Source organism: Nonomuraea sp. NPDC052116 (assembly GCF_040680035.1).
GTDB lineage: Bacteria > Actinomycetota > Actinomycetes > Streptosporangiales > Streptosporangiaceae > Nonomuraea > Nonomuraea angiospora_A.
In genome coordinates this window covers 1-109,924 of record NZ_JBFAWA010000037.1, presented here as the reverse complement: position 1 = coordinate 109,924, position 109,924 = coordinate 1, and the positions used below count along the sequence as shown (strand labels likewise).

The 109,924-nt window shown below is 69.1% G+C and carries 108 protein-coding genes, 4 tRNA genes, 2 pseudogenes and 1 riboswitch (1 of these 115 cut by a window edge); of the genes and pseudogenes, 53 read left to right on the top strand and 61 right to left on the bottom strand.

Annotated features, from left to right (window positions below):
- Positions 1-392, top strand: partial view of a medium chain dehydrogenase/reductase family protein gene (locus AB0L65_RS48955; RefSeq protein WP_364261284.1) — the 3' portion only. 643 nt of this gene lie to the left of the window's left edge; the window shows 392 of its 1,035 coding nt (coding positions 644-1,035); its start codon lies beyond the left edge, outside the window; it ends in the stop codon at positions 390-392.
- Between the two features lie 23 nt (positions 393-415).
- Here the strand turns inward: AB0L65_RS48955 and AB0L65_RS48950 are convergent, their stop codons facing one another.
- Together AB0L65_RS48950 and AB0L65_RS48945 are read right to left on the bottom strand one after the other, a co-directional pair.
- Positions 416-3,127 (bottom strand): AAA family ATPase, encoded by a 2,712-nt coding sequence (locus tag AB0L65_RS48950; RefSeq protein WP_364261281.1) that lies wholly within the window; start codon positions 3,125-3,127, stop codon positions 416-418.
- A 137-nt stretch (positions 3,128-3,264) separates the two neighbouring features.
- The gene (locus AB0L65_RS48945) at positions 3,265-3,885 is read right to left on the bottom strand and encodes a helix-turn-helix domain-containing protein (protein WP_364261278.1); all 621 of its coding nucleotides are present in this window, start codon (positions 3,883-3,885) and stop codon (positions 3,265-3,267) included.
- A 149-nt stretch (positions 3,886-4,034) separates the two neighbouring features.
- On the opposite strand from AB0L65_RS48945, the gene AB0L65_RS48940 reads away from it, so the two are divergent.
- From AB0L65_RS48940 to AB0L65_RS48920, 5 genes are all read left to right on the top strand, one after another.
- Positions 4,035-4,232 carry a ferredoxin gene (locus AB0L65_RS48940; RefSeq protein WP_355207470.1) on the top strand — a complete coding sequence of 66 codons (198 nt, stop codon included), beginning with the start codon at positions 4,035-4,037 and terminating at the stop codon, positions 4,230-4,232.
- Positions 4,229-5,431: an FAD-dependent oxidoreductase gene (locus AB0L65_RS48935; protein ID WP_364261275.1), complete on the top strand. Its 1,203-nt coding sequence runs from the start codon at positions 4,229-4,231 to the stop codon at positions 5,429-5,431. The genes AB0L65_RS48940 and AB0L65_RS48935 overlap by 4 nt, the downstream gene beginning before the upstream one ends.
- Positions 5,432-5,569: 138 nt before the next feature.
- Positions 5,570-6,781: a cytochrome P450 gene (locus AB0L65_RS48930; RefSeq protein WP_364261272.1), complete on the top strand. Its 1,212-nt coding sequence runs from the start codon at positions 5,570-5,572 to the stop codon at positions 6,779-6,781.
- Positions 6,782-6,812: 31 nt separating this feature from the next.
- Positions 6,813-7,574 carry an SDR family NAD(P)-dependent oxidoreductase gene (locus AB0L65_RS48925; protein ID WP_364261269.1) on the top strand — a complete coding sequence of 254 codons (762 nt, stop codon included), beginning with the start codon at positions 6,813-6,815 and terminating at the stop codon, positions 7,572-7,574.
- A gap of 33 nt (positions 7,575-7,607) precedes the next feature.
- Positions 7,608-8,618, top strand: coding sequence for an SDR family NAD(P)-dependent oxidoreductase (locus AB0L65_RS48920; RefSeq protein WP_364261266.1), 1,011 nt, complete (start codon positions 7,608-7,610; stop codon positions 8,616-8,618).
- 220 nt (positions 8,619-8,838) lie between these two features.
- On the opposite strand, the gene AB0L65_RS48915 is transcribed toward AB0L65_RS48920, so the two are convergent.
- On the bottom strand, positions 8,839-9,684 hold the full coding sequence (locus tag AB0L65_RS48915) for a glutamate ABC transporter substrate-binding protein (RefSeq protein WP_364261263.1): 846 nt from the start codon (positions 9,682-9,684) through the stop codon (positions 8,839-8,841).
- A 487-nt stretch (positions 9,685-10,171) separates the two neighbouring features.
- On the bottom strand, positions 10,172-10,666 hold the full coding sequence (locus AB0L65_RS48910; RefSeq protein WP_364261260.1) for a transposase: 495 nt from the start codon (positions 10,664-10,666) through the stop codon (positions 10,172-10,174).
- A 594-nt stretch (positions 10,667-11,260) separates the two neighbouring features.
- Between AB0L65_RS48910 and AB0L65_RS48905 the strand changes: the two genes are divergently transcribed.
- Complete coding sequence (locus AB0L65_RS48905; RefSeq protein ID WP_364261257.1) at positions 11,261-12,484, top strand: cytochrome P450; 1,224 nt, start codon at positions 11,261-11,263, stop codon at positions 12,482-12,484.
- Positions 12,481-12,558: pseudogene (locus tag AB0L65_RS48900) on the top strand (ferredoxin); the annotation flags it as partial. The gene AB0L65_RS48905 and the pseudogene AB0L65_RS48900, both read left to right, overlap by 4 nt.
- A gap of 551 nt (positions 12,559-13,109) precedes the next feature.
- Here the strand turns inward: AB0L65_RS48900 and AB0L65_RS48895 are convergent.
- The 11 genes from AB0L65_RS48895 to AB0L65_RS48845 all read right to left on the bottom strand — a co-directional run bounded on the left by AB0L65_RS48895 (position 13,110) and on the right by AB0L65_RS48845 (position 22,192).
- The gene (locus AB0L65_RS48895; protein WP_364261254.1) at positions 13,110-14,276 is read right to left on the bottom strand and encodes a hypothetical protein; all 1,167 of its coding nucleotides are present in this window, start codon (positions 14,274-14,276) and stop codon (positions 13,110-13,112) included.
- A gap of 4 nt (positions 14,277-14,280) precedes the next feature.
- Positions 14,281-14,595 (bottom strand): calcium-binding protein, encoded by a 315-nt coding sequence (locus tag AB0L65_RS48890; RefSeq protein ID WP_364261251.1) that lies wholly within the window; start codon positions 14,593-14,595, stop codon positions 14,281-14,283.
- Between the two features lie 66 nt (positions 14,596-14,661).
- Positions 14,662-14,901 carry a type II toxin-antitoxin system VapC family toxin gene (locus AB0L65_RS48885; RefSeq protein ID WP_364261248.1) on the bottom strand — a complete coding sequence of 80 codons (240 nt, stop codon included), beginning with the start codon at positions 14,899-14,901 and terminating at the stop codon, positions 14,662-14,664.
- Positions 14,902-15,045: 144 nt separating this feature from the next.
- Positions 15,046-15,291 (bottom strand): hypothetical protein, encoded by a 246-nt coding sequence (locus tag AB0L65_RS48880; protein WP_364261245.1) that lies wholly within the window; start codon positions 15,289-15,291, stop codon positions 15,046-15,048.
- A gap of 115 nt (positions 15,292-15,406) precedes the next feature.
- Positions 15,407-16,717, bottom strand: coding sequence for a DEAD/DEAH box helicase family protein (locus AB0L65_RS48875; RefSeq protein WP_364261242.1), 1,311 nt, complete (start codon positions 16,715-16,717; stop codon positions 15,407-15,409).
- Positions 16,718-16,778: 61 nt separating this feature from the next.
- On the bottom strand, positions 16,779-17,117 hold the full coding sequence (locus tag AB0L65_RS48870) for a hypothetical protein (RefSeq protein ID WP_364261239.1): 339 nt from the start codon (positions 17,115-17,117) through the stop codon (positions 16,779-16,781).
- Positions 17,118-17,528: 411 nt separating this feature from the next.
- A complete protein-coding gene (locus AB0L65_RS48865) occupies positions 17,529-18,194 on the bottom strand; it encodes a hypothetical protein (protein ID WP_364261236.1) in 666 nt (221 codons plus the stop codon).
- A 218-nt stretch (positions 18,195-18,412) separates the two neighbouring features.
- On the bottom strand, positions 18,413-19,108 hold the full coding sequence (locus AB0L65_RS48860) for an integrase core domain-containing protein (protein ID WP_364261376.1): 696 nt from the start codon (positions 19,106-19,108) through the stop codon (positions 18,413-18,415).
- Positions 19,109-19,552: 444 nt separating this feature from the next.
- A complete protein-coding gene (locus tag AB0L65_RS48855) occupies positions 19,553-20,590 on the bottom strand; it encodes a hypothetical protein (RefSeq protein ID WP_364261233.1) in 1,038 nt (345 codons plus the stop codon).
- A gap of 322 nt (positions 20,591-20,912) precedes the next feature.
- A tRNA-Lys gene (locus AB0L65_RS48850) sits at positions 20,913-20,988 on the bottom strand.
- A gap of 49 nt (positions 20,989-21,037) precedes the next feature.
- The gene (locus AB0L65_RS48845; RefSeq protein ID WP_364261230.1) at positions 21,038-22,192 is read right to left on the bottom strand and encodes an acyl-CoA dehydrogenase family protein; all 1,155 of its coding nucleotides are present in this window, start codon (positions 22,190-22,192) and stop codon (positions 21,038-21,040) included.
- A 91-nt stretch (positions 22,193-22,283) separates the two neighbouring features.
- Between AB0L65_RS48845 and AB0L65_RS48840 the strand changes: the two genes are divergently transcribed.
- On the top strand, positions 22,284-22,568 hold the full coding sequence (locus AB0L65_RS48840) for a PspC domain-containing protein (RefSeq protein ID WP_364261227.1): 285 nt from the start codon (positions 22,284-22,286) through the stop codon (positions 22,566-22,568).
- Here AB0L65_RS48840 and AB0L65_RS48835 read toward each other — a convergent pair whose 3' ends face one another.
- Positions 22,569-23,849 carry an MFS transporter gene (locus AB0L65_RS48835; RefSeq protein ID WP_364261224.1) on the bottom strand — a complete coding sequence of 427 codons (1,281 nt, stop codon included), beginning with the start codon at positions 23,847-23,849 and terminating at the stop codon, positions 22,569-22,571. It abuts the gene before it with no gap.
- A gap of 110 nt (positions 23,850-23,959) precedes the next feature.
- A complete protein-coding gene (locus AB0L65_RS48830; RefSeq protein WP_364261373.1) occupies positions 23,960-24,301 on the bottom strand; it encodes a metallopeptidase family protein in 342 nt (113 codons plus the stop codon).
- An 84-nt stretch (positions 24,302-24,385) separates the two neighbouring features.
- On the opposite strand from AB0L65_RS48830, the gene AB0L65_RS48825 reads away from it, so the two are divergent.
- From AB0L65_RS48825 to AB0L65_RS48810, 4 genes are all read left to right on the top strand, one after another.
- Positions 24,386-25,903, top strand: coding sequence for a metallophosphoesterase (locus AB0L65_RS48825; protein WP_364261221.1), 1,518 nt, complete (start codon positions 24,386-24,388; stop codon positions 25,901-25,903).
- A tRNA-Glu gene (locus AB0L65_RS48820) sits at positions 25,904-25,976 on the top strand. It abuts the gene before it with no gap.
- Between the two features lie 98 nt (positions 25,977-26,074).
- Positions 26,075-26,149, top strand: a tRNA-Asp gene (locus tag AB0L65_RS48815).
- A gap of 5 nt (positions 26,150-26,154) precedes the next feature.
- Positions 26,155-26,231: transfer RNA gene (locus AB0L65_RS48810), tRNA-Phe, on the top strand.
- A gap of 76 nt (positions 26,232-26,307) precedes the next feature.
- Here the strand turns inward: AB0L65_RS48810 and AB0L65_RS48805 are convergent.
- Positions 26,308-26,577, bottom strand: a complete 270-nt coding sequence (locus AB0L65_RS48805) for a tyrosine-type recombinase/integrase (RefSeq protein ID WP_364261218.1) — start codon at positions 26,575-26,577, stop codon at positions 26,308-26,310.
- A gap of 239 nt (positions 26,578-26,816) precedes the next feature.
- On the opposite strand from AB0L65_RS48805, the gene AB0L65_RS48800 reads away from it, so the two are divergent.
- A complete protein-coding gene (locus AB0L65_RS48800; protein WP_364261215.1) occupies positions 26,817-27,779 on the top strand; it encodes a hypothetical protein in 963 nt (320 codons plus the stop codon).
- A 36-nt stretch (positions 27,780-27,815) separates the two neighbouring features.
- Here AB0L65_RS48800 and AB0L65_RS48795 read toward each other — a convergent pair whose 3' ends face one another.
- Entirely contained in the window at positions 27,816-28,259 is a 444-nt protein-coding gene (locus tag AB0L65_RS48795) for a hypothetical protein (RefSeq protein WP_364261212.1), read from the bottom strand.
- An 804-nt stretch (positions 28,260-29,063) separates the two neighbouring features.
- On the opposite strand from AB0L65_RS48795, the gene AB0L65_RS48790 reads away from it, so the two are divergent.
- On the top strand, positions 29,064-29,978 hold the full coding sequence (locus tag AB0L65_RS48790; RefSeq protein WP_364261209.1) for a hypothetical protein: 915 nt from the start codon (positions 29,064-29,066) through the stop codon (positions 29,976-29,978).
- 911 nt (positions 29,979-30,889) lie between these two features.
- Positions 30,890-31,288, top strand: coding sequence for a hypothetical protein (locus AB0L65_RS48785; protein WP_364261206.1), 399 nt, complete (start codon positions 30,890-30,892; stop codon positions 31,286-31,288).
- A 241-nt stretch (positions 31,289-31,529) separates the two neighbouring features.
- Here the strand turns inward: AB0L65_RS48785 and AB0L65_RS48780 are convergent, their stop codons facing one another.
- A complete protein-coding gene (locus AB0L65_RS48780; protein ID WP_364261203.1) occupies positions 31,530-32,594 on the bottom strand; it encodes a serine hydrolase domain-containing protein in 1,065 nt (354 codons plus the stop codon).
- Between the two features lie 475 nt (positions 32,595-33,069).
- Here AB0L65_RS48780 and AB0L65_RS48775 point away from each other — a divergent pair, with 475 nt between their 5' ends.
- From AB0L65_RS48775 to AB0L65_RS48750, 6 genes and pseudogenes are all read left to right on the top strand, one after another.
- Positions 33,070-33,978: an ABC transporter ATP-binding protein gene (locus tag AB0L65_RS48775; protein ID WP_364261200.1), complete on the top strand. Its 909-nt coding sequence runs from the start codon at positions 33,070-33,072 to the stop codon at positions 33,976-33,978.
- Between the two features lie 137 nt (positions 33,979-34,115).
- On the top strand, positions 34,116-34,811 hold the full coding sequence (locus tag AB0L65_RS48770; protein ID WP_364261197.1) for an ABC transporter permease: 696 nt from the start codon (positions 34,116-34,118) through the stop codon (positions 34,809-34,811).
- 6 nt (positions 34,812-34,817) lie between these two features.
- A complete protein-coding gene (locus AB0L65_RS48765) occupies positions 34,818-35,990 on the top strand; it encodes a sensor histidine kinase (RefSeq protein WP_364261195.1) in 1,173 nt (390 codons plus the stop codon).
- A 59-nt stretch (positions 35,991-36,049) separates the two neighbouring features.
- Positions 36,050-36,691: a response regulator transcription factor gene (locus AB0L65_RS48760; RefSeq protein ID WP_364261192.1), complete on the top strand. Its 642-nt coding sequence runs from the start codon at positions 36,050-36,052 to the stop codon at positions 36,689-36,691.
- 125 nt (positions 36,692-36,816) lie between these two features.
- A complete protein-coding gene (locus tag AB0L65_RS48755) occupies positions 36,817-38,025 on the top strand; it encodes an RICIN domain-containing protein (protein WP_364261189.1) in 1,209 nt (402 codons plus the stop codon).
- Between the two features lie 140 nt (positions 38,026-38,165).
- Positions 38,166-38,291 (top strand): annotated as a pseudogene (locus AB0L65_RS48750) (LysR family transcriptional regulator); the annotation flags it as partial.
- Between the two features lie 214 nt (positions 38,292-38,505).
- Here AB0L65_RS48750 and AB0L65_RS48745 read toward each other — a convergent pair.
- On the bottom strand, positions 38,506-39,885 hold the full coding sequence (locus tag AB0L65_RS48745; RefSeq protein ID WP_364261186.1) for an amidohydrolase family protein: 1,380 nt from the start codon (positions 39,883-39,885) through the stop codon (positions 38,506-38,508).
- Between the two features lie 132 nt (positions 39,886-40,017).
- Here AB0L65_RS48745 and AB0L65_RS48740 point away from each other — a divergent pair, with 132 nt between their 5' ends.
- Positions 40,018-40,416 carry a DUF1761 domain-containing protein gene (locus AB0L65_RS48740; protein ID WP_364261183.1) on the top strand — a complete coding sequence of 133 codons (399 nt, stop codon included), beginning with the start codon at positions 40,018-40,020 and terminating at the stop codon, positions 40,414-40,416.
- A gap of 36 nt (positions 40,417-40,452) precedes the next feature.
- Here the strand turns inward: AB0L65_RS48740 and AB0L65_RS48735 are convergent, their stop codons facing one another.
- The 4 genes from AB0L65_RS48735 to AB0L65_RS48720 all read right to left on the bottom strand — a co-directional run bounded on the left by AB0L65_RS48735 (position 40,453) and on the right by AB0L65_RS48720 (position 44,649).
- Positions 40,453-42,492 carry a cellulose binding domain-containing protein gene (locus AB0L65_RS48735; protein WP_364261180.1) on the bottom strand — a complete coding sequence of 680 codons (2,040 nt, stop codon included), beginning with the start codon at positions 42,490-42,492 and terminating at the stop codon, positions 40,453-40,455.
- 305 nt (positions 42,493-42,797) lie between these two features.
- Positions 42,798-43,574 carry a hypothetical protein gene (locus AB0L65_RS48730; RefSeq protein ID WP_364261177.1) on the bottom strand — a complete coding sequence of 259 codons (777 nt, stop codon included), beginning with the start codon at positions 43,572-43,574 and terminating at the stop codon, positions 42,798-42,800.
- A 96-nt stretch (positions 43,575-43,670) separates the two neighbouring features.
- Entirely contained in the window at positions 43,671-44,147 is a 477-nt protein-coding gene (locus tag AB0L65_RS48725; protein ID WP_364261175.1) for a hypothetical protein, read from the bottom strand.
- Positions 44,148-44,193: 46 nt separating this feature from the next.
- Complete coding sequence (locus tag AB0L65_RS48720) at positions 44,194-44,649, bottom strand: exonuclease (protein ID WP_364261172.1); 456 nt, start codon at positions 44,647-44,649, stop codon at positions 44,194-44,196.
- A 114-nt stretch (positions 44,650-44,763) separates the two neighbouring features.
- On the opposite strand from AB0L65_RS48720, the gene AB0L65_RS48715 reads away from it, so the two are divergent.
- Positions 44,764-45,582, top strand: a complete 819-nt coding sequence (locus tag AB0L65_RS48715) for a hypothetical protein (protein ID WP_364261169.1) — start codon at positions 44,764-44,766, stop codon at positions 45,580-45,582.
- Here AB0L65_RS48715 and AB0L65_RS48710 read toward each other — a convergent pair.
- Positions 45,553-46,992 (bottom strand): hypothetical protein, encoded by a 1,440-nt coding sequence (locus AB0L65_RS48710; RefSeq protein WP_364261166.1) that lies wholly within the window; start codon positions 46,990-46,992, stop codon positions 45,553-45,555. The two genes, AB0L65_RS48715 and AB0L65_RS48710, sit on opposite strands and share 30 nt — an antisense overlap.
- Positions 46,993-47,062: 70 nt before the next feature.
- Here AB0L65_RS48710 and AB0L65_RS48705 point away from each other — a divergent pair, with 70 nt between their 5' ends.
- Positions 47,063-47,530, top strand: coding sequence for an anthrone oxygenase family protein (locus AB0L65_RS48705; RefSeq protein ID WP_364261163.1), 468 nt, complete (start codon positions 47,063-47,065; stop codon positions 47,528-47,530).
- Here AB0L65_RS48705 and AB0L65_RS48700 read toward each other — a convergent pair.
- Complete coding sequence (locus AB0L65_RS48700; protein WP_364261160.1) at positions 47,515-48,072, bottom strand: ABATE domain-containing protein; 558 nt, start codon at positions 48,070-48,072, stop codon at positions 47,515-47,517. The two genes, AB0L65_RS48705 and AB0L65_RS48700, sit on opposite strands and share 16 nt — an antisense overlap.
- 85 nt (positions 48,073-48,157) lie before the next feature.
- On the opposite strand from AB0L65_RS48700, the gene AB0L65_RS48695 reads away from it, so the two are divergent.
- Positions 48,158-48,991, top strand: coding sequence for an alpha/beta hydrolase (locus AB0L65_RS48695; RefSeq protein WP_364261157.1), 834 nt, complete (start codon positions 48,158-48,160; stop codon positions 48,989-48,991).
- 89 nt (positions 48,992-49,080) lie between these two features.
- Here the strand turns inward: AB0L65_RS48695 and AB0L65_RS48690 are convergent, their stop codons facing one another.
- Together AB0L65_RS48690 and AB0L65_RS48685 are read right to left on the bottom strand one after the other, a co-directional pair.
- A complete protein-coding gene (locus AB0L65_RS48690) occupies positions 49,081-49,311 on the bottom strand; it encodes a DUF3073 domain-containing protein (RefSeq protein ID WP_350737475.1) in 231 nt (76 codons plus the stop codon).
- Positions 49,312-49,463: 152 nt separating this feature from the next.
- Positions 49,464-50,543, bottom strand: coding sequence for a Glu/Leu/Phe/Val dehydrogenase (locus AB0L65_RS48685; protein ID WP_364261154.1), 1,080 nt, complete (start codon positions 50,541-50,543; stop codon positions 49,464-49,466).
- A gap of 107 nt (positions 50,544-50,650) precedes the next feature.
- On the opposite strand from AB0L65_RS48685, the gene AB0L65_RS48680 reads away from it, so the two are divergent.
- Positions 50,651-51,514, top strand: coding sequence for a hypothetical protein (locus AB0L65_RS48680; protein WP_350737470.1), 864 nt, complete (start codon positions 50,651-50,653; stop codon positions 51,512-51,514).
- 322 nt (positions 51,515-51,836) lie between these two features.
- Positions 51,837-52,040, top strand: coding sequence for a developmental transcriptional regulator BldC (gene bldC / locus AB0L65_RS48675; protein WP_013133571.1), 204 nt, complete (start codon positions 51,837-51,839; stop codon positions 52,038-52,040).
- Between the two features lie 171 nt (positions 52,041-52,211).
- On the opposite strand, the gene AB0L65_RS48670 is transcribed toward bldC, so the two are convergent.
- The gene (locus AB0L65_RS48670; RefSeq protein WP_364261151.1) at positions 52,212-52,862 is read right to left on the bottom strand and encodes a TetR/AcrR family transcriptional regulator; all 651 of its coding nucleotides are present in this window, start codon (positions 52,860-52,862) and stop codon (positions 52,212-52,214) included.
- A 147-nt stretch (positions 52,863-53,009) separates the two neighbouring features.
- Here AB0L65_RS48670 and AB0L65_RS48665 point away from each other — a divergent pair, with 147 nt between their 5' ends.
- From AB0L65_RS48665 to AB0L65_RS48650, 4 genes are all read left to right on the top strand, one after another.
- Complete coding sequence (locus AB0L65_RS48665) at positions 53,010-54,059, top strand: LacI family DNA-binding transcriptional regulator (RefSeq protein ID WP_350737465.1); 1,050 nt, start codon at positions 53,010-53,012, stop codon at positions 54,057-54,059.
- A gap of 215 nt (positions 54,060-54,274) precedes the next feature.
- On the top strand, positions 54,275-54,523 hold the full coding sequence (locus AB0L65_RS48660; protein WP_185069048.1) for a hypothetical protein: 249 nt from the start codon (positions 54,275-54,277) through the stop codon (positions 54,521-54,523).
- 97 nt (positions 54,524-54,620) lie between these two features.
- On the top strand, positions 54,621-55,478 hold the full coding sequence (locus AB0L65_RS48655) for an N-acetylmuramoyl-L-alanine amidase (protein WP_364261148.1): 858 nt from the start codon (positions 54,621-54,623) through the stop codon (positions 55,476-55,478).
- Positions 55,475-57,064, top strand: coding sequence for a beta-N-acetylhexosaminidase (locus tag AB0L65_RS48650; RefSeq protein ID WP_364261145.1), 1,590 nt, complete (start codon positions 55,475-55,477; stop codon positions 57,062-57,064). Before AB0L65_RS48655 ends, AB0L65_RS48650 begins: the two co-directional genes overlap by 4 nt.
- A 1-nt stretch (position 57,065) precedes the next feature.
- Here the strand turns inward: AB0L65_RS48650 and AB0L65_RS48645 are convergent, their stop codons facing one another.
- From AB0L65_RS48645 to AB0L65_RS48635, 3 genes are read right to left on the bottom strand one after another with little or no spacing between them, the layout of a single operon-like run.
- Entirely contained in the window at positions 57,066-57,620 is a 555-nt protein-coding gene (locus AB0L65_RS48645; RefSeq protein ID WP_364261142.1) for a GNAT family N-acetyltransferase, read from the bottom strand.
- 19 nt (positions 57,621-57,639) lie between these two features.
- Positions 57,640-58,692, bottom strand: a complete 1,053-nt coding sequence (locus tag AB0L65_RS48640) for a quinone-dependent dihydroorotate dehydrogenase (protein ID WP_364261139.1) — start codon at positions 58,690-58,692, stop codon at positions 57,640-57,642.
- Between the two features lie 6 nt (positions 58,693-58,698).
- A complete protein-coding gene (locus tag AB0L65_RS48635) occupies positions 58,699-59,349 on the bottom strand; it encodes a response regulator transcription factor (protein ID WP_364261136.1) in 651 nt (216 codons plus the stop codon).
- 18 nt (positions 59,350-59,367) lie between these two features.
- On the opposite strand from AB0L65_RS48635, the gene AB0L65_RS48630 reads away from it, so the two are divergent.
- Positions 59,368-59,742 carry a tautomerase family protein gene (locus AB0L65_RS48630; protein WP_364261133.1) on the top strand — a complete coding sequence of 125 codons (375 nt, stop codon included), beginning with the start codon at positions 59,368-59,370 and terminating at the stop codon, positions 59,740-59,742.
- Positions 59,743-59,762: 20 nt separating this feature from the next.
- Positions 59,763-61,142: a dihydrolipoyl dehydrogenase gene (gene lpdA / locus AB0L65_RS48625; RefSeq protein WP_364261130.1), complete on the top strand. Its 1,380-nt coding sequence runs from the start codon at positions 59,763-59,765 to the stop codon at positions 61,140-61,142.
- Between the two features lie 626 nt (positions 61,143-61,768).
- Here the strand turns inward: lpdA and AB0L65_RS48620 are convergent.
- Both AB0L65_RS48620 and AB0L65_RS48615 read right to left on the bottom strand, forming a co-directional pair.
- Positions 61,769-62,317: a hypothetical protein gene (locus tag AB0L65_RS48620; protein WP_364261127.1), complete on the bottom strand. Its 549-nt coding sequence runs from the start codon at positions 62,315-62,317 to the stop codon at positions 61,769-61,771.
- A 382-nt stretch (positions 62,318-62,699) separates the two neighbouring features.
- On the bottom strand, positions 62,700-63,077 hold the full coding sequence (locus tag AB0L65_RS48615; protein ID WP_364261124.1) for a hypothetical protein: 378 nt from the start codon (positions 63,075-63,077) through the stop codon (positions 62,700-62,702).
- Positions 63,078-63,149: 72 nt separating this feature from the next.
- On the opposite strand from AB0L65_RS48615, the gene AB0L65_RS48610 reads away from it, so the two are divergent.
- Positions 63,150-63,563 (top strand): ATP-binding protein, encoded by a 414-nt coding sequence (locus tag AB0L65_RS48610; RefSeq protein WP_364261121.1) that lies wholly within the window; start codon positions 63,150-63,152, stop codon positions 63,561-63,563.
- Positions 63,564-63,715: 152 nt separating this feature from the next.
- Positions 63,716-64,750 (top strand): hypothetical protein, encoded by a 1,035-nt coding sequence (locus AB0L65_RS48605; protein ID WP_364261118.1) that lies wholly within the window; start codon positions 63,716-63,718, stop codon positions 64,748-64,750.
- Between the two features lie 154 nt (positions 64,751-64,904).
- On the opposite strand, the gene AB0L65_RS48600 is transcribed toward AB0L65_RS48605, so the two are convergent.
- The 5 genes from AB0L65_RS48600 to AB0L65_RS48580 all read right to left on the bottom strand — a co-directional run bounded on the left by AB0L65_RS48600 (position 64,905) and on the right by AB0L65_RS48580 (position 68,248).
- Positions 64,905-65,303, bottom strand: coding sequence for a hypothetical protein (locus tag AB0L65_RS48600; RefSeq protein WP_364261385.1), 399 nt, complete (start codon positions 65,301-65,303; stop codon positions 64,905-64,907).
- Between the two features lie 73 nt (positions 65,304-65,376).
- Positions 65,377-65,550: a hypothetical protein gene (locus AB0L65_RS48595; RefSeq protein ID WP_364261115.1), complete on the bottom strand. Its 174-nt coding sequence runs from the start codon at positions 65,548-65,550 to the stop codon at positions 65,377-65,379.
- Positions 65,551-65,594: 44 nt separating this feature from the next.
- A complete protein-coding gene (locus AB0L65_RS48590; protein ID WP_364261112.1) occupies positions 65,595-65,894 on the bottom strand; it encodes a hypothetical protein in 300 nt (99 codons plus the stop codon).
- Between the two features lie 83 nt (positions 65,895-65,977).
- Positions 65,978-67,648, bottom strand: coding sequence for a DHA2 family efflux MFS transporter permease subunit (locus AB0L65_RS48585; protein ID WP_364261109.1), 1,671 nt, complete (start codon positions 67,646-67,648; stop codon positions 65,978-65,980).
- A 6-nt stretch (positions 67,649-67,654) separates the two neighbouring features.
- On the bottom strand, positions 67,655-68,248 hold the full coding sequence (locus tag AB0L65_RS48580; RefSeq protein ID WP_364261106.1) for an NAD(P)H-dependent oxidoreductase: 594 nt from the start codon (positions 68,246-68,248) through the stop codon (positions 67,655-67,657).
- A 106-nt stretch (positions 68,249-68,354) separates the two neighbouring features.
- On the opposite strand from AB0L65_RS48580, the gene AB0L65_RS48575 reads away from it, so the two are divergent.
- On the top strand, positions 68,355-69,080 hold the full coding sequence (locus AB0L65_RS48575; RefSeq protein WP_364261103.1) for a TetR/AcrR family transcriptional regulator C-terminal domain-containing protein: 726 nt from the start codon (positions 68,355-68,357) through the stop codon (positions 69,078-69,080).
- Positions 69,081-69,087: 7 nt separating this feature from the next.
- On the opposite strand, the gene purM is transcribed toward AB0L65_RS48575, so the two are convergent.
- The 4 genes from purM to AB0L65_RS48555 all read right to left on the bottom strand — a co-directional run bounded on the left by purM (position 69,088) and on the right by AB0L65_RS48555 (position 72,843).
- Complete coding sequence (purM, locus tag AB0L65_RS48570; protein ID WP_364261100.1) at positions 69,088-70,113, bottom strand: phosphoribosylformylglycinamidine cyclo-ligase; 1,026 nt, start codon at positions 70,111-70,113, stop codon at positions 69,088-69,090.
- Complete coding sequence (purF, locus tag AB0L65_RS48565; RefSeq protein ID WP_364261097.1) at positions 70,110-71,546, bottom strand: amidophosphoribosyltransferase; 1,437 nt, start codon at positions 71,544-71,546, stop codon at positions 70,110-70,112. The genes purM and purF overlap by 4 nt, the downstream gene beginning before the upstream one ends.
- Positions 71,547-71,597: 51 nt before the next feature.
- The gene (locus tag AB0L65_RS48560; protein WP_364261094.1) at positions 71,598-72,344 is read right to left on the bottom strand and encodes an SDR family NAD(P)-dependent oxidoreductase; all 747 of its coding nucleotides are present in this window, start codon (positions 72,342-72,344) and stop codon (positions 71,598-71,600) included.
- A gap of 91 nt (positions 72,345-72,435) precedes the next feature.
- Positions 72,436-72,843 (bottom strand): MarR family transcriptional regulator, encoded by a 408-nt coding sequence (locus AB0L65_RS48555; RefSeq protein WP_364261091.1) that lies wholly within the window; start codon positions 72,841-72,843, stop codon positions 72,436-72,438.
- A 138-nt stretch (positions 72,844-72,981) separates the two neighbouring features.
- On the opposite strand from AB0L65_RS48555, the gene AB0L65_RS48550 reads away from it, so the two are divergent.
- Entirely contained in the window at positions 72,982-73,917 is a 936-nt protein-coding gene (locus tag AB0L65_RS48550; protein ID WP_364261088.1) for a DUF4190 domain-containing protein, read from the top strand.
- Here the strand turns inward: AB0L65_RS48550 and AB0L65_RS48545 are convergent.
- Positions 73,914-74,360 (bottom strand): sterol carrier family protein, encoded by a 447-nt coding sequence (locus tag AB0L65_RS48545; protein ID WP_364261086.1) that lies wholly within the window; start codon positions 74,358-74,360, stop codon positions 73,914-73,916. The two genes, AB0L65_RS48550 and AB0L65_RS48545, sit on opposite strands and share 4 nt — an antisense overlap.
- 114 nt (positions 74,361-74,474) lie before the next feature.
- Here AB0L65_RS48545 and AB0L65_RS48540 point away from each other — a divergent pair, with 114 nt between their 5' ends.
- Both AB0L65_RS48540 and AB0L65_RS48535 read left to right on the top strand, forming a co-directional pair.
- Positions 74,475-76,538, top strand: a complete 2,064-nt coding sequence (locus tag AB0L65_RS48540) for a PhoX family phosphatase (RefSeq protein WP_364261083.1) — start codon at positions 74,475-74,477, stop codon at positions 76,536-76,538.
- A gap of 35 nt (positions 76,539-76,573) precedes the next feature.
- Complete coding sequence (locus AB0L65_RS48535) at positions 76,574-78,448, top strand: ABC transporter ATP-binding protein (RefSeq protein WP_364261080.1); 1,875 nt, start codon at positions 76,574-76,576, stop codon at positions 78,446-78,448.
- A 16-nt stretch (positions 78,449-78,464) separates the two neighbouring features.
- Here the strand turns inward: AB0L65_RS48535 and AB0L65_RS48530 are convergent, their stop codons facing one another.
- Entirely contained in the window at positions 78,465-79,928 is a 1,464-nt protein-coding gene (locus tag AB0L65_RS48530) for a DHA2 family efflux MFS transporter permease subunit (protein ID WP_364261077.1), read from the bottom strand.
- A 67-nt stretch (positions 79,929-79,995) separates the two neighbouring features.
- Here AB0L65_RS48530 and AB0L65_RS48525 point away from each other — a divergent pair, with 67 nt between their 5' ends.
- On the top strand, positions 79,996-80,634 hold the full coding sequence (locus AB0L65_RS48525) for a TetR family transcriptional regulator (protein WP_364261370.1): 639 nt from the start codon (positions 79,996-79,998) through the stop codon (positions 80,632-80,634).
- 10 nt (positions 80,635-80,644) lie between these two features.
- Positions 80,645-81,391, top strand: coding sequence for a methylenetetrahydrofolate reductase (locus AB0L65_RS48520; RefSeq protein ID WP_355207745.1), 747 nt, complete (start codon positions 80,645-80,647; stop codon positions 81,389-81,391).
- On the opposite strand, the gene AB0L65_RS48515 is transcribed toward AB0L65_RS48520, so the two are convergent.
- The 3 genes from AB0L65_RS48515 to AB0L65_RS48505 are packed head-to-tail and all read right to left on the bottom strand — an operon-like array spanning position 81,352 to position 85,579.
- Positions 81,352-82,821, bottom strand: coding sequence for an MFS transporter (locus AB0L65_RS48515; protein WP_364261074.1), 1,470 nt, complete (start codon positions 82,819-82,821; stop codon positions 81,352-81,354). The two genes, AB0L65_RS48520 and AB0L65_RS48515, sit on opposite strands and share 40 nt — an antisense overlap.
- A gap of 49 nt (positions 82,822-82,870) precedes the next feature.
- Positions 82,871-83,533 (bottom strand): Crp/Fnr family transcriptional regulator, encoded by a 663-nt coding sequence (locus AB0L65_RS48510; protein ID WP_364261071.1) that lies wholly within the window; start codon positions 83,531-83,533, stop codon positions 82,871-82,873.
- Between the two features lie 33 nt (positions 83,534-83,566).
- On the bottom strand, positions 83,567-85,579 hold the full coding sequence (locus AB0L65_RS48505; protein ID WP_364261068.1) for an adenylate/guanylate cyclase domain-containing protein: 2,013 nt from the start codon (positions 85,577-85,579) through the stop codon (positions 83,567-83,569).
- A 193-nt stretch (positions 85,580-85,772) separates the two neighbouring features.
- Here AB0L65_RS48505 and AB0L65_RS48500 point away from each other — a divergent pair, with 193 nt between their 5' ends.
- Positions 85,773-86,705: a hypothetical protein gene (locus AB0L65_RS48500; protein WP_364261065.1), complete on the top strand. Its 933-nt coding sequence runs from the start codon at positions 85,773-85,775 to the stop codon at positions 86,703-86,705.
- A 52-nt stretch (positions 86,706-86,757) separates the two neighbouring features.
- Here AB0L65_RS48500 and purL read toward each other — a convergent pair whose 3' ends face one another.
- The 4 genes from purL to purS all read right to left on the bottom strand — a co-directional run bounded on the left by purL (position 86,758) and on the right by purS (position 90,678).
- Positions 86,758-89,007: a phosphoribosylformylglycinamidine synthase subunit PurL gene (purL, locus tag AB0L65_RS48495; RefSeq protein WP_364261063.1), complete on the bottom strand. Its 2,250-nt coding sequence runs from the start codon at positions 89,005-89,007 to the stop codon at positions 86,758-86,760.
- On the bottom strand, positions 89,004-89,687 hold the full coding sequence (gene purQ, locus AB0L65_RS48490) for a phosphoribosylformylglycinamidine synthase subunit PurQ (protein WP_364261060.1): 684 nt from the start codon (positions 89,685-89,687) through the stop codon (positions 89,004-89,006). Before purQ ends, purL begins: the two co-directional genes overlap by 4 nt.
- Positions 89,688-89,826: 139 nt before the next feature.
- The gene (locus AB0L65_RS48485) at positions 89,827-90,213 is read right to left on the bottom strand and encodes an ATP-binding protein (protein WP_350737367.1); all 387 of its coding nucleotides are present in this window, start codon (positions 90,211-90,213) and stop codon (positions 89,827-89,829) included.
- A gap of 219 nt (positions 90,214-90,432) precedes the next feature.
- Positions 90,433-90,678: a phosphoribosylformylglycinamidine synthase subunit PurS gene (gene purS / locus AB0L65_RS48480; protein WP_350737364.1), complete on the bottom strand. Its 246-nt coding sequence runs from the start codon at positions 90,676-90,678 to the stop codon at positions 90,433-90,435.
- Between the two features lie 233 nt (positions 90,679-90,911).
- Here purS and pdhA point away from each other — a divergent pair, with 233 nt between their 5' ends.
- From pdhA to AB0L65_RS48460, 4 genes are all read left to right on the top strand, one after another.
- Positions 90,912-92,006, top strand: a complete 1,095-nt coding sequence (gene pdhA, locus AB0L65_RS48475) for a pyruvate dehydrogenase (acetyl-transferring) E1 component subunit alpha (RefSeq protein ID WP_364261057.1) — start codon at positions 90,912-90,914, stop codon at positions 92,004-92,006.
- The gene (locus AB0L65_RS48470; RefSeq protein WP_355207764.1) at positions 92,003-92,983 is read left to right on the top strand and encodes an alpha-ketoacid dehydrogenase subunit beta; all 981 of its coding nucleotides are present in this window, start codon (positions 92,003-92,005) and stop codon (positions 92,981-92,983) included. The genes pdhA and AB0L65_RS48470 overlap by 4 nt, the downstream gene beginning before the upstream one ends.
- A 16-nt stretch (positions 92,984-92,999) precedes the next feature.
- On the top strand, positions 93,000-94,388 hold the full coding sequence (locus AB0L65_RS48465; protein ID WP_364261054.1) for a dihydrolipoamide acetyltransferase family protein: 1,389 nt from the start codon (positions 93,000-93,002) through the stop codon (positions 94,386-94,388).
- Positions 94,389-94,507: 119 nt separating this feature from the next.
- Positions 94,508-94,801: a Dabb family protein gene (locus AB0L65_RS48460; RefSeq protein ID WP_363983999.1), complete on the top strand. Its 294-nt coding sequence runs from the start codon at positions 94,508-94,510 to the stop codon at positions 94,799-94,801.
- Here AB0L65_RS48460 and AB0L65_RS48455 read toward each other — a convergent pair.
- The 3 genes from AB0L65_RS48455 to AB0L65_RS48445 form a co-directional block, all read right to left on the bottom strand.
- On the bottom strand, positions 94,798-95,022 hold the full coding sequence (locus AB0L65_RS48455; protein ID WP_192788390.1) for a hypothetical protein: 225 nt from the start codon (positions 95,020-95,022) through the stop codon (positions 94,798-94,800). The genes AB0L65_RS48460 and AB0L65_RS48455 overlap by 4 nt on opposite strands.
- Positions 95,023-95,093: 71 nt before the next feature.
- The gene (locus AB0L65_RS48450) at positions 95,094-96,032 is read right to left on the bottom strand and encodes an MBL fold metallo-hydrolase (RefSeq protein WP_364261051.1); all 939 of its coding nucleotides are present in this window, start codon (positions 96,030-96,032) and stop codon (positions 95,094-95,096) included.
- A 41-nt stretch (positions 96,033-96,073) separates the two neighbouring features.
- Positions 96,074-97,879: an acyl-CoA dehydrogenase gene (locus tag AB0L65_RS48445; protein ID WP_350737347.1), complete on the bottom strand. Its 1,806-nt coding sequence runs from the start codon at positions 97,877-97,879 to the stop codon at positions 96,074-96,076.
- A gap of 103 nt (positions 97,880-97,982) precedes the next feature.
- Between AB0L65_RS48445 and AB0L65_RS48440 the strand changes: the two genes are divergently transcribed.
- The 3 genes from AB0L65_RS48440 (at position 97,983) to AB0L65_RS48430 (ending at position 99,632) form a co-directional block, all read left to right on the top strand.
- On the top strand, positions 97,983-98,780 hold the full coding sequence (locus AB0L65_RS48440) for a class I SAM-dependent methyltransferase (RefSeq protein ID WP_364261048.1): 798 nt from the start codon (positions 97,983-97,985) through the stop codon (positions 98,778-98,780).
- A gap of 25 nt (positions 98,781-98,805) precedes the next feature.
- A riboswitch (guanidine-III (ykkC-III) riboswitch) is annotated at positions 98,806-98,864 on the top strand.
- Between the two features lie 32 nt (positions 98,865-98,896).
- On the top strand, positions 98,897-99,211 hold the full coding sequence (locus AB0L65_RS48435) for a multidrug efflux SMR transporter (protein WP_350737341.1): 315 nt from the start codon (positions 98,897-98,899) through the stop codon (positions 99,209-99,211).
- A gap of 37 nt (positions 99,212-99,248) precedes the next feature.
- Positions 99,249-99,632: a VOC family protein gene (locus tag AB0L65_RS48430; RefSeq protein ID WP_350737339.1), complete on the top strand. Its 384-nt coding sequence runs from the start codon at positions 99,249-99,251 to the stop codon at positions 99,630-99,632.
- A gap of 2 nt (positions 99,633-99,634) precedes the next feature.
- On the opposite strand, the gene AB0L65_RS48425 is transcribed toward AB0L65_RS48430, so the two are convergent.
- Complete coding sequence (locus AB0L65_RS48425; RefSeq protein ID WP_350737336.1) at positions 99,635-100,084, bottom strand: hypothetical protein; 450 nt, start codon at positions 100,082-100,084, stop codon at positions 99,635-99,637.
- A 76-nt stretch (positions 100,085-100,160) separates the two neighbouring features.
- On the opposite strand from AB0L65_RS48425, the gene AB0L65_RS48420 reads away from it, so the two are divergent.
- Positions 100,161-100,625 carry a GNAT family N-acetyltransferase gene (locus tag AB0L65_RS48420; RefSeq protein ID WP_364261045.1) on the top strand — a complete coding sequence of 155 codons (465 nt, stop codon included), beginning with the start codon at positions 100,161-100,163 and terminating at the stop codon, positions 100,623-100,625.
- On the opposite strand, the gene AB0L65_RS48415 is transcribed toward AB0L65_RS48420, so the two are convergent.
- Positions 100,604-101,146: a helix-turn-helix transcriptional regulator gene (locus AB0L65_RS48415; protein ID WP_364261042.1), complete on the bottom strand. Its 543-nt coding sequence runs from the start codon at positions 101,144-101,146 to the stop codon at positions 100,604-100,606. The genes AB0L65_RS48420 and AB0L65_RS48415 overlap by 22 nt on opposite strands.
- 70 nt (positions 101,147-101,216) lie before the next feature.
- On the opposite strand from AB0L65_RS48415, the gene AB0L65_RS48410 reads away from it, so the two are divergent.
- On the top strand, positions 101,217-101,990 hold the full coding sequence (locus tag AB0L65_RS48410; protein ID WP_364261039.1) for a hypothetical protein: 774 nt from the start codon (positions 101,217-101,219) through the stop codon (positions 101,988-101,990).
- Here AB0L65_RS48410 and AB0L65_RS48405 read toward each other — a convergent pair.
- Entirely contained in the window at positions 101,968-103,983 is a 2,016-nt protein-coding gene (locus AB0L65_RS48405) for a molybdopterin oxidoreductase family protein (protein WP_364261036.1), read from the bottom strand. The genes AB0L65_RS48410 and AB0L65_RS48405 overlap by 23 nt on opposite strands.
- A gap of 201 nt (positions 103,984-104,184) precedes the next feature.
- Here AB0L65_RS48405 and AB0L65_RS48400 point away from each other — a divergent pair, with 201 nt between their 5' ends.
- Entirely contained in the window at positions 104,185-106,560 is a 2,376-nt protein-coding gene (locus AB0L65_RS48400) for a lysylphosphatidylglycerol synthase transmembrane domain-containing protein (RefSeq protein WP_364261033.1), read from the top strand.
- Here the strand turns inward: AB0L65_RS48400 and mgrA are convergent, their stop codons facing one another.
- Both mgrA and AB0L65_RS48390 read right to left on the bottom strand, forming a co-directional pair.
- Positions 106,561-107,553 (bottom strand): L-glyceraldehyde 3-phosphate reductase, encoded by a 993-nt coding sequence (gene mgrA / locus AB0L65_RS48395; protein ID WP_364261031.1) that lies wholly within the window; start codon positions 107,551-107,553, stop codon positions 106,561-106,563.
- Complete coding sequence (locus tag AB0L65_RS48390) at positions 107,550-109,640, bottom strand: S9 family peptidase (RefSeq protein ID WP_364261028.1); 2,091 nt, start codon at positions 109,638-109,640, stop codon at positions 107,550-107,552. Before AB0L65_RS48390 ends, mgrA begins: the two co-directional genes overlap by 4 nt.
- Positions 109,641-109,924: the final 284 nt, after the last annotated feature.

Below are 109,924 nucleotides of genomic sequence, written 5' to 3'. Positions count from 1 at the left end.
ACCACGTCGGCGGCACCGGGCTGCGGCAGTCGTGGCAGTTGCTGCGCCGTGGCGGAACCCTGGTGTCGTACGGGACCGCGGCCACCAAGGACGGCGAGGGCAATGCCCGGATTCCGGTCCTCAAGTCGTATTTCCGGCTGATGCTCTGGAACTACCTCCCCAACGGCCGCAACGCCCACTTCTACGACTTCTGGGCCGGCCGCCGGCACGCGGCCGCCTTCCGTACCCGCCTGCGCGACGACCTCACCGAGGTGCTGCGACTGCTGGCCGACGGCACTCTCGCCCCGCAGATCGCCGCGAGGCTCCCGCTCTCCGACGCCGCGGCGGCGATGACCCTCGCCGAGTCACGAACCGTGACCGGCAAGGTCGTCCTCGTGCCCGACGCCGGATAGCGGTTCCCTTCCGGGGAGCAGTCTCACCGGCCGTCGGGTCTGTCCTGGACGGCGAGGTCGGGGTGATCCTTGAGCTGCCTGCGTGAGTTGATGCCGAGCTTGCGGAAGATGTTGCGCAGGTGGGCGTCCACGGTGCGTTTGCTGATGTAGAGCTGGACGGCGACCTCGTTCGAGGTGGCGCCCGAGGCCACGAGGCGGGCGACGGCGACCTCCTGCATGGACAGCTTCCCGTACGTTCGCCCGGACCGGGCCGGGACCTTCTCGCCGGTGGCGCGCAGTTCGTCGGCGGCCCGCCGGGCGAATGCCTCCGCTCCGGCTCCGGACAGCAGCTCGTGGGCGGTGCGCAGGTGCTCGCGGCAGTCACGCCGTCGCCCTTCGCGCCGCAGCCATTCCCCGTACAGCAGGTGCGCCCGGGCCAGGTAGGGGATCAGCGGGCCCTCGGCGAGCAGGTCGACGGCTTCCCGGTAGTGATCCTCGATGCCGGTCACCAGCCCTCGTGAGTAGGCCGCGACTCCCCGGCCGGTGATGGTTCCGCCGGCCTGTGTGCGCTCGGTGAGGGAGTCCAGTGCCTGCGCTGCGGTGAGGTGGTCGTCGCAACGGACCGCGGCTTCGATCAGCTCCGGCAGGGCCGCTCCGGTGAGGAACAGGTCACCGTGCTCGGTGGCCTTACGGGCCGCGGCCAGCGCGGCCGGGTAGTCGGCCAGCCCGTTGTGAAGCATGGCTGTGGTCCAGTGCAGGTTCGTGACCTGCCCGGGCCATCCGGCGGTCGGTGCCGCGGTGGCCGCCTCGCACAGCTCGAGAGCCTCGTCGCGGCGGCCACGCAGCGCGGCGAGATGCAGCCGGTGATGGAGCAGCGGGGGAGCGCCGGTCGCGTCGGCGATCGCCGCCTCCTCCGCGGTGGTGGCGATCGCCTGCCCGATGTCGCCGATCAGGATGGCCTCGACCGCCTTCTGCGCGAGGCCGAGCCTGAGCAGCAGCGGCGAGCCCGACGTCCGGCCCGCCTTCACCAGCCATGCGGCGATGGCGGCCAGGGTGTCCGGGTCCCACAGCTCGACGGCGATCATCGTGGCGAGCGCGGGACGGCGCGTCCAGAACCGCTCGCCTCTGTCGTAGAGGGCGTGGCGAAGCAGCGGAACTGCGGCCTCGTACCCGTCGGTGGCCAGCACGATCAAGGCGTCAAGGGCGTCCGGCGAGCTCGGCGCCGGCGCCGTGGACCGGGCCGCGGTGAGGACCCGATCGATGACGACACCGCCGCGGCCGACGGACAGGCTCATCTCGACGGCATCGAGGAAACAGTCACGTGCCCGGTCCGGATCCAGACTCGCCAGCCGTTGGGCGGCACGCACCATCAGCATCGGTCCGGAGCCGTCGCCGTGCCGGGTGAAGGCGATCCGGCCCTGCAGCAGGTCGACGTCAGCGTGCTGGAACTCGTCCAGCGGGGTGGTCTCAAGGATCGCGAGCAGGCTCGCCGCCTTGCCGGACGCCCCCGCGTCGAAGCTGGCCTGGGCGGCGCGCAGAGTTCGTACGATCCGGCGTTCTGGATCCAGCGACAGCGCCACAGAGCGCTCGAGGAAGGCCGCCGCGGCTGCCACGCCCCCGCGTCCCTGAGCACGCGTCGCGCACCGTTCCAGCTCGTCGGCGACGTCGTCATCGGGGCCGGGGCTTGCCTGGGCGCGGTGCCAGGCCCGGCGGTCCGGCGCCGCGATCGGGTCGGTGACCGCCGCCAGCGCCTCGTGCGCCGCGCGGCGTTCGCCGGCGTCGGCGGCGCGGTAGACCGCCGAACGTGCCAACGGGTGACAGAAGCGGATGCGGGCACCGAACTCGACCAGTCCCGTCGCGTCCGCCTCCGCGCTGGCCGGTGTCACATCGAGGTTCAGTTCACCGGCGGCCGGCCAGAGCAGGCCAGGGTCGCCGGTCGGGTCGGCGCTCGCCACGATCAGCAGCAGCCTGGCCTCGGCGGACAGACCGGCCAGTCGGGCTTGGAAGCCGTACTCGATCCGGGTCGGCACCGAGGACCCGTCAGGCGGGACGAAGCCACCGGCGCGGGGCAGCTCCAGCAGTGCCAACGGGTTCCCGTGGGCCTCGGCGACGAGCCGGTCCCGGACCTGATCGTCGAGGGGGAACGGGCTTCGCGTCGTCAGCAGAACCTTGGCGTCCTCGTCGCTCAGACCGCGGACGGCCAGCTGAGGCAGCTCGCCGAATCCATGCGCCGCGTACGTCGGCCGCACCGCGAAGATCATCGCTGCGGGGTCGGCGGCGACCCGGCGGGCGAGGAAGGCCATCGCCCTCGCCGACGCGGTATCGACCCACTGCGCGTCATCGATCAAGCACAACAGGGGCCGCTCCCGGGCCGCCGCTGTCACCAGCCCCAGCGCCGCCAGACCGATCCGGAACGGGTCGGGCGTGCCCTCGGCCAGCCCGAAGGCCACCCGCAGGGCGTCGCGATGCCGGTCCGGCAGCTCGACGAGGTGCTTCAGCATCGGCACACACAGCTGGTGCAGCGCGGAGTACGGCAGTTCCTGCTCGAACTCCGACCCGGACGTCCGGACCACCCGGAACCCGGGCGCCGCATTTCGGGCGTATTCCAGCAGGGCACTCTTGCCGATGCCCGCCTCGCCTTCCAGCACCAGCGCGCCACCCTGTCCCGTACGAGCAGCGCCGGTCAGTTCGTCGACGCGCTGCTGTAACTCGTGCCTGCCGACGAGCACATCGGTTGTGAGCGCAGGCGTCCGCATAACGGGAACCGTAGGTGATCGCCGCTTACCGGGCACGGGCTTCCGTCAGGAGCGCGGTCAACTTCTCGCCGCATGCCGTTCCGTTCGTGCGGCATCCCGCCCAGCCGGCCACTCGACACTTCCTCAAGCGTGGCGTGTCAAAGGAGCCAGTTGTCCGGCTGCTGTAGCGGCACCGCGGCCGGCAAAGGGGTGGCTGCGTCGGGAGCCAGGGCGTCGAGGATGAGTGAGAGGTAGCGCCGCCAGCCGTCGCTGTGGGGGTCCATGGTCCACATCAGTCCCACGAGCATGACCATGATGCGGGGCATGTCATCGGGTACGAGATCGGCGCGGATGAGGCCGGCCTCCTGGGCCCGGCGGGCCAGCAGGGTGAGTGACTCGAAGGAGCGGGTTCCGGCTTCGCGGGTGATGGCGCCGGAGTCCCTCGCGGCGGCCACGGTGTTGTGTTCGCGGGCCGCGACGGACAGCGTCGCCTCGAGCACGGTGATCAGGCCATGCTTGGGGTCGTCGTCGCTCATGGCCTGCTCGATGGCGGGAGCGATGTCCTCGGTGAAGCTCTGGTCGAGAGCGTTCCGGGCGAGCACCGCCTTGTCCGGGAATCGGCGGTAGAGGGTGGCGATGCCTACCCCCGCGCGGCGGGCGATCTCCTCGAGGGGTGCGTCAGGCCCTTGTTCGGCCCAGACCTGCCGGGCGGCTCGAAGCAGCTTCTCGCTGTTGCGTATGGCGTCGGCACGCAGCGGCCGTGAGCTGTCGGTGGTCACCGGACAAGGATAGCAACCGATAGTTGGCTATCGATTGTTGTTGACTTCCTTTGGCGCGATAAGTAATAGTTGGCTATCAATTACCGGCCGCTGTCTGCCGTTTCCTGCTGCGAGGAGCGCGCCGCCGGAGCTCAACCAAGGAGAGTCAGATGAAGGTGGCAGTCGAGGCCGACAAGTGTGTGGCCGCCGGGCAGTGCGTGCTGATCGCGCCCGAGGTGTTCGACCAGCGCGACGAGGACGGCATCGTGGTGCTGCTGGACGAGACGCCCGCACCTGAGGTGCACGGCGCGGTCCGCGAGTCGGCCGCGGTCTGCCCCGCGGCCGCCATCCATCTGGCCGAGTCGTGAACCGGATAGTGATCGTCGGTGGGTCCGCGGGCGGGCTGGCCACCGCGGAGGCGCTACGCAGGGCCGGGTACGGGGGAGCGATCACGTTCATCGGCCAGGAGCCGCATCTGCCCTACGACCGCCCGCCCCTGTCGAAACAGGTCTTGACCGGCGAGTGGGAGCCGGACCGGCTCGCCCTGCGCGGCAAGGCGGAGATCGACGCGCTGGGCCTGGACCTGCGTCTGGGCGTGCCCGCGATCGCGCTGGACCTGAGCGGCGGGAGCGTGGCGCTGGCCGACGGTGCCGAGGTGCCCTACGACGCTCTGGTCATCGCGACCGGAGTGCGTCCCCGGCAGCTTCCGGGCAGCGAGGTGGTGGCGGGTGTGCACACGCTGCGCACCCTGGACGACGCCGTGGCGCTGAAGGCGCGGCTGCTTCCGGGGCGGCGACTGGTGATCGTCGGTGCCGGGTTCGTGGGCGCCGAAGTCGCCGCCGTCGCCGGCGGGCTGGGTGTGCAGGTGACGCTGCTGGAGGCGGGCCCGCTTCCGCTGGCGCAGGCCATCGGCGAGCAGGCCGGCCACGTGCTGGCCCAGACCCACCGCGACCACGGCGTCGAGCTGCGCACGCACGCCGCCGTCGCCGAGATCGTCAGCGCCGGTGGGACGGTCACGGGGGTACGGCTGGCCGATGAGACGGTCCTGCGGGCGGACGACGTGCTGGTGGCCATCGGCTCGGTGCCGAACACCGCATGGCTGCACGGCAGCGGGCTGCCCCTGGGCGACGGGCTGGTGTGTGACGAGTTCAGCGCCGCCGCCCCCGGCGTGTACGGGGTCGGGGACGTGGCCCGCTGGCACAACCCGCTGTTCGGCACGGCGATGCGCATCGAGCACCGCACAAATGCGGCCGAGCAGGGCCTGGCCGTCGCCCATAACCTGCTCCATCCTCAGGAGCGGCGGCCGTTCGCGCCGGTGCCGTACTTCTGGTCCGACCAGTACGGCATGAAGATCCAGGCCTACGGTCACCTGCGCGACCACGACGAAGCACTCGTCCTGGACGGCGGCGTCTCCCAACGGCGTCTCCTGATCGCCTACCGCACCGGCGACCGGCTGGCCGGAGTGCTCGCCGCCGGCCTGTCACCCAGGATCCTGCGCGCCTGGCGCGCCCTCATCGCGGCCCGGACCCCATGGGCCACCGCCATCGCCGGCGCGACAGCCGCGTAACTCGCACCGTGGCATCGCCCACGCCGGCACGACAGCCGCGTGACTCCCGCCGTGGCGTCGCCCACGCCGACACGACAGCCGCGTGACTCGCACCGTGGCATCGCCGACCCCGCACACGACACCCTTCTGGAGTTTTGCATGAGCATCACGACCGACACCCACGACAACGCCGGCCTTCCGGTCTTCCCCGGCATACGCTCTCAGCGCTGCCCCCTGGACCCGCCCGCCGAATACGCCGGCTGGCGCCAGGCCGACGGCCTGCAGCACGTCCGGATGTGGAACGGCCACACCGCCTGGGTGGTGACCCGGTACGAGGACGTCCGCGCGGTCTTGAGCGACCCGCGCCTCAGCGCCGACGCCCAGCGCTACCCGTCCGTGCTCCCGCACACGCAGGTCCCGGCGTTCCCTCGGATGGACGACCCCGACCACGCCCGGCTGCGCCGCATGCTCACCGCCGACTTCACGGTCAAGCGCGTGGAGGCGATGCGTCCGCAGATCCACGAGATGGCCGAGCGGTTCCTCGACGAGATGATCGGCAAGGGGCAGCCGGCGGACCTGGTTCGCGAATACGCGCTGCCTCTCCCGTCTTTGGTGATCTCGCTCCTGCTCGGAGTGCCGTACGACGACCACGAGTTCTTCCAGCAGCACAGCGCCACCATGAACCACGCCGACGCCTCGCCCCAGGACAAGGCGCAGGCCAGCGGGGCGCTGTTCGGCTACCTGCTCGGCCTGGTGGAGCAGAAAGAACGCGAGCCGGGAGACGACCTCATCAGCCGCCTGCTCACCGAGCGGGTCGCCACGGGCGAGCTCAGCCGCGAAGAAGCCGCCATGAACGGCATGATCCTGCTGTTCGCCGGGCACGAGACCACGGCCAACATGATCGGCCTGGGCACGCTGGCGCTGCTGCAGCATCCGGATCAGGCCGCCCGGATCCGCGACACCGACGACCCCGCCGTGGTGGCGAACGCCGTCGAGGAACTGCTGCGTTATCTGTCCATCGCCCAGGACATGATCGTACGGGTGGCCACCGAGGACCTCACCATCGGCGGGCAACTCGTCCGGGCCGGCGAAGCGGTGACCGTCAACCTGCCCGCCGCCAACCGGGACACGGCGTTCCTCGACCAGCCCGACACCGTGGACCTCGGCCGCAACACCCGCGGGCATCTGGCCTTCGGCTACGGCATCCACCAGTGCCTCGGGCAGAACCTGGCGCGCGTGGAACTGCAGGTCGCGCTGCCCGCACTGCTGCGCAGGCTGCCGGGGCTGCGCCTGGCCGTGCCGTTGGAGGACGTGAAGTTCCGGCATGACATGTCCGCCTACGGCGTCCACGAACTGCCGGTCGCCTGGTGACAACCCCGCTACCTGAAAGAAGTCAGAACCGATGGATGCACTGAACGGCAAGGCCGTGGTCGTGACGGACGCGGGCACAGCCCTGGGACGAGCCATCGCCATCCGGGCTGCGGAAGCAGGAGGCGGAGTCGTGGCGAACAGGCTCGCGCCCGGCGCCGCCGCGCACATCGAAGAGGATGGCGGGACGCTGGTCTCCGCTGACGAGGATGTCACGACGACGCCGGGGGCGGAACGGCTCATTCAGGCGGCCGTGGATCGCCTGGGCGGCGTGGATCTGCTGGTGAACACGTCCCGCCCCATTCACGATGTGCCCTTGGCCGGCATGCTGGAGGAGGACTGGGACGCCGTCGTCAACGGCCACCTTCGCGCGCTCTTCACCTGTAGCAGAGCGGCGACCGCGCTCATGTGCGAGAAGAGGGCCGGTCGCATCGTGAACGTGGCCTCCGAGGAGGGCCTCCAGGGGGTCGGCGGGCAGGCGAATTTCGTGGCGGCGCAGGCCGGAATCGCCGGATTCACCCGCGTGGTCTGCCGAGACGTCGGCAGGTACGGGGTGACGGTCAACATGATCGTGACGCCTCGGCACCCGCAACCCGCAGACGAGGAGACGGCCGCGACACTGGCGATATACCTCGGCGGCGACAAGGCGGCCGACATCAACGGCCGGCATTTCCAGGTCAAGGGCCGGACCATCTCCGTCCTGACCCACCCCGTTCCGGGGGATGCGCTCTTCCATCCGGGGATGTGGTCGTCGCAGGAGATGTCACAACTGATGCCGACGCTGGCAAGAGCGTGACCGCGGAGCGGCGATCCAGAAGGAGCGAATAGAATGGGCGACCTGCTCAAAGGAAAAGTAGCCGCGGTGACCGGTGCCGGACGTGGCATCGGCCGGTCGGTCGCGATAGGGCTGGCCGGCGAAGGCGCAAGTGTCGTCGTGAACGACCTCGGAGTCGACCCCGAGGGTGCGGGAATGGATGACGGTCCCGCCAGTCAGGTTGTCCAGGAAATCCTGGGGCGGGGCGGGACCGCGGTACCGGACACCGGCGACATCGCCACGATGGACGGGGGACAGGCCCTCGTGAAGACGGCCGTGGACAACTTCGGCCGCCTCGACATCCTCGTCAACGTCGCGGGCATCTTCCGCCACAACATGATTTTCGACATGCCGGAGAAGGATTGGGATGCCGTCCTCGACGTGCACCTGAAAGGGCATTTCGCCTGTATCCAAGCGGCGCTTCCCTACATGCGAGAGCAGGGATTCGGCCGGATCATCAATTTCTCATCCGGGGTGGCGACGCATGGGCGTGCCGCAGCGGCCAACTACGGCGCGGCCAAAGGCGCCATCATCGGTCTCACCCGAGCCCTCGCCCGGGAGGCGGCGGAGTACGGCATCACGTCCAACGCCATAGCGCCTGCCGCCGAGACGCGGGTGACCCTCGGCTACGGTCGCCGCGTCAACGAAATGCGCGACAAGTCCGGGGCCGAGCAGACCGGCGGCAAAGCCCACTCCTTGCCCGACCCGGAATTCATCGTGCCGGCCATCACCTACCTTTGCACGGACGAAGCGGCCCGGATCAACGGAGAGGTGTTCCACCTGATGGGCGGCCTCGTACAACGCGCCTTCCCGGAACGGCCCTACCGTTCCATCACAAAGGGCGATGCCTGGACATCGGCTGACCTGGAGAAGGCGCTTCAGCCCGGCCTGCTCTCCGACATACAGAACCCGGCCCCCGCCATGCCCGCCACCGTTCAGGAAGCGGTGTCGGTTCGTATGCTGTCCCGCTCGGAAACACGGTTTCGTGCTGTGAACTGGGATACCCAATATTCGAGCGGTACATGATCCCAACCGGCCCGGGCTGGCCGCTCGCCGCCCTCACCCCTTCGCGCAACCGGACGAAGGGCTCTGCGCTGGTAATGATTCGAGTTATTGAGCCCCACAGCATCCGGCTCGACATGACTGAGATCTTGGAAGGACGGCTGATCGCGGAAAGTGGGCCAGACCCAAAGGCAACCCGCGTCCTGCCGGAAGATCGGCAACGGCGTGGTGCGGTCCCCACAGTTCAGGAGCACCCTTCGGGAGCCGGCAGGGACGACGGCAGCTTGAACCCCGACTTGCCGAACCACTTGCGCAGCAGCCGCGTGGCCGTGCCGTCGTGCCACATCGCGGAGATCGCCTGGTTGACGGCCTCGCAGGTGGCGGTGTCGCCCTTCTTGATGCCGACTCCCCACTTCTCGCTGCTGACGGGGTCGTTCAGCAGCCTGAAGCGGCCCGGCTCCTGCTCGGCGAACCCCGCCAGAATCAGGTCCAGGGTGCTGATCGCATCGAGCCGGCCGTCGGCGAGCTTGCGTACGCAGTCGGAGTAGTTGGCCGCAGGCACCAGCTGCATGGGGAGGTTCAGCTTGCCGTTGGGCGGGGGATCGACGATCCGGCGGTAGGAGTTCGAGCCCTCCGCCAGGCAGAGCCGCTTGCCCCGCAGGTCGGTCACCTTCTTGATGCTGGTGTCGCTCGCGCGGACCATCGTGTCCTGCGGGGTGACGATATAGGGCCCGCCGAACGTCACCATGGACCGGCGCGAAGGGGCGATGCTGTAGGTGGCGACGATGAGGTCCACGCTGCCGTTCTGGAGCAGGGCCTCGCGGGCCGACGAGGCCGACTCCCGCCACGTGATCTGCACCCGCCGGCCCTGGGCGATGTGGTCGACGATGTACTTGGCCACGTCCGCGTCGAAGCCCTCGGGAGGGCCCTCCCCGGTCTTCAGACCCAGGCTCGGCTGGTCCCACTTGGTGCCGACGACGACCCGGCCGGCGTTCCTGATCTTGCCCACGACGGTTGTGTACGAGCCCGCGCCGCCGCACGCGGCGAGCAACGCCGCCACCGCCAACCCCGCGAGCGCCACCCCACGCATGGACACAGTCTGGGGGCTGGGCAAAAGATACGGACCGGCCTTGGGGCGGTTTCAACAGAGAAATGGGGCCTTCTTGGAGATTTGCGGACGTACGGGCGCCACAGCGCCCGTACGTCCGGTCACTCCACGGAACGGTCCGGGCCCAGCCCGGCGTCCCCGGTGTCCTCAGTGGGCAGCCGAGGTCGGCGAAGACATCCAGAATCTGCCGGTAGGCGGGGTGGTCGAGGACCACGGGAGGCGGTGGGGCCGGTGTGATCATGGTGCTGTTTCGGCGTAGGTGTGCCATCGCCAATGACAGAGACGGGTGCGGTACTGGTGCCGTCGCCGCCGGATGGACCAGGCCAGGCGGTGTTCGCGGGCCGTCGTGGGTCAGGAATGACAATGCCGCGAAGTTGGCGGAGCAGTTCGGGGATGGCGCTGGCGACCAGGCCGAGGTGTTCAACGAGGGGGCCGTCGAGCTGGCGTTGGCAGGCGGTGGCCACCTGGATCAGGCGGGCCAGCGGCGCCGGGCCTGGGCTCCAGCAGCGGTAGAAGGAGGTCTGGCCGGTTGGCGGCGGATAAGCAGGGCGGCGTGCCCGGGGTCATGTCTGTCGGGGGTGTCATCGGGCTGGACGGCCGGCATCGCCCAGTCGGTGCCGCTGCCGGTGCGCAGCCGCATCCACGCGTTGGCGGGGATGAGCCCGGCAGCATCCTTGACGGTCACGGTCCGCCCGGCGTGGGTGGCCACCGTGGTGCTGGAGTGGACCGCCGGCACATAGCCCAGGCCCAGGGCGCGGATGCGGGTGCGCAGCTCCCGCCCGCCGTAGACCTCGTCCCCGGTGACGAAGGCGGCGCGCACTCCGGCCGCGTGCGCGCCTTCCAGCAAGGCGGCGGCGAGTTGGGGCTCGGTGGCGAAGGTGACCTCGTCCGCGATGTGGGCCAGGTGTTGCGCGACGTTCGTCGTGTCCATGACGGCGTCATCGATGCTGGGGTTGGTGGACATGCGAAAGTCTCGCCCCAGTGGGTGTGAGGCGAGGCCGTCAGGGACACGCTGTCGCGGAGGCGCTCACTCGGTAGAGATCACCTCGGTGATGGCGGAGCGCGCGGCGCTTTCGTCGACGATGGCCTTGCCGGCGGCGAAGGTGGCCAACAGGGCCTGAATGGCGAGGTTCGTTGACGGTGCGGTGTTTCCCTCTGGCGGATTCGTGGATGAGGTTTATCGCGTCGTCGGAGAAGAGGGGATCTTGGCGGCCTGCGAGTTGCAGGTGGTGGCGGATCGCCTTGGGGTCACGCCCGCCGGCATCCGCGGTCGCCGACGTACTCGATGGCGGGCGCGCCATGCGGCCGCCTGTTGCGCCCGTGCCGCACGGTAGTCGTGCGGGCCGCAGTTGCGTGCGATCTCGCGGCCGGTATGCCTTCGGCGCGTAGCTCGTTGCGACACGATGCTGAGAGATTGTTGCATTTGCGCTCACTGTGACTGCGCCAATAATTCTCGCTTGACCTGCGACAAGGAAGTTTCCAACTTGCCGAATCAGTAAACGCATCCGTAATTTCCCTGATGCGTGAACGATCGCCGTTCACGCGGAGGGATTCTGACATGACCCAGCCACATCCCGCGCCCACGTTGCCTGTAGAACGCACCACGGATCGCCCCTTCGATCCTCCTTCCGGACTGGCACAACTCCGCGAAGAGCGTCCACTGAGCCGGATGACCTATCCCGACGGCCACGACGGCTGGCTGGTGACCAACCACGCCCTGGTCCGCGAGGTGCTGGCCGACAACCGCTTCAGCCACCGACACGAGCTCCTCCACTACCCGATGCCCGGGACGGAGAACAGCGGGGAGCCCCAGCCGGCACGGCCCGGCGGCTTCACCGCGATGGACCCGCCCGAGCACACCCGCTACCGCCGCCTGCTCACCGGCCAATTCACCGTCCGCCGGATGCGCCAGTGGACCAGCCGGATCAAGGAGATCGCGGCCGAGCACCTGGACGCGATGGAGCGGCTAGGCCCGCCGGTAGACCTGGTGGAAGCGTACTCGGGGCCCATCCCCGGCCTGGTGATCTGCGAACTGCTCGGCGTGCCGACAGGAGATCGAACCGACTTCGTACGGACCATGTCCGTCGTGATGCGCCTGGACACCACTCCGGACGGGCGAGCGGTCGCCATGGCCGAGATGCAGGGCTACATGCGCGATCTGGTGCAGACCAAGCGGGCCGCGCCCACCGACGACGTACTCGGCGGTCTGGTCTCCGACAGCGACCTGAGCGACGACGAACTGGCCATCATCGGCAGCCTCCTGACGGGCGCGGGATTCGACACCACCGCGAACATGATCGCCACCGGCGCGTACGCACTGCTGAGCCACCCCGACCAGCTCGCCGCCCTGCGGGCCGAACCTGACCTCATCACCAACGCCGTCGAGGAACTGCTCCGCTATCTGAGCGTCGTCCCCGGCACGGTACGCGCCGCGCTCGAGGACGTCGAGATCGGCGGCCAACTCATCAAGGCAGGCCAGTCGGTGACAGTCTCGGTCCCGGCGGCCAACCGCGACCCGAAACGATTCTCCGACCCCGACACGCTCGACCTGCGCAGGCCGACCGCCGGACATGTCGCCTTCGGCCACGGCATCCACCAGTGCCTGGGCCAGCAGCTCGCCCGGGTCGAAATGCAGGTCGCCATCCCCGCGCTGTTCGACCGCTTCCCCACGCTGCGCCTGGCCGTCCCGCCCGAGGAGATCCCCATGCGCGATGACATGATCATCTACGGCGTGCACAGCCTCCCCGTTGCCTGGGACGGGCAACGGGGACATCGGCCATGAAAGTGGTCGTCGACCAGGTCAGGTGCGTCGGCGCCGGGCAGTGCGCGATCGCCGCGCCCAAGGTGTTCGACCAGTGAGAGGACGACGGCATCGTCGTCCTGCTCAACCCGACGCCCGGCCCCGGACTAAACGAGCGATCATGCGCAGATCTGTTCCGTAGAGAAGATCAGAACAGCAGTCACTGTGAAGGTGTCCTACCTCGGCCGAAGGCGGCTTCGCCAGCGCTTGGACGAGTCTGAGGTCAAGTCGGGCGCGCCCCGCCCGCCAGTCCGGCCCTTCTCTTGGGCTTCTTGGGAGTCTCGCTTACCTGCGAGGTCTGGGCGGCACACGATGGCCCTAGCAAAGCGCCCATTTCGGCCATGGTGTTCGGCCGCTGATGTGCCGGGCGCGCGCCGAAGAGCATGAACTCAGCCATCTTCGCCTGACAAGAGATGATCGAGAACCGAGAAAGCGCAGGTCGGAATGGGTATAGGGTGGTAGGGCGCCCGGGGCTCGAACCCGGAACCTACGGATTAAAAGCCCTTGACCATGCGCATTCTCCATCCATTGGCTGGCCGGGACGCGCGTGATCCATCCGCAGTCTCGGTGGCTCCGATCGCTGATTCGCAGGCCTGGAAATCGCCGGTCACTCGGCCGTGAGGCCCGCGTCGTTGAGTCGCTTGATGAGGCTGGGCTTGCCCTGGTGTCGTTCCCGGAGGTGGGTGAGGCGCTGGGCGAAGGTGCCGGCATGCTCGTCGCGGATGGCCAGGGCGTGAAGGTCGCGCAGGAGTGCGACGGCTTGGTCGTATTCGCGGGGCTTCTTGGTGTCGATGGATGCCTCCACCCGGTCCCATGCCGCTTCGAGGTCCTGGGCGAGCCGGTTCAGATGGAGTTCCCTGGCCTGCCGTCGCTCCTGTTCCCGGCGGGCTTGTTCTTCGGCGTGCCGGGCCGACTTCTGTTGCTCGCGGGCGCGGCGGCGGGCGGCGGCGGTGTCCAGCAGTTCGGCGACTGTCCGCCCCGTCTCCACCTGCTGGTCGGTGGTTTCGCCGCTGAACTCGCGCAGCAGTTCCCCGCGAACCCTCGTGGCGTCATCCTCGACTACCCGCAACAGCAGCGCGTCCTTGCGCTTGGCGGGCAGCGCGCCGATCCAGGCGGCCAGGGCCTTTCGATCGTGCTGTACGGGTTGCGCCGGCCGGCTGGCCTCGGCGGCGGCCGCGAGCAGGTCGTGGTCCAGGCGCAGGAAGTCGGCCAGGGCCCGTTGCGGCGCGCTGAGCGAACCCAGCCCCGACGGGACGGGCGGCTCCAGTTCGTCCTCCGCCTCGTAGTCGAAGGCGTCCTCGTCACGCTCCCATGTCCCGAACGCCGACAGCCAGGCAAGATAGAGCGGACGCAGGTCGCCGGCGGCCAGCTCGGCGCGGATGCCGACGATCGCCGACAGCGAGCGTTCGACGTCGTCTTCCCAGTACTCCTCTTCTGCCTCGCTGGTGAAGTCGAGGATGAGGTGTTCGCCGCTGGTCCAGGCGCTGACCTGGTCGCCTACGCAATAGCGTTCGGCCTGCTTGAGGTTCAGCACGGCCCGGGGGAAGCGCAGCATGACCCGGTGAGTGCCCCAGTTGGCCAGATACAGGTGGGCATCGTAGTAACGCTCCACCATGCGGGACGGGTCCCCGCGGAAGTCGCCCCAGTGGTACTCGTTGGTAAAGCTGGTGGCGGTGATGTGGGCCCGGGTGGACAGGGCGCGGACCTCGGCCTGCTGCCGGTCGCTGAGCGGCCGGTCGATGGCCAGGAACTCGTAGTACTGGTATTCGCTCACGCTCTCACCCGGCCCAGCGCCGGAACGCGTCGATCCATTCGGCTCCGGCCGGTGGCGGGTCGGGCAGCGGCAGGTCGAGGATGCCGATCGCCTGCTTGTGCTTGCCATGGCGGCAGATCGCCACGATGCCGCTCCCGACCAGGAAGTCGATCGCGGTGACGGTGACCTGCAGGCCGAGCACATTCGTCTCGAATGGCACCGCCAGGTGGTCGCCGATCATCACATGGAAACCGGAGAGCTGCTCATCATCGTCGTAGGCGTCCACGATCGCCTGCTCGATCAGCTCATCCAGATGATCGTCAGGGGGGCGGCGAGTCACAGAAGCACACGATACTCCGGCGAGAAACCCTGGTGATCACGCTTGGGCAGAGGGAATGCCGGACCGTCAGGGCTGTGCGGGGGTGATGTCGGTGTGCGGGAAGTCCTCGCCTTTGAAGAGCAGGGGCTGGTCGAGGTCTTTGGCGAGAGCGTAGGCGAAGCAGTCGCCCATGTTGAGCTTGGCCTTGGAGTTGTTGCCCTTGCCGTAGGTCTGGTACGCCCGGCGCGCGATCCTGGCCTGATTGGGTGTAACCGGCTCGATGATGAGGCCCATCTCATCGATGAGCATGTCGAAGGCATTGCGCATGGCCCCACCGCGGTTGTCCGCCACAATGGCCGCTTCGACGTAGTTGACGGCCGAGATACGGCACAGCGGCGGCGATGACGTGGGCGAACTGGGTGGCCTCGGGCTCACCGTTGATGACGGCGATGATGGCGCTGGAATCGATGATCACGCGGGAAGGCCGGTGTCCGGGTCGTACAGGTCATCAATGGAGAGCCGGTCCTGACCCAGGTGGGTTCGCATGTCGGCGGCGATGCTCAGGATGCGTTCGGCTCTGTCGGCGGTTCCGGTGCGGCGTTCAAGCGCATCCAGACGGCGTTCGAGCACTTGAGTGGCGTGCTGGGTTTCCTCGGCCAACCGGATGACCCGGCGGGCAAGGTCATGAATGGGCTCGTGTTCGAGGTTCGCGCTCACCGTCGCTCGACTCCCTCTGTCGCGGCGCCTGTGTCGCACCTTCAGCGTAACTGGTGACCGAGCCTTACTCGCGCCGATAAACAGCATCTGTCCGCGTCGCAAGGTTCTCGTCGAGTCAGGGGTTCTCCTCGGGCGTGGTGCCAGCGGCGGCATGCCAGGCTTCCCAGATCTCGGGACGGAGCCTGCCGCGGCCAGCGACAGGGAATCCTTGTTCGCGAGCCCACGCGCGCACCTGCGACGCGGTCGGCTGCCGGTCGCTTGGCCGTGCGATCTCTGCTGGCCTCCTCGGCAGGGAGGGGCGAAGGGGAGCCTCGGAGGTCGGTGGGCGCTCATCTGAGCCGGATGTTGCGGTGGTGAAGCCGAGGCGGGTGAGGGTGCGGCGCCGCTTGCCGTACATGCGTTCCAACTGTGGGACTCGTGCATCCAGATAGTCGTGGACCTCGACGTCGTGCTTGGCGGCGGCTTCTCGCATGATCCGGCCAACGTGCTGGATCGCCTTCCCTTTGAACGAGATCGGCATCGCGAGGAACAGGGCGTCCAGCCGGGGAAGGTCGAAGCCCTCACCTGTGACCTTGTCGATGGCCAGTAGCGCCAGCGGTCCTGCCTTGATATCGGTCAGGCGGGCACGGACATGATCGCGTTCGATGGTGCTGAGCTGCCCGTGCAGGAGCGTAGCGGCCACGCCCCGGTCTGCCAGGGCAGTGGCCAGGCATTGAAGGTGTTCCATTCGATTGGTCAAGAGCAGGCTGTTTCTACCCCGGCTTGCCGCGTCCGCGACGTCGGCGGCGATCTGGGCGGTCCGGGTGTTGTCTGCGGCCAGTTCGCCGTAGATCGCTTGGAAGGAGGCGCCGTCGTGTCCTATCTCTTCGGTGCTGAAGTCGGTCGCGTGAACGATCAATCGCTGGGCGAACGACACCTCAGCGGTGATCTCGTGCCGGATCGGTCCGCACTGCATCGTGATGAGCGCGTCCATCTGGTCGGCCCGGTACGGCGTCGCCGATAGCCCGATCCAACGTTTCACGGCCACCTGACGGATCGCCGCCTCGGCGGCCGGAGCACCCACTGCGTGACATTCGTCGACGATGACCATGCCGTACTCGTCCAGCAGCGACGGGTCGGCGTCGCGGTGAGCTACGGACTGCAGCATGATCACATCGACCCCGTGCCGCTTGTCTCTGCCCTTGCCCTTGGCGCGCACCTGCGCTCCGTCAAGGTCGAGGAACGTCGTAAGCCGGTCCTTCCATTGGTCGAGCAGTTCGGCGGGGTTGACGATGATCGCAGTTGGTACTTGGTGTCGGGCGATCAGTGCACAGGCCATCACGGTCTTGCCCGCGCCGGGCGGCGCAACCAGGACTCCCGTGAGGTGCTTGGCCATCGCGGTGACCGCTTCGGCCTGTACGTTCGTCAGCTCGCCGGTGAAACGCACCGTGATCGGGTCATGCCCCGAGATCGTGGTGGCGATCTCTATGGCGCGCCCGCTGCCGCAATCAGGTGTTCCGCTTCTTCCGCCAGCCCTCGCGGGAGCCGTAGCCAGTCGGGGTCACTGTCGTCGAAGCAGCGTACGAATCGCGGGGTGGCGAAGGTCGAGTACCGCATCGAAACTGCCGCCGATAGAACTCAGGGTTGTGAAAGGCGGCCAGGTGTTTGAGAGCGGCGATCAGAGGTGCGGGCAGGCCGTCGGTCGAGATCGCCAGCATGGCGCCAAGCCGCGCGTGCACCTGTTGAGGAGCGACACCCAGCGCGCCCTTGCGTGGCTTGGCCGGCAGCCTTCCCGTCGTCGACGGTCCGGCGTCGATCCGGCCGAATTGCTTTACCAGTGCGTCCACCTCGACCGGGCGTAGTCGGCGCACACCGGACAGGAACGCGAACTGATCCTCATATGGCTGCCAGGTTCGCGGGTCGCAGAACAGTGTTGTGCCCTGCTCCCGGCTGCCACCATGCAATGGCAGCGCGATCAGATTCCCGAACCGGAACCGAGCTGCTGCCTTGACCGGGAGCGTTGAAGTTTCCTATGTCCTGCGACATGAGTTTCCTATGCCCTGAACCAGCACACCGCCATTCCCCCTGCCGATGATGTAGTCCGTGCAGGTCAGCTGGCTTGCCTGTCTGGCCCCGTCTATATCTCAGGTCACCGGTCCCTACGAGGCCCCGTAGCAGTGCGCGGGCTTCGTGAGGCTGGTTACGTCCACGCGATCGTGGTCCCGGAGCGGACTACGGCTCGGCGGAGCCGTACGCGCTCACATGAGCCAGAGCGCCACGCCAGCGGCCAGTGCGACGTAACCGCCGAGCGCGTCGATAAGTCTCTTACGCCCGGTCCCGCTGGTCAGCAGCCAACCCGAGGCCGACAGCGCCGCGAACGTGGCCAGCACCAGCCACGGGCTCCACGCCACCAGGAGGCATAGCCCGACCTCTCTGGAGATCGTCGCGAGAGTGGCGAACACGTTCCGGGGGCTCAGGGGCCCGCTGTCCCACCCGGCGGGCTGCCGGAACTGGCGCGGCTCGGCGGATCCTGTCAGGAGCGCGTTGAGCAGCATCGGCTCGCCGAGCGCCCACGTCAGCGTGATGGTCCATAAGCCGATCCAGGCCGCCTCCACCGCCTGCGCGGACGCCCAGGACACGACCGCGAGGCGCAGGAGCTCCCCGATGCCGACGGGGGACGCCAAGAGCGCCGCCGCGATCACTGGCCGCCGCCTGTTGACGGCCACCTCGCCGGCTAAGAAGAGCGGCATAGGCAGCACCGTCGTGCTGACCAGCAGCGCCAGGCCCCATCCCAGCTCGCTCCAGGTCGGCGCGGCGCCCCAGACGCCCAGACCCGCGGCGACCAGAGCGCACAGGAACAACATGGCAAGCATTTCGCGGAAGCGGCGGACGGCCACCTCGCGTCGGATCGGTTCGTCGTCCATCGTCCCTCTGTTCAGATGCCCACCAGTAAGACGATCTCTTTGTGTGGCTGGTTCCTGACTTGCAGTCGTCGCCAGGGGAGCGTACTTGCGCACGCCCGCCCCCATCTGATCCTCCCGTCGCCGTCGTCCCACCCGTCAGGGGAGCCGCGGGTCGGCGGGTGTCGGAGAACACCGTGTGGGTGCCGAATATCGTGTCTCCTTATGCGACCTGGGCGTATTCATGAAGGAGGCCGCCGAGCCGGTCTCGTCGGGAGACATCGATGTCGGCGTCGACCGGATCGGGTAGCCCGCAGAGGGCTGGCCTGCTTCAGAGCCTGGTGCGGACGACGCATATTGAAGTAGGTCTCGTACTCGGCGAGGACCTTGCGCAGGTGGCGTTCGTTCATGATGAGGATCCGGTCGAGTAGCTCGCGGCGTACGCTGCCGACCCACCGCTCCATGATCGCGTTCATCCGAGGAGCCTGTGGCGCAGTGAGCGCTACGCGGATGCCCTCGGTCGTGAACAGCTCATCGAACACAGTGGTGTACTTACTGTCCCGGTCTCTGATCAGGAACCGGAAGTCACCGATCCGATCGCCCAGGTCGAGTATCAGGTTGCGGGCTTGCTGGGCGACCCAGTCGGCGGTGGGATTCGCCGTGCCCCCCAGCACGTGGACCCGCCGCGTAGCGTGCTCAAGCACGGCGAAGCAGTACAGCCGCGTAAGAATGACCGTCTCCACGCTGAAGAAGTCGCACGCCTGGGCTTTGAGGAACTGAGCCCAGGTCGGACCGCTACGCCGGGGCGCTGGATCGAAGCCCGCCCTCTTCAAGATCGCCCACACGGTGGCCGGGGCCACCTTCCGGCCCAGGCCAGCGATCTGCCCGGCGATACGCCGATATCCCCAGTCCGGATTTTCGGCGGCCAAGCGCAGCACCAAGGCTCGGACGGTAGGTCAGATCGGTGGCCGGCCCGGCCCGTGCTTGGGGTAGGTCCAGCGTCGCTTCACCAGGTCAGCGGGCCAGCGTAGGAGCATGCGCGGTGTGACGAACAGATGACATCGGCGACGTCGAGGCAGGACACGCACGAGCGCAGAGATGATCGCCCGGTCTGCCCACGATGGCCGAGGAGCGGCGACCTGGCGGTGGAGCACAGCCGGCTGATGTCGCAGTACCAGGATTTCTGCGTCTTTGGACGCCTGTGATCGGGCGAGCAGCGCGATCCAGCCGAATGCTCGCAAGACGATCAAGTACAGCAACCGCAGCCGCAGAGCCATCCTGTGATCCTGCCGGAGCTGAGCCGCCGAAGGCGGCAAAACCCCAGATCAAACCCTGTGACACGATATTCGGCACCCACAGGGTCTTCAAGCTTGTGGAATCCACTATGGTCCGCTGGTCCAGCGACGGAGTCGTCCCTCGTCAGGTCGTCCGTATCCGGGAATGTGCATGGTAAGCCAGGTGTCGTCGCCGTGACCACGTACGAATCCGCTGTCTTGTTCATCCGGGACTTGAGTGGGATACGTGATGCGCCCGATCAGTTCCAGGGTGTCGGTGCGAAACAACAAATGCCGGTTCTTCTCGTTGTCGTGACGTCCGACGACGAGCACTTGTTCCGGGTTCAGGAAACAGGCGCCTGGGGTGAATTCCCAATGATCCCATTGCCCGTCCTCGTTCAGTCGGATCTCGCTCCCCGCGAAGTTGCCCACGACGATGTCGTGCCAGGCGCCGCCGAGCCAGTGGCGACCGTCGGGAGACACGCCCAGCGGGAACCAGCGCCCTCGGACGGGAGTACTTTCGACGTTATCGTCCCAGGAGGTCCAGATGCCATCGACTGCGTGACCGTCGAAGTAGGCAAATCCCAGTCGGTTCCGATCGGGAGAGGCGATGATGTCCGTGATCCCCCGATAGCGGGATTCCGCTCTACCGGTGATCTGCCAGTCCGACATCCTGACCACCCAGCGCTCGGCGTCGTCCACCCAGTCCTCGTCGGAGGATGGGCCGAGCACCGGTATGAAAGCCCACAACTCGGAGCCGTCGGAGCTGAACACTCCACAGGCTGGCACCGCGTCGCCGCCGGCATCGCCGAAAGCGGGATATGTGGTGCGCCAGGCCACCTTGCCGGTCGAGTCGACGACCATCATGCGCTCGGTGCCCGCGAGCACCACCCACCGTCGATCAGGGCTCACATCGACCCGAACGTCCCCATCCGACTCCCGATATCGACGCGCCAGTTCCTCCGGGACAGGGAAGCGGGAAACGACCCGCAACGCACGGTCCAGCACCATGACCTCGCTGGCGCAGGGAACCGCCAGGAAGCCGTCCGGCAACATGCGCACCGCGCCGCGTAGTGGTACGGACACTTCTGCGACCAGTCGCGCCGGCACCTCAGGGACCAAGGAGGCACAAAGATCATCAGGCATGCTGGGAAGGATACTCATTCGCCTGCAGGTTCAGCCGGAGGCTGCCTTATCAGCGCTTGGACGGGTCTGTGGTCAAGCCGGGCATGTCTCGCCCGCCAACCCTTCCGCCATGCCCCCCTGCTGGGTGTCGGGTCTGGCTTTACGCTCCGGCCTCAGGCGCCCGATACCCGGCAGCGCAACCCGGTTCATTTCGATCTCGCTATCGGCCCGCCGATGTGCCGGACGCGTGCCGAAGAGCATGTGACGAGCATGAACTCGGCCGGGTTCGCCTCGCTGAAGATGGCCCAGGACCGAGAAAGCGCAGGTCGAATGGGGTGTGGAGTGGTAGGGCGCCCGGGGCTCGAACCCGGAACCTACGGATTAAAAGTCCGCAGCTCTGCCAATTGAGCTAACGCCCCTCGCAACAGCAAGGGTACAGAGATTACCGCCCAACCCGCGACGCCTACATCACCGGTAAGCGGCCAGACCCGTCAGCGCCTCCCCCAGCACCAGCGTGTGAATCTCTTGGGTGCCCTCGTACGTCAGCACAGACTCCAGGTTGTTCATGTGCCTGATCACAGGGTACTCCAGGGTGATTCCGTTCCCGCCCAGGATTGAGCGGGCCTGGCGGGCGATGTCCAGGGCGGCGCGTACGTTGGCCAGCTTGCCGAAGCTGATCTGCCGGGGCTCCAGCTGGCCGGCGTCTTTCAACATGCCCAGATGGAGGGCGGTGAGCTGGGCCTGGGCGGCGCCGACGTACATCCAGGCGAGTTTCTCCTGCGTCAGCTGGAACGCCCCGATCGGCTTGTCGAACTGGACCCTGGTCTTCGCGTAGACCACCGCGGCCTCCAGGCAGGCGAGGGCGGCGCCCACGACGCCCCAGACGATGCCGAAGCGGGCCTCTGAGAGGCAGGAGAGCGGGCCGCGGAGGCCGGTGACGCCCGGGAGGGCGGCGGAGGCGGGCAGGCGTACGTCGTCGAAATAGAGGGACGAGGTGACCGAGGCCCTAAGGGACAGTTTCCTGTGGATCTCAGGGGCGGAGAAGCCGGGGGTGGAGGTCGGTACGACGAAGCCGCGGATGCCTTCGTCGGTCTGCGCCCAGACCACGGCGACGTCGGCGATGGAGCCGTTGGTGATCCACATCTTGGAGCCGTTGAGGATCCAGTCGGATCCGTCTTTCTTGGCATAAGTCCGCATATTGGCGGGGTCGGAGCCGTAATCCGGCTCCGTCAGGCCGAAGCAGCCGATGGCCGAACCGGCCGCCATCCGCGGCAGCCACTCCTCTTTCTGCTCGTCGGAGCCGTACCGCCAGATGGGGAACATGGCCAGCGAGCCCTGCACCGACACGAAGGAGCGCAGCCCCGAGTCCCCGGCCTCGAGCTCGCGGCACGCCACCCCGTACGACACCGCGTCCGTCCCGGCGCAGCCGTACCCCTGCAGATGCATCCCCAGCAGCCCGAGGGCGCCGAGCTCGGGCGCGAGCTCGCGCGCCGGGAAGACCGCCTCCTCGAACCAGTCGCCCACGTGCGGCAGGACACGGTCGGAGACGAACGACTTGACCGTGTCGCGGATCAGCCGCTGGTCGGCGTCGAGCCGGTCGTCCAGGCGGAGCAGGTCGTCCATCGCGGGTCCCTTCATCACATAGGGGGCTACCAGGGTTCTACCAGGGGGAATCCTGATGTGCTAACACCGGGCCCACGGGCAGTCTTGAGACATGAGCGAATACAACGTCAAGAAGCTGCGTCGGACCCACAAGGGCAGGATCATCGGGGGCGTCTGCTCCGGCATCGGCGAGTTCGTCGGGATCGACGCCAACCTGGTGCGCATCGCGCTTGCGATCGCCACGCTGTTCGGCGGGCTGGGCGTCGGCGTGTACGCGATCGGCTGGCTCCTCATGCCCGAAGAGGACAGCGACACCTCCATCGTGCAGGACCTCATCAACAAGCAGCAGGACCGCAGCAGGACGGACTGGAGCGGCGAGCAGAAGCCTCAGTCGTGATCAGGCTGTGGCGGGCACGCGTTCGCGAGGCTCGGTCCAGAACAGGGCCAGCACGGCCGCGCAGATCAGCCCGGTGAATCCGGCCAGCGCGACCACCGGCTCAGGACCGAGTCTCTCCGCCGCGAACCCGCCCACCAAGATCCCGATCCCCTGTACGGACATCAGCCCCGACTGCACGAGGCCGAACGCTTGGCCGCGACGTTCGGCCGGCACCTGCTGGACGAAGGCGGCATTGGCCGCGAGCTGGTACGCCCCGCCGACCCCCGACAGCACCCACGCGGCGAGCACCACCTCCAGCGGCGGATACAGCGCTGTCACGATCAGGGGCGCGCAGCTCAGCATGGCCAGCCACCCCATGAGCCGCAGCCGCCGCGGCGGCGGCACGAACCTGCTGAAAAGGAACGCCCCCAGCACCGTCCCGGTCGGCATCGCCGCCATCAGCAGCCCAGTGATCACCGGGACCGGCAGCGTCCACGTGGCGAACAGGGTCCCCGTGGACAGCTTGGCCGCGTACGGCACGGCGATGCCCTCGGGCAGGATGTAGAAGCCGCACAACCACGCGAACAGGACGAGCGTCCGCAGCTTCCGCGACCCGAACACGAGCCGGGCTCCCGCCGCGGTCATCGTCCACATGGACGGTTTCGAGGCGTCGTGGCTCGCGGAGGGCCGGCGCCGTACCCCTGACACGAGGATCAGCGCGGAGCCGAGGAACGTCGCCGCGTCCACGGCGAGCGCCCGGTAGGGGCCCATGGTCGCGATCACCGCTCCGCCCGCCGCGAAACCGAGCATCTGTACGGCCTGATTCGTCATGTTCTGAATCGCCGAGCCGATGACGTACCGGTCGCCTTCGAGCACCTCGGGCAGCAGCGCCGCCCGCGCGGCCGAGAACGGCGCGCTGAGCAGCACCACCAGGAACACCAGCGCGCACAGCGCCCAGAACGGCATGCCCGGCACCGCCATCGCGGCCACCAGCGCCGCCCGGATCAGGTCGCAGGTCAGCATCACGGCCCTGCGCGCGAACCGGTCCGCCAGCCCGGCCAGCAACGGCCCGCCCACGATGGACGGGAGGTACGTCAGCGCGTAGACGGCCGCCGTGGCCAGCGGTGACTGCGTGCGGTCATAGACGAGTACGGCGAGTGCCACCTGGGCGAGCTGGTCGCCAAGGAGGGAAAGGCCCTGTCCGTACCAGAGTGCTCTGAACTCCCTGAGTGCGATGACTTCCCGATATGTGGCGTGCCCTTCAGCACGGCGATGCCGTCCCGGCGGACGACCTGCCCGCATGGCCCCCATTGGACTCCGCTGTGCCTGACTTACAGTGTTCGCTACGTCACCTAAGGTGCCCGATCATTATGGCAAGCCGCAACCCAAAGAAGTCAACCAAAAGCAAAGGGTTACCAGCCGAGCTCGTGAAGTCTAGCGTCGTCGATGCCGAAGTGATGGCCGACCTCGTGGACGACCGTGATGCGCACCTCGGCGACGACGTCTTCCTCCGTATCGCAAATCTGGCATATCGGATTGCGGTAGATCTCGATGCGGTCGGGCAGGACCCCTGAGTACCAGTCGCCGCGTTCCGTGAGGGGGACACCGGTGTACAGGCCGAGCAGGTGGGGCTCCGGCGGGTCATCGACGACCGTGACGACGACATTGCTCATGGCGCGCGTGAGGGCCGGGGGGATCGTGTCCAATGCCTCGGCCACGAGTTCCTCGAACTTCTCCCGCGTAACCTCGATCACACTTGCCATTCTGCCCCGTCCCTCGGGTAGGCAAGAAAGCGTATGAAGTTCGTTCACAGGTCAAAGGCAGTCATTCAGTCCAGGGTGGCGAGGGGCGCGGCGGTGCTCCTCGTGGCCGCGGTGGGTGCTTGGCTGGGCATCTTCCTCAGCGGCACCGTACGAGCCCAGATCGGGCCCGTGGAGACCGGCATGTCGCTCCGGCCGGCCTGGAGCGGCGAGACGATCGTGGACGCCAGTCCGCTCGGCACGCTCACGTTCCGCACGCACGACGCGCCGCTGCGGCTGCGCATCACGCTCGAGAACATCGACCAGGAGCGCGCCAAAGCCCTCATAGAGGACCCGCGCCTGGCCGACCGCCTGCCGGGGCTCATCGAGGACGACCTCCTCGACGGCGTACGCGCGCTGGTGATCCGCTCGCTGCTCTGTGCGGGCGCCGGGGCGCTGATCGCGGTCCTGATGGTCTTCAGGCGCCCCAGAGTGGCCCTGATGGGCCTTCTGGCCGCCTCCGTGGCGCTGGCGGGCACGGGGGTCCTCGCGGCCGTGACGTTCCGCCCCAGCTCTCTCGTCGAGCCCCGCTACTCGGGCCTCGTCGCCGCCGCGCCGTCGCTCGTGGGCAGCGCCGAGTCGATCGTCTCCCGTTTCGAGTCGTACCGGTCGCAACTCACCAAACTCGTCACGAACGTCTCCAAGCTGTACGACACGGTCTCCACCCTGCCGCTGTACGACGCCAACCCCAAGACCATCCGGGTCCTGCACGTCTCCGACATCCACATCAACCCCATCGCCTGGAACGTCATCCGCTCCCTCAAGGACCAGTTCAGCGTGGACATGGTCATCGACACGGGCGACATTTCCGACCATGGCACCAAGGCCGAGAACAAGTTCGTGGACGAGATCGGCCGCCTCGGGGTCCCGTACGTGTACGTACGCGGCAACCACGACTCGATGACCACCCAGAAAGCGGTCGAGAAGCAGAAGAACTCCATCGTCCTGGACGACACCACCGAGACCGTGGCAGGCCTGAAGATCTACGGCCTGGGCGACCCCCGCTTCACCCCGGACAAGTCCGTGGCCGCCGACTCGGACCCGACCGTGCTCGGGGACTACGCCCGCTCCCACCTCGCCAAGGTGAACCAGCCGGACGTGGTCGCCGTACACGACCCGGACGTCGGCAAGGGCTTCTCCGGCGCGACCCCCATGATCCTCGCCGGCCACACCCACGCCCGTAAGACGTCCATGCTCCCCTCGGGCACCCGCCTCCTCGTCCAGGGCTCGACCGGCGGCGCCGGCCTGCGCGCCCTCGAACACGCCCAGCCCACGCCGGTCCAGGCCTCTGTCCTGTACTTCGACAGGGAGACGAAGCGCATGCAGGCATGGGACGACATCACGCTGGGCGGGCTGGGGGAGCAGTCGGTGTACATCCAGCGTCACGTGGAGCCCGACCCACAACGTATGATTTCCCCGGAGCCAACGAACGCCCCGTCGCCAACGGGACCGATCTCTGGCACACAATCGCCGTCCGCCGGTAAGCCACTTTGGCATCAGGGGCAATCGTCCCCTATGCTTCAGAGGTCTCCGACGGAAGGCGACAGGGAATCCTGAGCCCCCATCGTCTAGCGGCCTAGGACACCGCCCTTTCAAGGCGGCGGCACGGGTTCGAATCCCGTTGGGGGCACTGCGAGCGGTTAGCGCACCGGAAAACGGCTGGTCGAAGACCACCGAAAAGCTGGTAAGCTAAACGAGCGCAAACGGCAAGAACAGCAAGAAACGCAAGGTCCTGTAGAGCAGTTTGGAGTGCTCGCCACCCTGTCAAGGTGGAGGTCGCGGGTTCAAGTCCCGTCAGGACCGCTCTGGGTCAGGTAGCTCAGTTGGTACGAGCGTCCGCCTGAAAAGCGGAAGGTCGGCAGTTCGACCCTGCCCCTGACCACCATTATTTACCAGCACGAATGCCCCGCTCATGATCACATGAACGGGGCATATTTGTGTCTGCGTGTCTATCTGCGTGACTACGGTTCCGGAGCGAGCGGGAAGATCTCGTCCATCACCGTCGCGCCTTCCTGCATGACGGGCCGGATCTGCTTGCGGTAGACCATCTCGGTCACGAGGGTGTTCGTGTGGCCGACCAGCCGTGAGATGTGCTCGATCGGGACGTCATGAGCTGAGAGCAGCGAGACGAAGCTGTGCCGCAGTTCCCGGGGAGTCCATTCCGCCGGGTTGATGCCCTCAGCGCTGTTGAGGGCAATCCGGAAGTCCCGCCGAACGTTCTCCGCAGTCATGGCAGTGCACCGGGCGGTTGGCGTTGAAGCCGTGGCGTGCGGCGAAGCCCGGCCGGCGGGGTCGTCGCGTTTGCCCTCGGCGGAGGGCAGCCCGTGGCGAGCGCTTGGTCGCGGGTGAGCAGGGCCCGCTCGGCGTGGGGCCAGCAGCCCGTCCGGGTCACCCAGTCGCGTTCGATGTCGTCTTCGGGACAGTCGAAGTCGCCGACGTACATCAGCACCGCGAGGCGCGGTGCTCCCTCATGGAGCTGGAGGGCCCGGATAGTCCCGGCATCCAGCTGTTCCGTGACAGCGGCGGCCCCGGGCTGCTGGTGCCGATCGCCCAGCGGGGGCGGGGAGCCACCGCCTTGGACGCTCTGCGGGTGCAGCGTGCGCTGGGCAGCAGGACACCGTCGCTGGCCGTGGCCACCATCTTGCACCACTTCTCGGTGGCCACCCTGGTCGGTCTGTCCACCACCGACGATGGCCAGGAGTCGATGCTTGTCGCGGGGGTGGCCGCCGGCAACCAGCTCGTGGCGTTCGGCTTCGCCGAGGAGCGCCCCGGCGCCGGAATCCTCTCCCCGATGACCGCCACGGCGGGGCCCGACGGGCTGTCGGTCAGCGGGAGGACGCGCCCGTGCAGTCTGGCCCGGTCGATGGACGTGCTCGCCGTCAGTGTCATGGTCCCCGGCTGGGGCGACGACGGCGGCGAGGTACCGGCGGTGGCGCTGGTGTCCGCAGAAAGCGAGGGTGTGAGCGTCGGCGGGGCGGGGGTGGACAGCGAGCAGGTCACTCTCGACGACGTCCTGGTGCCGCCGGAGCTGCTGGTGCAGGCCTCGGCCCCCGACGGGCGGCCGGAGGTCATGCTGGCCGCGGGCTTCGCCTGGTTCCAGCTGCTGATGACGGGTGGCTACCTCGGGGCCGCCAGCGCACTGGTCGAGCGGGTGCTGCTCGACAACCGGGTGCCCGAGTCCGAGAGGGTCCGGCTGCTGGTGGAGGCCGAGGGCGTGATGTCGGCCGCCGGATCGACGACGGGGACCCGGACGAGTCGACGCTCGCCGACTCGCTGTACGTCCGGTACTGCGTGCAGGACACCCTCTCCCGGGTGGTTCCGCGCGCGGTCGAACTGCTCGGCGACCTCGACTCCATGGCCTCCGATGAGGTCGGCCACCTCGCCACCTACGCCAACGAGTTGGACCTGCATCCGCCGACACGGGACCGGATGACCGGTCCGCTGGCGGCGTACCTGGCCGACGGACCTCTCACCATCGCCTGATCCCAGGCGTCCTCGCCCCGGACCGCGACCCCACGAACTGACCGGTTGCGGAGCCTGGGCCGGTCAGTTCGTGGGGTCGTGGATGATGCGATGGATGGTGGAGCGGCCGATGCTGTAGTCGGTGGCGAGCCATTGTTTGCCAAAGCATCCATTCGTTCAGCGACAGTCGGCCATCGCTGTCAAGGTCTCTCACATCAAAGAGCGCAAGCTGGAACGGGATGGCGAACCCGTCGATAAAGCCGGGGGCCTGAAAGGCCTCAATGCACCCTTGCTTGCTGATCTTCCCATCTCCGTCAGCCTTCCTGCCGAGCTCCGGCCACATCTGGTTGCTCGCGGAGATGAGCTTGCGCGCCTCCTCGAGCTTGCCGGCGTTCCATGGGTCCATGCACAACCACATGATCTGCAGGTAAATGTCGGTCTGGTCGAACATGCCGTCGCCGTCGTTGTCAAACTGCTAGAATTGCTCAAACAGCTTCTCGGCGCGCTCTTCTGCCAGCGTCACGATTGTCACCCGTCCTTTTCTTCTGAGGGGTCGCTGTAGTACTCAAACTAAAATATCGCGCGGCTACTGCTGCCGGCACTCCTCTGACAACCTCGCCGGACTCGCACGATCTCCGCCCGTGACCGCGCTGATGCGAGCGCTCTGGCTTGCGTCTACGCGTGGCCAGAATCGCGCGCGAGCGCTTCCAATCGCGCGTCGCGCGCCGGGAATGGGGTGGCAAAGCTCCTCGGAGCGCTTAGAAGTGCTCTCAGATGCCCGTTTCTCAACGTGAAGGGGTCGTGGAACCGGCCGGTTCGGAGCGCCTATGCTATGCGCATGCCCACGAGTAAGAATCAAGGCACACGGCTCAAAGCGACAGTGCGTGACCGGGAGCTCCGGGACGGCTTGACGTAAAGCACTTAGCGGGCAACGCGATGTGGGAAAACGCGCCCCGCAGCGTTGTCACGGCCGCGACCGCCGGACTCATCCCCCGACTGTCCTGACCGAAACTCGTGTCTCCGCTGGGCCCAAGTCACCTGCTGTGACCTGGGGGCCTGCAAGACTGCTGTCAGGCCACCCGGTCGTGATCACAACGTGAGCACGGCCGGGTGGCGTCGGGGAGTCACAGACCTCCTCCGCGGGCCTGTGCACGACGTGAATGCTTACATCGGATTCACTCGGTCGGGAAAGGCGGATCATGCCGATCGCTCATGCCGGTTGACACCCGTCCGACCATCAAGTAAGACTCCCATTATGCAAATAACCCAAGTTTGGGAAGAACAGTGGACGACAGGCTGGACAACGCTCACTCCGTCTGAGCTATACGGCGAGTATTATCTCCTGTCGTACAAGAATGGGTCGGGAAACGCGGATCTCAGCAAGTTCCACAAGGACGGCTCATACAGCGGGGTATGGCAGCAGGGGTGGACGACGGGGTGGACGACACTCACTCCGTTCGAGCTATACGGCGAGCCGTACCTCCTGTCGTACAAGAACGGGTCGGGAAACGCGGACCTCAGTAAATTCCACAAGGACGGCTCATACGGCGGGGTATGGCAGCAGGGGTGGACGACGGGGTGGACGTCACTCGTCCCCTTCAAGGCGTACGGCGAGTATTATCTCCTGTCGTACAAGAACGGGTCGGGCGAAGCGAGTCTTGACAAGTTCGGCAGGGACGGCTCATACAGCGGGGTATGGCAGCAGGGGTGGACGACGGGGTGGACGACACTCACTCCGTTCGAGCTATACGGCGAGCCGTACCTCCTGTCGTACAAGAACGGGTCGGGAAACGCGGACCTCAGTAAATTCCACAAGGACGGCTCATACGGCGGGGTATGGCAGCAGGGGTGGACGACGGGGTGGACGACAGTCGTCCCCTTCAAGGCGTACGGCGAGTATTATCTCCTGTCGTACAAGAACGGGTCGGGCGAAGCGAGTCTTGACAAGTTCGATCAGGACGGCTCGTACGGCAATGTGTGGCAGCAGAACTGGGCGACGGGGTGGACGACGCTCGCTCCGTTCGAGCTGTACGGTAAGTGTTATCTGCTGTCCTACCAGGCGGAGACGGGGACTGCGGAGCTGAGCAGGTTCGATTTCGCCGCTGAGGCGGCGTCCGGTCGGCCGGTGCCGTCTATGACGGCGAAGGGGATTTACGAAACGCTGAAATAGCGGCGAGGGTGTCGCGGTGACACGGCAAGATGGTCACCATGAGTAAGCATTCACGGCCTGTGCTTTTCGGGTTCTGTTGATCGCGCTGTGTGATCGTTCAGAGGTGTGCAACGGTACGACCGGCTCCGGAACGTCAGGCGGTGAATGCTTACCCTCTTTGGTGGAGTGACTGAGTGACAACCGCGGCAGACGATCAGGGACGTTGACGGACGCGTGTGGATGGTCGGGGCCTGGTCAGCGGCGTCATGACCCTGGCGGGAACGGGTGCTCGGCTGCCTGAAAAGCGGAAGGTCGGCAGTCCGACCCTGCCCCTGACCGCCAGCATTGAACAGCCAAGATGCCCCGTAGCGAGAAACGCTCCGGGGCGTTTTCGTGTTTGCGACGGCAACGTCGCCACCTCCGCTGGCAGGCTGATATTCGTGTGGTTACTTCCCTGGCCTGTGGCGAAAGATCCTGATCATGGCACGGTGTTGCCCAGGGTGCTTCGGACCGTTCGTGCCGTCGACACGGCCACGATGATCGAGTTGTTGCGAGAGACCTCAGGTTCCGCCAAGCCGCAGGCCACCGAGCTTCTGGCCGCTCACCTTGCTCCGGGAGGAACGCACTATGTGATCCCTTGGCCACGTAGGCCATGGGATGTGCCCGTCGAAGGCTGTATCTCTGCGGCCATGGTGCTCAGGATGAACGACGGTGCGCTCATCAAGAGCGGACTTCACAGGTCTGTGCCCATGACGCGGTTCCAGCAGCTTCCCAGGACGCTGTCACAGTGGGAGGAGTATCGGGCAGCGCGACGTGCGAAGGGCATTGGGCGGGACTTTCATCGGTGGTCCCGTGATCACCGGCACGACCACAGCTGCAAGCACCCGCACTGCGTTGAAGCACGTGCGGGCCACTGCTCCTGCTTCACGTTCATGGAAGACATGCGGACAGCGCGTGACCGGCCCGCCGGATTGGAACGCGGTTCGGCGCAGGAGGCCATTAGGGTCTTGATGGCCATGGGGTTCATGGAGATCCGAGCCGACAGCCACCTCGTGAAGCGCGCGTTGGCTGCCGGGGAGACGGACACGGCCCTGAGACATCTGGAGCACATGCGCATGATCGCGGACGTGTGTCACAACCTTCCGCAGGATTTGTTCCCCAGGAGGCGCAAGATCCGTGAGCGAAAGGCGATCGAGAGCCTCCGATTCCACTTGCGGGAGCTTGATCCGGACGATCGTGCTGCTCAGTGGGTCGTGGGCCAGCTGGACGCTCAGGGATTCGACTACGTTCGTGTGCTCCGAGATCGGATCAAATGGAAGCATGCACGGTGACGGCGTGCTGCCCCAGTCGGGAAGCGGTTGGCTGTCCGAGGGTGTCGCCCAGGTTGCACGGGGCGGCATGAGCGCTGGGACTGCGGAGCTGAGCTACCGCCCGAAACCGACTGCCGTCAACCGGGCACAGAGCTGAACGACTGAGGCGCCACCCTCAGAGGGCGGCGCCTCAGCTCGTTTCCGAGGTTCCTTGCTCAGGCCATGACGGCGCTCCCACGCCTTCGCCGTTTCGGGCACCCCGTCATCGCGAGGACCGCTCCGCGTCCGCAGACTCGAGGGCCATCGTGGCGAGGTGGCGGCCGATGCCGTACGTGTCGGTGTCCTGCACGTTGCTGAGCACGACTACCTCGATGTCGTCATCGGGCAGGTACATGTTCATCGCCGCGTAGCCCTGGAGAAGTCCGTGGTGGTACCGGAGCCGGTGCCCGTGGAGCCGGTCGACGGCCCAGCCGAAGGCGTACGCGGTTGAGGGCAGGGTGAGGCAGCCGTTCGGGGGACACGGGGCCTGTGGCGTGAACGCCTGCTTGACGGTGGCGGGCGGCGCGACCAGATCCGCGCCGAACGACCGGTCCCAGCGGGCGATGTCGTCCACGGTGGAGTAGATGCCGGTCGCGGAGAATGCCTGGGAGCCGTTGGTGGGCGGGGCCGGTGATCCGACCGTGAAGTAGCCCTTCGCGTACCCGGCGGGCGGATTGCCCCGGCTGTAGCCGGTGTGCCGGAGGTGGAGCGGGCCGGTGATCTCTTCATGCAGTACGGTGCCGTACGGCTGGTGCGTCACCGCCTGGATGATCGCCCCGGCCAGGACGTAGCCGCCGTTGCTGTACTTCCAGTTGGTCCCGGGCTTGAAGTCCAGCGGCCTGTGCACGAACCGCTGGATGAGCTCCCGGGTCGTGGTCGGTTGTGAGAGCTCGGCATAGAAGCCCGGCAGATCCTGGATGTTGACGATGCCGGACGTGTGCGTGAGGATCTGGCGGATCGTTACGGGCCGCCACGCCTGCGGGCAGGTCTCGATGTATGCCGGGATGAGATGCGGGCAGATCGGGTCGTCCAGGCCGAGCAACCCGCGGTCGCGCAGCTTCAGCATGAGCATCGAGGTGAACTGCTTGGTGACCGAGGCGATGCGGTAGACGGTGTCCGGCCGGTTGGGGATGTGCCTCTCCGCGTCGGCCGCGCCGGCAGCGGTACGCAGCAGCACCTGCCCACGTCGTACTACCAGCACCGAGCCGGTGAACTGCTCCTTCCGGGCCAGGTCCCGGACGTACTCCCGCATCGCCGCGGCGGTCCGATCGTCCCGCGGCGCCGGCATGGTGGCCAGCGGATCCGGATTCTGAGGTGCTCGGCTCGTGACGGCGGATGCGGCGATGGCAGGAGCGCCCGCAGGCATGACCCCACCGGTCAACGCGGTACTGACCGCAAGAACCCAGGCGATATTAGGAAACTTGGGCATATTATCCCCCCGGAACGTATCAAAGTCCCGAAATATGGGCGTTTCTCCGAAGCGGGTGATTGTCGGTAGAGAGCGCCAGGTGGACTATTTTCGGGGGGTTGGTTTCCGTGCGCTGGAGCCGCAAACGGCGGTCGAAGTCTTTTTCCTTATGCATGTCCCTTCGCTCAGGCGGCGATGGTGCTGCGGCGTTCGAGCGGTACCACGTCACGCCATGTGTCGTGGTGACGGCGGGGGCGCATCAACCGTTCGGTGGATTTTCGGGTCAGCAGCATTCACCGGAGAGCATGGCCGGCAGATCGATTCGGTCCTGGGGCGGGAAAACGATGCTTGAGCCATGGCAGTCATCGAAGTCACAGACCTCCGCAAGAAGTACGCGGATCTGACGGTTCTGGATGGGGTGTCGTTCTCCGTGGAGGAGGGCGAGATCTTCGGCATCCTCGGTCCGAACGGCACCGGGAAGACCACCACCGTGGAGTGTGTGGAGGGGCTGAGGCGGGCCGACAGCGGGTCGATCAAGGTGCTCGGGCTCGACCCGGTCAAGGACGGGCCCGGGGTGCGTGAGCAGATCGGGGTGCAGCTCCAGGACACGCAGCTCCCCGAGAACATCAAGGTGTGGGAGGCGCTCGACCTGTACGCCTCCTTCTACGCCGAACCGCGCGACTGGCGGGAGCTGCTGGAGGAGTGGGGGCTGGCGGACAAGCGCAACGGCCGGTTCGGGAAGTTGTCGGGTGGGCAGAAGCAGCGGCTGTTCATCGCGCTGGCTCTGGTAGGCAATCCGCGGGTGGCGTTCCTCGACGAGCTGACCACGGGGCTCGACCCGCAGGCTCGCCGTACCACCTGGGAGCTGATCAAGCGGGTCCGGGCGAGCGGCGTGACGGTGGTGCTGGTCAGCCACTTCATGGACGAGGTGGAGGAGCTCTGCGACCGCGTCGCCGTCTTCGACCGCGGCCGGGTGGTCGCGCTCGACACCCCGGCCGGGCTGGTCGACGGGATCGACGCCGAGCACCAGATGCGGTTCACGCTGATGGCGGGGGACATGGTCGAGCTGGGTGGGCTGCCCGGGGTGACCGGCGTGAACAGGACGGGGGATCGGGTGGTCGTCACGGGCAGGGGCGACTTCGCCACGGCGGTCACCGCGCAGCTCGCCCGTCACCACGTCCTGGTCAGCGATCTGCGCATCGACAAGCGCACCCTTGACGATGCGTTCGTCGCGCTGACCGGCCGTTCGTTCGACGGCCCCTGACGTCCGTCTCCCGGATGTCCGCCCCCTCACCACGCCAATGTCCAAGGCCCGCCGACGCCCTGGCCGATGAAGGTCCTGGCTGATGGACGCGTGACCCGCCGACGACCGAACGTCTCATCCACCGACGGAGGAAGATCATGACCAAGCTCGCCATAGTCGAACTGAAGCTGCTGACCCGCGAACCCGGAGCGATGTTCTCGCTGCTCATCCCGCTGTTCATCATGGTGGTCTTCGGAAGCTCGATCGGCCCGGGCGACACCGTGCTCCTGCCGATGGCGCTGGCGATCGCCGTGGGGCTCGTGGGCCTGTACATGCTGCCCACCACCATGGCCACCTACCGCGAGCGCGGCATCCTGCGCAGGCTCTCCATCACGCCGGTACGCCCGGTGAACATGCTGGTGGTGCAGCTGCTCCTGCAGCTCGTCCTCGCGCTGACCGCGTGCGCCCTGCTGGTGACGGTCGCCGGCACCGTGCTGAAAGCCCACCTGCCCACCCGGGTGCTGCCCGGTGCGCTGGTCTTCCTGCTCGGTACGGCGGCCATGTTCGCCATCGGCCTGCTCATCGCGGCCCTGGCCAAGAACGGCCGAAGCGCCAACGGGATCGGGGTCCTGCTGTACTTCCCGATGGCCTACCTCGCCGGACTCATGCAGCCCGCCGAACAGATGCCCGCTTTCGTGGCCCGCATCGGGGAGTTCACCCCTCTGGGCGCGTTCCGGCAGAGCCTGCGGGACGTCTGGGAAGGCGGCGCTCCCAGCCCGCTGCTGCTTGCCGTGATGGCCGCGTACGCTGTGGTCGTCAGCATGGCTGCGGCCAAGTTCTTCCGCTGGGAGTAGTGGGGTATGACCGGGCGGCTCGACCGATGGGAGCGGCTGCTGGAGCGCCAGATGGCGGCCGCTCCGTACGTCCTGCTCGGGACCTCCACAGTGCTCTCCCTGCTGACCGGCGAGACGGGTGGCAGGCCGTGGGTGATGCTCGCCCTGGTCGCGCTCGCGGCCGTCTGGATCTGGCTGGTGCCCCGGGGCGTGGCGTACGTGGCCGGGCTGGTGGTGCTGATCGGAGCGCTCTGTACGCAGGGGCTGTGGTTCGCGAGCTTCTTTGGTTTCGCCGGATATCTCCACTCGTGGCAGTACCTGAAGGGGAAGTGGCGGTTCGCCGGGGTGACCGCCACGGCGGCGATCAGCGTCGCGACCTACAACGGCGGTCTGCCCGAACCCACCCCGACCGGGATCCTCGCCTTCCTGTTCTTCACCGCCGCCATCGTGGCCCTGGTCGGCCTGTTCAGCTTCGTCGGCGAGATCACGGCCGAGCGGAGCGCCGAGCGCAAGCGGATGGTGGCGCAGCTCGAAGCGACCATGAAGGAGAACGCCGGGCTGCACGCCCAGTTGCTGGTCCAGGCCCGCGAGGCAGGCGTTTTCGACGAACGGCAGCGCATGGCGGCCGAGATCCACGACACGCTCGCCCAGGGTCTCACCGGCATCATCACCCAGCTCCAGGCGGCGCACCGGACCGAGGAGTGGCGGCGACACGTGGACAACGCGATCCGGCTGGCGCGGGAGAGTCTGGCCGAGGCCCGGCGCTCCGTGCACGCGGTGGGGCCGGGGCAGCTGGAGGCGGCGCCGCTGCCCGACGCGCTGGCGGAGGTCGTCGGTCAGTGGGGGGAGCTCAATGGGGTACGCGCGGATCTGACCATCACTGGTACGGTCCGTCCCATGCATCCGGAGGTCGAGGAGACGCTGCTCCGTACCGCGCAGGAGGCCCTCGCCAACGCGGCCAAGCACGCCGGCGCGTCCCGGGTCGGGCTGACCCTGTCGTACATGGAGGATGTGGTCACCCTGGACGTGCGTGACGACGGCGTAGGGTTCGACCCCGAGCGGGTCGGCGACGGCGGCGGCTTCGGCCTGACCTCGATGCGGAAGAGGGTGAGCCGGGTGGCGGGCACGCTGGAGATCGAGTCCGAGCCCGGCTTCGGCACGGCGATCTCCGCGAGCGTCCCGGCGGTGGCCCGTGCCTGAGATCCCCGATTCCCGTGTGGGTGAGGCTCCGATTTCTGCGAGCGTCCCGGCGGTGGCCCGTGGCTGAGACCGTGATCCGGCTGCTGATCGCCGACGATCATCCCATCGTCCGTGACGGCATCCGTGGCATGTTCGCCGGCGACCCCGACTTCGAGGTGCTCGGCGAGGCCGGAGACGGTGCCCAGGCCGTCGAGCTCGCGCGGGCGCTGGATCCCGACGTGATCCTCATGGACCTCCGCATGCCCAGGATGGACGGCGTCTCGGCCATCAAGGAGCTCGCCAGGCTGGGCATCGCGGCCCGCGTCCTCGTGCTCACCACCTACGACACCGACAGGGACGTCCTGCCCGCCATCGAGGCCGGAGCCACCGGCTACCTCCTCAAGGACACCGGCCGCGACGAGCTCGTCCGCGCGGTCCGTACGGCGGCGCGGGGCGAGGCTGTGCTCTCCCCGTCGGTCGCCACCAGGCTCCTCGGCCAGGTCCGCGCGCCCGCCGACCCGCTGAGCGCCCGGGAGCTGGAGGTCCTCCAGCTCATCGCCGACGGCGCCACCAACCGCGAGGTCGCCACGCGCCTGTTCATCAGCGAGGCCACGGTGAAGAGCCACGTGCTGCACATCTACACGAAGCTCGGCGTCAACGACCGTGCCGCCGCCGTGGCCGTCGCCTTCCGCCGCGGCCTGCTCACCCTCGAGAGCGGCTGACCAAAAGTCCGTTCGCGAGAGAGCGCTCTCTTGACAATGGGCGTGATGTTGCCGGATTGTTTCCGTAAAGCGACAGCCGTGGATCGGATGAGGTAATCAGTATGGTCCGCACCCCCCATTTCAGAGTGTTATTCACCGTCGGCGCCGTTCTCGTCGCGCTGCTCGCCCCTCTGGTGGGCACCGCCGGCGCCGCCCCCGCCCCCGGGCCGCTGGTCTGGTCCGACGAGTTCAACGGAGCCGCGGGCAGTGCCGTCGACCAGTCGAAGTGGCGCTTCGACATCGGCGGCAGCGGCTGGGGCAACAACGAGCAGCAGTACTACACCAGCAGCACCCGCAACGCCGCCATGGACGGCGCCGGCAACCTCGTGATCACCGCCCGCCGCGAGAACCCGGCCAACTACCAGTGCCACTACGGCACCTGCCAGTACACCTCCGCCCGCCTGCTCACCGCCGCCACCTTCACCAGGGCGTACGGGCGGTTCGAGGCGCGCATGAAACTGCCCCGCGGCCAGGGCATCTGGCCGGCCTTCTGGATGCTCGGCGACAACATCGGGTCGGTCGGCTGGCCCGGCAGCGGCGAGATCGACATCATGGAGAACATCGGCCGCGAGCCCAGCACCGTGCACGGCACCATCCACGGCCCCGGTTACTCCGGCTCCGGAGGCATCGGCGCCCCGTACTCGATCGGCGGCGTCTTCGCCGACGCGTTCCACACCTTCGCCGTCGACTGGTCCCCGAACCTGATCATCTGGTACGTCGACGGCGTCGAATACCAGCGCCGGACGCCGGCCGACCTCGGCGGCAACCGCTGGGTCTTCGACCACCCGTTCTTCATGATCATGAACGTGGCGGTCGGCGGCTACTGGCCCGGCTACCCAGACGGCACCACGACCTTCCCGCAGACGATGTCCGTCGACTACGTCCGCGTCTACGCCCCGCCCACCAGCGGTTCCGGCGGCCGGATCACCGGTATCGGCGGCAAGTGCGTCGACGTGGCCGGCGCCGCCACCGCCAACGGCACCGCCGTCCAGCTGTACGACTGCAACAACACGGCCGCCCAGAGCTGGACGTGGAACGCCGACGGCTCCGTACGCGCGCTCGGCAAGTGCATGGACATCACCGACGGCGCCACGGCCAACGGCGCGAAGGTGCAGCTGTACGACTGCAACGGCACCGGCGCCCAGCGATGGACCTACGACTCCGGCACCGGCCGGATCGTCAACCCCCAGTCCGGCAGATGCCTCGACGCGACCGGCGCCAGCTCGGCCAACGGCACCCGGCTGCAGATCTGGGACTGCGCGGGCAGCGCCAACCAGACGTGGACCCGCTCCTAGGTTAAAGGGCTTCTCCCGGCCGGGGAGGAGCCCTTTATAAATGCCGGAATTGATGAGAACGCGCTCTCCCGACAGGCGCGCTAGGCGAAGATGCCGGTCACTCCCCAGTCTGGTCCTCCCCGGGAGGACGGAGGGAGCCGGTGGAGCTTCGGGAGATCGAGATCTTTCTGACGCTGGCCGAGGAGCTGCATTTCGGCCGGGCCGCCGAGCGGATGTACCTGTCCCAGTCGCGCGTGAGCCAGACCATCCGCGCCATGGAGACGCGCGTGGGCGGTCGGCTGTTCGAGCGCTCCTCCCGCCGCGTGCGGCTGACCCCGTTGGGCGAGCGGCTGCGCGAGCGGCTGCGGCCGGGGTTCGAGCAGATCCACCTGGCCCTGGCCGAGGCCCGGGAGATCGCGTCGGGGATCACCGGCGTGCTGCGGGTCAGCCTGCTCAACTTCGCCGCGGGCGGCCCGGCGTTCTCGGAGATCGTACGGGCGTTCACCACGGCCCATCCGGGCTGCGAGGTCGTGGTGTACGAGGCGTTCCCCGGCGAGGCGCCGCGCTGGTGTGGTCGGCCGAGCGGGAGACGGCGGCGGTCCGCGCGTTCGCCGAGGTGGCCGGGCGGCTCAGCGGGGCCTCCAGCGCCTGGCCGGCCACGGGCTCGCCGAGCTGAAGCACCAGCCAGATCCGCGTACGGTCACGCAGCACCGCCGGCTCGGCCAGCGGGTCGCCGTCCACCACGACCAGGTCGGCGAGCTTGCCGGGTTCGACGGTGCCCAGATGCTCGTCCAGCCCGAGGGCGCGGGCCGCCGTGGCGGTCGCCGCGACCAGCGTCTCGGCGGGGCTCAGGCCGTGCCGGACCATGCGCACGACCTCGACGGCGGCGTCGGAGAACGGCTGCCAGTCGTGGCCGAGCGCGATCGGCACGCCGGCCGCGCGGGCCGCGGCGAGCGTACGGCCGGCCTCGACCAGGTTGTGCTCGGCGAGCTCCACCAACGGCGGCGTCCACGCCCCATGAGAGCCGTCCTCGGAGAGGCCCGCGACGCCGTAGTAGCACGACAGCGTCGGCACGAGGATCTGTCCGGCCGCGGCCATCATGTCCAGCAGGTCAGGCCGCCGGTGGAGGTACATGCCGTGCTCGACGGTGTCCACGCCATGCCTGATCGACACCTCCGTGCCGGGCAGGCCCTCCGCGTGCGCCGCCACCCGGTACCCGAGCCGGTGCGCCTCGTCCACCAGCGCGGCCATCTCCTCCTCGGTCACCTGGGCGGGCCGCGGGTCCTCCAGCTCGACCGAGCGCGCCCCGGTGGACATGATCTTGATGAAGTCGGCGCCCCGCCGCATCTGCTCGCGCACGGCCTTGCGCACCTCGTCCGGCCCGTCCGCCTCCCGGTACATCCCGTCGAAGAACCGGCCGCCGGGCGCGGTGGCCGACACGATCCGGCCGCAGGTCAGCAGCCGCGGCCCGCGGAAGGCCCCGTACCGCATCGCCTGCCGAGCCGTGACGACCGCGTCGCCGTACGAGCCGACGTCGCGCAGCGTCGTGAACCCCATCCGCAACGTCTCCCGCAACCGCGCGGCCAGGAAGTGCGCGGTCACGTCCGGCCACAGCGGCTCGGCCCCCTCGGCGGGCGCTGGCGGCGTCGCGAACACGTGCGCATGGGCGTCGATCAAGCCGGGCAGGACGGTACGGCCCGCGACGTCGACGACCTCCGCCCCGTCGGGCGCACCGTCGCCGGCCTGCCCGACGAGCCTGATCATGCCGTCCTCGACGAGGATCCCGGCGGCCGGCCGGACGGGGCCGCCGGTCCCGTCGAACAGCCGGGCGTTGGTCAGCCAGAGACGGCCGGGGCGGCAAGGGGGATCTGAGAGTCTCATGCCCTTCATCGTTCGCTGATGCCCGCGCCGGAACAACGACGGACCGCTCACCCCATCCATGAGCCAGACTCATCGCTGGCATGCGGAGATAGCCTTTGTCCGCCTCCTGCGCGCCTGCTCACAATGACCGGCATGAACAGAATCAACTACTGGGCCGTCGGGGCCGCGGCGGTGGTGACGCTCGTCGCGAGCTCCGTCTACTACATGGTTTTCGGCGGGGTGTGGGCGTCGCTGCGCGGCGTGGCCACCGCCGCGCCGCAGCCCTGGGAGCTCGCGGGGCAACTCGGGAGGAACCTCATCGAGGTGCTGGTCATGGCCGTGCTGTTGAGCCGGTTCCAGATCCGCGCGCGGCGCGAGGCCGTGGGGTTCGGACTCCTGGTGTGGCTCGGGTTCCAGGCCATGATGATCGCGGGTTCGGTCCTGCATGAGTCGTACCCGGTGGGGCTGTACGTCCTGCACGTCGGCGATGCCCTCATGACCACCCTCCTGGTGGTGTTCATCCTCTCCACCTGGCGCCCCGCGACCTCCTGAGATCCGGGGCCACCGAAGCGGCCCCGGATCGCGCTGTCACCGGGTCGTGCAGACGGACCCGTTGAGGGTGAAGACGGCGGGCAGGATGTTCGGGCCGGAGTAGTTGCCGACGAAGCCGACCGTGGCGGTGGCCCCCGTGGCGAGCGCGCCGTTGCCCGCCTCGTTGACGACCTTCACGTCCGAACCGGTCTGCGTCCAGACGCCGCCCCAGCCGCTGCCCAGGCTCTGCCATGACCTGGGCCAGCCGAAGTTCAGGGTCCAGCCGCTGACCGGAGCGCCGTTGTTGGTGATGTCGATGGCGCCGACGTAGCCGCTGGCCCAGTCGGTCGTGACGGTCAGCCGTACCGAGCAGGAGCTGGTGGCGGGCGTGCCGGTCGTGAACGTCAGCGGCGGGGAGGCCCACGACAGGCCGCCGCCGCTGTCACGGGCGATCACGTTGATCGTGTAGCGGGTGCCCGGCTTGAGGTTGTTCACGGTGAACGAGGTGCCGGAGGTCTCGCCGAGCTGCTCGCTGACGGCTCCGTGCTGGCGGTGGAGCTCGTACTTGGCGATGGGGCGCGAGCCGGGGGCGGCGCCGGGCCAGGAGATCGTGGCGGTCGTGTCCGTCACCTGCGTGGCCGCCGGCTGGCCGGGGGCGCCGGGAAGGCCGGTCTGCGGGGACGCGGGGTGCAGGACGAGGGTGGTCAGGGAGAGCGGCGGCAGCGTCTGGCCGGCTGCGGTCCCGCCGGTCGAGGTGGTGATGGCCGTGGCGCCGTTGGTGTGGGTCAGTACGGTCGGCGCGCCGGCCGCCGGGGTGTAGCCGGAGTAGTCGATCGCGACGGGGTACGACGTGTCGTTCGAGGTGTTGATCAGCATGACCGCCAGGTCCCCGTTGGGCCGGCGGGCGGCGTGCGCGACGACCTTGGCCTGGTCGGTCGCGGCGCGGACGAACTGGTCGCCCGGCCGGGCGAACTTGCTCACCATCTGGAGCGCGTAATAGGGGGCGAAGGGCGTGTTGAGCGCCGGCTCGCAGACGCTGTTGTCGGAGGTGCACGTGCCGCTCGACAGCAGGCCGAAGTCGCCGTAGTCGGTGTGCCCCTCGACCTGGGTGACGGTGCCGATGCCGTTGTGGACGTTCCACCAGTCGACCGTGAACACCCCGTTGGCCAGCAGCGTCGCGTACGCGTCGGCGGCGGCCAGCGCGCCGGGCTGGGTGTTGGTGCCGTTGCTGCTGGACCCGGTGTTGAACTCGGTCATCGCGATGCCGATCCGCTCCGAGCCGGGCCCCACGTACTTGGCGATCTGCTGGCGGGTGAGCTGGATCATGTCGGTCACGTGGCCGGCCCTGTCGAGGGCGCCGGGGTACCAGTGCAGGATCACGAAGTCGATCTTCGATCCGGCGTTCGCGAGGACGACCTTGTTCCAGGTGCCGCTGTCGCCGTCGGCGGTGATGGCGTCCGGCCAGTTGGCGGCCGTGGTCAGCACCGCGCCGATCTTGATGGTCGGGTCGACCGCCTTCATCGCGTCCGCGTAGGCCACGACGTTGCGGGCGTACTCGGCCGGGCTCTTGTCGGCGTGGTCGTCGGCCTCCCAGGCGGAGCCGTAGTGGCCGTTGCCGTAGTTCTCGTTGCCGATCTCCCAGTACTTGATGCCGTAGCCCTTGGTGACGTTGGCCTGGCGGACCCAGGCCGCGGCCTCCTCGGCGGTGCCGGTGCCGTAGTTGGCGGTCACCATGGCCTGCGCCCCGGTACGGCGGACGCCGCGCATGAACGTGTCGAAGTCGGTGTTGGGCGCCACGTAGCCGCCGGGGGCGGTGTGGGTGGACCAGTGGTAGATGTCGGAGTACGACCCGCCGGGATAGCGCAGCATCTTCACGCCGGCGTCCTTGAGCCGGTCGGCGGTCTCGTCGGTCCCGAGATTGGTGTCCCAGATCGCATGGTTGGAGCCGATGCCGGTTCCCGGGACGGTTGCGAGAGCGGCACGCGCGTTGACGGTCACCGCTACCGGGGTGACGTCGTCGGCGTGGGCCGCGGGGGCGTTGAGGGCGGTCAGCGTCAGCAGGAGGGCGGACGCGGCTCGTAACAGCGGTGTGGGCATCGGCGTTCCTCGCCATGGATAGCGGAATTCACTCGACGCCTCCTCCTGACCAGGAGGCATCATGATCATGAGGTGCGCCGCCTCGCCCGTCAAACACCGTTGAAACTTTCATGGGGGGCGATCGTGGATCTCTTGCTCGTACGGCTGCGGGAGGCCGGGTTCGACGCCACGGCCGCCGGTGCTGACGCACGGCGACCTGTGGCGCGAGAACATCCTGTCCGGCCGTGCGGGCGGGCGCGAGCCGCTGAGCAGCCTCGCCCACGACGACAACCCGCGGCCGTACGGGAGATCATCAGGCCCTTCGCCTAGTTGTACTTGTACAGCCTGGTGGCGACCCGCCGGTTGTGGTCGAAGAGCGAGGCGCGGTACATGCTGACGGCGAGATCCCCGTGCTCGGCCTTGCCGCAGGTGTTCACCCCGGCCAGCTGGTGGATCTCGAACCGCGTGGTCGGGTCCCCGGCGATGAAGTACTCGGCGCGGGCCTGGTACTGGTCGGCGCTCGTGTCACAGGCGAACACCACCGTGTTCCGCTCATTGAAGCACAGGGTGGAGGCGCCCTTCGTGGAGGTGCACACCTTGGACCGGGACCGCGCGGCGGCCGTCGTGACCCGCGTCTCCCGCTTTATCGGATATTTCGTGATGTTGCGGACGGTCTTCCACCGCCCGAACCGCACCCGGTGGTTGCCCTCGTAAACCGCCGCCCGGAACGTCACGATCTTCCCGATCTCTCGGTTACCCCGGACCTCACCCTTACGCCCCAGGTTGTGGATGACGTACTTGGTGCCCAGGTAACCGTTGAGGTAGTACTCCACGGTGGCGTGGAGCTCGTCGTTCGCCGTGTCCTCGATCGTGATGCCCGGACGGTCGCTCCCGTCCGGCCCCACGCAGGCCTCCGCGCCCTTGATCCGGACGCACTCGGGCTCCGCCGCGACCGCGGCGGCGGGCGTGGACACGGCCACCGCCGGAACGGGCGGCCGGGGCTCCGCCTGGGGCGCGGGCTCCGTCTTCGCCGCCGCCCCGTCAGCGCTGAACACGGTGGCCGCCACCGCGACCGCCGCTATGAATGTACGACCTAATGCCACTCGAACCTCACCAGCCTCATGAGTCACACGCGCTTTGTCTGGGTGTGACGCGAAAGGTGGGGGAAAGGTTCCGAACCGGGAACGTTCAGCCGCCGTTCACGGACGATCGGTCTTGGACGTCAGCGTGGCCAGCGAGAGCAGCAGCGCGCTCTGGGCGAGCATGCCGGGCGCGAGCGGCGGCGCCTGGCCGACCGACTTGGTGAGCGCGTACCACCATTGGGTGAGCGGAGAGAGGGTGTCCCACGTGGGATCGGCCGCGCCCGCGCCGTGGTTGACGGACACGTGCATGAAGACGCCGTACGCGGACGCGAGCAGCACGACCAGCGCGACCACCCGTACGACGGTGACCGCCCGGGAGGTGTCGCGCAGGGCGAGCAGCACGAGCGCGAACCCCAGCAGCGCCAGGGCCACCCACGGGATCAGCTGCACCGGGCTCTGCCAGTGGCGTTCGAAGGCGAGCTCGAGGGCGGCGCCCATGATGCCGATCGCGACCAGCCCCAGGAGGCCGAGACGCACCACCGCGCGGCCCGTCGAGCGGGCAGCGGGCTTCACCGAGGTCGAGGTCGAGGCCATGCGGGACCACCGTCCGATACGAGCGAGGGGGGAATCTCCGGTCCCCTCAACGCTCTCCGGGATCCCTCAGAGCTTCCTGTGCGGATTCTGAAGATCTCGTGAGAATGACCGCCTCGAACATCCGCGCCAGCTCCGCCGCGTCCTCCTCGGCGTGATGCGTGTGCGGCAGCCCTTCGAGGCCCAGCCGCCGCTTCATGGTCCTCTTGCCCGTCTCCGACCACTGGCAGCCGGTCTGTCCCATCCAGTAGCTGCGCAGGTCGATACCCGAGCCGGTCACCCCGAACGGGCTCTTGCCGGTGAACCGTACGAAATACCAGTGCACGAACATCCCGTCCCACACCGCGGGCGCGGCCAGGAACACCGGGCGGCCGACCTTCCGCAGGCCGTCGACCCAGCGGGCGGCCGCCGCCATGGCCACCTCGGGCGCGGGCGCCTCCCGCAGCAGCCGGTCGCGGTCGAGCCCCGAGACGGCCAGCGCCTCGGGCACGAAGTGTCGTGACACGGGTGAAAGCGTAGCTGCACGACATCTGCACCACATCCGCACACGGGGCTGGTGGATCCGGCGGGGCCGCACGCGGTGTGCTCGGAGAGCAGCCTAGTGGGGGAGGCGTCGCGTATGGACGAACCGATCGTGGATCCCGCCGCCTCCCGGCGGGATCGGCGGCGGATCCGCGGTGTCCGGACGCTGTTGCTCGGCCGCCGGGAGCCCGCGCCGCCGCCGTGGACGAGGCGCCTGCTCGCCGTCGCCGCGGGGGTCACGGGGCTGAGCGGCGCGCTGTTCGGCGCCGCGGCCCTCAGGACCGACCACGAGTCGGCGGGGATGGCGGGGCTGATGGTCTTCCTCGTCATGGTGCTCTACATCGGCGTCTCCCGGCCCGAGCCGGGGCGGAAGGGCGGCGAGCGGCACGTCCACCCCGCCGAGCTGGACTCCGAGGCTCTCACCCTGCTGGCCCGGGCCAGGCAGGCGATCCTGGAGGTGACCGACTCCCGGGTGAACCGCCTGGGGCTCCTCGACACCGTCGCCAACGACGTCGTGCTCCCCGATCGGCTGTGGCACGTCGCCCGCCTCCTGCGTACGCAGACGGAGCTGCGGGCCGAGCAGGCCGAGGCGCGGGCCGAGCTGATGACGCCCGAGCTGGCCGCCGTGCTCGAACCCCAGCAGGAGGCCCTGCGCCGCTCCGTGGCGGCGGTCACCGAGCGGGTGTGGGAGCTGGAGGTGTACGCCGGCCGCGTCAAGGCGGCCGACTCGGCCCTGCGCGCCCAGGAGCTGCAGCGCAGCAACGACAGATATCGGGACCTGCTGGCGCAGACCGGCGACGCCGAGGGCCTGCGCGACCTGACCGAGCAGGCGGACACGCTGGCCAGGAGCCTGCGCGAAGCGGTCGAGGCGGGCCAGACGCTGGCCTCAGAAATCACGCCACTCGTCGAACCATGAGCCGGCCTCGCCCGAGGGCACGCCCGCCCGCGCCGCCAGCGCCATGAAGGCGTCGCCCGCCTCCTCCCGCCGTAACGTGTCGATCATCCCGTGCCGTCCGTCGAGGTCGTTGAGCCGCTCCACGAACTCCCGCAGCGTCTGCCTGGCGTCGGCCACCCCGCCCGGATCGTCGGCGCTCAGCCGCCCGATGGCCTCGGAGGCCGTCGAATAGGCCCGGCACGCCGCCGCTCCCGCCCGCCGGTCGTCGTCGACCCAGTTGCGCAGCGGATTGTCGATGTTGGCGGCCAGCCACTTGTCCGATTTGGCGCCGCGCAGCCGGACCCGCACCTCCGAGCCCCGGTAGCGCTGCTTGATCGGCCCGCTCTGGCTGCTTCTGAGCGAGGCGACGCTGACGTGCCGCAAAGCGCCGCCGGGCGGGGGCAGCATCGACGCGTCGACCCCGTACGCGTCGATCAGCTCCAGCGTGTGCAGCTTGGGGAACGCGGTCGTGCCGACGAGCCCGCCGTACGAGCGCAGCCACTGGATCCGCAGCGACTCCAGCTCGGCGAGCCCGTCCAGCGCCGCGAGCCGCAGGTCGCCCGCCACCTCCATCGCCACGTCGCGCACGCCGCTCAGCCCGGCGGGGACGCCGGAGCGGGTCGTCACGCGGATCCACCGCCCGCCGGCGGCCGCCGTCACGAGCTCGGGCGGCGCCGCGTCCAGGCGCAGGCGGGTCAGGGTGGGCGGCAGGACGAGCCGGCGCGGCGAGGCTCCGGCGAACGTCAGATCGTTGAGATGCGTCCCGCCCAGATCGACCTCGCCGGGCGGATCGGCCCAGTGCAGGCTGGTGATGATCGGCCGGGACGAGAGGGCGGCGGCGAGGCCCCGGTCGGGCCCGGACCAGGTCAGCGAGGTCACCCGGGGCAGCGCGTCCAGCCCGGCCCAGCGCACCTCGCCGTGGAGCTCCCGCAGGTCGAGCCCGGACACCATGGCGGGCCTGCGGATCCGCCGGCCGCCGAAGTCGGCCTCGACCTGCCCGGGAGCGGCGCTCTTGTAGGCGGCCTTGACCTCGTCGGGCACCCGCAGGTCCCAGTGCCGCTGCAGGACGACCTGCACGCCCAGGGCGGGCCATCCGCCGTACGCGCCGGTCGAGCGCGGCATGCCGGCGCTCACCGGCAGCGACCCGAGCCGGACGAAACCGGCGGGCAGCGGGGCGGCCGCCTCGACGGACAGGATCTGGGGCACACCCTCCCAGCTGTGGTGGTCGATGATCAGCGGGCGGGCCCCGCGCAGGTCGTCGAGCGCGGGCGCCGCGTCGGAGTGCCAGTCGAACACGCACACCGTCAGCTCGCCGCCCGCCGCCGTCACCTGGCACGCGCCGAAACCGCCGAGCGGCAGGGGCACGGCCACGACGTCACCGATCTCCAGCATGCCCGGCAGGCTAGCAACCGCGGGCGACAACCCCGTGGAAAAGATTTCGCCCGCGCGGGATCATTGCCACATGGACGTACTCGCGGCCGTCGCGGTGATCCTCGCGCTCGTGCTCAACGGCCTCATGGCAGGGGTCTACTTCGCGTTCTCGACGTCGGTGATGCCGGGCCTCGACGCCGTCGACAAGGAGCAGGCGGCAGCCGTCATGCGGAGCATCAACCAGAAGATCCTCAATCCGGCGTTCCTGTCCACGTTCACGCTGGCGCCGATCCTCGCGCTGGTCGCCGGGATCCTGCTGTTCGTGGCCGGACCCGGCAGCCTGCCGGGCATCCTGGCCGTCGCGGGGGCCGTCGTCGCCTTCGCCGGCTCGATCATGGTGACGGGAGCGGTCAACGTCCCGCTGAACAACGCGATCGACGCGGGCGAGGTCGACTGGGCCGGCTACCTGCCCCGCTGGACCCGCTTCAACACCGTGCGCGGCTGGGCCTGCGCGCTCACCGTCGTCCTCCTGGGCGCCGCGCTCTACGTCTGGGAGTGATCCGGCTTGTGCCGCTGGTAGTAGCGGGCGACGCGGATCCGGTTGCCGCAGAGCGTCGGTGAGCACCAGCGGCGGCGGGGGTGGGCCGGGAGGAAGAGCATCCGGCAGTCGGGTGCCTCGCAGGAGCGGACCTTGCCCACGTTGGGGTCCGTCAGCAGCTCCACGGCCGCCTCGGCGAGCTGCGTGAGCAGGCGGTCCACATCCGTGCCGTCCCGCCGCGCGACGCTCGTGAAGACGACTCCCCGGGCCTCCAGCCGAGGGTACGGCGGGGAGAGCCGCAGGGCCTCGTTGATCGCCGCGATCGAGTCGGGCGGCGCGGGGACGGCCTGGCGGGCGGCGTCCAGGGCCGCCTCCACGTGACCGCGCAGCCGGCGGACGGCGGCCAGGTCGGCGGCCGGGAAGGGCCCGCCGGGCAGGGTGAGGCGGTCCGACTGCCTGGCCAGCCAGTCGCCGAAGTCGGCGGACCGGTCCAGGGCGTCGTGGTCGCGGGACCGTGTGTTGACCAGGTCCAGGGCCAGGGGCTCACCCGTCAGCAACTCCATGCCGCTAATGCTACATCCATGAGTTGACCCATTAGTGCCATTCGGTCTATAACTAATGCGTCTTCGCAAGAAAGAGGCATGTGAGATGCGGATTCCCCACATCAGGCACGGGTTCGTGGACGTCGAGGGGGTCGAGGTCTTCTACCGGGAGGCGGGGCCGGAAGGCGGGGTCCCGCTGCTGTTGCTGCACGGGTTCCCGTCCGCGTCGCACCAGTACCGGCGGCTCATGGACGCCCTGGGCAGCCGCTATCGGGTGATCGCGCCCGACTATCCCGGATTCGGGCACACGCGGACCCCCGACGGTTTCGCGTACTCCTTCGACCGGCTGGCCGACGTCGTCGAGGGGTTCGTGCGGGCGATCGGGCTCGGGCCGTTCGTGCTGTACGCGTTCGACTTCGGCGGGCCCGTCGGGTTCCGGGTGGCCGAGCGGCATCCCGAGTGGATCGCGGGGCTCATCGTGCAGAACGCCAACGCGTACGACGAAGGGCTGTCCGAGGTGGCGCGCCAGGCCGTCAAGGCGCCGTCCGGCGAGCTGTTCACGCTGCCGTTCACCCGCGGCCAGTACGAGGACGGCACAGTGGACCCGGCACTCGTGGCGCCCGACGGATGGACGCTCGACCAGCACTTCCTGGACCTGCCGGGACGCAAGGAAGCGCAGCTGGCCCTCGCCCGCGACTACGCCGGGAACCTCGCGCGCTACCCGGCCTGGCAGGCATGGCTACGCCTGCACCGCCCGCCCACGCTGGTGCTCTGGGGGCGGGGAGACGCGATCTTCCTGGAGGCGGGCGCCCACGCGTACCGGCGGGACGTGCCCGAGGCGGAGGTGCACGTCTTCGACACCGGGCACTTCGCGCTGGAGGAGAAGCTCCCGGACATCGCGCCGGTCATCGCGGACTTCCTGGAAAAGACGACCACGTGACGAAAGCCCCACGGTTACCCGTGGGGCCCGACGAGCGTGAACGAGAATCCGGCGCGGGCGCCGGTCCTCGTCACGTCAACCAGGAACGGCTATCGACGGCCGGGAGGACGGTCGTCTTCGTCGTCTCCGGCGCCATAGTCATCGGCGTAATCGGCATAGCGATCCGCCAGCTCATCGTTGAGGTCGTCGGCGTCGTCATTGCTGCTGGAGTCTCCGACCCCGAGTTCATCGCGAAGACGGTCAAGATCCGTGCCACCGCTGTTGTACTTCAGCTGGCGAGCAACCTTGACCTGCTTGGCCTTTGCTCGGCCGCGCCCCATTGGCTCGACCCCCTCGTGTGGGGTCGTCCCCGACCCCCTCGTCGCTAACGCACCACACACTGACGCCGCGTCTCTTTGGGCGTCAGCCTATCGTTCGCCTATTACCGTACCTGTTTTGTGCCCAGCTCGGTACGTCGTATGGGCGTGGGCCGTCAGCGGCCCAGCCAAATGCCCCTAATACGCCCGACTTCCGACATTCTGCGCTCGGCTAGCCTATCCGCTGCGACAGCGGGCGGAACGCCCTCATCGGCAGCGATTTGGAAGATCTTCAGGGTCGTGTCGTAGATCTGGGTGGCCTTCGATCTGGCTCGTTCCATGTCGAAGCCCTCGATCTCGTCCGCGACCTGGATCACGCCTCCCGAATTGACGACATAGTCGGGCGCGTAGAGGATGCCGCGCTCGGCGAGTTGCTTCTCGACCCCGGGGTGGGCGAGCTGGTTGTTGGCCCCGCCGCAGACGATCCTCGCCCGGAGCCTGGCGACCGTCGCGTCGTCGAGGGCGCCGCCCAGCGCGCACGGCGCGAACACGTCGATGTCGGATCCGCTCAGCTCGGCCGCGTCGGCCACCACGTCGACCTCCGGGTGGCGCAGGCGCACCCGCTCGACGGCTTTGGGGGCGACGTCGCAGATCACGACCTCGGCGCCGTCCTCGCGCAGGAGCTCGACCAGGCGGTGGCCCACCTTGCCGACCCCTTCGACGCCGACGCGCCTGCCGTGCAGCGACGGAGTGCCGTACACGCGCTCGGCCGAGGCCCGCATGCCCTGGAACACCCCGTACGCCGTGAGGATGGAGGAATCCCCCGCCCCGCCGTAGGCCGGCGAGCGGCCGGTCACGAAGCGTGACTCGCGGGCGATGACGTCCATGTCCTCGCTGTAGGTGCCCACGTCGCAGGCCGTGATGTAGCGCCCGCCGAGCGACTGCACGAACCTCCCGTACGCGCGCAGCAGCGCCTCGTTCTTGTCGTGGGCCGGGTCGCCGATGATGACGGCCTTGCCGCCGCCCAGGTCGAGCCCGGCCAGCGCGTTCTTGTAGGACATGCCCTTGGCGAGGTTGAGCACGTCGGCCAGGGCCGCGCTCTCGCTCTCGTACGGATAGAAGCGGGTGCCTCCCAGCCCAGGGCCCAGGGCCGTGTTGTGGATGGCGATGATGGCACGCAGGCCGCTCTGCTCGTCGGCGCAGAACACGACCTGCTCGTGGACGTCCTTTTGGGACGAACCGAAGACGTCGGTCACGGTAGTGACTCCCTGTCCGGTCCGCCGCACCTTTGCGACGGAGATCACCTCACAGCGTAGTAAGCCACAACGGTGCACGCAGGTTCGCTTCATGACACGATGCCTCCGTGCTGCCCTATGCCGCCTACCTCCGCGTCTATGAGCCACTGACCGCGTTCGCCGAACCCGAGCGCAAGGTGTGGGCCGACTACGCCGACTCACGGGACCGCCCGCGCCGCGCGAACGCGCTCAATGCGGAGCACGGAGAGTCGGTCATGCGCCTTCTCGGTATGCCCCCTCAACCCGTTCCCGCCCAGGAGAGCCCCAACGCCTATCTGCGGCGTGTTGAGGACCGTCTCTATGTCTGTCCCTGGCAAAGCCGTTTGCGCTCGTGGCTGGCGTTCTCAAGGCTGCGTGGCACCACTCCTGTGAAGCTGATGGACCATCTGGTGCCCAAGGCGATCGCGGACCAGGTGGCGGACGACTTCGACCGGTACAAGCGGCAGGCCGGTTCGTCCGCGTTGCGTACGCACATTCGCACCACGGCGTGGCATGTGCCGCCATCGTGGTTCGTGCCGTTTGATGGGAACGAGCGCTGGCTGGTGCTCGGCTCCGCCAACCCGGGACAGGACGTGACGACCGCTACCGGACGCAACCTCATCTACGTCACCTCCATGGCGCAGGCCAGGAGGCGGGCGGCCAGGGCGCTCAACGTGCTGCGCAGGCACCTGGGCGACGTGGCGGCCAACTTCGACGTGGAGGACGTCGCCAGGTGGCTGGAGGAGTTCCACCCGCACTCGCTGGTGGAGCTCGACTACGGCGGCCTCGTCCACCTCATGGACGACGACGCGTTGCAGGCGGACCAGTCGGTGGCGGAGCTGGCGGGCGCCCTGACGGGCCTGGACACGGGTCAAGAAGAACTTGCCTACGCCATGTACCAGAGGGTGATCCTCCGGTGGAAGTCAATGCAACAGCTGGAATCTGCCAACTGAGGCTCAATACGACCGTCTGACCTGCATGAGTAGGTCACGTCTCCCGGCTGCTCTCTTCTGCGAACTGAGTAGTTTGCCGTTTTCACTGCGATACCACGAACCGTGTCGCTAGAATCACCGAGCGTGACATCGCCGCGGGGGCGGGCAGTTGGGTCAAAGAAGGGCTCGCCAATCGCTCTGCGTGGCGGTATGGTCACATCGGGTGATGCCGCATATGGCTCAGAAAAGCCGCACGCTCTGTGCCATAGGGGGACATCCGTGACACGCGCAAAGGCAGTCACAGGATCGCTAAGCCGGTCCACACGGAGGAGAGGCCGCACAAATGTCAGCTCGTACACCCGAGGCCGAGCCACTGCTCACGCCCGCTGAGGTCGCGACCATGTTCAGGGTCGACCCCAAGACCGTTACGCGGTGGGCCAAGGCGGGTAAGTTGACGTCGATTCGAACCCTCGGCGGTCATCGGCGTTACCGGGAGACCGAGGTCCGGGCACTGCTCGCGGGGATTCCGCAGCAGCGCTCGGAGTAAGTGAGGGTCGTCACGGATCCTCAGGGGGGTTGAGGGTGAGCCAGGCCGACGGCCTGGTCCACCGTCGTGGCGACACAACGTCGCATGGGAGAGTTGGCGCCGCCCGCCCGGCGCCATCCTTCTCTCCGCAACGGATCTGAGCGACCGAGCCGCCTCACGCAGTGAGGCGAATTACGCGAGTCGTTCCAACAGCGTGGCCACGGCGCCGTCGTAGGCGGCGGCCACGCCGAGCAGCGCGACCATGTGATCGACGAGCATCTTTTCCAGCGTCGGTCGCTCTATGTCACGGTGCTCGAGCCAGTCGAGGCCGGCCGTCTCCACGGAGGCGATCCATGAGCGCAGGGTCGTGCGCAGCACCGGGCTGGCCTCATCGACCCGCATCTGCTTCAGGATGAGGCGGAAGAGACGCTGGCGTACGCCGTCGACGATCTCGCCGATCTCGCCCGCCCGGTTGGCGGGCCCCCCGCGCAGCAACGCGGCGAACCCGGCCGCGTGCTCCTCGACGAAGTCGAAGTAGCGCCTGAGCCCGGAGGCCAGCTCTTCCAGCGGCCGGCCGCCCTCATGGGGGCGAAGCCGGGACTCCAGCTGCTCCGCCGCGCTCCTCAGCGCGGCCACGTAGAGCTCCTGCTTGCCACCGAAGTAGTGGTAGACCAGGGCCCGCGAAGCGCCCGCCGCCGAGGCCACGTCGTCGATCGAGACGTCTTCCGCGTCACGGGTGCTGAACAGCTCGAGCGCGGCCGCCATCAGCTCCTCGCGACGCCGGTCGACACTGAGCCTGCGCCGCGCCGGCCGTGCCGTCTCGGCTGACTTCCCGGGTGTCACACCTGCACAGTAGCCGACGCCGTGCCGCCCGTTCCCCGGGTTAACCCGCGACGATTCCCTGAGTCAAAGAGTGAGAAGGCCGTACCCTGCCGCGAACTCGATCGTTTGGTGAGACAGGTGCCCATATCCGCATCGCGGGGGAGACACATGTCAGGACCGCCCGTCAACACTTCAACCATTACCGAGCTCAGAGAGGTAGACACACTGCCTCGGCCCAGACCGACCATCCGCAACGTCGCCGAACGAGCCGGCGTCTCGAAATCGCTGGTCTCTCTCGTGCTGCGCGGATCCCCGCACGTGAGCGAGCACCGGCGCCAGGCCGTGCTGCAGGCCGCCCGCGAACTCGGCTACCGGCCGAACGCGGTCGCGCGAAGCCTGGTCGAAGGCCGTACGCATCTGGTGGGCGCGCTCGTCGCCGACCTGCACAATCCGTTCTACGCGGAGTTCCTCGACGGTCTGCAGGAGAGCCTGCACGGCGACGGCCTGCGCATGCTCATAGGGAACAGCCAGTGGGACCCGGCGTTCGAGGACGAGGCCGTCGAGGCCTTCCTCGAGCTCAGGGTGGACGGGCTGGTCCTCCTGGGCATCGCGCCGACCAGCGAGACGCTGATCGAGGCCACCGCCTACACCCCGACCGTCGTCGTAGGGGAACGTGACATCGAGCTCGACGGAGTCGACATCGTGGTCGACGACGACCAGCTCGGCGCTCGCCTGGCCATCGACCACCTGGTCGAACTCGGCCACAAGCGCATCGCGCACATCGAGGGCCGGCGCTCGTCGCGCTGCGAGGGCTACCTCGTGGCCATGCGCAGGCACTCGCTGGCGCCGTACATCATGGTCGAGGCCGCGGACTCGACCGAGGAGGGTGGCAGGGAGGCGGCAACGGCGCTGCTCACCCGCGACCCCAGGCCCACGGCGATCTTCGCCGCCAATGACGTGGTCGCGCTCGGCGTGCTCTCGGCCGCCAGCGACCTGGGCCTGCGAGTCCCGCAAGACCTCTCGGTGGTCGGCTACGACAACACGCACCTGTCGGCCTCCCACCACATCTCGCTCACCTCGGTCGACCAGCCCCGGCGCACCATGGGAAGGTCGGCGGCGGCGCTGCTGAGCGACCGGATCGGGGACCCCGCGAAGGTCTCGCGACTGCGCGAGATCCGCCCTGAGCTGATCGTGCGACGAAGCACGGGTCCCGCCTGAGACGAATAAGAAATCTGCAAAGCCGACTGCCGCTGTGGCGAGGATCGCGCGCACGACGGTAGAGCGGCAGTCTGCTGGAGCAGGTTTCTTGTTCGCAAAGGCTCAAGGCTGGGTCAAGCCGCGCGGAGACGTGGCCGCGCGGCTGTTTACTCGTCAGGGTCATGCTATTTGTGGCCGGATTCGATCCGGCCACGATCTGATCCGGGGGAACAGTCATGCGTGATCCGGAACTAGTGTCTTGCGCCCAGCGCGCGGCGGCCGAGCTCGAGCGCGCCTGGGGCCACTGGCGGGCGGGGAGGGGGCGGGGCGTCGACGGCGCCGCTGAGTCGGTCGCCAGTTACGTCGCCCACTCCCTCGACCACCCGTGGGGCCGGCCCCGCGTCGTCCTCGGGCTCGACGCCGAGGACGCGCGGGAGCTGGCCGCCCTGCTGGAGCGCCAGGAGATCGGTGAGCGTGTCTGGTGAGGGGCTAGGGGCCCGGCCAGGATGTAGGATTCCCCGCCACTCGCCGTAGTTGGCATAAGAAGGGCTTGAGCTCCGGGCGTGCCGTAAGTTGGATGCCATGCGTGCTCTGCCAGCCTCAGCTCTCGTCGTTTGCGGCCTGATCGCCTCCGCGTGTGGCGGCACCGGCACCGGTGGCGCCGCGGCAGGTCAGGCCGCTCCCGCGACCAGCGCGGAGCAGACCGCCGCCGAGCAGACTCCCTCCGAGCAGACTCCCGCCAAGCGGACTTCCGCCAAGCAGTCCCCGCCCGACGCCAAGCCCCTGGAGGGCAAGGTCGTCGTGATCGACCCGGGCCACAACGGCGGCAACTACCGCGACCCCGCGGCCGTCAACCGCAAGGTCAACGTGCTGACCAAGTGGAAGCCCTGCGACACGACGGGCACCCAGACCAACAGCGGCTACACCGAGGCCGCCTTCTCCTTCGACGTCTCCAAGCGGCTCGTCAAGATCCTCGAATCCCGTGGGGCCACGGTCAAGCTGACCAGGACGAACAACGACGGCGTGGGCCCGTGCATCACCCAGCGGGCAGCGATCGGCAACAAGGCCCGCGCCGACGCGGCGATCTCCATCCACGGCGACGGCGCGGCCCCGGCCAACCACGGCTTCCACGTCATCATGCCGAAGAAGATCAACGGCCCCGTGGACAAGGTCGTGGGCGCCTCCAGCAGGCTCGGCATCGACGTGCGCAACGCGTTCGCCAAGGGCACGGGCCTGCCGTACTCCACCTACATCGGCCGCAACGCGCTCGACTACCGCAACGACCTCGGCGGCCTCAACCTGTCGACGGTGCCGAAGATCTTCATCGAGTGCGGCAACATGCGCAACGCCGCCGAGGCGGCCAAGTTCCAGGATCCCGGCTTCCGGCAGAAGATCGCGCTGGCGCTGGCGAACGGATTGCAGCACTATCTCGAAACATGATTCCTCGCCCAGAGCTGCTCAGCGATCTTTCCGGTTCCTTCGAGCTGACCTCGGGCGCGACCGTGTCCGGCGACCTGGTGGACGCCGTACGCCTCGCGCTCCCGCGGCTCGACCTGCGGCCCGGCGACGCCGGTGAGATCGACGTCCGGCGGGATCCGGCGCTCGGCGAGGAGGCGTACCGGCTGACGGTGGGTTCGCGGGGCGTGGAGATCGTGGCCGGCGGGCGGGCCGGGGCCTTCTACGCGGCGCAGTCGCTGCACCAGTTGCTGCCCGCCGCCTCCTACCGGTTCTCCACCGGGGCCTCGTGGCCCGTTCCAGGGGTGCGGATCGAGGACGCGCCGCGCTTCGCCTGGCGCGGGCTGCACCTGGACGTGGCGCGGCACTTCTTCCCCAAGCGGGAGATCTTCCGCCTGCTCGACCTGATGGCGACGCACAAGCTCAACCGTCTCCACCTGCACCTGGTGGACGACCAGGGGTGGCGGGTGGAGAGCAGGGCGTACCCGCTGCTGCACGAGGTCTCCTCGCACCGGCCGCGTACGGCGTCCAACTACTGGCGGGAGCCGGACACGTACGACGACCTGCCGCACGGGGGCTACTACACGCTCGACGACCTGGCCGAGATCGGCGCCTACGCCCGTGCCCGGTGCGTCACGGTCGTCCCCGAGATCGACGTGCCCGGGCACGCGTCGGCGATCCTGGCGGCGTACCCGTCGCTCGGGGCCACCGGGGAGCGGTACGACGTGCTCGACCGGTGGGGCATCTCCTCGGCGATCCTGTCGCCGCTGCCGCCGACCGTCGAGTTCCTGACCACGATCTTCGACGAGCTGATCGGGGCGCTGGGCGAGACGCCCTACGTGCATATCGGCGGTGACGAGGTCGTGCTGGACCATTGGGGCGAGTCCGCCGAGATCACCGCGTACCGCGACTCGCTCGGGCTGGCCACCTCCAACGACCTGCAGGCGTGGTTCCTGCGGCGACTCGCGGACGCGCTGGCCGAGCGGGGCGCGCGGGCCGTGGTGTGGGACGAGGCGTTCGTCAGCGGCGGGCTGCGGGAGGACACCGTGGTCATGCCGTGGCGGGGCATGGGGGTGGGCCGCCGGGCCGCCGCGGCCGGGCACGACGTTGTGGCGACCCCGGTGTTCCCGCTGTACTTCGACTACGCGGAGGCTTCCTCGGCGGACGAGCCCATGGCCATCGGCGACGCCACCACAGTCTCGGACGTGGCCGCCTTCGACCCGGCGCCGGCCTCGTGGACGGAGGAGGAGCGTGCCCGGGTCCTGGGGGCCCAGGCGCAGCTCTGGACCGAGCGCGTGCCCGACGCCCGCACGGTCGACTACCGCCTGTGGCCGCGGGCGTGCGCGCTGGCGGAGATCGCGTGGGCCGGTCCCGCCGACGGCTTCGAGGGACGGCTGGAGGAGCACCTGGGGCGGCTGGACGCGCTCGGGGTGGAGTACCGCCCGCCGGCGGGGCCGCACCCGTGGCAGCGGCGGCGCCCGCACCGGCCGGGCGTGTTGCGCGTCCAGGAGGCGATGGCCCACATCGAAGGCATGACGCACGACGCGGAGTCGACCCGCCCCAGCGTGTGACTCAGAAGGCCGGGCGGTCGTTGAGGATGCGCTGGAAGAGGCGGCAGGTCTGCCACCTGCCGTCGATCTCGAGGTAGCGCTCGGCGGTGCCGTACGGCTCGAAGCCGGTCTTGACCAGCACGTTCTGCGAGGCCGCGTTGTCGAGCAGGACGCTGGCCGCGATCCGGTGCAGCCGCAGCTCCTCGTCGGCCATCCGGCACACCTCCCGCACGGTGCCGGTGGCCAGGCCGCGCCCGATGTAGCCACCGTCCACCCAGTAACCGAGGTCGGCGCTCAGCCAGGGGCCGCGGACGATGCCGCTGAGCGTCGCGCGGCCCACGATCTCCTCGCCGTCCGCGAGCACCCACGCCATCGCCCGGCCCTGCGCCTGATCTTCGAGCAGGCCCTTGAGCCGCTTGGCCTGTCCTTCCAGGGTGAAGAACTCGTCGGGCCTGCGGGGCTCCCACCGCTTGAGGTGGTCGCGGTTGCGGTCGTAGGCGCGTACCAGGGCCTCGATGTCCTGCTCGGCGGCCGGGCGCAGGGTGATGCCGTCCGCTAGTGGTACCTCTTCGATCATTCGCCCCACGATAAGGGATTCAGGCGGTACGGCCGATAGCGTCCGTGATGGACTTGAGGCCGTGGCGGCGCACGCGCCTGGAGAGCTGACGGTGGATGCGCGAGGCCCAGAACGGGCCGCCGTAGATCCAGCCCGTGTAACCCTGGACCAGGGTGGCCCCGGCGAGCAGGCGCTCCCAGACGTCGTCCACGTCCTCCACGCCGCCGACCGACACCAGCGTGAGCCGGTCGCCGACCCTGGCGCGCAGGCGCCTGAGCACCTCCAGCGAGCGGCCCTTGAGCGGGCGGCCCGACAGCCCGCCGGTCTCGCCGTCGTGCCTGATCGTGGTGTTGGTGGCGATGATGCCGTCCAGGCCCAGCTCCAGCGCCAGGTCGGCGACCGCGTCCACGTCCTCGTCCGCGAGGTCGGGCGCGATTTTCACCAGCAGCGGAGTGGGGCGGGGCGTGCCGTCCGCGACCTTCTTGACCGCCGTGAGCAGCGGCCGCAGCAGCGAGACCGCCTGGAGGTTGCGCAGCCCCGGGGTGTTGGGCGAGCTGACGTTGACCACCAGGTAGTCGGCCAGCGGCGCGAGCTCCTTGGCACTGGCCACGTAGTCGGCCACGGCCTCCGACTCGGGCACCACCTTGGTCTTGCCGATGTTCACCCCGACCACGACGGGGACGCCCCGGGCACGGCGCAGCCTGCGGGCGGCGGCGGCCGCCCCGGCGTTGTTGAAGCCCATCCGGTTGATCACCGCGCGCTCTCCCACCAGCCTGAACAGGCGCGGGCGCGGGTTGCCCGGCTGGGCGTGCGCGGTGATCGTGCCGACCTCGACGTGGCCGAAGCCGAGCGCGGCGATGCCCTCGGCGCACGCGGCGTCCTTGTCGAACCCGGCGGCAAGGCCCAGCGGACCAGGGAAGTGCACACCGAACGCGGTCACCCGCAGGGCCGGGTCGCGGGGCGCGAGCGTGCGGTAGAGCAGCCGCTTGACCACGGGCAGCTTTGCGAGGAGCGCGAGGGCGCTCACGGTCTGATGGTGCACGGCCTCGGCGTCGAAACGCCGCAAGACCTGCGTGAACACGAGGCGATACATCACGCGTCAGGCTACCAATCCGGCCTCGTGGGCGATGATTGCGGCCTGCACGCGGTTGCGCACGCCGAGTCTGGTGAGGATGGCGCTCACGTACGCCTTCACCGTGCCCTCGACGATGTGCAGCTCACGGGCGATCTCGGCGTTGGACATGCCCGCGCCGACCAGGGCGAGCACCTCGCGCTCCCGGTCGGTGAGCGGGCCGACGCGGTCGCGGGCCTGCGCCCTCTTGGTCATCTTTCCGCCCGCGAAGTGGGCGATCACCCGCTGGGCGACCCTGGGCGACAGGTACGCGGCCCCGTCGGCCACCGCGTGGATCCCGGCGATCAGCTCACGCGGATCGCCCGACTTGAGCAGGAACCCGCTCGCCCCGATGTCGAGCGCCTTGGCGATGTAGTCGTCCTCCCCGAATGTGGTCAGCATCACCACGGCCGTGCCCGGCGCGACCCGGCGCATCTCGCTCGCCGCCCCCAGGCCGTCGAGCCTGGGCATGCGGATGTCGAGCAGCGCCACGTCGGGGCGGTGGCTGATGGCCAGGTCGACGGCCTGCCTGCCGTCCCCGGCCTCGGCCACCACCTCCAGCGACGGGTCGGAGGCGAGGATGGCCTTGACCCCGGCCCGGATCATGGCCTCGTCGTCGGCCAGGAGTACGCGGATCACGCCCTCTATATTGCCGATATGGCACAGGTGAAGGTGTACGGGCGCAGGGACGTGTGGGCCGGGCGGCAGCGGGAGATCTCCGATCTGGTGCAGTCGTGCCTGGTGAGCGCCTGGGGTGTGCCGCCGGAGAAGCGGTTCCACCGGTTCCTGCTGCTGGAGGAGGACGACTTCGTCTGCCCTGGGCGCAGTGACCAATACCTCATCATCGAGGTGATCTGCTTCACCGGGCGCAGCGACGACGCCAAGCGGGCGCTGATCAGGGAGATCTACGACAAATCCGGCTACGAGCCCGAGGACGTGGAGATCACGATCATCGAGATGCCCAGGGTGAACTGGGGGATCCGCGGGGTGCCCGCCGACGAGCTCACCCTCTCGTACAAGGTCGAGGTCTAGCTGACGGTATGGTCCGACTCATGAGCACTCACTATGACGTCGTCGTTCTCGGCGCGGGTCCCGGAGGGTATACGGCCGCCGTCCGCGCCGCCCAGCTCGGACTGCGCGCTGCGGTCGTCGAGGAGAAGTACTGGGGTGGCGTCTGCCTGAACGTGGGCTGCATCCCGTCCAAGGCGCTGCTGCGCAACGCCGAACTGGCCCACATCTTCAACAACGAGGCCAAGACGTTCGGCATCAGCGGCCAGGTCACCTTCGACTACGGGGCGGCCTTCCAGCGCAGCCGCAAGGTGGCCGACGGTCGGGTCAAGGGCGTTCACTACCTGATGAAGAAGAACGCCATCACGGAGTACGACGGCCGCGGCACGTTCCTGGACGCGAACACGATCCAGGTGAACGGCGAGACGATCACGTTCTCCCACTGCATCATCGCGGCGGGCGCGACCACCCGGCTGATCCCGGGCACGCGGCTTTCCGAGCGTGTGGTGACGTACGAGGAGCAGATCCTCACCGAGGAGCTGCCGGAGAGCATCATCATCGCGGGTGCGGGCGCCATCGGGGTGGAGTTCGCGTACGTGCTGCACAACTACGGCGTCAAGGTGACGATCGTGGAGTTCCTCGACCGGGTGGTGCCGCTGGAGGACGAGGAGGTGTCGGCCGAGCTTGCCAAGCGCTACAAGCGGCTCGGCATCGAGGTGCTGACCTCGACCCGCGTGGACGCCATCGAGGACACCGGCGCCTCCGTCAAGGTCACCGTCACCCGCGGCGGCGAGACCCGGGTGCTCGAGGCCGACAAGGTGCTGCAGGCCATCGGGTTCCAGCCGCGCGTCGAGGGCTACGGCCTGGAGAAGACGGGCGTGGCGCTGACCGACCGGGGCGCCATCGCGGTCGACGGGCGCTGCCGTACGAACGTGCCGCACATCTTCGCCATCGGCGACGTCACCGCCAAGCTGATGCTGGCGCACGCCGCGGAGTCCATGGGCATCATCGCCGCCGAGACGATCGCCGACGCGGAGACCATGGAGCTCGACTACGTGATGATCCCGCGGGCCACGTACTGCCAGCCGCAGGTGGCCAGCTTCGGCTACACCGAGGCGCAGGCGCGCGACCTGGGCTACGACGTGAAGGTGGCGAAGTTCCCCTTCACGGCCAACGGCAAGGCGCACGGCCTGGGCGACTCGGCCGGCTTCGTCAAGATCATCAGCGACAACACGCACGGCGAGCTGCTCGGCGCCCACCTGATCGGGCCCGAGGTCACCGAACTGCTGCCGGAGCTGACCCTGGCCCAGCAGTGGGACCTGACCGTGCACGAGGTCGCCCGCAACGTCCACGCGCACCCGACACTCGGGGAAGCGGTCAAGGAAGCGATCCACGGCCTCGCCGGCCACATGATCAACATGTGACCGCCCGGGAAAGCAAGGTCCTCACATCCGGAGGCACTCGTGCCATGCGAGTGCTCGGGCCCTGCCTCCCAGGGGCTCCGCCCCTTCGACCCCGGGAACCCCCCGCTCGCTGCGCTCGCCGGCGCCCACCCGTTGCGCGATTACCGGGTTGGCCTGCTGGAGCCCGCCCCGAGCGGTCCTCGCCGGCGCTCGGGCTGTCTCCATAGGGATCGGGGCTTCGCCCCGATCCCCGGCGAGGTGGCCTGCCGGCCCTGGGCCGTGTTCCCACAGGTGCGTCGTCGGCCGTGGAGCGGAAACTCGAAGACATGGGGGCCAGACAAGAGACCCACCAGCGCCTGTCCACGCCGGTGGCATGGATGCGGGGACTCACGCGCCGCCGGTCGTTTGTGCAGGCCGGGAAAGGCCTGACCTGCTAGATCGAGCACACCCGGGCCGAGATCGACATCTTGGCTGAGCGACCTCGGAGAGGCGCCGGAGCACCTGCGGATCACCCGCAAGACCCTGCTCTCCCTCGCCGACGAACCGTCGGTCGATAACACCCCGCCAACGTCCGCATGGCCGGACACGAGAATCCCGAAATCCAACCCGGAGCACACCAGTACGTAAGCGATCAGGCGGCGTGTCCTTCAGCAATACACCCGCCATTCCTCATCAGGGACATAGCCCTCTGTCACGTCACAGACACAATCGGCCCACTCGCGGGCGACGAAAACTGGACGCGTCAGGAGGATGTCTCCAGCGCGTTGCGCACGCAGCACGAGCCCAACCTCGTCAGCTCCGAGATCTCCGTACTGCGAGGAGCGGACCGCCTCCGGCAACCCCCGGGACAGCATGTGATCGACGAACACGTCCGCCAACTCGGACGGCACACGTCCAACCAGCGGAAGGCCCTCCATCGTCACCTGAGGACCGTGAAGCGCGTCAACCGCGATGCAGGACAGGCGTCCGGACCCTGCGTAGTACGTCGTCAGGGCACTCCCGTAAGAGGTCGGCAGATGGAACCATGCACGGCGCACTCCCCATCTGTCGGACCCGCTGGAAGGGACATCCGTATCCAGCTCAGCAACCACCTCGTCATGACTCATGCCGAACCACAGTGGTCCAACGCTCACGAGCGGCGTGAAATCCCACTGCAGTCGTTCCACGTCGTCTAAAACGATGCCTGCACGTTTCATGGACCGCGCCCTTCCGATGCTCTCCCAGCTCACCTCAGCCGCACCCTAATGCGTGAGCATTCAACACTTGCTCGGGCGTAACTCAGGCAGTCCGGCCCGTTTGACCATCTGCACCGCGTAGCGATGCGCCATAGGAATCCTTCCTTTTGAAGTGCGACGAAGGCCGTTGCCTTCTCCTGGAAGGTTCTCATCTGGTTATTGACAGCCCACAAATAAGGCGTTGACGGATCTGTTGGCGTGGGCGTGTATAAAGAGGCAGCTAACCGGCTGTATATGTCATGGCCGGTGACCCCGCTCAGTCCAAGTTGTCCCATGTCGGCTGTGCTCAGGATGCCCAGGCACGCAGAACGAAAGGGCTCAGTGAACGTCGCTGGTCCCGGTGTCAGGCCCCGTCCTCCAGCTTTCCGATCGCAGCCACGGCGTGCCCGCCTCCGCCCTTGCATGTCCAGAGCGCCGCCCCGCCCGCCTGCTTCGGATGCAGCCCAAGGGAGTGCGCCGGACAGGTCGGCCAGATCTTCCCCTCCTGCTCGGCGATGACTGTCTGGGCGAGATCGGCGATCAGCACGAGGGTGGCAACTGGCTCATGCGGTTCGTCCTCACGCAGTCCGAGGCTGGAGTATCGGCCCTTGTACTCGACGCGCAGGTAGCCCGGGTCGTCCCACTCCGGGGTATCGAAGCCGAGTCGTCCGGCGACACGGGTCGCGTCCATGTCGCGTTGAACGGCGAGCACCGCGCTATCCAGCACCTTGTTGGTGGTCATGTCCCTCATGCTGGCGGAGTTCTGTGCGTCTCAGGTGGCGAGAGCGAGTTTTGCCGGTTCGAGGCGGGCAGGGTGGCCGGTGCGGGTCGCGAGATTGATCTGGACCGGATCCCCGCGTTCGTCCAAGCCACTTCCCGGTCGGGCAGGCTGATGGGTGAGCCGGGCATGGGCAAGACCACGTTGCTGGGCGCGGCCGGCTCCCTGGCCTGGGAGCTCGGCATATCGGTCGTGTCGATCACGGGCGTGGAGTACAAGGCCCGGCTCGGCTACAGCGTGCTCCACCGACTCCCGGGCGCGGCATGTGAAGAACGGCCTTCTATAGTCCCCGACAGCCTCTTGGCCGTGGTCGTGGGAGGAGATGGCGATCCGGCTCCCGAACGCGCGGCGGTGGCCCGTGCGACGTTGTCGTTGGTCCCCGAGCTTTCGGGCAGCACGCCCACACTGCCGCTCGTGGACGACCTGCAATGGATGGCGCTCCCGGCCTGAGGCGGCCGGTGCCGACGCCACGGCGGCCTGGGGTGATCGATCTTCACCAGCATTTCACCGCATGGTTTCGGATAGTTCTTATCGAATTAGCTAGGCTCCGGGGGCACTATCCTCCGCAATCAATCAATCACACCGTGAGAAGGCGATGTCGCGTGACTCTGAGAACGGATCCGCAAGAGGATGGAGCGGGCGCGGACAGTGTACCCAGGCCCAGTGACGATTGGCCTGGACTTGGCGACCTGGTCAGAGATGGCATTGACGTCGATCGCAAGGCGCTGCGGGAGACGGCCGAGCAGCTCGTGGTCGATCTCAACGATGTCGAAATCCCCGACTGGTGGGGCGGGAAGAGCTTCAATGCCGGAGATTGGGGCAGGGCCGACGATGTCTCGAGGATCTTTCGATCTTTCACGGATGACTTGTACTGCATTACCAGTGATGCGGTGGTCGAGTGCGTCGTGGCCGCGTGCGGCATTGCCACCGCGGGCCAAAATTATAATATCGCCGAAGAGAACAGTTGGCTCAACAGACAGTCCTTCTGGAACAGATATCATGACTCCACCTCCGCGGTGAGTCCTTATTCGGACACTCCGAGAAGCAGCTGGAGCAGTGTCGAAAAGGGCTATGCAGTCAGCACCCAATATCCGTCGGGATACATCGTCGTCGACTGGAACGGCATTGAGCTGCGTCATGACTACGACGGCCTTGACAAGGAACGGATCAGGGAGCTGTTGATGACCGGCGACGAGCAGTCGATGAGAAACTTTTCCAGCTCCATGACGGCGATTTCCGATGACCTGGGGACGATCGCCGGCCGGCTGCGGTTTCATGCGAATGACGTCAGCTATCATTGGGCCAGTGCTGCGGCAGAGCGGGCGCAGCAGGCGCTGAAGGCGATCCACGACACCGTCCGCCCGCTGGCCGAGATCTACAGCACCATCGGTTCGCTCGCCCGCACGTGCGCGGATGACATCGTGGCACCCGCCAAGGCACGCTTCGATCATGCGGTGGCCGACGAAAACTGGTTCACCGACATCTTTCAGGACGACGACGACGTGTCCGCTCGCAACTACCTGAAAACAATCGACCAGCAATTCTGCGACGAAGTGATTCCACGCTTTCCACAGTCCGCCCAGCTCGGCCTTCCAGGCCTGATCCGCTCAGAGGACCGGCTCATATACTCCGTCTAGCACGGTGGTCGCCCATTCGTTGGTTGACCCGGATGCCGTTTGGATAGCGATCCTGCTGGTGGCTTCAGGACCGAAGCGTTCTCGGCCGGTGAGCGCATGCGGGCATGGCGCAGCTGGGTGGTCGAGGGGCCCCTGGGGCAAGGCCGAAGCGTTCTCATGTTGTGACACCGAGTAGCTGAAGGCCGTCGGTGCGGTGGTTGCGGTAGTGGTCGGTGGCGGTGGCAATGTCGGCCCAGCCGATCAGGCGGGCTAGTCCGATGGCCAGGTTGCGGAGGCCGGCCATGATCCGGGGTGGGGTGCCAGTCCGGAGTCGGCAGGCGTCCTCGCGGTAGGTGACGTCGCGGACGTGGTGCAGGGCCTCGACGCTCCAGTGGCCGCGGATCAGGGCGGCGAGCTGGGCGTGTGTGATTCGGCCTGGTGGGGGGCTGGTGATGGCGTAGATGGTGACGATGGCGGTCTTGCCGGTGCGGTGGTCGGTGCGGCGGCGTTTGACGTGGATCGCCTGGGCGGCGTGCGGGAAGGGCAGTCCGGGGCGGATGACGCAGATCTTCATGCGGCGGATCTCACGGTGGCCGTGTCCGGTTTCGTCGGTGCGGTCGTTGAGGATTGTCGGCCCTGGTCCAGCGTCAGACTGTTTTGCCGCCGAGCAAGCCGAAAATCACGCCCAGACCCGCCCATGCGGCTCTTTGCAGCCATTCCGTCGTCGACAGCTGTGACGGAGTGGGATTGGCGATGAAAAAGCCCGAATAAATGGCGCCGCCCACGAAGAGGACCGTGAAGCCGAGCACCACGAAGAACACGAGTCAGAAATTCCGGTCCACGGTCGTCGCGCCGCCGCCTGGGCTCATTCCGGCCCTCCTGCGTACCGGCGGGAGCGCGTCGCCGGGCTCGGCTCGGGTGGGCCGCTCCGGTCCGCATCGACCTTGATGATCAGCTCATCTATGGGGATGACCTCTTCCGCCGTGGCGGGGCGTGCCCCCTGCTGGGACTCGAGCGTGGTCCCGGCTTTCACGATCAGGGTCAGCTCGCCGAGCGGGCGCCTGAATATGGCGCGGAGGGCCGCACGCATGCCGGAGTTGCCGATCATCGTCAGGACCATGGCCGCGAGTCCCGCCGTGGCGAATCCCCAATAGAATCCGTTCATGGCTCCCTCTGGGATCGCAGTGCCCGCTATCGGCGCGATTCCCTTTTTCCGGGCGCGGATTCCGCTGCCGCGGGAATTTTGACTCAGCCTTTCCGGGGGGAGGGCGCCGGTTCGGGGTCTGGCTGGGGCGCGCGTTGGTGGTTCGGCCGGGATGTCGCTTCCGGGTCTGGCTGGGGTGCCGGTCCGAAGTCGGGCTGGGGTGCCGGTCCGGAGTCTGGCTGAGGTGCGGGTCCGAGGTTGGGCTGGGGTGGGGGTTCGGAGTCGGGCTGGGGTGGGGTTTCGGTGCGGAGCGGGATCTCGCGGATGAGCCAGGCGATCGCGAACGAGATCGCCGCGAGAGCCGCGGCGCCGATGAGGAGGGCGTGCAGGCCGCTGGTGACGGCCTCGCGGACGGCGTCGGCCACGGGGGCGGGCAGGCGGGGCAGCGATCCGGGTGTCAGCTCGCCGCTCCGCTCCAGTTGTCCGGCCTGGCCGGGGCCGAGGCGGGTGGTCAGGTGGGTGTGCATCCGGGTCGCGTACAGGGTGCCGAGCACGGCGATGCCCAGCGATCCGCCGACGGTGCGCAGCAGGGTGACGGTGCCGCTGGCGGCGCCCATGTCGCGCGGGTCGGCGCCGTTGATCGTGATGAGCGTGGTGCTCTGCATCACCAGGCCGATCCCCGTCCCGATGACGAGGGTGAGCGCCGAGGCGGCCGGCGCGGGGGTGGAGGCGTCGAGCAGGAGCAGGGCCAGGGACCCGGCGGTCATGAGCGCGCCGCCGAGGATCGGATAGCGGCGGTAGCGGCCGTCGCGGCTGATGAGCCGGCCGGTGACCAGTTGCGCGGCGAGCATGCCGAACATCAGCGGCAGCAGGAGCATGCCGGCCGCCGCGGGCGAGGCGCCCTGGACGAACTGCATGTACTGGGGCAGGTAGTTGGTCACGCTGACCATGGCGGCGCCGACGAGGAAGCTGAGGACCTGGGCCAGGGTGAAGCCGCGGTCGGCGAACAGCCGGGGCGGGATGACCGGTTCGGCGGCCCGGCGTTCGACGGCGACGAATCCGGCCAGGGCGAGCACGGAGAGCGCGCCCAGGGTGAGGACCTGGGGTGAGGTCCAGGCGTACGCGGTGCCCGCCCAGCCGGCCAGCAGGGTCAGGGCCACGATGGCGGTGGTGAGCAGGGCCGCGCCGCCGTAGTCGATGCGGGGCTTGACGCGTTCGGCGGGCGGGAGGTGGATCCGGGTGGAGATGATCAGCAGCGCCACGGCGCCGACGGGCAGGTTGACGTAGAAGGTCCAGCGCCAGCTCAGGTAGTCGGTGAGCAGGCCGCCGAGGAGCGGCCCGCCGACGTACGCGATCGGCATGATGACGCCGATCATCGACTGCAGCCGGCCGCTCTCACGGGGCGGTACGAGCACGCCGATGATGGCCAGCGCCCCGACCATGAGCCCGCCCGCGCCGAGCCCCTGCACGGCGCGGAAGGCGATGAGCTGGCCCATGTCCTGCGACAGTCCGGCCAGTCCCGACCCGGCCAGGAAGAGCGCGATCGCGCTGATGAAGGTCGCCTTGCGGCCGAACAGGTCGCCGACCTTGCCCCAGATCGGGGTGGTGGCCGCGGCGGCGAGCATGTAGGCGGTCACCACCCAGGGCAGGCGGTCCAGGCCGCCGAGGTCGCCCGCGATCGTGGGCAGCGCGGTGCCCACGATCAGGCCGTCCAGCATGGCCAGGAACATGCCGAGCAGCAGGCCGAACACGCCGACGTAAAGAGATCGGGTCATGGCGCGTCACGCCGCGTACGGCCGGACGGCCTTGGCCTCGCGCAGGGCCTGCCCCCACCAGGCGAGCCGGTCCAGCATCACCTTGGCGGCGGGCTCGACGGCCGGGTCGACCGTCCTGCCCTCGCCGTCGAACTGCTCCCAGACGCGCTGGAAGCCGACCCCGTCGCGGATGGTGACCGCGTGCAGCTCGGCCAGGACGAGGCGCAGCTGCTCGACCGCGCGCAATCCGGCGGAGAAGGCGCCGTAGGAGACGAAGGCGACCGGCTTGGCGTGCCACTCGGGGCCGTGCCAGTCGATGGCGTTCTTCAGCGCGGCCGGGAAGCTGTGGTTGTACTCCGGCGTGACGATCACGAAGGCGTCGGCCGCCGCCATCCGCGGTGACACCGCGGCCAGCAGGTCTCTGGCCTCCTGGGAGGCCGGGGGCTCGCCGAGGACCGGGAAGACGGTCGGCAGCGGCGTCTCGACCAGGTCGATCAGGTCGGCTTCCATGTCGCCGCGCTGGTCGAGCAGGCCGACGATCCAGTTGCTCACGACCGTGCCGAGGCGGCCGTCGCGGGTGCTGCCGAGGATGACCGCGACCTTGAGCGGACTGTCTTTCATGAGGGCTCCATTTGTGTACGTCGTATCCAGCGAGATACAACGTACACACGAGAATGTACGTTGTCCACTTCGGATACGCTGTATCGGAACACGGAAGGGGAGCCACATGGCCGTCGAGAAAGACAAACCGCGCGAACCGCTCTGGGCGCGCCTGGAACGTCCGGCCCCCGCCCCGCGGCAGACCCTCTCGCCGCAGCGCATCGCCACGGCCGCGGTTGGGATCGCCGACGCCGAGGGCCTGGACGCGGTCACCATGCGCCGCCTGGCCACCGAGCTGGGCGTCGCGCCCATGGCGCCCTACCGGTACGTGTCAGGCAAGGACGAGCTGCTGGAGCTGATGGTCGACCACGTCTACGAGGAGCTGCGGCTGCCCGAGGGACTCGGCTGGCGCGAGACGATGCGCTCCTTGGGGCACGGCACCCGCGAGATGATGCTGCGGCACCCGTGGCTGGCTCAGCTGTCCCCGCAGGCCATGCTCGCGCTCACCCCGCGCCGCATGGCCGTCACCGAACGCTCCCTGTCGGCCCTGGCCGGATCGGGCCTCGACCCCGACACGACGATGAGCGTGTTCCGCGCCGTGGACGCCTACGCCAACGGCGCCATGGCGTACGAGATCGCCGTGCAGAGCTTCATGGACCAGCAGGGCTGGGCCGACGGGGGCGAGCTGCGCAGTGAGCTCGCCCCGCAGATGACCTGGCACATCCAGACCGGGCGTTACCCCACCTTCGAGGGCTACCTGATGACGGCCACCCGCAAGGACGACGTGCTCTGGCGGTTCGAGACCGGCCTCGAGTACGTCCTCGACGGCATCGCCGCCAAGCTGGGGATCTGAGGAACGGCTACCGGTAGCGGGCGCGGCCCTCGCCCGGCACCACTTCCCCGAGCACCCAGGCGTCCAGCCCGCGTGCCCCCAGCACCCTGACGGCCTCGTCCGCCGAGTCGGCGGCCACGATGGCCGCCATCCCGACGCCGAGGTTGAACGTGCGGTCCATGTCCTTCTGGGCGATCTGCCCGTGCCCGGCGAGCACCCCGAAAACAGCGGGCGGCGTCCAGGAGGCCCGGTCCAGCACGGCGTCGAGATGGCTCGGCAGCGACCGCGACAGGTTGCCCTCGATGCCGCCGCCGGTGATGTGCGCGTAGGCGTGCACGTCGACGGTCCTGGCCAGCTCCAGGCAGTCGAGGGAGTAGATCCGGGTCGGCTCCAGCAGCTCCTCGCCCAGCGGCCGCCCCAGCTCGGGCAGGACGGCGTCGAGCGACAGGGAGGCCTCGCGGAGCACGTGGCGTACCAGGGAGTAGCCGTTGGAGTGGATCCCGGAGGACGCCAGCCCCAGCACCACGTCACCCGCCACGACCAGGGAGGACCCCAGCATGGCGGAGGCCTCGACGACGCCCGTCCCGGCGCCCGCCAGGTCGTACTCGTCCGGCCCCATGGCCCCGGGGTGCTCGGCCGTCTCGCCGCCCACCAGCGCGGCCCCGGCCAGGCGGCAGCCCTCGGCCACGCCGCCGACGATCTCGGCGACGCGCTCGGGCACCACCTTCCCGCAGGCGATGTAGTCGGTCATGAACAGCGGCTCGGCCCCGCACACCACCAGGTCGTCGAGGACCATGCCGACCAGGTCGATGCCGATGGTGTCGTGCTTGCCGTACCGCTGGGCGATCATGACCTTGGTGCCGACGCCGTCGGTGGAGGTGGCGAGCAGCGGCCGCTCGTAACGTAGGAGGGCCGAGGCGTCGAACAGCCCGGCGAACCCGCTGGCGTCGTCGACCACCTCGGGCCGCCGCGAGCGCGCCACCTTGCTCTTCATGAGATCGACGGCACGCTCGCCCGCCGCGATGTCGACGCCCGCGGCCTCATAACTGCTCACGCTTTGCTCTCCAACACGAACTTGCCCACGTTGTCCTGGTCGATGGGGATCGGGTAGGAGCCGTCGAAGCAGGCCCTGCACAGGCGGTCGGCGGGGATGGTGGTGGCCTTGGTCAGGCCCTCCAGGGAGATGTAGCCGAGCGAGTCGGCGCCGAGCGAGGCGCGGATCTCCTCGACCGACAGCGACCCGGCGATCAGCTCGGCCCTGGTGGCGAAGTCGATGCCGTAGAAGCACGGCCAGGCCACGGGCGGCGAGGAGATGCGTACGTGCACCTCCTTGGCCCCGGCCTCGCGCAGCATCTTGACGATGGCCCGCTGGGTGTTGCCGCGCACGATCGAGTCGTCCACGACCACCAGCCGCTTGCCCGCGACCACCTCGCGCAGCGGGTTGAGCTTCAGCCGGATGCCGAGCTGGCGGATGGTCTGCGAGGGCTGGATGAACGTGCGGCCCACGTAGGAGTTCTTGACCAGGCCCTGCCCGTAGGGGATCCCGCTCTCCTCGGCGTAGCCGACGGCCGCCGGGGTGCCGGACTCGGGTGTGGGGATGACCAGGTCGGCCTCCACCGGGTGCTCGCGGGCCAGCACGCGGCCCACCTCGACCCTGGTGACCTGGACGCCGCGCCCGGCGATGGTGGTGTCGGGGCGGGCGAGGTAGACGTACTCGAAGAGGCAGCCCTTGGGCTCGGCCAGCGCGAAGCGGCGCGACCTGACGCCGCGCTCGTCGATGGTCAGCAGCTCGCCCGGCTCGATCTCGCGGACGAACGTGGCGCCCACGATGTCGAGCGCGGCCGTCTCGGAGGCCACCACCCAGCCGCGCTCCAGCCGGCCCAGGACCAGCGGGCGGATGCCCTGCGGGTCGCGGGCCGCGTAGAGCGTCTTCTCGTCCATGAACACCAGCGAGTAGGCGCCCTTGACCTGCGGGAGCAGCTCCGCCGCCGAGTCCTCGATGGAACGGGTGCGGTCCTGCGCGAGCAGCGTGGTCAGGACCTCGGTGTCGGTCGTCGCGCGGGTGGAGCCCGGAGCCAGGCGCTCGGCCAGCTCCGGGGTGTTGATCAGGTTGCCGTTGTGGGCGAGCGCGAGGCCGCCGACGTCGGTGGAGCTCAGCGTGGGCTGCGCGTTCTCCCACACGCTCGATCCGGTGGTGGAGTAGCGGCAGTGGCCGATGGCCAGGTGGCCGCGCAGGGTGCTGAGCACCGACTCGTCGAAGACCTGGGCGACCAGGCCCATGTCCTTGTAGACGAGAATGCGGCTGCCCTCGCTGACCGCGATGCCCGCGGACTCCTGCCCGCGGTGCTGCAACGCGTACAGCCCGTAGTAGGTGAGTTTGGAAACTTCCTCGCCTGGAGCCCAGACGCCGAAGACGCCACAGGCGTCTTTAGGCGCGCGGTCATCGAGGTCCAGGTCATGGCCGAGCCGGCCGTCGCCCTTCAGCACATGCCTCAGTTTAGGTCGGCCGCTTCTGTGCTCGCACACTCGGGGGCGATATCAGGCGACGTGGCTGGATCTGCCCGCATTTGAACCGTCCCGGATGATCTCTCCGGTGAGGTTTCGGTTCGCCGCGGATCCGAGGAAGAGGATCAGCGCGGCCAGGTCATCCGCGGTGGACAGCCTGCGGGTGGGCGTGCGGGCCGCGATGGCGTCCAGCACCTCCTGCGACACCGGGCGCTCCCGCTCGGTCAGCGTGAGCCCGGCGACGGCCACGTTCACCAGGATGCCGTCCTTGCCGGCGTCCCAGGCCAGCGCGCGGGCCATGCCGTGCAGGGCCATCTTGGCGGTGCCGTACGCGCCCGGCCCCGGCAGCCCCTCCTCGCCCGCGCCCGACGAGACGAACACGATCCGCCCGAACCCCCTGTGCCGCATCCCCGGCAGCACGGCCTGCACGAGCAGGGCGTTGGCCACCACGTTGGCGTGCATGACCGCCGACCACTCGGCCGCGGGCACGCCCTCGAAAGGCACGCTGTTGGGCATGATGGTGCCCCAGCGGACGGCGTTGGCCACCAGGGCGTCCACCTCGCCCGCCTGGGCGACCGCGGGCGCGATGGTCGCGTGGTCCTCCAGGTCCAGGTGTACGGCCGCGGCCTGGCCGCCCTCCTCCTCGATCCGCTTGACGACCCCGGCCGCCCGGTCCGCGCCCGTGTTGTAGGTGATCGTGACGCGCGCCCCGGCCTTGGCGTACGCGAGCGCGGTGGCGGCGCCGATGCCCGACGAGCCACCTGTGATCAGTACGTGCATGGAGACGATCCCTTCTATTTAGCCGACTAATTAGCCAGCTAACTGGAGAGGCGGCCCTGGTCGCAAGGGGATTTCGCTGGGAGTGAAACGACTAATGGGTGATGGCGCGTACGAGCCGGGCCAGCAGGGTGCGCTCATCGGCGTCGAAGCCGCGCAGGAGCTCCTCGTCCAGCCGGTTCCAGATGTCCTCCACCGGCTGCTGCAGCGCCTTGCCCGCGTCCGTGAGGTAGACGCGGGTCACCCGCGCCCGGCCGGGGTCGGGCGCGCGGCGGACGAGCCCGGCGCGCTCCAGGCGCTGGAGGGTCTTGGTGACGGTGGGCGGCTCGACGCCGAGCCTGGTGATGAGCTCGCCCTGGCAGAGGCCGTCCTGCCGCCACAGCTGGTTGAGCAGCAGCTCCTGCCCGGCGTGCAGCCCGAGCGGGCCCAGCTCGGCGGCCAACTGGTTGCGGTGCGCCTTCATGACCTTGATCAGCGCGTACGTCAGGGTCTCCTCCAGCATGCACCCATCTTGCCCGCCGCCTGCGGTTTTGGCGCATGGTGACCCAAGTATCGGAAGCCTTTTACCGTGTCGCGTGGTTTAGCCGACCCCTTCCGCGAAAGGGTGAAGTATCCGGCAATTGAGCCGTCGGGGAGACGCATGACCACACCTGAGGACCCGAACGAGCCCCGCCCGGGCCAGGGCCCGCGCGAAGGCCGTCCGGAAGAGGAAGAGCCCGGCCGGCACGCGCCTGAGTGGTGGCGCGACGGCGAGCCGGAGGAGGAGCGGCGGGAGCCCGCCCAGGAGGGCGAGGAGCCGATCGCTCCCGTGCCGCCTGTGGTGCCCCCGCCCGACGTGCCGCCCACGCACGAGCCCAGGCCGGGCGGCGAGCCGACCCATCCCGACCTGCCCACCTCACCCGAGACCCCGCCGCCCACGGGAGGCGACGCCGAGCAGACCCAGGTCCTGCCACCGACGGAGGGCGACGCCGAGGCGACCCAGGCGTACCAGATCCCCGGGGCCACCCCGACCTACCCGGGCTGGGGTGTCGCCCAGGGGGAGCCACCGGCCAGGCCGGCGCCGTCCCGCTACGAACAGGACGACCAGCGGCCCTACCCGCCCCCGCCGCCGGACCAGGGGCCGCCCGCCGGCGGCACCCCGGGCGGGTACGCCGCCCCGCCACCGGGACAGGAGCCGACCGTCCCCGGCACGACGCCGTCCAGCCCGTACGGCGGCCCGCCCGGCTACGGCCCGCCGCCCTACGGCGTCCCCTACCAGCAGGCCCAGCCGGGCAGCGGTCTGGCCACGGCGTCGCTGGTGCTGGGCGTGGCCAGCCCCTTTCTGGTCTTCGTCTGCTTCACGGGCCTGATCACCGCCATCCTGTCGATCGTCTTCGGCTGCGTGGCGCTCGCCAAGCGCGTCGGCAAGGGCCGCGCGATCGCCGGCATCGTGATCAGCGGGCTCTCGCTGGTGCTCTTCGCGATCGTGGCGATCTGGTTCTGGCACGTGGTGCAGGAGTGCGCGCACCTGCCCAGCCCGCTCGTGGACAAGTGCGTCCAGGACAAGTTCCCCTGGATGAGCGGCACCCGCGGCTAGGAAGGCTGGAGCGGCAGATGATCTGACAGGTCCGCCCGCGACCCGCTGGCGGACACCAGGTTCTTCGCCATCGCCTCCGCCCAGGTGAGACGGCCCAGGGCCAGCTCCATCCAGGTGCGGCCGTCCATCTCGACCACGTTCGGCGGCGTGCCCCGGGTGTGGCGGGGGCCCTCGACGGCCTGGACGGCGGCGTACGGCGGCACGCGTACCTCCACGGTCCTGCCGGGCGCGGCGGTCGCCAGCCGGTCGAGCAGGTAGCGCACCGCCTGCCTGGCCGCGGCGCGCTCGGGCTCGAGCCCCCGGTCGTAGGCGGCCAGCACGGCGGCCACGAGCGCGTCGGGCAGTGACGACGCGGGACCGTCGTAGGCGGGCTCGTCGAGGGCGACGAGCTGGGCGTCGAGCGCCGCTCTCAGCTTCTCTTGATCCAGTTTGCGTGGTGGCACCCCACCATTGTCTCCCTGGCAGCGTTCATCGAGATGGAGGTCATCGTTCACCTCCGGTTTTGACAGCGGCCGTAGCCTCCCCGCCGTACAACCGCGCACAAATATGGAGGATCTGTGGCGAACCGGAACGCGGGCGGGCGGCTGCTGCCGCTGATTTCCACCCCGCACAAGGGCGGTCGCTCCGCGATGACGTGTCAGTTCCGCTGCGGGAACGCGTGCGCGCATGACGTGGCGAACACCAGTGGCAACGCTTATTTCGGCGATGTGGTCAAGGAGGCGCTGTCGCGCCGCGGCGTGCTGCGCGCCGGTGCGCTCGGCGCCCTCGTGGCGGGCGCGGGGATCGCGGGGGCCGTGCCGGCCATGGCCGACGACCCCGAGGCGCAGGCCGCTGAGCTCGCCCGGGGCGGGCATTCCGGCGACCTCCGGTTCACCCCGGTCGCGCCGAACAAGGACGACAAGCTGACCATCCCCGATGGCTACCGCTCGTCCGTGGTCGTGCGCTGGGGCGACCCCGTGCTGCCCGACGCCCCCGCTTTCGACTTCAACAACCAGAGCGCCGACGCGCAGGCCAAGCAGTTCGGCTACAACTGCGACTACGTCACGCTCCTGCCGATGGGCCGTGACCGCGCCCTGCTGTGGGTGAACCACGAGTACACCAACGAGGCCCTGATGTTCCGCGGTTACACCGGCGGCGCCGCCGCGACCGAGGAGCAGATCAAGATCGCGCTGGCCGCGCACGGCGGCTCGGTCGTGGAGATCGAGCGGGCCGGCGCGGGCGAGTGGAAACTGGTCACCAAGGGCCGCCGCCGCTACAACCGCCGCATCACCGCCCAGACCAAGATGAAGTTCTCCGGCCCCGCGGCCGGCAGCGACCTGCTCAAGACGGCCGCCGACCCCGAGGGGCGCACCCCCGTCGGCATGCTGAACAACTGCTCGGGCGGCACCACCCCCTGGGGCACCGTGCTGACCGCCGAGGAGAACTTCGACCAGTACTTCGTCAACGGCGACAAGGTGCCCGCGGCGCAGAAGCCGTACATCACCCGCTACACCATCACCACCGGCACCCCGTCGGGCAGCCGCCGGTTCGACCGGGTGGAGGAGCGCTTCGACCTGGCCAAGCACCCGCAGGAGGCCAACCGGTTCGGCTGGATCGTGGAGATCGACCCGTTCGACCCCGACTCCACGCCGATCAAGCGGACCGCGCTCGGGCGCTTCAAGCACGAGGCCGCCAACACCACGCTGGCCCGCGACGGCCGCCTGGTCGTGTACATGGGTGACGACTCGCGCTCCGAGTACATCTACAAGTTCGTCTCCAAGAACCGCTACATCCCCGGCTTCGACCGGCACAACCGGACGCTGCTGGACGAGGGCACCCTGTACGTGGCCAAGTTCACCGGCGACAGCCCCGCCTCCGAGATCGACGGGAGCGGCAAGCTGCCCTCCGACGGCGAGTTCGACGGCTCGGGCGAGTGGATCCCGCTGGTCTCGGGCGACAAGTCGTACGTGGACGGCATGACCGCCGTCGAGGTCCTGGTCTACACCCGTCTGGCCGCCGACAAGGTGGGCGCGACCAAGATGGACCGCCCGGAGGACATGGAGCGCAACCCGGTCACCGGCGCCGTGTACGTGGCGCTCACCAACAACACCAACCGCACCGCGGCCCAGGTGGACGAGGCCAACCCGCGCCCCTCGAACAAGCACGGCCACGTCCTGGAGATCGTGGAGCGGCGCGACGACGCGGGCGAGAAGACGTTCGCGTGGTCGCTCCCGCTGGTCTGCGGCGACCCGAACGACCCCAACACCTACTTCGCCGGCTACGACAAGACCAAGGTCTCGCCGATCTCGTGCCCGGACAACGTGGCGTTCGACCGTGACGGCAACCTGTGGATCTCCACGGACGGCAACCAGCTCGGCAGCAACGACGGCATGTTCGTGATGCCCGTGCGCGGCAAGGAGCGCGGACACCTGCGCCAGTTCCTCACCGTCCCGTTCGGCGCGGAGACCTGCGGCCCGCTGGTGACCACGGACCAGCGCAGCGTCTTCGTCGCGGTGCAGCACCCCGGCGAGACCGACGGCGCGAACCCCGACAACCCCAGCAGCCACTGGCCCGACGGCGACCAGCCGCGTCCGTCGGTCGCGGTGGTCTGGCACGGCCAGGGCAAGAAGATCGGCGCTTGACCTCAAGTTAACTTGAGGCAATACCGTTCCATGCCATGAGCATGGAGATGACCGCCTGGCACCAGCTGTACTCGATGAACAACCAGAAGGAGCGTCGCCCTGTCTCCAGGGCGACGCTCCGGCGTATCGGCGGGTTCGCGCGCCCGCACCGGCGGAAATTGACGCTGTTCCTGGTGCTCAGCGTGGTGATGGCGGGCCTGGCGGTGGGGTCCCCGCTGCTCGCGGGCCGGGTGGTGGACGCCATCTTCAACAGCGAGCCGCTCGACGTGGTCGTGGTGGTGTCACTCGCGATCGCGGGCCTGGCCCTCGCGGAGGCGGGGCTCGGGCTGCTCAACCGGTGGTTGTCGGCGGGCCTGGGCGAGGATCTGATCCTCGACCTGCGTACGGCCGTCTTCGACCACGTGCAGAAGATGCCCGTCGCGTTCTTCATGAGGACGCGCACCGGCGCGCTGGTCAGCCGCCTGAACAACGACGTGATCGGGGCGCAGCGGGCGTTCACCGACACCCTGTCCGGCGTGGCGGGCAACGTCGTGACGCTCGTGCTGACGCTCATCGCCATGATCGGCATCTCCTGGCAGATCACGCTGCTCGCGCTCCTGCTGCTCCCGGTCTTCGTGCTGCCCGCCCGGCGGATGGGCTCCCGGATCGCCAGGCTGCGGCGCGAGGCGGCCGACCACAACGCGGCCATGGGCACGCAGATGACCGAGCGCTTCTCGGCGCCCGGCGCGACGCTGGTCAAGCTGTTCGGCCGGCCCGCGCACGAATCGGCCGAGTTCGCCCACCGGGCCAGGCGGGTGCGTGACATCGGCGTGCGCTCCGCCATGACCCAGTCGGCCTTCGTCACCGCGCTGACGCTGGTCTCGGCGCTGGCACTGGCGCTCGTGTACGGCCTCGGCGGCTTCTACGCCCTGCGCGACCAACTCGCGCCCGGCGCGCTCGTGTCGATGGCCATGCTGCTCACCCGCCTCTACGCGCCCCTGACCGCGCTCGCCAGCGCCCGCGTGGACGTCATGAGCGCGGTCGTCAGCTTCGAGCGCGTCTTCGAGGTGCTCGACCTCGAACCGCTCATCAAGGAGAAGCCCGACGCCCGCGAGGTCCCGGAGGGCCCGGTCTCCGTCGAGTTCGACGACGTCCGCTTCGCCTACCCCTCGGCCGACAAGGTCTCGCTCGCCTCGCTGGAGGAGGTCGCCACGCTCGACTCGCGCGGCGGCGTCGAGGTGCTGCACGGCGTCTCGTTCCGGGCCGAGCCCGGCCAGATGGTGGCGCTGGTCGGCTCGTCCGGCGCGGGCAAGTCCACGATCGCCCAGCTCCTGCCCAGGCTGTACGACGTCGACTCCGGCGCCGTCCGGCTCGGCGGCGTGGACGTACGCGACCTGACCGCCGACTCGCTCCGCGACACGCTCGGCATGGTCACCCAGGACGGCCACCTGTTCCACGACACGATCAGGGCGAACCTGCTGCTGGCCAGGCCTGAGGCGAGCGAGGACGACATCTGGGACGCCCTCACCAGGGCCAGGCTGGCCACCCTGATCGAGTCGCTGCCCGACGGGCTCGACACGGTCGTGGGGGAGCGCGGCTACCGCCTGTCGGGCGGCGAGCGCCAGCGGCTGACGATCGCCCGGCTGCTGCTGGCCAGGCCCCGGGTGGTCATCCTGGACGAGGCCACGGCGGCGCTCGACTCCACCTCCGAGGCGGCCGTGCAGGCGGCGCTCGGGGAGGCGCTCGAAGGCAGGACCGCCGTGGTGATCGCCCACCGGCTCTCCACGATCCGCGCCGCCGACCTCATCCTGGTGATCGAGGACGGGCTCGTGGTCGAGCGGGGCACGCACGCCGACCTGCTCGCCGCCGAGGGCCGCTACGAGGAGCTCTACCGCACTCAGTTCGACGAGCCGACGGTGGCCATGGCCTGAGGCCGTGTTCATGGCCTCACTTCGTGAGGCTGGCTCGGTCGCCCTCGATGCCGTCGCCTTCCCCCGCTCTGGTCGCTTCGCTCCCGCCGCTCCTCCAGGCGACGGCGCTCCCTCGCCGCGAGGCCCGCAGCGAGTAGAGGGCGACCGGGATCGCCGCCAGCACCACGACGGCCGCGATGACCAGCGTGAACTGGTACGCGTCCAGGAAGGCGAGCAGCGGCGCCCGGTCGCTGCCGCTCTGCCTGGCGCTCAGGATCGCCCCCAGCACGGTGATGCCGAGCAGCCCGAACACCTCGCGTGAGACGTTCAGGACGCCCGAGGCCACGCCCGACCGGCCCCGGGGCATGCCGCCGAGGATCGCGGCCGTCAGGGGCACGAGCATGCCGCCGCCCAGCCCGTACAGCAGGAACCAGGGGGCCACGTCGGCGTAGTCGGCGTCGGCGCCCACGCCGGAGAGCAGGTAGATCGCCGTGCCCATGAGCGCCATCCCCAGCGCCACCGTGCGGCCGATGCCGATGCGCGCGCTGATCCGCTGCGACAGGATCGCGATCACGGCCATGACCAGGGCCATCGGCACGAACGACGCGCCCGCCTGGGTGGGGGAGAAGCCGAGCACGTTCTGCAGCCACAGGGCGCTGAAGAAGTAGATCCCGAACACGCCGAACGACCAGATGCCGCTGGTGAGCAGCCCGCCGCTGAACACCCTGGACCTGAAGAGCGAGATCGCGATCATCGGCTCCGCGGCCCGCGCCTCGACCAGCACGAACGCCACGGCCGCCGCCGCGAACACGCCGAACGCGGCCAGGATCTCCGGCGAGGTCCACCCGGCGCTCTCACCCTCGATGAGCGCATATGTCAGAGCGAACAGGGCGAGGGCGGAGGTGGCCAGCCCGGGCAGGTCGATCCGGTGCCGCACGCGGGTGAACGCGGGCCTGACCGCCCACATCCCCAGGCCGAACGTCACCACGCCGATCGGCACGTTGATCAGGTAGATCCAGCCCCAGTGCAGGTTCTGGCTGATGAAGCCGCCCGTGATCGGCCCGAGCGCCATGGAGAGCGCCCCCGCGGCGCTCCAGATGCCCACGGCCCTGCCGCGCTCGCCGGGGTCGGGGAAGATCTGGCTGATCAGCGTGAGCGCGGTGGGCGTGAGCAGCGCCGCCCCCACCCCCTGCACGGCCCGCGCGGCGATCAGCGCCGCGCCGGACGTGGCCAGCCCGGCCGCCAGCGAGGCCAGCGTGAAGACTGCCAGCCCGCCGAGGAACACCCTGCGGGCCCCGAACACGTCCGCCAGCCGGCCGCCGACCAGCATCAGCCCGGCGAAGACCAGGATGTACGAGCTCACGATCCATTCGAGACCCGAGATCGTCAGCCCGAGCTCCCGCTGGATCGTCGGCAACGCGACATTGCCGACGTTGTTATCCAAGTAAGTCATGAATGTGCCCAAGGTCACCGCGACCAACGCCCACCACCGCACGGACATCTCCTCCTATACGTCGTACTTGTACGCCGTATAGTTCAACTTGTACGGCGTATAGTTGTCAACCGTGATGGGAAAACTGACCGCCCAGGCGATCGCGGAGCGGGCGCTGGAGATCGGTGACGCCGAAGGGCTCGACACCGTGACGATCCGGCGCCTGGCCACGGACCTGGGCGTGACCCCGATGGCCCTCTACTGGCACTACAAGAACAAGGACCAGCTGCTCGTCGGCATGGCCGACCACCTGATCGGCGGCTTCGCGCCGAAGCAGGCCGACGAACGCCCGTGGCAGGAGCAGTTCCGCGACCTGATCGAGGGGCTGATCAGGACGCTGCGCGCGCATCCCTGCGCCAAGAGCGTGATCGAGCAGATCGACCCCATCGAGGTGCCGAACTTCCTGGCCGTCTGGGACCAGGCGCTCGGCCTGGCCCGCAGCGCCGGGTTCGGCGTCGACGAGAGCTGCCTGATCAGCAAATATCTGCTGCAGAGCGCCATCGCCATCGCCGACGCCCCCGTGCACGTCAAGACCGTCAGCCCGGACGCGGTCAGGACCAAGCTGGCGGGCCTGCGGTCGCTGCCCGAGGAGACGTACCCGCACCTGGTCGAGATGGCCTCACCGCTGGTCAAGGGGACGGAGAAGGGGCTGTACGACACGTTCGGCGTCGATCTCGTGCTCAGCGGCATAGAGGCGCTCGCGCCCAAAGGTTAGAGTCTCGATCATGCCTTTCGAGCTGATCTGCGAGATCGAACCTCCCACCAAGCCCGATCTGAAGCACGTCAGGCACCAGATCGGCACCATGAGCAAGATCGCCCACTCGTTCCTCATCCCCGACAACCACATCGGGCGCGCGACGGTGTCGAGCGTGGCGGTGGCGCACGAGGTCGAGGCCATGGGCGGGCGGGGCATCGCCTGCCTCAACTCCCGCGACCGCAACCTGCTGGGCTTCCGCCGCGACCTGCTCACGGCGGCGGCCTACGGGGTGGACCAGTTCCTGTTCGTCTACGGCGACAAGCCCACGAGCGGCAACCGGACCAGCGACCTCACCGTGCGCTCGATGATCGAGGAGGCCCGGGAGTTCTCGCCGGGCATGCGGCTGGGCGCGGCGGCCTCGATGCGCTCGCTGCCCGCGTGGAAGCGCGCGGCCGACTTCCTGTTCCTGCAGGTCGGCTTCTCGCTGGAGGCGCAGCTGCGCTGGCGCGAGACCCACCCGGTGGACGTGCCGGTCTACGCGGGCGTCATGGTCCTGGCCAGCGAGCGCCACGCCAGGATGCTGGCCGCCGCCATCCCCGACATCGACCTGCCGGAGGACCTGATCGCGAAGGTGGCCGCGGACCGCATGGCCGGCGTGGAGGCGGCCTGCGAGCAGGTGCTCGCCCTGCGCGACTCGGGCGCCTTCGACGGCGTCCACCTCATCCCGGTCTCCCGCTACCGCGACGTGGAGTCCAGGCTCGCCACCGCCCTCTGAGGACGCGCCAGGGCCGCGAGCAGCGCACCGGTGAGGGCCACGGCGAACAGCGCGGCGTACGCGCGCTGGAAGCCGTCCATGAGCTGTCCCACCGCCACCGGTGACAGCCTGGACAGCGTGCCCGCGTACACCTGGGCCCGCAGCCCGGGCCCCACGGAGGCGGTCAGGACGCTGAGCGACAGGCCGACGCTGATCACGATGCCGACGTTCATGATCATGACGCGGAACCCGTTGACCACGCCCAGGCTGCCGGTCGGCAGCGCCCGCATGACCTGGGTGGTGTTGCCGGTCAGGAACGTTCCGCTGCCGCAGCCGGCCACGAACAGGCCGATCCCGATCACCCAGTACGGCGTGGCGGGATCGGCGGTCAGCATCAGCGTCCCGAGCCCGACAGCGCTGAGCACCGCCCCGCCGATGGACAGCGCGTACGGCGACACCCGCCGCCCCAGCAGGCCCACGATCGGCGAGGCCAGCCCGATCCCGACGGGCACCGGCAGCACGCTCAGCCCCGCCGTGAACGCGTCCACCCCCCTGGCCGCCTGGAAGTACAGCGCCACCACCAGGATCAGCGCCGAGCGGGCCAGGGCGTTGCAGAACGAGGCCAGATTCGCGTAGGCCAGCAGCCGCCCGCCGAAGAGCCGCAGGTCCAGCACCGGGTTCGAGGAGCGCCGCTCGGCCAGCGCGATCAGCGGCAGCAGCACCAGGAAGATCGCCGCACCCGTCAGCACCACGGGGCTGGTCAGCCCGGCCGAGCCCGTCTCCGACAGCGCCAGCAGCACCGCCGTCAGCGCCGCGAACACCAGCACGTTGCCCAGCGCGTCCACGGGCTCCTTCGGCCGCCTGGGCATCCTGCGCAGGATCACCGCTCCCACGGTCAGCGCGGCCAGCCCGGCGGGCACGTTCACCCAGAAGATCCACTGCCAGCCCGCGGTCTCCGCGATCAGCCCGCCCAGCGTGGGCCCGGCCAGCTGCGCCACCGACAGCGTGCCGATGTAGACGCCCATGCCCTGGCTCAGCCGGTCCGGCGGGAACGCGTCCGTGATGATCACCGTGCCGTTCGCCAGGATCATCGCCGCCCCGACCGCCTGCAGCACCCGCATCGCGATCAGGAACCACACGCTCGGCGACAGCCCGGCCAGCAGCGAGGCCACCGTGAAGATCGCGAACCCCGTCAGGTAGACCTCCCGCCTGCCCAGCAGGTCCGCCACCCGGCCGAAGAAGACCAGGCTCGCGGTGTTCACCAGCAGGAACGCCAGGAGGATCCACCCCGACTCCAGGGCGCTGGCGTGGAAGTGCCGCACGACCGTCGGGAGCGCGACGTTGAGCGTGCTGCCGGCGATGCCGATGAGGACCAGCCCCAGGCTGGTGACCGCGCAGACCTGCCAGGCGTAGCGTAAGCGGCTGGCGTCGTGAGGAATGACCGCGACCATGCCCTCCACTATGACGTACGGCGTACGTACCGGATCTGGCGGGCGGGATCTAGCGGGCCCTCTTGCGCAGGCCGTCGAGGTCGTGGATGACCACGCGCCGCCGCCCGGTCTCGATGAGCCCCCGGTCGCGCAGCGTGCGCAGCGCCTTGCTGACCGCCTCGCGGGAGGCGCCCGTCCAGCCGGCCAGCTCGTCCTGCGACAGGGGCAGCGCCACGCGTACCCCGCTGTTGGTCTTCTCGCCGTAGCGGTCGGCGAGTTCCAGCAGGCGTGTCGCGACCCGGCCCGTGGTGTCGAACGCGCCGTACTCGATGCGCTTCCTGTCCGCGTCCCGCAGCCTGCCGGTGACGAGCTGCATGAGCAGCACGGCGATGCGCCCGTGGGACTCCAGGAACGACGAGAAGTCCCGCACCACGATGCCCGAGATCGGCTCCAGCGCGGTCACCGTGGCCGAGCGGGGCGATCCGTCGATGGCCGACATCTCCCCGAGCAGCGCGCCGGGGCCGCGCACGGCCAGCACCACCTCGGTGCCGGCGCTCGTGTGCGACGAGCACTTGACCCGGCCATCCGTCAGCACGAGGACCCAGTCGGACGTGTCGCCCTCGTTGATCACGGTCGTGCCGCGATCCCAGCGTCGCGGGCGACCGGCCGCGCGCAGGGCCGCGACCTCCTCCTCGGTGAGCATGGACAGAAACTCGCCGGACTCTGGCTCCATGCGCCCGATTATGGCGGTACGGGAGTCACCCTTCTATTGCAAATCAGTCAGAACATACGCATTGACGAGCTCTTCCTTGCCCTTGAGGTTGAGCGGGCCCAGAGGGTTCACCGACGCGCCACGTCCCAGTTGCCGGAGCGTCGTCTCGCCGATGACGACCGTGCCCGGCTCGGCGATGCCCTCGAGCCTGGCGGCCACGTTCACGCAGTCGCCCATCGCGTTGAAGCCGCGCAGCTCCGGGCTGCCGATGTTGCCGACCAGCGCGGGGCCGGTGTTGACGCCCACCCTGAACGTCGGCCACGGGACGTCGTCCACCCGCTTCCACGCCATCTCCTCGGCCACCTCGGCGGCGGCCCGCTGCATCTCCAGCGCGGCCTTGCAGGCGGCCCGCGCGTGGCCCGCCTGGGCGGCGGGCGCGTTGAACAGGGCCAGCAGCGCGTCGCCGACGAACTGCACGATCGTGCCGCCGTTGTTGAGGATGCAGGGGACGGCGGCCGTGTGGTAGCGGTTGAGCATCTCGACGATCTCGCCCGGCGTGACCTTCTCGGAGAACGTCGTGAAGCCCTTGAGGTCGGCGAAGAGCGCGGTCAGCTCCTTCAGCTCGCCGCCCAGCGCGGCCTGCGCCGGGTCGGCCAGCAGGGCGTTGGCCACGTCGGGCGACATGTACTGCCGGAAGAGCGTGTCGAGCTCCTGGTAGAGGCGGGCGTTCTCCAGGGAGATCGACAGCTGCCCGGCCAGCGTGGCGGCCAGCGCCTCGTCCTGCTGGGTGCGCCCGATGGGCACCTCCAGCACGCCCGCCAGGTGGCCCTTGACCGTCAGGGGGAAGGCCAGCAGGTTGTCGCGCCTGATGGGCTCGTTGTCGGCGAACTCGTACTCGCGCGAGCCGATCTCCGTCCTGCCCTCCGCGACCAGGCCGATCTTCACGTCGCCGTACGCCTGCCGCACCCGGTCCAGGGCCGTGGCCAGGAGCTGCTCCTCGGGCAGGCCCACCCGGGTCTGGGCGCTCACGGCCACCATGGCGGACAGCCGCCCGGACAGCTCGCGCTCGTTGGCCAGCGCCTCGCCCGCCCGGTCGAGCACCGCGACCTGGCTCTCGTTCAGCCGGAACTTGCCCGACAGCCGGGCCGCGGCCAGCGGTTCGCCCCGCCGTACGTGCTCGACCAGCTCCTCAAGGGCCTTGTCGTAGTCCTGCTGGATGCGCCGCACGGTCGCCGCCAGCGTCACCGAGTCGAACAGGCCCGCGCTCGACCCCTCCCGCCTGAACTGCAGGTAGGCGCTGTAGGCCACGAAGACGAAGGCCAGCGTGAGCAGCAGGTGCCACTCCCACCAGGACAGATGCCAGTTGAGCTGCGACATCCCGGCGACCATGGCCTCTGCCAGCAGCGCGTACGCCGTGATCAGGCTGATCAGCATGGCCGACGGGCGCTTGCGGTGCAGCAGGAACATCATCACGCTCGCGGCGCCGTACAGCAGGACGCCGGGGATCGACGCCCAGGCCAGCCAGTCGACCGGGGACGCCGGCGGCGGCTCGCTGAGCCGCGTCAGCCCCGGGACCAGCGACGTGACGCCCCAGATGAGCATGAAACTGAACAGCACCGCGCGGATGAAGTGCTGGGCGTCCAGGACCTTCCTGGCCGCCGCGTCGCCCAGCGGCAGCGCCGAGGCGAACGCGAACGCCGCCGCGACGGAGAGCCCCACCTGCTGGCCCACGTCGAAGCCCAGCGAGCCGATCGGCAGGATGATCTGCGGCGTGGCCAGGCCGTGCATGAAGAAGAAGCCGGCACTGCTCAGGAAGACCATGGACACGAGGAACAGCCGGGCGTCCTGGCGGCGCCGCGACGCCTCGCTGATCATCACTCCGAGGACCACGTTGATCCCGGCCACCGTGATGATCATCCAGAAGTGGCTGAGGTTGTGGTGCCACATGACGTTGACCTGGGGCTGGGCCAGCAGCAGCCAGAGCCCCAGCAGTGGCAGCACCAGGTGGATCCCCCAGACCACGCCGCGTACGGGCTGGGTGGCCGGAGGCAGGTAGGGGGTTGACACAGACCCGATTATCCACCGGCGATCGACCTCGCCAATGCGTCGTTTTACTCACCGCTGTCTCCAAATCCTGTCAATCTGGTCAGTAACCCTCCGTTTCGTGATGAATACGTTATGTAGTCCTTGCCATCTCTTGGAACGATTGAAACGTGAATCTCATGGACAACATGAGCATCACTTGTTCGGAAGGACAGCCGTGGCTAACAAGGTTCGCGGTGGGCGCACGCTCACCCTCGCCGCCGTGGGGGCGCTGGCCGCCTCGCTCCTCACCGTCGGTGGCGTCGCCACCGCATCGTCGGCCGCCGGCGAGGTGCACGCCTGCGTGCACAAGAAGACGCGGTACGCCCGCATCGTCAACCCCGACACGAAGTGCCGGAAGACGGAGGAGCGGATCCTGATCGGCGGCGCCTCCCAGACGACCGTCCAGCAGGGACAGCAGGGGGCGCAGGGCGCGAAGGGAGAGACCGGCCCGGCCGGCCCTCAGGGGCCGAAGGGCGCGGACGGCAAGAACGGCCTGCCCGGCAAGGACGGCAAGGACGGTCAGGACGGCAAGGACGGTCAGGACGGCAAGAACGGTCTGCCCGGTCAGGACGGTAAGGACGGCCTGCCCGGCAAGAACGGCCAGGACGGTAAGGATGGCCTGCCCGGCAAGAACGGCCAGGATGGCAAGAACGGCAAGGACGGTCTGCCTGGCAGGAACGGCCACGACGGCGAGGACGGCAAGGACGGCCTCCCCGGCAAGCCGGGCGAGAGGGGCCCCCAGGGTCCGGCGGGTCCGCAGGGCCCGCAGGGTCCGAAGGGTGACTCCGGCGACGGCGCGAGCTACACCTCCTACACCAAGACCGCGTCCCTGAACTCGACCGGCTCCGCGACCGCCAGCTGCGACAAGGGCGGCATGATGACCGGCGGCGGGTTCTCGTTCGAGGCCCTCAAGAACGCCATCGTCATGAGCAGCGCGCCCAGCGGCACCACCGGCTGGACGGTGAGCGTGGCCAAGGACGACAACGGCAGCAACACCTACTCGTCCACCACCGCCACCGACCAGAAGACGACCACCAGCAGCGGCAACCACGGCACCAGCGTCAGCGGCACCGTCTACGTCGTCTGCCTGGGCCAGAAGAAGGCCTAACACGCGAAGAAGGGCCGGTACGGGCACCCCGTACCGGCCCTTCGGAAGACCGTCAGCCGAACAGCGCGGGCAGCGCCGCCGAGTGCGTCTCCCGCAGCTCCTCGACCGGCACCTCGAACACGCCCTCGACCACCAGCGAAGCGCCTCCGGTCGTGCCGAGCCCGTAGCAGGGCACCTCGTGCCGCCCGCACAGCGACGCGAACTCCTCGTAGGCCTCCGGCCGCACCGTGACCAGCGCCCGCGCGGCCGACTCGCTGAACAGGTCGGTGAAGGCGTCCCCGCTCAGCGCCACCGAGGCCCCGACGCCCCGAGCCAGGCACGACTCCGCCAGCGCGACGGCCAGCCCGCCGTCCGACAGGTCGTGCGAGCCCTCCAACAGCCCCCTCTTGGCGGCCTCCACCAGCACGGTCGCCAGCGCCTGCTCGGCGTGCAGGTCGGCCCGGGGCGGCAGCCCGCCCAGGTGGCGGTGCGCGACGTGCGCCCACTCCGAGCCGCCGAACTCCTCGTGCGTGTCGCCGAGCAGCACGACCTTCAGCCCCTCGGCGGTGAACCCGGACGGCACCCGCTTGGCCACGTCCTCGATGACGCCCAGCACGCCCACGACCGGCGTGGGGTGGATGGCCGTCGAGCCCGTCTGGTTGTAGAAGGAGACGTTCCCGCCGGTCACCGGCACGCCCAGGATGCGGCACGCGTCGGCCAGGCCGCGCACGGCCTCGGCGAACTGCCACATGACCTCGGGGTCCTCGGGCGAGCCGAAGTTGAGGCAGTTGGTCACGGCGAGCGGCTTGGCGCCGGTCACGGCCACGTTCCGGTACGCCTCGGCCAGCGCCAGCTGCGCCCCCGCGTACGGGTCGAGCTTGGCGTAACGGCCGTTGCCGTCGGTGGACAGCGCGATGCCCCGGGTCGTCGGCTCCGCGCCGGCGATGACCTCCGAGATCCGCAGCATCCCCGCGTCCGCCGGCTGGGCCAGCACGGTGTTGGAGCGGACATAGCGGTCGTACTGGGAGGTCACCCACTCCTTGGAGGCCAGGTTGGGCGAGCCGAGCAGCTGGAACAGCGTGGCCCGCAGGTCCGCGGGCCGCTCCAGCCGGTCGGGCGTGTCGGCGTTGAGCGCGGCCTGCCCGGACGGCTCGTGGTACGGGCGCTCGTAGACGGGCCCGTCGTCGGCCGCCGTGCCCGGCGGGATGTCCACGATGACCTCGCCGTCCCAGGTCATGACCAGGCGGCCGGTGTCGGTGACCTCGCCGATGACGGTGGCGGGGACGTCCCACTTGTCGCAGATCGCCATGAAGGCCGCGATGTCGTCGGGCCGGACCACGGCCATCATCCGCTCCTGCGACTCGCTCATGAGGATCTCCTCGGGCCTGAGCGAGGGGTCGCGGAGCGGGACGAGGTTGAGGTCGACGTGCATGCCACCGGTGCCCTTGGCGGCCAGCTCGGTCGTCGCGCACGACACCCCGGCCGCGCCGAGGTCCTGGATGCCGACGACCACGTCGGCCGCGTACAGCTCCAGGCAGCACTCGATGAGCAGCTTCTCCATGAACGGGTCGCCCACCTGCACGGCGGGCCGCTTGGCGTGCGACTCGTCCTCGAAGGTCGCCGACGCGAGCACGGAGGCGCCGCCGATGCCGTCGGGGCCGGTGGACGCGCCGAACAGCACGACCTTGTTGCCCGGGCCGGGCGCGGTGGCCAGCTTGATCTGGTCCTTGCGGAGCAGGCCCACGCACAGGGCGTTGACCAGCGGGTTGCCGATGTAGCAGGGGTCGAAGACGACCTCGCCGCCGATGTTGGGCAGGCCCAGGCAGTTTCCGTAGTGGCTGATGCCCTCGACCACGCCGGGCAGGACCCGGCGGGTGTCCACGGCGTCCGCGCCGCCGAAGCGCAGCGCGTCCATCACCGCGATCGGGCGCGCGCCCATCGACATGATGTCGCGGACGATCCCGCCGACGCCGGTGGCCGCGCCCTGGTGCGGCTCGACGTAGGACGGGTGGTTGTGCGACTCGATCTTGAACGTGGCCGCCCAGCCGTCGCCGATCTCCACCACGCCGGCGTTCTCACCCATGCCCACGAGCAGCGCGTCGGACTTGGGCGCTTTGGTGGCGAACTGCTTGAGATGCACCTTGGACGACTTGTACGAGCAGTGCTCGGACCACATGACGCTGTAGATGGCCAGCTCGGAGCCGGTGGGACGGCGACCCAGGATGTCCTTGACCCGGTCGTACTCGTCCTGCTTCATCCCCAGCTCGGCGAAGGGCATCGGCTCGTCGGGCGTCTCTCCGGCCCGCTTCACGCTGTCCGTCATACGTTCACCAGCTTCTTCAGGATGGAGGTGAAGAACCCGAGGCCGTCGGTGCTGGGCGCGCCGACCAGGTCCTCGACCGCGTGCTCGGGGTGCGGCATGAGGCCGACCACGTTGCCCGCCTCGTTACGGATGCCCGCGATGTCGTTGAGCGAGCCGTTGGGGTTGCCGCCGACGTAGCGCACGACCACGTGGCCGCCCGACTCCAGCGCGGCCAGGGTGTCCTCGGAGGCCACGTAGCGGCCTTCCCCGTGCTTGACGGGCAGCACGATCTCCTGGCCGGACTCGAAGGAGCTGGTCCAGGGGGTGGCCGTCTGCTCGATCCGGACCCGCTGGTCACGGCAGACGTAGTGGAGCGAGGCGTTGCGGGTCAGCGCGCCGGGCAGCAGATGGGCCTCGCAGAGGATCTGGAACCCGTTGCAGGTGCCGATCACGGGCAGCCCCGCCCTGGCGGCCGGGACGAGCTCGTCCATCAGCGGCGCGAACCGGGAGATGGCGCCGCAGCGCAGGTAGTCGCCGTAGGAGAAGCCGCCGGGCAGGAAGACGGCGTCGACCCCCTTCAGGTCGTGGTCGGCGTGCCACAGCGGCACCGCCTCCGCGCCCACGAGGCGTACGGCCCTGGCGGCGTCCTGGTCGTCGAGAGTTCCTGGAAACGTGACTACGCCCACACGGGCAGCGCTCATGACAGTCGTCCCCTCCGAGGAAATGCGCGCGCACGCGCCACCGTCTCTTCGGGTGGACGGCGGTCTGCGGCGGTGTCTTCAGATTATCGGGTGCTGCCGGGTGGTCCACATCGGCTCGTGCGTCGGGCGAAGGCGCAGGTCAGACTGCCGCCAGCTCGCGGGGACGGGCGTCGGCCGAGTCGTCCCAGGCGAGGTGCTTGCGCAGGTGGACCGTGGTGCCACGGCCGGGTGTGATGCCGAAGGAGATCTCGTCCACCACGGAGCGCATGATCAGCAGACCACGGCCGTTCTCCGTGTCGGGTGGAGGGAAGTGCGGCGGCATCGTCGGCAGGCCATCGCCGTTGTCCGCGATGCGCACGTCGCAGCGGCCGTAGCCGATCGCCGCGCTCACTTCGTAGCGGTTGGCAGGACCCCCGTGCCGCACCGCGTTGGAGCACGCCTCGGAGACGGCGAGGAGCATGTCCGCGATGCACGTCTCACTCACGTTGAGTGAACGCATGGCATCGCCCAGCACTCGCCTGACCATCGGAATGCCGATCGCATCCCGAGGCAGTGCCAACGAGAACTCAATATCCACCGGACTCCTCCGGGCGCCAGACCATCACCTGGAGTAGGTTTCCCTGTGAAAACGGGGCTAACCGCAAAATCACGTTGTTGTTATTTAGTGTTGGCACGCCCGTGGCATTGTGCCGCCTCCGAACCCCGCTTTAACCGGCCAGGGGGGAATCCGGGCGGCAAATCTCCCCTAATCCTCAACCCGGACGCTGTAGTCCTCGATCACCGTGTTGGCGAGCAGGGTCTCGGCCATCTTGCGGATCTCCTCGAGCGCCGCCTCGTCGGCCGGGCCGTCGAGCTCGACCTCGAAGCGCTTGCCCTGACGCACGGCCGAGACGCCGGAGAAGCCGAGCCTGGGCAGGGCCCTGGCGATCGCCTGGCCCTGCGGGTCGAGGATCTCGGGCTTCAACATGACGTCCACGATGACGCGGGCCACTGCGTTCCTCCTGGATGCGGTGGGTGACTGGGAAGCACAGCCTACCGGCGCGTGTGGCTGTCGACACAACGGGAACGGGGAGGGCATGGGGCTTGCGCGCAGGGCTGTGACGTCTGCCACGATGTCCCCAAACGCGTACGAACCACCACCAGATGGTTCATCGCATGGAAGGCGGGCCTCAAGGTGGCAACCCCATCGAAGACCTGCCCTGACGACCGCAACAGGAGTGGCACGTGACAGTCGACGCCTCTCGTGGTGCCTCTGACGCACCTCCGGAGCTAGTCCAGTTGCTCACCCCCGAGGGCGAGCGGGTTGAGCACCCCGACTACGACATCGACCTGACCGATGAGGAGGTCCGGTCGCTCTACCGCGACCTGGTCCTCGTACGGCGCATCGACCTGGAGGCCGTGGCGCTGCAACGCCAGGGCGAGCTGGGCATCTGGGCCTCGCTGCTGGGCCAGGAGGCGGCCCAGATCGGCTCGGGCCGCGCATTGACCGACTCCGACATGGCCTTCCCCACCTACCGCGAGCACGGCGTGGCCTGGTGCCGCGACGTCGACCCGGTGAAGCTGCTGGGCCTGTTCAGAGGCGTGAACCACGGCGGCTGGGACCCCAAGGAGCACAACTTCCACCTGTACACGATCGTGATCGGCAGCCAGACCCTCCACGCGGTCGGCTACGCGATGGGCATCCAGCGCGACGACGCCAGCGCCGCCACGATCGTCTACTTCGGCGACGGCGCCACCTCGCAGGGCGACGTGAACGAGTCGTTCATCTGGGCCAGCGTGTTCAACGCGCCGATCGTGTTCTTCTGCCAGAACAACCAGTGGGCCATCTCCGAGCCCCTGGAGAAGCAGACCCGCATCCCCCTCTACCGGCGCGCCTCCGGCTTCGGTTTCCCGGGGATCAGGGTGGACGGCAACGACGTGTTCGCCTGCCTGGCCGTGACCAGGAAGGCGCTGGAGGCCGCCCGCACCGGTCAGGGGCCGACGCTCATCGAGGCGTTCACGTACCGGATGGGCGCCCACACCACCACCGACGACCCGACGCGCTACCGCGTGGCCAGCGAGCTGGAGGCGTGGAAGCTCAAGGACCCGATCGAGCGGGTCAGGTCGTACCTGTTCAAGAACGAGCACGCCGACCCGTCGTTCTTCGACTCCGTCGACGCCGAGGCCGACCAGCTCGGGGCCGACCTGCGCAGGCGCTGCCTGGCCATGCCCGACCCCCAGCCGCTCGACATCTTCGACCACGTCTACCGCGAGCCCCACACCCTGATGGACCAGGAGCGCGCCCAGTACGCGGCCTACTTGGAGGGGTTCGCCAAATGACGGTCATGAGCCTGTCCAAGGCGCTCAACGAGGGCATGCGCAAGGCCATGGAGGACGACTCCAAGGTCCTCATCATGGGCGAGGACGTCGGCAAGCTGGGCGGCGTCTTCCGGGTCACCGACGGCCTGCAGAAGGACTTCGGCGAGGACCGCGTCATCGACACGCCGCTGGCCGAGTCGGGCATCATCGGCACCGCGATCGGGCTGGCGCTGCGGGGCTACCGGCCGGTGTGCGAGATCCAGTTCGACGGGTTCGTCTTCCCGGCCGCCGACCAGATCATCACGCAGCTCGCCAAGATGCCGATGCGCTCGCTGGGCGCGATCAAGCTCCCGGTCGTCGTACGCATCCCGTGCGGCGGCGGCATCGGCGCGGTCGAGCACCACAGCGAGTCGCCCGAGGCGTACTTCACCCACACGGCCGGCCTGCGCGTCGTGTCCTGCTCCAACCCGGCGGACGCGTACACCATGATCCAGCAGGCCATCCGCAGCGACGATCCGGTGATCTTCTTCGAGCCCAAGCGGCGCTACTGGGAGAAGGCCGACATCGACACCGGCTCCACCGACTGGTGGCCGCCGCTGCACGCCGCCCGGGTCGTGCGGCCCGGGTCCGACGTCACGCTGCTGGCCTACGGCCCCATGGTCAAGACGTGCCTGGAGGCCGCCACGGCCGCCGAGGAAGACGGCCGTTCGCTGGAGGTGATCGACCTGCGCTCGCTCAACCCGCTGGACGAGCCGGCCGTGATGGACTCCGCGCGCCGTACCGGGCGGGTGGTGGTCGTCCACGAGGCCCCCGTCAACAGCGGCTTCGGGGCCGAGCTGGCGGCCAGGATCACGGAGCAGTGCTTCTACCACCTGGAGTCGCCGGTGCTCAGGGTCGGCGGCTTCTCCACCCCCTACCCGCCGTCGAAGCTGGAGGAACACTACCTGCCCGACCTGGACCGGGTGCTCGACGCCGTCGACCGGGCCTTCGGGTACTGAGGGGGGTGGGGTTCTCATGCGACGCGAGTTCAAGCTCCCCGACGTCGGCGAAGGGCTGACGGAGGCCGAGGTCGTCCGCTGGCACGTCGAGGCGGGTGACGCGGTCAAGGTCAACCAGATCGTCGTCGAGATCGAGACGGCCAAGTCGATCGTCGAGCTCCCGATCCCCTGGGACGGGGTGGTCGCGGACCTGCTGGCCGAGGCGGGCCAGACGGTCGACGTCGGCGCCCCCATCATCGCCGTCGAGACCTCCGAGGGCGCCGCTCCCGTCTCGGAGGAGACCAAGGCCCTGGCCGAGGACCTGGTGCCCACGCCTCCGGCGGAGGGCGCCGTCGAGCCCGGGGCCCACGGCAGCCCGGCTCCCAAGGAGGAGCGCCAGGCGGTCCTGGTCGGTTACGGCGTCAAGACCGGCGCCACCAAGCGCCGCCCCCGCAAGCCCCAGGCTCCCGGCCTCCCGGCGAACCCGGTGGCCAACCCCTCCCGCGTGGAGGTGGCCGGCGCCCCTGCCCCTGCCCCTGTCGCGCCGCCGCCGGGCCGGGTCGGCGTCCTCGCCAAGCCACCTGTACGGAAACTGGCCAAAGACCTCGGCGTCGACCTGTCCACCCTCGCCGGCACCGGCCCCGAGGGCTCGATCACCCGCGAGGACGTCCATACCGCTGCGGAGGCCGGGGCGGCCCCGGTCGCCGAGGTGGCGGCACCCGAGCGGCCGGAGGAGCGCATCCCCGTCAAGGGTGTGCGCAAGATGACCGCCCAGGCCATGGTCACCAGCGCCTTCACCGCTCCGCACGTCACCGAGTTCCTCCAGCTCGACGTGACGAACACCATGGAGACGGTGCAGCGCCTGCGCACCTTCCGGGACTTCGCGGACGTCAAGGTGTCCCCGCTGCTGCTGGTGGCCAAGGCGGTCCTCACCGCCGTCAAACGCCATCCGATGATCAACTCGTCGTGGGACGAGGCGGCGCAGGAGATCGTGCTCAAGCGCTACGTGAACCTGGGGATAGCCGCCGCCACCCCCCGCGGCCTCATGGTGCCCAACGTCAAGGACGCCCACACCCTGTCGCTCCCCGAGCTGGCCGGGCGGCTGGCCGAGCTCACGGAGACCGCCAGGGCGGGCCGCACCCAGCCGGCCGAGATGGCCGGCGGCACCTTCACCATCACCAACGTCGGCGTCTTCGGCGTCGACGCCGGCACCCCGATCCTGAACCCCGGCGAGGCCGCCATCCTCGCCGTCGGCCAGATCAGGGACATGCCGTGGGTGGTGGACGGCGAGCTGGCGGTGCGCAAGGTGACCACCCTGGCCCTGTCGTTCGACCACCGCATCGTGGACGGCGAGCTGGGCTCGATGTTCCTGCGCGACGTCGGCGACATGCTGGAGGACCCGCTGCACATGCTGGCCTGGAGCTAGCCGGGAAAGCCTACGGCGACCGCCGGGAGGACCCCTCCCCCGGCGATCGCCGTAGGCCGGGGACACCCGCACCCATCCCGTACAGAGTCACGCCGTCGCGATCTGATACACCTGATCGCATGATTCGCCACATCGTGTTGTTCACCTGGACCGAGGCCGCGACCGACGAGCAGAAGGAGACGGTGACCACCGAGCTGGGCAAGCTGCCCGGCATCATCCCGCAGCTCCGCTCGTACACCGTGGGCCCGGACGCGGGCATCAACCAGGGCAACCACGACTACGCGGTGGTGGCCGACTTCGACGACGTCGACGACTACCTGGTCTACCGCGACCACCCGCAGCATCAGGCGGTGATCGTGGAGCACATCAGGCCGATCCTGGCCTCCCGGGCCGCGGTGCAGCTCAGCCTCTAGATCTCCGGCGGGTTGTTCTCGCGGTGCATCAGCCGGCCCTCGGAAGTGCGGCCCCTCCTGGGGGCCAGCACGACGCTCAGCACCACGCCCACGCCACCGACGATCATGAAGATGAGCCCGACGACGTCCATGTGGACGGCCTTGCCGAACACGTCGGGCTCGATCGCGAATCTCAGGATGGCGCCAAGCGTGAGGAAGAAGATGCTTACCCCGACACCCATGACGACCTCCAGGCAAATGGCGAGTACAGCCACGGTCATACCCGGGTACAGAAGATCACACCCGTAACATCTCAGGCGAGGCAGGACAAAGGCTTGCCGCCGTTGTAGGTGATCATGTCGAGCACGGCGGTGGCCAGGTCGATCGGCGCGCCCAGCGGCCGGCCGTCGAGCTCGGCGTAGGCGCGGTGCAGGTTGCCCACGATGCGCTCGGAGTCCAGCAGCCCGCCCCACTCGCCCAGGTCGGTCTCCCTGGCCGCCTCCAGCGGCGACAGGCCCGCCGCCCGGCCCCGCGCCGCGGTCTCCTGCACGAACCGCAGGTAACCCTCGACCCGGTCGTACGCCTCCGGCCCGCACACCCCGCCGTGGCCCGGCACGACGGTCTCCGCCCCCAGCGCCCTGAGCTGGTCGAGCGCGTCCAGCGCCCCGGCCACCGAGCCCATCAGGACGAACGGCGTGCCGCCGTTGAAGACGAGGTCGCCCGAGAACAGCAGCCGCCGCTCGGGGATCCACACGTACGAGTCGTTCGTCGTGTGCGCGGCGTGGCCCACGTGCCTCACCTCGCACCGCAGGTCGTCGGAGTGCAGGGTGATCCGGTCGGTGAAGGTGAGGAACGGCGGCGCCACCTCCATCTCGCCCCACTCCACCTCGGGCGACCACGCGGCGCGGTAGGTGGGGACGCCGTCGGCCAGGATCTGCTCCCGCACGCCCTCGTGCCCGACGATCGTGGCCTCGGGGAAGAGCCAGTTGCCGAACGTGTGGTCGCCGTGGTGGTGGGTGTTGACCAGCGTGGTGATCGGCCGGTCGGTGACCGTGCCGATGGCCTCGCGGAAGGCCCGCGTACGGCGCTCGGTCGAGCAGGCGTCGACGCAGATCACGCCGCGCCGGCCGGCCAGGAAGCCGGTGTTGTTGATCCACCAGCTCCCGTCGGGCTGGATGTAGGCGAAGACGCCCTCGGACACCTCTTCGACCCGGGGCGGAGGAAGGGGATGATCGTGAGAAGTCGAGCTCATGCCGCGACCGTACTCCCTCGAAGCACCCCCGCCCCCACGGTTTAGAAGGCCTCCTCGGGGAGCTCCATGAGCTCCTGCCCGGTGGAGTCCACGATGCGGCGCTCCGTCGCCAGCCGCGGCAGGACGGTCTTGGCGAAGAACGAGGCAGCGGCCACCTTGCCCAGGTAGAACGGGTCCTCGCCGTCGGCCAGCCTGGCCAGCGCCACCTCGGCCTGCCGCAGCAGCAGCCAGCCGATCACCAGGTCGCCCAGCGCGAGCAGGAGCCGGGTGGTGTTCAGCCCGACCTTGTACACCTCGGCCGGCGCCTCCAGCGAGCCCAGCGCCCAGCCCGCCATGGTGTCACCCATGGCCTTGACCTCGGCGGCGGCCTCCGCGAGGAGCTTGCGCTCCTCCTTGAGCCGGCCGTTGCCCGCCTCCGAGCCGGCGAACTCGCCGATCTCGGCCAGCAGCGACCCGACCGCCGCGCCCTGGTTGCGCAGGATCTTCCGGAAGAACAGGTCCAGGCCCTGGATCGCGGTCGTGCCCTCGTAGAGGGAGTCGATCTTGGCGTCCCGGATGTACTGCTCGATCGGGTAGTCCTGCAGGTAGCCCGAGCCGCCGAGGGTCTGCAGCGAGCGGGAGAGCAGCTCATACGACCGCTCGGAGCCGACGCCCTTGACGATGGGCAGCAGCAGGTCGTTCATCTCACTGGCGTGCCGGTCGTCGGGGTCGACCAGGAGGGTGTCCTGGAACGTGGCCGTGTAGAGCACCAGGGCCCGCATGCCCTCGGCGTACGACTTCTGCAGCATGAGCTCGCGCCGCACGTCCGGGTGGTGGGTGACGGCCACCCGCGGGGCGGCCTTGTCGGCCATCCGGGTCAGGTCCGCACCCTGCAGGCGCGACTTGGCGTACTCCAGCGCGTTCAGGTAGCCGGTGGAGAGTGTGGCGATGGCCTTGGTGCCGACCATCATGCGGGCGTGCTCGATGACCATGAACATCTGCCTGATGCCCTCGTGGACGTCGCCCACCAGCCAGCCGACGGCCGGGTGCTTGTCGCCGAACGTCAGCTCGCACGTCGTGGAGACCTTGAGCCCCATCTTCTTCTCGACGTTGGTGACGTAGACGCCGTTGCGCTCGCCCAGCTCGCCGGTCTCGAGATTCACGTGGAACTTCGGCACCAGGAACATCGACAGCCCCTTGGTGCCCGGGCCGTGGCCCTCGGGGCGGGCCAGCACGAGGTGGAAGATGTTCTCGGTCATGTCGTGCTCGGCGCTGGTGATGAAGCGCTTGACGCCCTCGATGTGCCAGCTGCCGTCCTCCTGGCGCACCGCCTTGGCCCGCCCGGCGCCCACGTCGGAGCCGGCGTCCGGCTCGGTGAGGACCATCGTGGCGCCCCACTCGCGCTCGATGGCCAGCTCGGCGAAGCGCTTCTGCTCCGGCGTGCCGACCTTCCACAGCGTGTAGGCGAAGTTGGGGCCCGCGGCGTACATGTACAGCGCCGGGTTCGCGCCCAGCACCATCTCGGCCGTGGCCCAGGCCAGGCTCCTCGGGATGCCGGGGCCGCCCAGCTCGGGGGGCAGGTCGAGGTTGGCCCAGCCGCCGTCCACCAGCGCCTTGTAGGACTTCTTGAAGCCCTCGGGCACCTTCACGGAGCTGGTCGCGGCGTCGAACACCGGCGGGTTCCTGTCGCCCTCCTCGAAGGAGTCGGCCAGGACGCCGGAGGCCAGCCTGTTGACCTCGTCAAGGATGCCCCGGGCGACCTCCTCGTCCACGTCCGCAAAGGGCCCTGTGCCGAGGATCTCGCGTCGCCCGAACACCTCGAAGAGGTTGAATTCCAGGTCTCGCACGTTGCTCTTGTAGTGGCCCATGGGGTCGATCTCCTTGAACCGAGGGGTATTCGTACTGGCGAGTAACCTTACTCTGCAATGCTACCCGCGGGTAACCCCAGGTATGCGTGGCATGCTCGTCTCCATGGACGCCGAAGAACTCGCCGCGAGATGGCGAGAGCGCCTGGAATCATGGGCCATTCCCGACAAGATCATGGCCAAGGTTTCCGCCGACCCCTGGAGTCACTCGCCCGAGCGGTTCGGCACCCGTACCGACAGGGCGCTGGCCGAGCCGGACGACGGCCCCACCATGTCCCGGCTCTCGGAGGCGCTGCCCGACAAGGGCACGCTGCTCGACGTGGGCTCGGGCCCCGGCGCCTCGTCCCTGCCGCTGCACGAGCGCATCGGCCACCTCTACGCGGTGGACACCTCGGCGTCGATGCTGGAGGGGCTGACCGCCCGGGCTGAGAAGCTCGGCGTGCCGGTCACGGCGATCGAGGGGCGCTGGCCCGACGTGGCCGGGCGGGTGCCCATGGTGGACGTCACCATCGCCGCTCACGTGATCTACAACGTCCTCGACCTGGCCGACTTCCTGCGGGCCCTCGACGAGCGCACGCAGGGGCGGGTGGTGCTGGAGCTCACGCACCGCCATCCCATGAGCTGGATGGCGCCGCTGTGGCAGCACTTCCACGGGGTGGACCGGCCGGTCCGGCCCATCGCCGAGGACTGCGTGGCGCTGGCCGCGGCGCTCGGCTACCCGGTGCAGGTGGAGGAACGGGAAGCTCCCCTGGAACGATTCACCTCGCTGGAGGACCTGGCGGCCAGCGCGTGCCGCAGGGTGTGCCTCGACCCGTCCAGGGCGGAGGAGGTCGCGGCCACGGTGATGGAGCTGGGCATGTGGCCGTTGCCGCGCGACCGATGGGTCACCATCTGGTGGGAATGATCCCGTCGAGGGCCGCGTTCTTGCCCATGAGCTGACAGCTCCCGGACGAGACGCGCCGTACCCGGAACGCCAAGACGACGCACGCACTGATGTCTCGTCCCAAGGGAGTTCTGATCATGGCGTGGATCGTCCTCGTGCTGGCCGGCGTCTTCGAAGTCGTCATGGCCCTTTCGCTCAAGCTCAGCAACGGCTTCGGCAACCTGTGGTGGACCCTGTCGTTCCTCGTCACGGCCGTGCTGAGCTTCGGCCTGCTCTCGTACGCGCTCAAGACCCTCGAAGTCGGCACCGCGTACGCCGTCTGGACCGGCGTCGGCGCGGCGGGCACCGCGGTGCTGGGCATGATCGCCATGGGGGACGAGGTCTCGCCGGCGCGCATCGTCTCGATCGCGCTGATCCTGGCGGGGGTCATCGGCCTGCGGGTGCTCGCCTGACCTTGACGTTTCGGCTCGTCACGGGTTGGGTGTCTGGGTGATCGAAATTCATGCCGTGACCATCGACGCCGCCGACCCGTACGAGATCGCCACCTGGTGGAGCAAGGCCACCGGGCTGCCGCTCGGCGAGGGTGACAAGCCGGGCGACGACGAGGTCATGCTGCGGACCAAGCAGGACCCGTTCCTGCTGTTCATCCGCGTGCCCGAGGGCAAGACCGTGAAGAACCGGGTCCACCTCGACGTCAACGGCACCGAGGGCAGGACCCGCGACCAGGAGGTCGAGCGGCTGATCGGGCTGGGCGCGACCGTCCACGACGACCTGCGGCAGCCCGACGGCACCGGCTGGGTGACGATGCTCGACCCGGAGGGCAACGAGTTCTGCGTGTGCCGGAGCCAGGCGGAGCGGGAGGCGCAGGGCTGAGCTCACCGGGCGGAATCGGCGCGACCCCGCATGGTGAGGGTCAGGATGCCGGCGATCAGGTAGACCAGCGCGCCGTGCCACAGGGCCTGCACGCCGGAGCCGAACACCCCTTCGTGGTCGAGCACGAGCTGCACCGGGTAGTCCAGCACGGCCGTGATGGCCGCGGGCAGCAGCGCGAACTTCCACGGGTGCTTCAGCGACCAGAGGCGGGCCTGGCGGGTCACCCGGTCGCCCTCGTGCGGCTTGGACACCGCGCCGATCGCGGCGATCAGGGCGAACAGGCTGATCCCCAGGCCCAGCGCCCACACCAGGTCGCCACCGCCCGTGAGCACGCCCAGGCCGAAGCTGGTCGCGGCGACGGCGCCGCCACCGACGGCGGCGGCCTTCCAGGGGGCGCCGCGGAGCGCGGCACCCGACAGCGAGACTTCGTCTCGTCGGCTGATTTCGTTCATGTCACTCATGGTGCCTTTTCGGCCCCCTTGGGGGCATCGGGGACGGACCCTGAGCCATCCCTGACATCATTCGGACATGCAGCAAAGTGAGAAAGTGCTCTTCCGCGAGGCCCGCAAGGAGGATGTGCCGGCGATCGTGGCGATGCTGGCCGACGACCATCTCGGCGCCACGCGCGAGGGCGACCCCGGCGACGGGCGCTACCTGGCGGCGTTCGAGCGGATCGACGCCAACCCGTACGACGAGCTGATCGTCGCCGAGCAGGACGGCGAGGTGGTGGGCACGATGCAGCTCACGTACCTGGCCGGGCTGTCGCGGCTGGGCGCCGAGCGGTGCCAGATCGAGGCCGTCAGGGTCGCCGCCGCCGCCCGCGGCCAGGGCCTCGGCGGCCGGATGATCAAGTGGGCCGTCGACCGGGCCCGGGAGCGCGGCTGCGTCATCGTGCAGCTCACCTCCGACAAGTCACGTACGGACGCGCACCGCTTCTACGACAACCTCGGCTTCACGGCCTCCCACGAGGGCTACAAGCTCTCGCTGAGCTGAGCCAGCATCCAGTGGCACCAGTCGGCCCGGTGCCGCTCATAGCTCAGCCCGCAGCGCAACGTGGCGTAGTTGCCGAACCGGGGATCGCCGAAGGCGGGCGGCCCGTCGAATGACGCCTCCTGCCGCTCGTACTCGGCCAGCCGCTCCTCGTGCGCGGCGAGCTGGTCGGCGAACATCCGCCTGACCAGCTCCGGCTCGGCCAGCCACGACGCGTACGTCTTCAGCACCAGCTCGTCGCGCTCCGGCCGCTCCCGGGGCGGCTCGGTGACCCATTCCCGCAGCGCCACCCCGCCCTCGGCGGTCAGGTGGTAGACCTTCCTGCCCTGCGGCCCCGGCCCGTGCTCGGCCTCGAACCCGACCAGCCCCCCGGCCCGCAGCTTCTGCAGCTCGGCGTGGATCTGGCTGTGCCCGGCCGTCCAGAAGTAGCCGACGGGCCGCCGCATGGCCGCGGCGAGGTCGTACCCCGTGCGCTCGCCGCGCGCCAGCACGGCGAGGATCGCGAATCCCAGCGTTGAGGTCATGGTTCGCCCAAGGATATGGTGCTCCTACAACTATGTCAGTTATGACATAGTTGAGCGGGAAAGGGCGGCCATGCGCGCGTTGGTAGGTGTGGTGGGGCTCATGGTGGGAGTGCTGACGGCCTGCGGGGGCGCGGCCAGCACCGGTGCCGCGGCGCCCGGCCCGAGCATGGCTCCCGCGGCGACGAGTCCGGCCCCGGTTTCCGAGGCGACGACGTCGGCCCCGATTCCCACGGGGCCGAACGTCTCCGGGTGCTTCACCGAGGCGGACGGCAAGATCTTCAAGCACGACGGCGACCTGCCCGGCGTGATCACCGGCGACGGCCCGGTGGGCGTGGTCATCACCTACGAGCGCCGGGGCAACGTGTGCACGTGGCGGCCCCTGTCGGACCGCCTCGTGGCCGCCGGCTACCGCGTCCTGCTGTACGCCAGGACCTCCGCCATCCTCCCCGAGGACGGCGCCGTCGCCATGGCCAAACGCCTGGCCAAGGAGCCGGGCGTCAAGCGGATCTTCCTGGTCGGCGGCTCGATCGGCGCCACCACCGCCGTCCCCGCCGCCCTGCGGCTCGGCTCGGAAGTGGCCGGCGTGGTGGCCGTCTCAGGCGAGATCAGCGCGGAGAACGCGGCCAGACTGACCGTCCCGCTCCTGCAGATCGGCTCCGCGAACGACGGGTACGGCGGCGCCGACGACCTGGCCAGGGCGCACGCCGCCGCCACGAAGGCCCCCGACAACCAGATGATGGTCATCCCGGGGGAGAGCCTGCACGCCTCGGCGCTGTTCGCCAGCCCTCACGGGAAGGACGTGCTCGACCGGATCGTGGCGTTCATGGACCGGCACAAGGGCTGATCTCGACCAGGTTGTCGTGGAAGCCCGGCCCCCTGCCCATGTCCCCGTCCCGCTCGGCCACGACCGCGTTCGGGTTGGCGCCGCCGGGGGTCAGCTTCGGCCAGCGCCCCTTCGGCGAGGCCACCACCCCGGCCGCCACGCGGTCGCTGATCTCCACGTCCGCCAGGAACTCGCCGCCGTCGTTGTGCACGCGTACCCGCTGACCGGCCACCAGCCCCCGGGCCGCCGCGTCGGCCGGGTTGACCAGCACCACCGGGTCCTTGGCGCGGCGGCGCAGCTCCGGGTTGTTGCCGAAGGTCGTGTTGAGGAACGTGTGCGACGCGGGCGTGACCAGCGCCAGCGGGTACGGCGAGCCGCCCCTCGCGCCGGCCGTGTGGGACGGCGTGTACGCCTTGCCCGCCTGCGGGAAGCGCATCCTGCCCGACCGCGTCGGGAAGCCCTCGGCGAACGGGGTGAAGGGCTCGGGGTAGTTCATCCGCACCCAGCCCTCCTTGCGCAGCCGGTCCAGCGTGATGCCCTCCAGCGACGGGTGCCCGCTCGACAGCAGCTGCTCGGCCAGCTCCAGGTCCGAGTCGAACAGCGACGGCTCGGTCATCCCCATGTGCGCCGCCAGCCGCCGGAACGTCTCCGTCGTGGACAGGCACTCGCCGGGCGCAGGCTCGGCGGGCTCGTTCCAGAGCAGGTAGAGGTGCCCGTATCCGGCGTGCAGGTCCTGGTGCTCGGTCTGCATGGTCGCGGGGAGCACGATGTCGGCGTAGTCCACGGTGTCGGTCGGGAACTGCTCCATGACCACCGTGAACAGGTCCTCGCGGGCTAGCTGCCGCCTGATCGCGTTCGCGTCGGGGCTCGAGCCCGCCGGGTTGGCCGCGTACACCCACAGGCATTTCACGTCGTCGAGCTGGGACCCCAGCTTGGTCATGACGAGCGTGCGGACGGGCTTGGCCAGCAGGTCGTCGCGGGTGTCGATGTCGAAGTGCACGTGGCCGCTGGTGGAGTACGCGATGCCGCCGCCGGGGTGGCGCCAGTCGCCGGTGACGCCGGGGATCGAGGCGAGCGTGCGCAGCGCGGTGCCGCCGCCCTGGTGCCGCTGGAGGCCCTGCGTGGCGCGGATGGCGGTCGGGCGGGTGCGGGCGAGCCGTATCCCCAGGCTGTGGATGGCGGAGGCGGGGATGCCGGTGATTTCAGCCACAACCTCGACCGGATATTTCAGGATTTCCTGGCGGAAGTCCTCCCAGCCTTCGGTGTGCTCGGCCAGGAACTCCTCATCCTGCGCGTTCTCCGCCAGCACGACGTTGAGCAGCCCGAGCGCGAGCGCCGCGTCCGTGCCCGGCCTGATCGCCAGGTACTCGTCGGCCTGGTCGGCCGTCCTGGTGCGGATCGGGTCGATGGCGACGACGTGCGCGCCGTCCGCCCGCGCGTCCTGGATGAACTTCCACAGGTGGTGGCCGCTGGTCAGCGTGTTCGTGCCCCAGAGCAGGATCAGCTTCGCCAGCGCGAAGTTCTCGGGGTCCATGCCGCCCGGGGTGCCGTTCGTCCGCATCAGGCCGCTGCTGCCGGCCGCCGAGCAGATGTTGAGCCAGTGCTTGGAGGCGCCCAGCATGTTCCAGAACCGCCGCCCGGCCACGCCCTCGCAGCCCTGCAGGTAGCCGAGCGTGCCGGTGCCCAGGTACGGCCAGATGGTCTCCCCGCCGTGCTCCTCGACGATGCCGCGCAGCCGCACCGAGATCTCGTCGAGCGCCTCGTCCCAGGTGATGCGCTCGAACTGGCCGGAGCCCTTGGGGCCGATGCGGCGCATGGGGTGCAGGATGCGGTCGTCCGCCCGGGTGTGCTCGAGGTAACGGTTGACCTTCACGCACAGGGCGCCCCTGGTGTACGGGTGGTCGGGGTTGCCGCGGAGCTTGGCGGCCCGGCCGTTCTCCACGGTGACTATCCAGGAGCAGCCATCCGGGCAGTCCAGCGGACACGCCCCCAAAACCCTCAATTCACCCGACATGGGACACAGACTACGTCCCGCACCTGGAATGACGGCAGACGCGGAAATGCGTGTAGCCTGCCCGGTGCGACGATTGCGGGGGCGATTGAGGACACTGGAAGCCTAGAGATCGCACGGTCCGGCCGGGAAGGTGCAGAATCGCTGTCGGTGGCCGAAATCAGGGAACGAGATGACACGGAGGACCTCGAGGGGGATCCAGCCGTGGATGAGTCACGCGCGGACAGCGACGTCTACGTTGTAGAGCCGCTGCTGCCCCAGCGTCTTCGCCGCCCCTCCGACCTGCTGCGCTTCTTCGCCACACTCATCGTGCTCGGCGCGGTCGTCCTGCTCGCGCTGGTCGCCAAGCAGACGCTCATCGGCCTGGAGGCCGACGTCAAGGAGGGCGCGCAGCTCGTACCGCTGCTCAGCAGGATCGCCGCGTTCCTCGGTGGCGCGGCCGTGCTCATCGTGCCCGCGGCTTTCGCCGTCGAACGCGTCTTCCACCGCGACGGGCTCCGCGTCGCCGAAGGGCTGATCGCCGCGATCATCGGCATGGCCGGGTCGTTCCTGCTCGGGCAGTGGCTGGTCGCCGGCAACGCCGAGGACCTGCGCGTGCTGCTGACCGGCGACCGGACGATCGAGCCGGTGAACACGCTGCTCACCTCGGTGGTCGCGTACGCCACCGCCGTCCGCATCTCCCGCCGCCCCACCTGGCGCATGCTGATGTGGACCACGATCGCCCTCTACGTCCTCGCGTTCTTCTCCGGCCGGCAGATCACGATCCCGAGCGCCATCGTCACGGTGCTGGTCGGCATGGTCATCGGCTACGCCACCCTCTACGGCGTCGGCAGCCCCAACACCAGGCCGGCGGGCAGTGCCCTGGTGGCCGCGCTGCGCAAGCTGTCGTTCGCGGTGGTCTCGGCCCGCCGCATCGAGGACGACCACCAGGGCAGCCGCCGCTACGCCATCGGGCTCAAGGACGGCACCAGCCTCGACGTCACCGTGCTCGACCGCGACCGGCAGGTGGCCGGGCTGCCGTACCGGCTGTGGCGGCGCATCCGGCTCAACTCCGAGACCAGGCGCAGAGCCATCAGGTCGCTCCGGGCGGAGCTGGAGCGCGAGGCGCTCATGGCGTACGCGGCCCAGGCGGCCGGCGCGAGCACCCCCAGGCTGCTCGGCACCAGCGAGATCGGCACCGAGGCCGCGATGCTCGCGTACGAGCACATCGAGACGCGCCCCCTCGACGAGGTGCCCGACGAGCAGATCGACGACGAGCTGCTCGCCCAGATCTGGGAGCAGGTGGAGCTGCTGCAGATCCAGCGCCTGGCGCACCGGCGGCTCACCGGCGACAGCATCCACCTCGACCGGGCGGGCCGCGTCGTGCTGACCGACGCGCGCAGCGGCGAGATCGCCGCCGGCGACCTGCTGCTCAGGCTCGACATCGCCCAGCTGCTCACCTACCTGGCGCTGCGCGTCGGCCCGGAGCGCTCCGTACGGACGGCGGCGGCCGTCATGGGGCCCGACACGCTGGCCGCCGCCATGCCGCTGCTCCAGCGCATCGCGCTGACCAGGGAGACCCGTTCGGCCCTGTCGAAGAACAAGAACCTGCTGGCCGGCATCCGCGAGCACATCGTCGCGCTCAAGCCGCAGGGCAAGGTCGACGAAGTACGCCTCGAACGCTTCAAACCGCGCACCCTGATCACGATCATCGCCAGCACGCTGGCCGCGTACATCGTGCTCTCCCAGCTCAGCCGGGTCGACATCTACCGGGTGGTCACCACGGCCAACTGGGCCTGGTCCGGGGTGGCGCTGGTCGCGTCGTTCGTCAGCTTCGTGGCCGCGGCCCTGATGCTGCGGGGCTTCGTGCCCGAGCCGCTGCCGCTCTGGCGTACCGTGCTCGTGCAGTTCGCCTCGTCGTTCGTCAAGCTCGTCGCGCCCGCCGCCGTGGGCGGCGTCGCGATCAACACCCGCTACCTGCAGAAGCGCGGCATCTCGCCGGCCAGCGCGGTGGCCAGCGTGGGGGCCTCACAGCTCATCATGCTGGTCTTCCACATCGCGCTGCTGCTGCTGTTCGCCTACATCACCGGCTCCACCACGACCACGTCGTTCACCCCGTCGCGCGGCCTCGTCCTGGTGCTGCTCGCGGTCGCGGTGCTGGTCGTGGTGGTGCTCGGCGTGCCGCCGCTGCGCAGGCTGGTGACCTCCAGGATGCGCAAGCTGTTCTCGAACGTGCTGCCCAGGCTGCTCGACGTGCTGCAGTCGCCGCGCAAGATGGTGGAGGCGTGCACGGGCACGCTCATGATCACCCTGGCGTTCGTGCTCTGCCTGGACGCCTGCGTGGCCGCGTTCGGCGGCTCGCTCAGCTTCACCGCCGTCGCGGTCGTCTACCTCACGGCCAACGCCATCGGCTCGGCCGCGCCCACACCGGGCGGTCTGGGCGCGGTCGAACTCGCGCTCGCGGGCGGCCTGACCGTGGCCGGCGTGCCCGCCGAGCTGGCCACCTCGGCCGTGCTGCTGCACCGGCTGCTCACGTTCTGGCTCCCGGTGCTGCCCGGCTGGGCCGCCTTCACCTACCTCCAGCGGCACGAATCCCTGTGATCAACGGGCCGTGTAGCGCTCGGTGATCTTGTCGATGGCCCCCAGCTCGTCCTCCGTGAAGGCCGGGCCGTCCACGCACGCCACGTTGTCCTCCAACTGCCGCACGCTGCTGGCCCCGATGAGCACGCTCGTCACCCGCGGGTCCCTGAGCGTCCACGACAGCGCCATCTGGGCCAGCGTCTGGCCGCGGCCCCTGGCGATCTCGTCGAGGCCGCGGGCCAGGTCGAGGTCGATCCGGTCGGCGCTGAGGAACCTGCTCGTCGCCGCCCGCGAGTCCGCCGGCACGCCGCCGAGGTAGCGGTCGGTCAGCAGGCCCTGGGCCAGCGGCGAGAACACGATGCAGCCCATGCCCGCCTCCTCCACCGCGTCGAGCAGCCCGTCCTCGATCCACCGGTTGATCATCGAGTAGGACGGCTGGTGGATGAGCAGCGGCGTGCCCAGCTCGCGCATGATCCGCGCGGCCTGGGCGGTCTGCTCGGCCGAGTAGTTGGAGATGCCCGCGTAGAGCGCCTTGCCCGAGCGCACGGCCCGGTCGAGCGCCCCCATGGTCTCCTCCAGCGGCGTCCCCGGGTCGGGGCGGTGGCTGTAGAAGATGTCGACGTACTCCAGCCCCATGCGCTTCAGCGACTGGTCGAGGCTGGCCAGGACGTACTTGCGCGATCCCCACTCGCCGTACGGGCCCGGCCACATGTCGTAGCCGGCCTTGGTGGAGATGATCAGCTCGTCCCGGTACGGGGTGAAGTCCTCGCGCAGGATGCGGCCGAAGTTCGTCTCCGCCGAGCCGTACGGGACGCCGTAGTTGTTGGCCAGGTCGAAGTGCGTCACCCCGAGGTCGAACGCGCGCCGCAGGATCGCCCGCGAGTTCTCGATCGGGCGGGTGTCGCCGAAGTTGTGCCACAGGCCCAGGGAGACCGCGGGCAGCTTCAGCCCGCTGCGGCCGCTGCGGTTGTACGGCTGCCGCTCGTAGCGGCTGTCGTCGGCCTGATAGGTCATGAGGTGCCCCTCTCGATGATCCAGGAGAGCGCGAAGGCCTCTTCGCGCCAGGCGTCGTAGCGCCCGCTGCGGCCGCCGTGCCCGGCGCCCATCTCCGTCTTGAGCAGGAACGGCCCGCCGTTCGCCGTCGCCCGCAGCCGGGCGATCCACTTCGCGGGCTCGTGGTAGAGGACGCGGGTGTCGTTCAGGCTGGTGATGGCCAGGATCGGCGGGTACGCGCGGCCGTCCACGTTCTCGTACGGGGTGTAGCTCTTCATGTAGGCGTAGACGTCGGGGTTGTGCAGCGGGTCGCCCCACTCGTCCCATTCGATCACAGTGAGCGGGAGCGACGGATCCAGGATGGTGTTCAGCGCGTCCACGAACGGCACCTCGGCCACCACACCCGCGAACTCCTCCGGCGCCAGGTTCGCGACCGCGCCCATCAGCAGGCCGCCGGCCGAGCCGCCCCTCGCGATGACCCGCTCGCTCCAGCCGGTCGCCTTCAGGTGCCTGGCCACGGCCACGAAGTCGGTGAACGTGTTGCGCTTGCTGGTGAGCTTGCCGTCCTCGTACCAGCGACGGCCCATCTCACCGCCGCCCCTGATGTGCGCGACGGCGAAGACGAACCCGCGGTCGAGCAGCGAGAGCCTCGGGACCGAGAAGCCGGGGTCGATGGAGGTCTCGTAGCTGCCGTACCCGTACAGAACGGTCGGCGCGGGCTTTGCGGAGTCCTTGCGCTTCACGATGGACACCGGGATCCTCGTGCCGTCCTCGGCCGTGGCCCACTCGCGGAACTGCTCGTAGTCGGCCGGGTCGTAGCCGCCCAGCACCGGGCGCCGCTTGAGCAGGATCAGCTCGTGCGTGTCGAGCTCGTAGTCGTACACGCTGGGCGGGGTGACCATGCTCGTGTAGGCCAGCCGGAGCCGCGTCGTGGTGAACTCGGGGTTGCCCGCGGGCCCGACGTCGTAGAGCGGCTCGGGGAAGTCGATCTCGTAGGCGTTCCGCTCGGCGGCCTCGATCCGCTCGCGCCAACCTTGGACGTCGCCCGGGTACGGCAGCACGCGCAGGCCGGTCAGCCCGTCGCGGCGGAAGTGCACCACGGCGTGGTCGGAGAAGGCGTCGATCTCCAGGAGCCTGGTGTCGTCCCGGTGGGCGATCAGCGGCGTCCAGGTGCCGGGGGCGTCGAGCGGGGCGGTGGCCAGCTCGAAGTTCTCGGCGTTCTCGTTGTGGAGCACGTAGAAGAAGTCGCCCGCGTGCTCGACGCCGTATTCGACGCCGGTCTTCCTGGGGCGCACGACCGTGAACTCACCGGCGGGATCGGTGGCGTCGAGAATGCGCACCTCACTGGTGATCTTGCTGCCCGCGCCGAGCACGAGGTATTTCTCGCTGCGCGTGAGGCCGATGCCGACCCAGTAACGCTCGTCGGACTCCTCGTAGACCAGCACGTCCTCTTCGGTGCCGAGCGTGTGCCGGTAGACCTGGAACGGGCGCCAGGCGTCGTCGACGCGCGTGTAGAAGAACGTCGAGCCGTCGGCCGACCAGGCGCCGCCGTAGAAGATGTCGGTGATCTCGTCGGGGAGCAGTTCGCCTGTTTCGAGGTTCTTGAACTTCAGCGTGAATCGCTCGTCGCCCTTGAAGTCGGTCGAATAGGCCAGCATCGTGCCGTCGGGCGAGACGGAGCTGGTGCCGATCGAGAAGAACGGGCTGTCGCCGGCGAGCTCGTTGCCGTCGAGAATCACCTCCTCGCGTTCGAGAGTGGCACCCGGGGTGATCTCCGGAGGCGCGTCGCTGTCGGCCGGGACCCGGCAGGAGACGGCGTACTGCTTGCCTTCCGAGGTGCGCGAGAAGTACCACCAGGAGCCCTTGCGGCTGGCCACCGAGAGGTCGGTTTCCTGCGTGCGGCCCTTGATCTCCTGGAACACCTGCTCCTGGAGATCGGAGAGGTGAGCGGTCTGCTGTTTGAGAAACTCGTTCTCCGCCTCCAGATAGGCGGTGGTATCGGGATCTTCCTTGTTGCTCAGCCAGGCGTACTCGTCGATGACGGTGTCACCGTGGTGGGTGCGCTCAGTCGGAACCTTCTTCGCCACTGGCGGCGTGTTACTGCTCACGTGGGGAGTCTATGTTCGGGCGTGATCGATCTGTGTCCGTCGTACGCGGCGATCCGGCACGAGGGGTCGGGAGCGCTGCTAATCTTGAAGAGCCGAAGCAGTCCGGCACAAGCCTTCTTCCTCCTCCATCACGGCTGACGTGCGCGTCCACTCGTGAGGGCTGGTAAGTTAGAGGGGTTGTCCCGGAAGCGGGGCGGGTCTTAATTCCAGCAGGTCGAGCAAGTCGGGTCAATTTGACAGGGACTTGAACGGCTGAAAGAATAAAGACACAACGAAATGAACGC

Bases quoted from the DNA above. Each gene is read 5' to 3' on its own strand.
- AB0L65_RS48950 (WP_364261281.1), bottom strand. From the start codon at position 3,127: ATGCGGACGCCTGCGCTCACAACCGATGTGCTCGTCGGCAGGCACGAG.
- AB0L65_RS48940 (WP_355207470.1), top strand. From the start codon at position 4,035: ATGAAGGTGGCAGTCGAGGCCGACAAGTGTGTGGCCGCCGGGCAGTGC.
- AB0L65_RS48930 (WP_364261272.1), top strand. From the start codon at position 5,570: ATGAGCATCACGACCGACACCCACGACAACGCCGGCCTTCCGGTCTTC.
- AB0L65_RS48925 (WP_364261269.1), top strand. From the start codon at position 6,813: ATGGATGCACTGAACGGCAAGGCCGTGGTCGTGACGGACGCGGGCACA.
- AB0L65_RS48920 (WP_364261266.1), top strand. From the start codon at position 7,608: ATGGGCGACCTGCTCAAAGGAAAAGTAGCCGCGGTGACCGGTGCCGGA.
- AB0L65_RS48915 (WP_364261263.1), bottom strand. From the start codon at position 9,684: ATGCGTGGGGTGGCGCTCGCGGGGTTGGCGGTGGCGGCGTTGCTCGCC.
- AB0L65_RS48910 (WP_364261260.1), bottom strand. From the start codon at position 10,666: ATGTCCACCAACCCCAGCATCGATGACGCCGTCATGGACACGACGAAC.
- AB0L65_RS48905 (WP_364261257.1), top strand. From the start codon at position 11,261: ATGACCCAGCCACATCCCGCGCCCACGTTGCCTGTAGAACGCACCACG.
- AB0L65_RS48885 (WP_364261248.1), bottom strand. From the start codon at position 14,901: ATGCGCAATGCCTTCGACATGCTCATCGATGAGATGGGCCTCATCATC.
- AB0L65_RS48865 (WP_364261236.1), bottom strand. From the start codon at position 18,194: ATGGACGACGAACCGATCCGACGCGAGGTGGCCGTCCGCCGCTTCCGC.
- AB0L65_RS48855 (WP_364261233.1), bottom strand. From the start codon at position 20,590: ATGCCTGATGATCTTTGTGCCTCCTTGGTCCCTGAGGTGCCGGCGCGA.
- AB0L65_RS48845 (WP_364261230.1), bottom strand. From the start codon at position 22,192: ATGGACGACCTGCTCCGCCTGGACGACCGGCTCGACGCCGACCAGCGG.
- AB0L65_RS48840 (WP_364261227.1), top strand. From the start codon at position 22,284: ATGAGCGAATACAACGTCAAGAAGCTGCGTCGGACCCACAAGGGCAGG.
- AB0L65_RS48835 (WP_364261224.1), bottom strand. From the start codon at position 23,849: ATGCGGGCAGGTCGTCCGCCGGGACGGCATCGCCGTGCTGAAGGGCAC.
- AB0L65_RS48805 (WP_364261218.1), bottom strand. From the start codon at position 26,577: ATGACTGCGGAGAACGTTCGGCGGGACTTCCGGATTGCCCTCAACAGC.
- AB0L65_RS48800 (WP_364261215.1), top strand. From the start codon at position 26,817: ATGGAGCTGGAGGGCCCGGATAGTCCCGGCATCCAGCTGTTCCGTGAC.
- AB0L65_RS48795 (WP_364261212.1), bottom strand. From the start codon at position 28,259: ATGTTCGACCAGACCGACATTTACCTGCAGATCATGTGGTTGTGCATG.
- AB0L65_RS48790 (WP_364261209.1), top strand. From the start codon at position 29,064: ATGCAAATAACCCAAGTTTGGGAAGAACAGTGGACGACAGGCTGGACA.
- AB0L65_RS48785 (WP_364261206.1), top strand. From the start codon at position 30,890: ATGGAAGACATGCGGACAGCGCGTGACCGGCCCGCCGGATTGGAACGC.
- AB0L65_RS48780 (WP_364261203.1), bottom strand. From the start codon at position 32,594: ATGCCGGCGCCGCGGGACGATCGGACCGCCGCGGCGATGCGGGAGTAC.
- AB0L65_RS48775 (WP_364261200.1), top strand. From the start codon at position 33,070: ATGGCAGTCATCGAAGTCACAGACCTCCGCAAGAAGTACGCGGATCTG.
- AB0L65_RS48770 (WP_364261197.1), top strand. From the start codon at position 34,116: ATGACCAAGCTCGCCATAGTCGAACTGAAGCTGCTGACCCGCGAACCC.
- AB0L65_RS48765 (WP_364261195.1), top strand. From the start codon at position 34,818: ATGACCGGGCGGCTCGACCGATGGGAGCGGCTGCTGGAGCGCCAGATG.
- AB0L65_RS48745 (WP_364261186.1), bottom strand. From the start codon at position 39,885: ATGAGACTCTCAGATCCCCCTTGCCGCCCCGGCCGTCTCTGGCTGACC.
- AB0L65_RS48740 (WP_364261183.1), top strand. From the start codon at position 40,018: ATGAACAGAATCAACTACTGGGCCGTCGGGGCCGCGGCGGTGGTGACG.
- AB0L65_RS48735 (WP_364261180.1), bottom strand. From the start codon at position 42,492: ATGCCCACACCGCTGTTACGAGCCGCGTCCGCCCTCCTGCTGACGCTG.
- AB0L65_RS48725 (WP_364261175.1), bottom strand. From the start codon at position 44,147: ATGGCCTCGACCTCGACCTCGGTGAAGCCCGCTGCCCGCTCGACGGGC.
- AB0L65_RS48715 (WP_364261169.1), top strand. From the start codon at position 44,764: ATGGACGAACCGATCGTGGATCCCGCCGCCTCCCGGCGGGATCGGCGG.
- AB0L65_RS48710 (WP_364261166.1), bottom strand. From the start codon at position 46,992: ATGCTGGAGATCGGTGACGTCGTGGCCGTGCCCCTGCCGCTCGGCGGT.
- AB0L65_RS48705 (WP_364261163.1), top strand. From the start codon at position 47,063: ATGGACGTACTCGCGGCCGTCGCGGTGATCCTCGCGCTCGTGCTCAAC.
- AB0L65_RS48700 (WP_364261160.1), bottom strand. From the start codon at position 48,072: ATGGAGTTGCTGACGGGTGAGCCCCTGGCCCTGGACCTGGTCAACACA.
- AB0L65_RS48695 (WP_364261157.1), top strand. From the start codon at position 48,158: ATGCGGATTCCCCACATCAGGCACGGGTTCGTGGACGTCGAGGGGGTC.
- AB0L65_RS48690 (WP_350737475.1), bottom strand. From the start codon at position 49,311: ATGGGGCGCGGCCGAGCAAAGGCCAAGCAGGTCAAGGTTGCTCGCCAG.
- bldC (WP_013133571.1), top strand. From the start codon at position 51,837: ATGTCAGCTCGTACACCCGAGGCCGAGCCACTGCTCACGCCCGCTGAG.
- AB0L65_RS48665 (WP_350737465.1), top strand. From the start codon at position 53,010: ATGTCAGGACCGCCCGTCAACACTTCAACCATTACCGAGCTCAGAGAG.
- AB0L65_RS48660 (WP_185069048.1), top strand. From the start codon at position 54,275: ATGCGTGATCCGGAACTAGTGTCTTGCGCCCAGCGCGCGGCGGCCGAG.
- AB0L65_RS48655 (WP_364261148.1), top strand. From the start codon at position 54,621: ATGCGTGCTCTGCCAGCCTCAGCTCTCGTCGTTTGCGGCCTGATCGCC.
- AB0L65_RS48650 (WP_364261145.1), top strand. From the start codon at position 55,475: ATGATTCCTCGCCCAGAGCTGCTCAGCGATCTTTCCGGTTCCTTCGAG.
- AB0L65_RS48645 (WP_364261142.1), bottom strand. From the start codon at position 57,620: ATGATCGAAGAGGTACCACTAGCGGACGGCATCACCCTGCGCCCGGCC.
- AB0L65_RS48640 (WP_364261139.1), bottom strand. From the start codon at position 58,692: ATGTATCGCCTCGTGTTCACGCAGGTCTTGCGGCGTTTCGACGCCGAG.
- AB0L65_RS48630 (WP_364261133.1), top strand. From the start codon at position 59,368: ATGGCACAGGTGAAGGTGTACGGGCGCAGGGACGTGTGGGCCGGGCGG.
- lpdA (WP_364261130.1), top strand. From the start codon at position 59,763: ATGAGCACTCACTATGACGTCGTCGTTCTCGGCGCGGGTCCCGGAGGG.
- AB0L65_RS48620 (WP_364261127.1), bottom strand. From the start codon at position 62,317: ATGAAACGTGCAGGCATCGTTTTAGACGACGTGGAACGACTGCAGTGG.
- AB0L65_RS48615 (WP_364261124.1), bottom strand. From the start codon at position 63,077: ATGACCACCAACAAGGTGCTGGATAGCGCGGTGCTCGCCGTTCAACGC.
- AB0L65_RS48600 (WP_364261385.1), bottom strand. From the start codon at position 65,303: ATGAAGATCTGCGTCATCCGCCCCGGACTGCCCTTCCCGCACGCCGCC.
- AB0L65_RS48590 (WP_364261112.1), bottom strand. From the start codon at position 65,894: ATGAACGGATTCTATTGGGGATTCGCCACGGCGGGACTCGCGGCCATG.
- AB0L65_RS48585 (WP_364261109.1), bottom strand. From the start codon at position 67,648: ATGACCCGATCTCTTTACGTCGGCGTGTTCGGCCTGCTGCTCGGCATG.
- AB0L65_RS48580 (WP_364261106.1), bottom strand. From the start codon at position 68,248: ATGAAAGACAGTCCGCTCAAGGTCGCGGTCATCCTCGGCAGCACCCGC.
- AB0L65_RS48575 (WP_364261103.1), top strand. From the start codon at position 68,355: ATGGCCGTCGAGAAAGACAAACCGCGCGAACCGCTCTGGGCGCGCCTG.
- AB0L65_RS48560 (WP_364261094.1), bottom strand. From the start codon at position 72,344: ATGCACGTACTGATCACAGGTGGCTCGTCGGGCATCGGCGCCGCCACC.
- AB0L65_RS48555 (WP_364261091.1), bottom strand. From the start codon at position 72,843: ATGCTGGAGGAGACCCTGACGTACGCGCTGATCAAGGTCATGAAGGCG.
- AB0L65_RS48550 (WP_364261088.1), top strand. From the start codon at position 72,982: ATGACCACACCTGAGGACCCGAACGAGCCCCGCCCGGGCCAGGGCCCG.
- AB0L65_RS48535 (WP_364261080.1), top strand. From the start codon at position 76,574: ATGAGCATGGAGATGACCGCCTGGCACCAGCTGTACTCGATGAACAAC.
- AB0L65_RS48530 (WP_364261077.1), bottom strand. From the start codon at position 79,928: ATGTCCGTGCGGTGGTGGGCGTTGGTCGCGGTGACCTTGGGCACATTC.
- AB0L65_RS48525 (WP_364261370.1), top strand. From the start codon at position 79,996: ATGGGAAAACTGACCGCCCAGGCGATCGCGGAGCGGGCGCTGGAGATC.
- AB0L65_RS48520 (WP_355207745.1), top strand. From the start codon at position 80,645: ATGCCTTTCGAGCTGATCTGCGAGATCGAACCTCCCACCAAGCCCGAT.
- AB0L65_RS48515 (WP_364261074.1), bottom strand. From the start codon at position 82,821: ATGGTCGCGGTCATTCCTCACGACGCCAGCCGCTTACGCTACGCCTGG.
- AB0L65_RS48510 (WP_364261071.1), bottom strand. From the start codon at position 83,533: ATGGAGCCAGAGTCCGGCGAGTTTCTGTCCATGCTCACCGAGGAGGAG.
- purL (WP_364261063.1), bottom strand. From the start codon at position 89,007: ATGACGGACAGCGTGAAGCGGGCCGGAGAGACGCCCGACGAGCCGATG.
- purQ (WP_364261060.1), bottom strand. From the start codon at position 89,687: ATGAGCGCTGCCCGTGTGGGCGTAGTCACGTTTCCAGGAACTCTCGAC.
- AB0L65_RS48485 (WP_350737367.1), bottom strand. From the start codon at position 90,213: ATGGTCAGGCGAGTGCTGGGCGATGCCATGCGTTCACTCAACGTGAGT.
- AB0L65_RS48470 (WP_355207764.1), top strand. From the start codon at position 92,003: ATGACGGTCATGAGCCTGTCCAAGGCGCTCAACGAGGGCATGCGCAAG.
- AB0L65_RS48465 (WP_364261054.1), top strand. From the start codon at position 93,000: ATGCGACGCGAGTTCAAGCTCCCCGACGTCGGCGAAGGGCTGACGGAG.
- AB0L65_RS48460 (WP_363983999.1), top strand. From the start codon at position 94,508: ATGATTCGCCACATCGTGTTGTTCACCTGGACCGAGGCCGCGACCGAC.
- AB0L65_RS48455 (WP_192788390.1), bottom strand. From the start codon at position 95,022: ATGGGTGTCGGGGTAAGCATCTTCTTCCTCACGCTTGGCGCCATCCTG.
- AB0L65_RS48450 (WP_364261051.1), bottom strand. From the start codon at position 96,032: ATGAGCTCGACTTCTCACGATCATCCCCTTCCTCCGCCCCGGGTCGAA.
- AB0L65_RS48445 (WP_350737347.1), bottom strand. From the start codon at position 97,879: ATGGGCCACTACAAGAGCAACGTGCGAGACCTGGAATTCAACCTCTTC.
- AB0L65_RS48440 (WP_364261048.1), top strand. From the start codon at position 97,983: ATGGACGCCGAAGAACTCGCCGCGAGATGGCGAGAGCGCCTGGAATCA.
- AB0L65_RS48435 (WP_350737341.1), top strand. From the start codon at position 98,897: ATGGCGTGGATCGTCCTCGTGCTGGCCGGCGTCTTCGAAGTCGTCATG.
- AB0L65_RS48425 (WP_350737336.1), bottom strand. From the start codon at position 100,084: ATGAACGAAATCAGCCGACGAGACGAAGTCTCGCTGTCGGGTGCCGCG.
- AB0L65_RS48420 (WP_364261045.1), top strand. From the start codon at position 100,161: ATGCAGCAAAGTGAGAAAGTGCTCTTCCGCGAGGCCCGCAAGGAGGAT.
- AB0L65_RS48415 (WP_364261042.1), bottom strand. From the start codon at position 101,146: ATGACCTCAACGCTGGGATTCGCGATCCTCGCCGTGCTGGCGCGCGGC.
- AB0L65_RS48410 (WP_364261039.1), top strand. From the start codon at position 101,217: ATGCGCGCGTTGGTAGGTGTGGTGGGGCTCATGGTGGGAGTGCTGACG.
- AB0L65_RS48405 (WP_364261036.1), bottom strand. From the start codon at position 103,983: ATGTCGGGTGAATTGAGGGTTTTGGGGGCGTGTCCGCTGGACTGCCCG.
- mgrA (WP_364261031.1), bottom strand. From the start codon at position 107,553: ATGACCTATCAGGCCGACGACAGCCGCTACGAGCGGCAGCCGTACAAC.